Genomic DNA, 115,343 nt, shown 5'->3' with positions numbered 1-115,343 from the left:
CGGCTTCGGCTTCGGGCTCCGCTTCGGCGTCGGCTTCGACCACGGCTTCCGCTTCCGCGGCGGCCACGGCCTCGGCCGGCACCGTGGTGGCGCAGGGCGTACGCGAGCCGGTGGCGGCGGCCACGGACCGTACGGACGGGACCGCCGCGACCGCGGACGCCAAGGCGGGTGCGGTGTCCGGAAGCGGCGGCGCGGGTGGGGCCGACAACGCCCGGGCCGCGCAACTGCGCCGGCAGCAGGCCGCCCGTAGCGCGGCGCGAGCCAGGAAGGTCCTGGACGCCGACCCCTTCCGCGGCGCGCTGCGCCGCTCGGTACTGGCCGAGGCGGCGGTGGCCGTGGTGCTGCTGGGGGTGACCACGATCCTGTCCGGCTCCCAGCCGGGGCGGGCCGCGGAGGAGCAGAAGGCCCTGGCACCCGCACCGTCCGCGTCCTCGGGCACGGGCACCGCGCCCTCGGGGCAGGGCCGGATCGCGGTCACGGTGCCGTACGACACCGGCGGCCTGAAGGGGAAGGGCACCGCGGAGGTCACGGTGACCCCCGGGCGGGCCGCGACCCCCAACCAGGTGCAGTTGGTGATCAACGGCGCGGCCGGCACCCCGGTCGACGTGCCCGAGGTGCGGCTGGCGTTCACGCTGCCCGCACAGAACCTCGGCCCGATCCCGATCACGCTCACGCACGTGGGCACCGGCAAATGGACGGCGAGCGCGGCGCAGTTGCCGCTGCCCGGCACCTGGCAGATGTCGGTCACCGTCCGCACCTCGGACATCGACGAGGTGACGGAGACGAAGAATGTGAAGGTCACGTCGTGAGTGCCACGAACAAGTCGGCGGGGCGCACCGCCGGACAGGCCGTCCGCAGGCCGGCCGAGCAGAACCCCGGGCAGGGCTCCGAGCAGGACGCGGCCCGGCCCGGGGTCAGCCGTCGGCGGCTGCTGGGCACCGCGGGCGCGGCGGGGGCGGCCGGGCTCGTGGTCGGCGGCGGTGCGGGCGCCGCCGTGGCGGCCGGCACCCGGGACGAGCCGACCGCGCTGACGACGGTCGGCTCGGCGCACGTCCCGTTCGAGGGCACCCGGCAGGCCGGGATCGTGCAGCCCGCTCAGTCCCGCGGCCATCTGGCCGCCTTCGACCTGGTGACCGGCGCGGACCGCCGTGCGGCGGCCGCGCTGCTGCGGCGCTGGTCGGACGCGGTGCGGGAGATGACCGCGGCCGGTCGCCCCGCCACCCCCGCGGCGTACGACGACCAGGTCGCCGACGACGCGGGGCCGTCCTCGCTGACCGTCACCTTCGGGTTCGGGCGCAGCTTCTTCGGGCGGACCGGGCTGACGTCGAAGCTGCCGGCCGCGCTGGCGCCGCTGCCCGACTTCCCCTCGGACCACCTCGACCCCAAGCGCAGCAACGGCGACCTGTGGGTGCAGATCGGCGCCGACGACGCGCTGGTCGCCTTCCACGCGCTGCGGGTGCTGCAGAAGGCGGCGAGCGGCACCGCGACCGTGCGCTGGCAGATGAACGGGTTCAACCGCACCCCCGGTGCGACCGACCGGCCCCGCACCCCGCGCAACCTCATGGGGCAGATCGACGGCACCAACAACCCCAAGCCGTCCGACCCGGACTTCGACAAGCGGATCTTCGTGCCGGCGACCGGCTCTCCCGACTGGATGGCGGGCGGCTCGTACGCGGTCGTCCGGCGGATCAGGATGCTGCTGGACACCTGGGACCACCTGTCGGTGGCCGAGCAGGAGCGGGTGGTGGGGCGCCGCAAGTCCGACGGCGCGCCGCTGTCCGGCGGCGTCGAGACCACACCGGTGCAGCTCGACAAGATCAACCCGGACCGGTCGCTGGCGATCGCGGGCGACGCCCACATCCGGCTGGCCGCCCCCGCGTCGAACAGCGGCGCGGCCATGCTGCGCCGCGCCTTCTCCTACCACGACGGCATCGGCACCGACGGCACCCCGGACGCCGGGCTGCTCTTCGTCGCCTGGCAGGCCGACCCGCTGACGGGCTTCGTGCCGGTCCAGCGCAAGCTCGACGGCGCCGACGGGCTGTCCCGCTTCCTGCGCCACGAGACGAGCGGGCTCTTCGCGGTGCCGGGCGGGGCGGGGAAGGGGGAGTACGTCGGCCAGCGCCTGCTGGAGAGCTGACGCGCCGGCGGACCGGCCCCGCAAGGCGGGAGGGCTGACGCGCGAGGGCCCGGCGCTGGGCGGTCGCGCGTCTCGTACGTTCGTGCGGGGCCTTGCGAACAAGCTTACGAGACGGACGGGGCCGCCCGTGTGGGCCGTTAGGCTGAACTCATGTCGCCGGCGAGCCGTTACACGTATCTGGGACCTGAGGGCACCTTCACCGAGGCGGCGCTGCGCACGCTGCCCGAGTCCGCCACCCGCGAGCTGGTCCCGATGGTGTCGGTGGCCGCCGCGCTGGACGCGGTACGCACCGGTGAGGCGGGCGGCGCGCTGGTGCCGATCGAGAACTCGGTGGAGGGCGGCATCACCACCACCCTCGACGAGCTGGCGTTCGGCGCCCCGCTGATGATCTACCGCGAGGTGCTGCTGCCGATCGCGTTCGCCCTGCTGGTCCGGCCGGGCACGAAGCTGTCGGACGTGAAGACGGTGACCGGCCACCCGGCCGCCCAGGTGCAGGTCAGGCAGTGGCTGTCGAAGCACCTTCCGGACGCGGTGTGGGAGTCGGCGGCCTCGAACGCGGACGGCGCCCGGCTGGTCCAGGAGTCCCGCTACGACGGCGCCTTCGCCGGCGAGTTCGCCGCCCCGACGTACGGCCTCGAACCGCTGGCCACCGAGATCCACGACGCCTCGAACGCGACCACGCGCTTCGTGCTGGTCGGCAAGCCGGCCCGGCTGGCGGCGCCCACCGGCGCGGACAAGACGTCGGCGGTGTTCTGGCTGCGCGACGACCACCCCGGCGCGCTGCTCGACCTGCTCCAGGAGTTCGCGATCCGCGGGGTGAACCTGATGCGGATCGAGTCCCGGCCGACCGGTGAGGGCCTGGGGCAGTACTGCTTCTCGGTGGACGCCGAGGGCCACCTGACCGACCGGCGGGTGAGCGAGACGCTGCTCGGGCTGCACCGGCGCTGCCTGAAGGTGCGGCTGCTCGGGTCGTACCCGCGGGCCGACGAGATCGCGCCGGAGGTACGCCGCGGCGCGAGCGACGAGGAGTTCAGCAAGGCCGCGGACTGGCTGAACCGGGCGCTCGACGGGCGCGCCTGAGGCAGGCCCACCGCCAAAACCCAGGCCCTGACATGACGGAAGGTGACCGCCGACCCGGTCACCTGGCGTTCGCCTTGGCTTTGCCCACCAGCCATCTTGCGAGTTGTCCACCGAGTTATCCACAGGCTCGGCGCACGGCCTGTGGGTAACTGGGGACAAGTCGACAGAGGAAGCCGACCAAGTCGACAAATTGGTACACAGACACCAGGTCGCCCCGGAGTACGACACCTCACCCCGCGTCACCCCAAATCCCCCTCGCCATCCTCCCGGGGGAACGCATCTCACTCGAAAGGGAGTGTGGAACGGGTTTGCGCGGGGAATCCATAGCCGAACACAGAGCCCGGGAAATGATCTCGCCACTTCTCCACAGATCTTCCCCACACCCTGTGGACAACCGGCCGGGATTTCCCCACTCCCTGTGGATAACTCGGCCCGAGAGGGGCCGGGAAGGCCCCTGGCGCCACCCTTCGCTGTGGATCAACTCCGGTTCTCCACAGGCCGGCTGACCCCGGGGAGGGATGGTCGGAATTGCGTTGACGAACGACGTTATCGCCACCTTCTCTCCTTTCTTTCGCTTTTCCAGCGAACCGGACATTGCTCGCATTACGCCTTTAAGTTGTCGCCGCATCCGACCGCCGCCCGGTAGCCTGTGGACCGTGATTGACCTTCGTCTGCTTCGTGAGGACCCCGACCGAGTGCGCGCCTCGCAGCGCGCCCGTGGAGAGGACGTCGCGCTCGTCGACGCGCTGCTCTCCGCCGACGAGCGGCGCAGGTCCTCCAGTACCCGCTTCGACGAGCTGCGCGCCGAGCAGAGGCAACTCGGCCGGCTGGTCTCCAAGGCGCAGGGCGACGAGCGGGCCGAGCTGCTCAAGCGCACCAAGGAACTGGCCGACTCGGTCAAGTCCGCGGACGCCGAGCAGCAGGAGGCCGCCGAGCAGGCCCAGCAGCTTCTGCTGCGCCTGGGCAACGTGGTGCACCCGGATGTCCCGATCGGCGGCGAGGAGGACTTCGTCGTCATCGAGACCGTCGGCACCCCCCGGGACTTCTCCGCCGAGGGCTTCACCCCCAAGGACCACCTGGAGCTGGGCGAGCTGCTCGGCGCCATCGACACCGACCGCGGTGCCAAGGTGTCCGGCTCGCGCTTCTACTACCTCACCGGCATCGGCGCGCTGCTGGAGCTGGCCCTGGTCAACGCCGCCATCGCGCAGGCCACCGCCGCGGGCTTCACCCCGGTGCTCACCCCGAACCTGGTAAGGCCCGCCGCCATGGCGGGCACCGGTTACCTGGGCCAGGTCGAGGACGACGTGTACTACCTGGAGAAGGACGACCTCTACCTGGTCGGCACCTCCGAGGTCCCGCTCGCCGCCTACCACATGGACGAGATCATCGAGGCGTCCAGGCTGCCGCTGCGCTACGCGGGCTTCTCCGCCTGCTACCGGCGGGAGGCCGGCTCGTACGGCAAGGACACCCGCGGCATCTTCCGGGTGCACCAGTTCGACAAGGTCGAGATGTTCGTCTACACCACGCCGGAGGAGGCCGAGGCCGAGCACCAGCGGTTGCTGGCGTGGGAGAAGCAGTGGCTGACGTCGCTGGAGCTTCCGTTCCAGGTGATCGAGCTGGCCTCGGGCGACCTGGGCTCCTCGGCGTCGCGCAAGTTCGACTGCGAGGCGTGGATTCCGACCCAGGGCAAGTACCGCGAGCTGACCTCCACCTCCAACACCACGCAGTTCCAGGCCCGGCGGCTCGGCATCCGGATGCGCGACAGCGACGGCACCCGGCCGCTGGCCACCCTCAACGGCACCCTGTGCGCGGTGACCCGCACCATCGTCGCCCTGCTGGAGAACCACCAGCAGGCCGACGGCTCGGTCCGGGTGCCCGAGGTCCTGCGGCCGTACCTGGGCGGGCGCGACATCCTGGAACCCCCGGCCACCGGCGCGAACCCCGCCGCCAAGTGACCGCCTCCGAGCCGGGTACGGCCGGCGGCTCCGCCACGGGGCCGCTGCCGTACCAGCTGGTCGCCACCGACCTGGACGGCACCCTGCTGCGCGAGGACGGCACCGTCTCGCGGCGGTCCCGCGCCGCGCTCGCCGCGGTGACCGCCGCGGGCGCGGCACACATCATCGTCACCGGCCGCTCGGTGCCCTGGACGCGGCATGTCCTGGACGACCTCGGCTACCAGGGGCTCGCCGTCTGCGGCCAGGGCGCGCAGGTGTACGACGCGGGCACGGGCCGGCTGCTCACCTCCGTGACGCTGGACCGCAAGCTCGCCGCGGTGGCACTGGCCAAGATCGAGGCGGAGGTCGGCCCGGTCGCCCTGGCGGCCAGCCGGGACGGCCTCGACGGCGAGGTGCTGGTCGGCAACGGGTACATCTACAACCCCGAACTCCCGGTCATCCACATGACCGGCACCGACGTGCTGTGGGCCGAGCCCATCAACAAGCTCTACATCCAGCACCACGAACTCGACGACGACGCGCTCGCCGAGGCGGCCCGCGCGGTCGCCGGCGACATGGTGGGCGTCGTCATGGCCGGCCAGGGCATCGTGGAACTGCTGCCGCTCGGTCTCACCAAGGCGACCGGGCTGTCGCTGGCCGCCCGGCGGCTGGGCGTCACCGCGGCGCAGACCATCGCCTTCGGCGACATGCCCAACGACGTGCCGATGTTCCGCTGGGCCGGGCACAGCGTGGCGATGGCCAACGCCCACCCCGACCTCAAGGCCGTGGCCGACGAGATCACGCTCTCCAACGACGAGGACGGCATCGCGGTGGTTCTGGAGCGGCTCATGGGCGCCGCCGCCTCCTGAGGCACGCGGCTCGGGTCCGTACGCAGGGGGATTGCCGGGAGGGCCTACCGGCGGTCCCGGCGGCCGTCCTCCCACCCGGCCGCCCTTCCGTCGGCCGTACCGCCGTCGGTCGTACCGCCGTCGGCCGTACCGCCGTCGGATACCGGAGCGTGCGCGGCAGGGGTGGGCGGCAGCGGCGTCAGGGCGTAGCAGCACAGGCCGATCAGCACCGCCGTGAAGTGGCCGAGGTCGGTGAAGGTGTCACCGGCCACCAGGCGGTAGCCGAAGAAGCCGAGCAGCGCCACCGCGTAGAGCCGGCGGACGCGGCGCGGCAGCCGGTAGGTGAGGACCCCGGCGACCCCGGCGAGGCCGTAGCTGACCCCGATGTCCACGGTGTACGCCAGGGAGTGCGGCAGGCGGTTGTCCCGGATGTCGAGGAAGACCGCCTTCTGGCTGAGCAGGGTGGCGCCCACGTGCGCGAAGGCTGCGGTCGCCAGCCAGCGCGCGGTGCCGAGCCAGCGTTCCGCGGTGGCGTGCACCACCTCGAAGAGCACCACGTACACGGCGAGACCGGACGGGCTCTGTATCCACAGCGCGCTGGCGATCAGCACCCTGATCGGGTGCGCCCGCAGCTCCACCAGGTTGGTGCTGACCTGGTGGAGTACGTGCGAGCGCACGTCCGCCGGCAGCAGCGCGGCGATCCCGCTGGTGAGCAGGATGATCAGCAGCCAGATGTGCGTGCCCGGGGTGGAGCGGACCCAGGCGACAGCAGCGCGCCCCGCGTCGCCGGGTGTGACCCGGTGGCACGGGGCGACCGATCCGGCGGCGCGGCGCTGAGGCGGCGGGGTGCTGTGCGAGGAGTCCTGGGCCATCCCCTCCAGTCTCGGACGGTTCGCTGTGAGCCGCCGGATGGACGCACTGGCAGGGCGGGTGCGTTCGGCGCCTTACTCGTCGCCCACCGGCTTCAGGGTGCTCAGCCGGCGCGCCGCGTACCAGGTGGCGGCGACCGTGACCACGATCAGCAGGATGATCCCGGTCGGCAGCGACACCGCCGAGCTGACCAGGTCGCCGTGCGCGGCCTTCGCCCCGACAGCGAGCGCCCACTGCTGCACGCTGAGCGTCTGGGCGCCGGACACGAGGTTGCCGATCACCGTCTCCCACACCAGCGCGTAGACCAGGCCGACGACGACCGCGTGCCGGGTGAACACCCCGAGCAGCAGGAAGATCGCCGAGTAGGCGACGGACGCGACCGCGGTGGCGATGCCGTAGGCCACCGCGATGTTCTGGCCGTTGGCGTTGAGCAGGTAACCCGCGAGCAGGGTGGGGATCGCGGAGAAGACGAGGGTGACGCCGATGGCGACGAGCAGCTTGGTGCAGATGATCGTGGAGCGCCTGATCGGCTTGGCGAGCAGGTAGACGATGGCACCGTCGTCGATCTCGGGGCCGATCGCGCCGGTGCCGGCGATGACGCCGAGCAGCGGCAGCATGGAGCTGAGCGCGAAGCCCTGGAGTATGTCGTTGGCGGTGCCGTCGTCGGCGCCGGCCAGGGCGCGCACGGCGGCGCAGATGACCAGCAGCAGCGCGGGCAGCCCGAACAGCAGCAGGGCGCGGCGGCGGCCGAGCAGCGCGCGGTAGGTGAGCCTGGCCACGGTGGGGTGGTAGAACACCGGACCGCCGGTGCGGGGGGCCGCCGGCTTGGCGGCGGGCGCGTCGGGGAGCGCGGAGGTGGTGGACATGTCGGTCGCTCCTTACGCCGTGACCAGGTAGGAAAACACGCTTTCCAACGACTCGTCGGACGGCGAGACCGCGTACAGCCGGATGCCGTGGTCGCGGGCGATCCTCGGCAGGTACTCGGTGAAGCCGGCGAAGTCGATCGCCTGGATGCGCAGGGCCCGCTCGGTGCGGTCCAGTTCGATGCCCGCGGTGGAGCCGTGCGCGATGAGCGCGGAGGCGAGCGCGCGGTCGTCGCTGGAGCGTACGAGGTAGCGGTGCGGGCGGTCGGTCATCAGCCGGCGGATCTTGCGGAAGTCGCCGGAGGCGGCGTGCCGTCCGGCCACCACGACCTCGATGTGGTGGGCGAGTTGCTCGACCTCCTCCAGGATGTGCGAGGAGAACAGCACGGTCCTGCCGTCCGCGCCCATGGCGCGCAGCAGGTCCATCAGGTGCAGCCGCTGGCGCGGGTCCATGCCGTTGAACGGCTCGTCGAGCAGCAGCACCGACGGGTCGTGCACCAGCGCCGACGCCATCTTGGCGCGCTGCCTCATGCCCTTGCTGTAGGTCTCGATCCGCCGGTCCTGGGCGTACTCCATCTCCACCGTGGCCAGGGCGCGCTGGGCGGCGGCGCCGGGGTCGGCCAGGCCGTGCAGTTCGGCGTTGGCGACGACGAACTCGCGTGCGGTCAGGAAGTCGTACATCGACTCGCGTTCGGGCACGATGCCGATCTCGCGGTACGCCTGCTCGTTGCGCCAGATGACGGCGCCGTCGAGGGTGACGCTGCCGCCGGAGGGGGCGAGGAAGCCGGCCATCATGTTGATGAGCGTGGACTTGCCCGCGCCGTTGGGGCCCAGCAGTCCGGTGACGCCCGGGCCGATGGTCATGGTGATGTCGTTGACCGCCACCACGTTGCCGAACCAGCGGGAGACCGTGTTGATGCCGATGGTGGTCATGAAAGGCCCGCTTTCTGGTAGCGGCGCATCAGCAGCCCGAAGCTGCCCGCCAGGATCGCCATGATGACCAGCAGATACGCGATCCCGGCCACCGCGTCGGGCGGTCCCGCCGCATGCGGGAAGGCGGAGGTGGCGTCCAGGAACCAGGTCTGGAAGCCGTCGATCAGGGTGATCGGCGAGAACAGCCCGAGCCAGCCGATGACGTGCCACTTCTCCTGGTTGAACGCGACGCCCTGCACCGCGGAGACGGCGCCGTAGGTGATCACGAACAGGGTGATCACCGCGGCGACTCCGAAGCCCCGGCGCGGGGTGACGGCCGCGATCACCAGCCCGATGCCGGCGAACAGCAGGGACAGGACGGCTATGGACACCAGGCCCTTCGCAAACCCGGCGGTCTGGTGGCCGAAGCTGAGCTTCGCCAGCAGCGCGCCGATGTAGAGGATCAGCAGGGGGAGCGCGGTCAGCAGGAACAGCGCCGAGGCCAGCGCGGCGAACTTCGCGGCCACGTAGTCGACGGCCTCGATCGGCCGCGAGAAGTACAGCGGGGTGGTCTTGAAGCGCAGGTCGCGCGAGACGGCCTGGGGTGCCTGGGAGGCGACGAAGAGCGTGATGACCGCCTGGAGCACGATCGCGTAGCGGGTGTACTGGAGCGGCAGGTCGTTGCGGTTCGTGACGATCGTGACCGCGACGAGGATCAGTGCCGGCAGGCACATCACGCCGAGCAGCAGCATCGGCAGCACCTTGGACTTGGCGCTGCGGCCGAGGCCGTACGCGCCGCGCAGGCTCTGCACGTAGAGCGACTTGCGGGCGTAGGCGCGGCCGAGGCGGGGCCCGTCGTACGACCGGTAGCCGATGTCGTGGATGACGTCCGTGGGCGTCAGGTCGGGCTGGGTCACCGGGCGTTCCTTCCTGTGCCCGCGGGGACGGGTGCGTGCGCGTCGGTGTCGGTGGCGGCGTCCGTGTCCGCGAAGAGTTCGGCGATCCGGTGGCGGCGCTGTTCCATGCGGACCAGGCCGACGCCGAGGACTGCCACCGCGTCGCGGACGGTGTCGTACGTCTCGTCGCCCGCGATGTCGACCATCAGCAGGTGGCCGGCGCCCTGGGCGGTCAGCCCCGCGCCGGTCAGCGCGGCGAGCAGGTCGTCCTCGCGATCGGTGACCTCGACGGCGAGAGAGCCGGTGGTCTGGGTGAAGTCGCTGGTGGACGACGCCCGCAGCAGCTTGCCGCCGTCGATGACGACGATGTGGTCGCTGGTGCGCTCCAACTCCCCGAGCAGGTGCGAGGTGACGAGCACCGAGATGCCGAAATCGCTGTGCACGCGGCGGATCAGGCCGAGCATGTCGTCGCGGCCGACCGGGTCGAGGCCGTTGGTCGGCTCGTCGAGCAGCACCAGCTCGGGGTCGTGCACCAGCGCCTGGGCGAGTTTGACGCGCTGCTTCATGCCTGTGGAGTAGCCGCCCATCGGGCGGTAGCGCTCCTCGTACAGGCCGACGTGCCGCAGCGTGTCGGCGGTGCGTTCGCGGGCCGCGGTGGGCGGCAGGCCCGACATGCGGGCCATGTGCACCACGAACTCGGTCGCCGAGACGTCCGGCGGGAGGCAGTCGTGCTCGGGCATGTAGCCCACCAGGGCCCTGATCTCGGCACCGTCCGTGGCCACGTCGCGGCCGAGCACGGTGGCACGGCCCTCGGAGGCCGGGGCGAGTCCCAGCAGGATCTTGATCAGGGTCGACTTGCCGGCTCCGTTGGCGCCCACCAGCCCGGTCACACCGGGCGTGATGTCCACGGTCAGCCGGTCGAGCGCGGTCACCCTCGGGTACCGCTTGCTCAGGCTCTCGGTAGCGATCACAGTCACGGCTCGACCGTAGTGGTAAACGCAAGGCCCCCGCGTCGCCCGCGGGGCGGTGCTTCGTGTACGACTCACGGCTGACCACCCGTAGGGGTCGGCACCCGATCGGATGAAAGTGCCTACGGGTCGGGGTCCGAGGTCTTGACGCTGCCATCGGTCGATGTCACATTGATCACTGACAGTGTTGATCGGTGCTGGGGGCGGTGACGGCGTGGACGGCATGGGTGGGACGGACGGAACGGGCGGGACGGACGGCGGGAGCGGCGCGGAGGACGCGGGCCGGGCAGCGGGCGCTGACGCGGACGCGGGCCTTGACACGGAGTCGGACGGCGCCGAGCAGGCGGGCGGTCCGGTGCGGGAGCGGTTCGTGACCGGCGCCGGCGGCGTGCGGCTGTGCGTGACCGAGCGCGGTGTGGCCGCCGCGCCCGGCGCCCCGCCGACCGTGGTGCTGGTGCACGGCTATCCGGACAGCAAGGAGGTCTGGTCGCCGGTCGCCGAGCGGCTCTCCGACCGCTTCCACGTGGTGAGCTACGACGTGCGGGGGCATGGCCGCTCCTCCGCTCCGAGCCCGCTCAGGGGCGGCTTCACCCTGGAGAAGCTGACCGAGGACTTCCTCGCGGTCGTCCGTGCGGTCAGCCCGGACCGCCCGGTGCACCTGGTCGGCCACGACTGGGGCTCCGTGCAGGGCTGGGAGTTCGCCACCGTGCCCGCCGCCGAGGGCCGGATCGCCTCCTTCACCTCGATCTCCGGCCCGAGCCTCGACCACTTCGGCCACTGGATCAACCGCCGCCTGCACCGCCCCACCCCGCGCCGCGTCGCCCAACTCCTCGGCCAGGGAGCCAAGTCGTGGTACGTCGGCGCCCTGCACACCCCCGTGCTGCCCGAGCTGGCCTGGCGGGGACCGCTCGGCAAGCAATGGCCGAAGATGCTCGCCCGGGCCGAGAAGGTCCCCTCCGACGGCTATCCGACCGCCTCCCTCATGCAGGACGCCGCGCACGGCGCCTGGCTCTACCGCGACAACATCCGGCGCCGGCTCGGCCACCCGCGCCCCGACCCCGTCGCCCACATCCCGGTCCTGCTGATCACCCCCACCCGCGACGCCTTCCTGTCCGAGCGGCTCTACGACGACCTCGACCGCTGGGTGCCTCAGCTGACCCGCCGCACCCTGCCGGCCAAGCACTGGGTGCCGCGGTCCCGGCCGGACCAACTGGCCCGCTGGATCACGGATTTCGTGGCCGCCACCGAGGGTGAGGCCGCTCTCGACGACGCTGGACCGGGCCCCGCCGTGCGGACCGTGCTCGGCCGGGGCCTGCCGGCCGCACGCGAGCGGTTCGCCGGGCAACTGGTGGTGGTCACGGGCGCCGGCAGCGGCATCGGGAAGGCGACCGCGCTCGCCTTCGCCGAGGCCGGTGCACGGGTGGTCGCGGTGGACCGGGACGCGGAGGGCGCCGCCTCGACCGCGGCGGCCGCCCGCCGGGCCGGCGCGCCCGACGCCTGGCCCGAGGTGGTCGACGTCGCGGACGCCGACGCGATGGAGAAGTTCGCCGCCCGCACCGCCGACCTGCGCGGAGTGCCCGACGTGGTGGTCAACAACGCGGGAATCGGGCTGGCCGGCGCCTTCCTCGACACCACCCCGGAGGACTGGAAGCAGGTACTTGACGTCAACTTGTGGGGCGTCATCCACGGCTGCCGGCTCTTCGGCCGCCAGATGGCCGAGCGCGGCCAGGGGGGCCACATCGTCAACACCGCGTCGGCCGCCGCCTTCCAGCCCTCCCGCGCCCTGCCCGCGTACAGCACCTCGAAGGCCGCCGTGCTGATGCTCAGCGAGTGCCTGCGGGCCGAACTCGCCCCGCACGGCATCGGGGTGAGCGCGATCTGCCCCGGCCTGGTCAACACCGCGATCACCGGCAGCGCACGGCACGCGGGCGTCAGCGACGAGGAGCAGGAGCGGCGCCGCGCCAAGAGCGCCAAGCTGTACGCCTTGCGCAACTACCCGCCGGAGAAGGTCGCCCGAGCCGTGGTGCGCGCGGTGCGCCGGGACACCGCGGTCGTCCCGGTCACACCCGAGGCGCGCGGTGCGCGGCTGCTGTCGCGGATGTCCCCGGGCGCGCTGCGCGCGCTCGCCCGGGTCGATCCGCCGATGTAGCCGGCTGCCCGTCAGCCCGGCCGGGCCCCTGCCCACGTCGCCGTCCTCGTCCGTCCCGATCCCCACCCGCAGAACCCCGTAAGGAGGCCACACCCGTGAGCCACGCGATCAAGCCCCGTCGGGTCACGTTCGACTGGAAGCAGACCCCGCTGCACTGGATTCCGGGCGAGCCGACGGCGACCCACGTCATCAACGTGCTGCATCTGCTGCTGCCCGCGGGCGAGCGGTGGTTCGTGAAGGTGTTCAAGGAAGCGCTGCCCCTGGTCACGGACGAGCGGTTGCTCAAGGACGTGAAGGGCTTCATGGGCCAGGAGGCCACCCACAGCGTCCAGCACGCGTATGTGCTGGAGCACCTGGCCGAGCAGCGACTCGACACCGAGGCGTACACCCGCCATGTGGAGTGGATGTTCGACGTGATGCTGGGTGAGCGCCCGCCGTGGGGCCTGCCGGTGCCGCGCCGCGAGTGGCTGCGCTTCCGGCTGTCGCTGATAGCCGCGATCGAGCACTTCACCGCGGTGCTCGGCGACTGGATTCTGGACGCGGACGCGCTGGACGGCGCGGACAGCGACGAGGTGATGCTCGACCTGCTGCGCTGGCACGGCGCCGAGGAGGTCGAACACCGGTCGGTCGCCTTCGACATGTACCAGCACGCGGGCGGCAAGGGCGCGGTGCGCTACCTGCGCCGCGCCGAGGGCATGGCGCTGGCCTGGCCCACGCTGTTCTACCTGTGGGTGGCCGGTGCCCGCTATCTGCTGCGCCACGACCCGCAGCTGGACCGGGGCCGCTACCGCTTCAAGGACCACCGCGCCGCCGCCCGCCGCGGCCTGGTCCCCTCCTGGGCCTCGCTGCACGGGGCCATGCCCCGCTACCTGCGGCGGTCGTACCATCCGTCACAGGAGGGATCGTTGAGCAAAGCGGTGGAGTACCTGGCGGTGTCCCCCGCCGCGCAGGCCGTCCAGCCCAGGACGTCCGCCGGCGGCGGGGCGGCGGAAGGGCCGACCGTCGCCTCCTGACCCCCGTACAGCAGACCAGCGAGGAGCAAGTCCGTGACCACCGCGGAAGAGCAGCGCGCCTACCGGATCGAGGACCTGTCCCACCTCAGTGGCACCACGGTCCGCACGATCCGGGCGTACACCGACCGCGGCCTGCTGCCCAAACCGGAGCGGCAGGGCCGGGCCAATGTCTACGACGACACCCATCTGGCCCGGCTGCGGCAGATCGCCGACCTGCTGGAGCGCGGCTACACGCTGGCGAGCATCAAGGAGTTGCTCGCCGCCTGGGACGCGGGCACCGGGCTCGGCGGCGTACTCGGACTGGTCGGCGAGGTGGACCGGCCGTGGTCCGACGAGGCACCGGCCCGGATAGCGCTGGCCGAGCTGACCGAGGCGTTCGGCGGCGTGATGGACCTGACGGCGGTCGAGGAGGCGCTGCGGCTGGGTGTCCTGGAGGCAGTGCCCGGACATGACGACGAATTCCTGGCGCCGAGCCCCAGCGAGCTGGCCGTCGCTGCCGAACTGCACCGTGCAGGGGTGCCGCTGGCCGCGATCACCGGGCATCTGCGCGAGGTGCGCGGCCATGTCGAACACATCTCGGAGCGGTTCCTGGAGTTCACCACGGAGTACGTCTTCCAGCGCTTCCTCCAGCACCCGCCGACCGACGAGGAGGCCGCCGAGGCCACCGACCTCATCCGGCGGCTGCGCCCGCTCGCCCAGCAGACCGTCGACGCCGAGCTGGCCCGAGCGATGCGGTTGCGGGCCACCGAGCACATCCGGCGCCATCTGGGGGACGCGGCCGCGTTCACGCCGCCGGCCGAGCAGGAGTTGCCCGGGTCCGGGGCGGAAGCGGGGCGCGGGAGCAGCGCGGAAGGCGCGACGCGCGACGCCACCGCGCCCGAGGCCACTGCGCCCGAGGTCACCGCGCCCGAGGTCACCGCCGGCACCGTGCCTTCGGCGGCGCCCCCGTCCACGCCCCCGTCGCCCCTGTCCGTACTCGTGCCGCTGCCCGCGCCCACCGTCGCCGCCGTACAGGAGCTGGTGGGGGCCGACCGGGTGCAGGCGTTCGTCGCCGCCGCCGCCGACCGCGAGGTGGCCGCCCGCCGGATGGACGCGCTGGCCGACCGACCCGCCGCTCCATGACGCGAGCGGTGCGGCGCCGTCCCGGGCTCCAGGGCACGACGTCGGGCCGCCACGTGCCGCGGTGGTGGCGGTCCGGTCGGCACGCGCGGCGGGCGGCTCAGCCGAGCTGACCCGGTGCCTCGATCGCGATCTGCTCGAAGATCGCATGGTCGTAGCCGAAGTCGGAGTCCGGGATCGGCCAGTGCACGACGATCTCGTCGATCCCGGCCTCGGCGTGCCGCCCGGCGAAGTCCACGAAGGCGTCCAGCGAGCTGAACGGAGCGGCCCGGTCCGGAGTGAATCCGGTCAGCAGCACCTTGGGCACGCCGGCCGGCTCGCGGGCGGCGTCCCGCAGCGCCGAGCCGAGCCGCTCGATCTGGCCGCGGATCGCCGCCAGCGACTCCTCCGGCGTCCCCGTCTCGTAAAGCGCCGGGTCACCCGTGGTCACCCACGCCTGGCCGTACTTCGCAGCCAGCCGCATGCCCCGTGGTCCGGTGGCCGCCACCGCGAACGGCAGCCGCGGCGTCTGCACGCAGCCGGGGATGTTCCGCGCCTCGACGGCGGAGTAGTAGCTGCCCCCGAAGGTGATGTCGCCCTGGGTGAGCAGCCGGTCGAGCAGTTCCACGAACTCCGCGAACCGGTCCGCCCGTTCGCGCGGCGACCACTCCTCCTGCCCCAGCACCAGCGCGTCGAACCCGGTCCCGCCGGACCCGATCCCCAACGTCACCCGCCCGTCGCTGACGTCGTCGAGCGTCATCAGCTCCTTCGCGAGCGTCACCGGATGCCGGAAGTTCGGCGAGCCAAAGCCTTGTTCATACAATCGGTTCATGCGGCGACACGAGGCACAGGAAATGACAATAACCCCAGGTGAACCGGCGGCTCTGTACTGCCGGATATCCCAGGCGGACGACGATGACCAGACCGGCGTCGACCGCCAGGAGCGCATCTGCCGGGAGATCGCCGAGCGCCGCGGGCTAGTCATCGACCCGAGCCACGTCTTCGTGGACAACAGCCGCTCGGCATGGCGGCGAAACCGCAAGCGGCCAGGCTGGGACCAACTCCTCGAAAGTGCCCACCGCCGCGAGTTCCGGCACATCATCGCCTACCACCCCGACCGCCTGATGCGGCAGCCGCGAGACCTCGAAGAACTGCTTCAAGTCTCGGACGACCACCAGATCCTGCTCCACGGCGAAGCCAACCGGCGGAACCTCTCCGACCCCGACGACCGCTTCATCCTGCGCATCGAGGTCGCCCACGCCTGCCGCTCCTCGGACGACACCTCGCGCCGCCTGAAGTCGGCTCTGAAGGAGCGGGCCGAGACCGGCCTCCCGCACTCCGGCAAGCGCCGCCTCGGTTACGAGGTGGACGGCATGACCATCCGCGAGGACGAGGCCGAGATCGTCCGTGAGGTCTTCGACCGCTACCTGAAGGGCCAGAGCCCGAGCGCCATTGCGCTTCTCCTCCACAAGCGCGGCATCAAGACCGTCTACGGCAAAGAGTGGTCCCAGGGCACCGTCCGGGCCCTCCTCGACTCGCGGCACGTCGCCGGCATCCGCATGCACCAGGGCGAAGAGGTCGGGCCGGGCAAGTGGCCCGCGATCATCGAGCCCGGCATCTGGCAGGAGACGCGTGCCCGGCGCGAGTACCGGTCCGCCGTCCACCAGACCAACCTGGAGCTGCGCCGCTTCTACCTGCTCCGAGGGCTGGTGATGTGCGGGCGCTGCGGCACCCTCATGTCCGGCACGAAGGTGGGTGCTGTGCCGTCGTACTTGTGCACCCGCAAGAGCCGGAACGGCGACAAGAAGTGCGTACGACGCATCGCGGCAGTGAAGTTGGAGGGCTTCGTCACCGATGCGGCCATCGACCTCCTGCGCAGGCTAACAATCTCCGGCCAGCTCGCCTCGACCTCCTTGCCGGACGCGGCCTCCCGATCCGTGGAAGCCGATCAGCAGCAACTCGACGAGCTGAACCAGATGTGGACCACGAAGGAGATCACGACAGCGGAGTACCGCGGCATGCGCAAGGAGATCACCGACCGCATCGCCAAGGCACAGCGACGCCTGGTCGTCCGGCCGATGAAGCTGCTAGAAGGGCTCACCGGGCCAGAGGCGAGCAAGGCGTGGGAAGCCGAAGAGATGACGGACGAGCGGCGCAACGCCGTGATGCGCTTCCTCTTCGCCGGAGTCGTCATCGGCGCGTCGACCAAACCCAGCGGCGTCTTCGACTGGGACCGCATCAGCATCGAGCAGAACCCGCTGTAGCGCCTACGCGTCTCGTCTGGCGTCGAGCCCCCGAGGTAGCTGGAACATCATGGGGTTCCGATAGGTGGCGCATCGGCGAGCGTGCCCGTCGATGGCGGCGCGGCCGACTTCGTCGCACGCTGCTGGAGAACCGCCACAGCGTCCTTGACACGACCGAGGTCGAGGAGATGCCAGGCCAGAACGCTGCTGTCAGGGGCGTGTCGTTCGAGGACGGCGACGGCCTCCTCGGTGCGTCCGGCGTCGGCCAGCAACTCGGCGATGGACTCGGCGGCGTACCAGGTGCCTCCCTCGGGGTGCGCCCGTGCCCGCTCGATCGCGTTCTCGCGTAGGCCACAGGCGACCATGAGCGGGAGCCGCATTCTGAAGAAATCCCAGCTCTCCTCGCCTCGGCGCGCTGCGAGGGCGTCGAGGTAGGCGAGGCCCTCCTGGGCGCGGCCCTGGTCTGCGCACAGAGTGCACAGCATGTCGACGATCCAGTCCTCCTCGCCGCCGGGCGAGTCAGCGAGCGCGCGTATGCCCGCAAGGGCTTCGTCGCCTCGCCCGTGGCGCACGAGGAGTTGCGCGAGCTGTACGGACCCGTGGTAGCGGCGGGCCGGTGAGTCCCCCGGCTGCTGGTACACCGCGATCGCACCCTCTATGTCACCCCCCTCCTCCAGTACCTCGGCGAGGCGCTGCGCGGCATGCCCGTGGTACTCGGCCGCAGCATACGTCCGCAGTTCCTGGACCCGGTCGTGGCGGGCCAACAAGTCGGCCAGCTGGTCGCCACCGTTGACCGAGGTGGTGTCCCTGGTGCCCAGCAGGCCGATTGCTTCGTCGACCCGGCCCTGTCGTTCGCGGATCGTCGCGAGCAGGCCCACAGCATTGCCGGGTTCGACGCCGTGGCGGCGGCACGCCGGGGTTCCGCAGCCGGGCGCCGCCTCGATGCGATCCGTCAGCAGTACGGCGACGTCCTCGTCCCTACCCGTGCCCTCGGCGACATCGACCAGGGCGGCGGCCAGGAACCAGTCGGCAACGTGCGGGCTGAGCAGGGTAAACGCCTCATCACCCCGACTTCGACCTGCCCCCACTGCTCCAACAGCTCTGCTGCGGCCTCGACCGCAGTCCACCACCCGGTGGCGATGTACGGGGCGAGGACTTCCCGAGCCTCTGCTTGCCGAGCCCGCCCGCCGAGCAGCCGCGCCTGCTCTCGCGCGCAGAACCACTCCCCGCGGCCGGCTTGGAACTTGACCTCTTCGGCATGACCGAGTTCGAGAAGGCGGGAGACCAGGGGCGGGGGAATGCAGCCGGAAAGCGTCCGGGCCCGGTAGTCAAGATCAGCAGCGTCCACGAGACCGTACCCTAGGCTGCGCCTCGGACACCGACCTTCCGTCGGCAGCGCAACGGTCCTGCTGGCCCCTGATTCTGCCGTCCGCCTCCAATACGCGAGTAGGTGAGGGCGTTCGCGCGCTGGGATGCGCCAGCAGGTCATGGAACGCTGTACTGCATGAGCCAGTCGACCCCCTACGACGACGACCGTGCCAAGTACTCCCGCCAGGGACTCGCCCGGCTCGTGCTCTCCGATCAAGCCCAGGACGTAGCTACCAGTGCCGCCGGCCTCGTGGGTACCCGTCAAGATGCCGACACCGGCCTCGGAGGGCGAGTCAGCCAGGCCCAACAGCTCGTCGAACTGGCCGAGCGAGCCTTGGTCTCGGCGATCATCTACGAGGTGGAGCGTGGAAGTTCCTGGGAGCAGGTCGCCGCGTACCTCGGGATCAGAGCTGACATGGCCGAGGAACAATTTTCCCCTGCTCTCCTGCAGTGGAACACCGCTTTCCAGGCGCCGTACCGCTTGGACGAGTCCGGCCGCAAGCGCATCCCTCAACTGCCTTCTGCTGCATACGATCCCGTGTTCGCCTGTCGCCAACTCGACGCCTGGGCGTTCATCCACCACATCGGGATCGACGACCAGCAGGCCGTCAGCGCCGGCCTCAACATGAGCGGCACTGTGGAGCAGCCCGACCCAACAGCCGAGGAGACCTGACAGATGGCTCTCAAAGGACTCGCCCCTGAACGAGTTGCACGCCTTTCGGTACTCGTCGCCGAGCTTCGCTCCATGCTGGCGACGGGTATGGACATGCCCGTCATCCAGCAGATACTGAGCGCTCGGGGCGTCGGCGTGATGGACTCGATCATCGTTACCCGCGAACTGCTCGGAGCGGGCTCCGAGGCTCTCGAGCAGGCGAAGACATTGGTCTTGACGAGCCCGGCACGTCACGTCGAACGGGGTCAACACCAGTCGCTGGTCGAGGAACTAACGCTCGCCATCAAGCGGATAGACCATCAGACCTGATAGTCGTCCCGAGGACCGGAGGATGAGTCGGTCAACAACGCGGGGTCATGCCGGATGCAGCACCGCAGTGGCGATCTCGCGTACGCGGTCAGGCGTGATCCCGTTGCGCTGTTCGACAGCGAGGGGGTGGTCGGTGGGCTCCAACTCGATGAAGGGGCGGTTGCCAACCGGTCGGGTGTGAGCGTTCGTCTTCAGGTTGGTGGTGCTCTCCGGGTAGAGGGCCAGTTCGGTGCTGAGCCAGCCGAAGTACGGCTTCTCGGCTTCGCGCTCTGGGGTGTTCCACACTTCGAGGGCGCGGGTGAAGTTGTCCTTGCTCAGGGAGACCCAGACGCCCCACGAGAAGACGTCCTCGCTGCCGATCACGGGTATCTCGATCAGGCCCCTGATGAAGAAGTGCTGGCCCTTGATCACGCACTGGTCGGACGACAGCATGCTGTCCGGATCGGTCTCGAAGCCAGGGCCCCAGACATCGGGAGCCTTGGTCGAGTAGCTCATGGGGAGCTGAGCGTGGTGGTCGCCGCAGTGTGGGCACGTGAAGCCGAGATCGTCAGACATGGCGTGAGCGTAGCGACCACCCAGCACCTCGATGCCGCCGTGCGTTGACGTTGTCATCAGCCAGCTTCAGCTGTCGGTGGCCGGTGCGAAGATCCCCAGAACACCAAGCGAGGAGATCACATGGGCACCTGGGACATCGGCCCCTTCGACAACGACACCGCTGCCGACTTCGCCGGCGACCTGGACGAGGCAGCCGTGGAAGAACGCGAGCCCGTGATTCGCAGAGCCCTCAAAGGCGCCGCCGATGCCACGGACTTTCTGGAGACCCCTGACGCCGAGAGAGCCGTTGCCGCGGCAGCCCTGGTTGCCGCGCAACATCCTGACGGCGTACCCACGAGCTCGAACTACGGTCCGTCGGAGCCGCTGCCCGAGTTCCCTGCGGACCTCCGGACGCTCGCTGTCGAAGCCTTGGATCAGGTGGTCGCCGAGTTGTCCGAACTCGCCGAGCTATGGAACGACGTTGCGGAGGGACGGAGGTGGCGCCAGGACATCACCCGCCTCCGTGATGTCCTCGACCCTCCGACCCCGCCACAAGACGCACCCCTCTTCGGGATCTGACCGGCGGCGCGCGTGCACGGACCATGGAGCCCGAGCCGTGACCACCTCGCACTCTGTCTCGGATTCTGCGAAGGGCGCACACCGGGTGCTCCGTTGGGGTCGCCGATCCCCTCTGGATACGCTCCGAGCCATGAGCGGACCCGTGTTGGTGATCGAGCTGGCCGAAGCCCCTTCGCGATCGGCCATCCACCGAGTCCGCGAGTTCCTGGTTCGCTCCTCGGCGCGCCTGCAACGTCGTCCAGGAAGCCAACCTCACCGAACCCCGTATGACTCTCTTCCCCACCCCGGCCGAATGGACCCGCGCCCGCGAACACGCGGGCCTGGCCACCAACTCCCACGACGACATGCACGCCGGCGAGATAGAGACCTCGATCCTCCTGCACGCCGAACCCGACCACGCCGCCCCCGACCGCCCCTTCCTCCTCACCCACGGCATGCGCGCCTACACCGACACCGGCGTCATCGGCTACCCCTCCCACGCCACAGCAGCCAAGGGCAAAGCCGTCCTGACCAGCCTCACCCACGACTTCGAAACCCACCTCCACGCCCTCGACGAAACAGGGCCGACCACCAACGCGTAGGAGGTCTACCGGCATCAAGCCCGCCACGCAGCGCGAAGGACCGCTGGACGGGTGCTGGCGGCCATAAGCTCCCGGACATGAGTCTGCGCCTGAGCACCGTGATCCTGCCGATCTACCGTTGGGCCGAGGGTCGAAAGGTATGGCAGGGAGCCGAGGAACTCGGCTTCCACACCGCCTACACCTACGACCATCTCTCATGGCGGGTGCCGTTCCGGGACCGGACGTGGTTCGGTGCGATCCCGACGCTGACCGCAGCCGCCGGCGTGACCGACAGCATCCGGCTGGGCACCCTCGTTACGTCACCCAACTTCCGTCATCCCGTGCCGCTGGCGAAGGAGTTGATGACGCTCGACGACCTGAGCGGCGGCCGGGTGACGCTCGGGATCGGAGCCGGCGGGACCGGGTTCGACGCGACTGTCCTCGGGCAGCAGCCCTGGACGCCGAGGGAGCGAGCCGACCGCTTCGCCGAGTTCGTCGAACTCCTCGACCGCCTCCTGGTGCAGGGAGACATCACCTTCAACGGCCGCTACTACTCCGCCGTCGAGGCACGCAACGTCCCCGGCTGCGTGCAGACCCCCCGCCTGCCCTTCGCCGTCGCCGCCACCGGCCCGCGCGGCATGAGCCTGGCCGCGAAGTACGGGCAAGCGTGGGTGACCACCGGCGACCCCGCCCTGTACGAGACCGGCAGCCCCAAGGAGTCCCTGGACGCCATCCGCGGCCAGGTCGACCGCCTTTCGACCGCCCTGCGCGACGCCGCCCGCGACCCCGACAGCGTCCCCAAGATCCTCCTCACCGGCTTCACCCCCGACCGCGCCACCCCCTTCGAATCCCTGGACGCCTTCGTCGACTTCGCCGGCCGCCACGCGGAGGCCGGCATCACCGAGATCGTGATCCACTGGCCCATCCCCGACTCCGACTTCGCCTACGACCACGCCACCTTCGAACGCATCGCCATCGAGGCCCCAGGGCAAATCACCGCTTGAGTTCAGCCCTCCAGCAGCCCGCCCTACCGTCGGACACCGCGTGAGAACCACGGCCCTCGGTCTCTTGACCGCTTGCGGAAGGCTGGGCTGGCTGCCAAGACGTGCGGGCGGCCCAGCCCAGCCTCCCCACGGTCATCCCTTGAGCGCCACGCACCGGCGCAATAGCGGTTCCAGACGCAAGTGACCGTCTTCATGGTCGAACACTTGAAGGGCGTCGAGGCAATCGACAATCCAGCGCGCCTCGTCCTCATCCTCGATCTTGAGAGCCACAGCGGTCACCGCGCTCTCCAGATCGAACGAGCGATCCTCAAATTCCTCGTCGAGGGCCCGATACGCCGCGATGAGCAGCAGGTCCTCGTACACACCGGTCGACTCGGCAAAGGCACGGGTCTCAGCCGGACTCATGCGGAGCTCTGTCATGCGGCGCAAGGCCTGGTCTGCGTCCCGCAGTTCGCTGTGCAACCGGTGTGCTTGGCCGACCAAGCTGGGCCAACCGCCGGTCAGCTCGTGAAGTAGATCGAGACGGTCCTCGGTGTGGAACATGTCTACACGCTGAGCCCAACTGCGCAGGCTGCGGCGATCGTGGCGGCGCAACACCACTGGCGCGGCCGAGGTGGATTCGGTCCCCGTCAGCAGGCTGCGCCACAGGGGTAGCTGCACGGTATTGACGATGATGACGGCCGCGCGGGTGACCCCAGGAGTCGTCGGCAGCAGGGTCTCTGCGAGGTCAACCGCCTCTCGGCAGGTCTCCGGACGTACCGGGTCGCGGTAGTTGACGAAGTCACTGATGACGACACGCCGCTCCTGAGGGCGTCCCCCAGTGAGTTCCTGCCGGTAGACGCTGGGCCTGCCGACCGCTGGAAGGCTCCACCCGTCGACGGACCCGGCGATCGTACGCAGGGCTCCGGCGACGTCGGTGACTCCGGTGGCAGAGGTTCCGAGAACGATCCTGGTCCGGTTGGACCGCTCTCCCAGAAGGTCATCGAGCTGGGTGTTGGTCAGCGGGGCCGGTCGACCGTCCGGCAATTCCGGTCGGCCCTCCTGCACAATGCTTTCCTGCAGTTCGCAGTCTTGTTCGGCTCTCAGCAGGCGGGCCTCCACTTCGTGGGAGGTACCGATCATGCGCAGGGCATTCGGACCGCGAAGATGCCAGCCGAGACCATCGTGGTTGGGCGCCAGGACGCCGAGTCCCACCATCTCGGAGAGGTATGCGCGAAAGCCCTCGGTGTCGAGCTGCTCGAACCCCTCACGCCAGTACGTCTCACACTCGTCGCGCAGCTCGGTGTCGCTCAAACGCACTTCCAGGCCGTGATGGCGAGCGTGGTAGGCCAATACATTGGCGATCACGTCGTAGCGGTGGTCGAGACTCAGCGTGTCCTTGAAGGCTGCCGAGATGCCGTCCCTGAGCGCGGCGTCCGATTCCACCACCTCGATGTCGGCCACCTCCACCTCGTATGGCGGGCCCTCGATTCCTCGCCGTGCCCGCTTGCGCTGCATCAGCTCAACCAGCCGATGTCCAAACATCTGGAGCAGGAAGGGCTGATAGGAGCAGAAACCAAGAACACGGTTGACGAGATCCAGATCCTTGAATTCCAGCCCAAGTGCCCGCATTGGCTCGACCAGCAACTCAGCCGCGGACTGGGGAGCGAGCGGGCCGATCACCTTCGGAGTCTGTGCGAGGTGACCGAAGGGTCCGTTACTCGCGAGCTTGGAGAAGCGCTGCACGGAATGTAAGCCAGCGAAGACGACCTTGGCGCGGTCTTTGGTATCAGACCCCAGGCCCTTGAGTCTCTTGGTCTGATCGAAGCGAGGAGCGTCAGCCTCGAAGAACTGGTCGCATTCATCCAGCAGGATAAGCAGCTTGCGGCGCGAGTCGCCTTCCAGCCATGTCCTGATGCCGGCACGCACCCGTTCCGAGATCTCCTGTCGTTTTCTGCGCCCCTGCGTTCTGTCGTCGAGTACCTGCGCTGCGGTCAGTTCCCGTTCCAGAACGCTCCACAGCGTCTCTGGCCCGAACGAACTGCCCTTCCCGATGTTCTCCTGATCGAGGTTCACGTACACCGCCAAGTTATAGCCGGGGCGCTGCTCAGTGAACCGCTCGCCGGCATCGGCGAGCAAAGCAGATTTGCCGAGCCCTCGGCCTCCGTAAATCACCTGCGTGCCGCGCGGGTCAAGGATGCTCTTGCGCTCAGCCTCCCGGCCGTAGAACATCTCGCCACCGATACGACCGCGCTTCTCCCTGATATAAGGGTTAACGCCCGAGAAGGGGAGCAGTGTCTGCGTGGTGGTGCTGACCTGTCGGTTTCCACGGGCGGCGAGATACGCGAGAGCGGCGTCGTCCACGACCAACAACGACTGCAACCGGGCCGAACCAACCGCGAGTTCCCGGCGTGCCTCGCAACTCAACGTGCCGAAGTAGAGCACAAGGAGGCTCGCGTCGCTGGTGTCACGCTCCGCCCAGCTCATGACAACCTTGGTGTGCGGTCGACCCCAGACCATCATCACCCTGAGATTGCCGCCCTGTTCCGTGATCTCGGAGCCGAACGCGGGCGCTTTGGCTCTGCCATTGACCTCTACTCCGGTTGCTTCGAAGAGTCGGTACTCTCTGCGGTGCTGTGACCCGTCATCGAGCACTCTGGCGCTCTTCGCGTCGTAGCCGAGGAGTTTGAGAAGTGGCGGTACCTGTCTCGTCGGAGCCACGTGAAGCCGGTCGTTCCGTTCGGCGCCGGCCAGCACACGCCACTCCTCAAGCGCATCGGCGGCGAGTGCCGCCTCATCAGTGGAGAGGTCACCGTAGTCCAGGACAGGGAGCGAAGGGTGCTTCCCACCGGACCGCACCAGAGCCACCAGGCCGTCGTCGATACCTCCCGGCAGACCGTCGGGCACGGCCGGGAAGAAGTCGGGCAGGTGGGACTCTCCTCCCTCGATCTCCGGGACCGGTTCGCCGATCTCCAGGAAGTACACGAGGTCGGCAGCGGTGGCCAGGTCGTTTGTCTCCAGACGCCGCAGTACCTGGTCCCGTTCTTCGGTGGCGAGGTCCAAGGCGTCAAGTCGGGCACGGATTCGATCGGCCGCCTGCCGCCGAAAAGCTGGTAGGTCGCTCCGTACCGTGTCCAGCGCGCGACGCACTTCCCTCAGGTCGTGTGCGCCGGGCCCCTCAAGGCGATCGCGTGCGTCGGCCAGTAGCTCCTGGAGGCGTAGGTCCTGGTCCTCGGTCACGGCACCATCAGCCTGGGCACGGTGTAGTTCGGCGATGAGAGTGCGGTGGCTCTCGCGCAGCTCTACGCGCCGATCGGCTTCCCGGTCGTCGACCTGGGTGTCTGATAGCGGTGCGAACTCTACGGCCTGCGCTGCGGGAAGCAGTCCGCGCACGGACAGGTCGATGATGGCGCGTGCCGCGGTGAAGGCGTCATGTGAGAGTCGTTCGTCGAAGGCATCATGCCAGCTCCGGTCGACAGCGGCGAGGAGCCCGTCGAGCGAAGGCCGCTCATCGATGGAGTCACACACCTTCAGTAGTTCTGCGTTCAGCGCGAGTTCCAGGTCGACCGGACCGTCGGACCGTGAGGCCGCAGAGTCACCGGCCAGCAGGGCGAACAGCTCCTCCATCGAAGAGTGCGCCGCCCAAGCCGTCGCAGCTGATATGGCGTCCGAGCTCCGTGCGAGCCGCTTCAGGTCGGCGAGCACATCCTCCTTGCCGTCCAGCAGAGATTGGCGCAGAGCGGAGATCTCCTTGGCGGCTCGATCACTGTCGGAACGGCCGCTGCGGCGGCTGCCGTCTACCACCAGGCACCATTCTTTGACGAGGCCGACCGCGCGCTCCACGAGATGCACCAGATCCTGACGTCCCGAGCCCTGCAACGGCTTGCCGCTGGATGCGCGGTGCTTGCGGTCCATACGATCGATCTCGCTGTTGATCTCGGCCAGCTTCGATAGCCGTTCGGCCTGCTCCCGTGCATCCTGGAGAGAGTCGCGGTTGTCGTCGGCCACTGTCGCGAGCAGCCGCCCGAGCATCCCATCGACAGGGGCAAGCCAGCGCTTGGCGATCTCCGTGGCCCGTGCGAACCGCAGCCTCTGTGGTGTGAGCAGAAGGCGACTATGTTCGCGCAGCTCGCGCAGCCGGACCACGTTCTGAGATGTGTCGGCCGCAAGGGGGGACGCGATCATCAAGGCACCACTGAGGGCACGGTCGGCGACGGCGGTCGCCGCCTCCCCGAGCCGGTCTGGAAGCCGAGGCACAAGTGCCTTGAGTTGCGCGCCTGCCAAGTGGTCGCCAGTGATCAGTGCAGTACGCAGCAGTGCAGGCAGCAAGATGAGCTCAGCGCCGTCGGTGTCCTGGCCGGCGTAGCGTCCGTAGTCCTGGAGCAGGTCCGATGTCAGCCGAGCGCTCTGGCTGTCACCAGAGGTGAGCAACGCGGCGGCACCTGCGAGGCGGAGCGCCGCTACCTGGGGCTCTGGGCCGCCGGCGACGAACGTGAGATGGTGCGCGAGCCCGAAGCGTCGGTCAGCGACGAGCTTTGCCAGGGCCTGTTCCACCGCGGCCTCAAACGTATGGTCCACTCCGGGAGCGTCTATCTGCCGGACGGACTTCCCCATGGTGAGAAGGTCTGCCGGTTCGACAAGCGGTGGGACAGAACCTTCTGAGCCCGTATCGGACACCTTGCCGGTGTCGACGCTGGGTGTGATTTGCGTATCCCCAGTGGAGACCGGCTCGTGCACCGTCGCGTGGGCAGGCGGAGCTGCATTCCTGCGGGAAGCGGAAAGGGGCGGGGCCTTCTCGAGCGAGGCGTCGACAGTCTCCGCCGCTGATTCGACAAGCTGCTCGGCCGCGGGCTCTGCGGCCTTCTCGTCCGCGGGAGCGTCGATAGGACCACTCCCCTCAGGATCGGACGGCGCACGGTCGGCGTCCTCCTGAAACATAACCAGTTCATGAGCTAGGACCACCGCCGTGGCACACGCAGGTGGCAGCACCCGCAGCACCTTCTCTTGCAGGGCAAGGATCTCCGCCGCGGCGTCTGCCCGCCTGCCAAGTCGGACGAGACGGGCCAGGGCAGCGAGCGCGGCGCTTTCCTCCCGTTGCGGCTCGGCCCAGGGCTGTGTCTCCAGCAGGCGGCGGGTCGCATCGCGTACGGCGTCGGCGGCAACAGCGGCAGCAGCCGAGCCATCCGGGCGGGAGGCGATGGCCATCAGCTCGCGCAACCCTTCCTGCGTCTGGAGATCACGCTCGCGCGCCTCGCGATGGGCGCGTGCGGCTCGGGATAGATCGTCCAAGCGGCGTGGCACCCCTTCGATTCCTGCCGCGTGGAATGCCGCATCAACGCTGTCGAAGACGGCGCCGATCGCCGCGAGCGGAACCAGGTCCTCCTCCTGCGGCGGGCGACCGTCCACGACGGCGCGGGTTACCTTGTCTGCGGCCTGCCGGGCTTGCGCGAGGGCCGACTCCAATTGGCGGCACGCAGCCTCTGCATCTGTTTCTTCGTCGCTTCGGAGGCTGGGGGACGCCACAGAGGCCGCTTCGTCGAAGGTGGGGCTTCCGGGCGGCAAGGACGTGGCAGTGCCGGAGCCTGTGCCTTTCGGATCTATGGCGGCGGTGCTCGCGGGTGCGCCGCCACGTCCAAGGGAAAGTTCGTCGTCCTCCTGCGTTCCGGGGGCGAAGTCCGGGTAGGCATCAACGATCAAGCGGGCTTCGGTACCGACTGCAGCGAGTTGGCTTGCCTGTATCTCGTCGTTCGACAGCCCGAACCAGTCCTGCTCGGCCGTCCACGTAAGAATGTGCGCGTCGGCGACAGTAGCGTTGCACCACGCAAACACTGTTGCCCGAACGAGCGTCGGGCCCCAACGGGCCACCGGGTCGGGAACCACCTCTCCGGCCTGTGCGAAGACGGACTTGACCAGTTGATCTAACACGGTGGCTGTGAGGCTGCCGACCCCGCACGTGCAGGCGTGTTGCCGGGATTCGCGGCGCATTCTCGTTAGGACGTCTCGGCACAGGGCTTTGCTCACCCGTCGGGGAGCCGCCATGCGAATGCCCAGGTTGCGGAGGAGCTCCTGCCGGTCTCGCGGCCGCAACGAGTTGAAGGCCAGCTCCACCATATCGACCGTGAGGTCGTTCAGGGCCGCGATGGCCGGGGTGTCCAAGGCGTTGAGTGCCGCAGCCAAGCCTTCGAGGTCTTGGGCCGAGACGTTCGCCGGAGACAGCGGTGGCCCCGTGACGACTCGGTAGCGATCCTGCATGTACACGTACTCCGTTTCTTGTTGAACGCATCGGGGAGACCGGACTGGCCCGACGCTCGAATGTGTTGCGTCAGCGACAGCGGGTGTGATCAGTGACGAACGTGTAGCCGTAGGGCAGCTCCCAGCCATCCGCCTTGCCGAGCCTGCGGCAATGCTCTCGGAAGGCCGTACGCTGAGCCTCACTCGGTGAGTGGCCAGGTCTCAGTCGGCGCAGATGGCCGGGGACGAATTGGACGACACCGTATGGCTCCTCAACGGCCGGCTCTGTGTGTGCCCACGGGCGGATCACTCGTGGTTGGGAAGGGCGATAGCCGAGGAGCGGAACGGTCCGTTGACCGTCCCGCGGTGGGAAATGCGCCTGCCCCCAGCCGTCTCGACTGCCGAGGACTGATTCCAGCAGTCGCCCTGCGAGCAGCTCCGAGATGGCTGCACTGAGGGCAGCCGCCTGCGATTGGGCTGGCCGCCGTCCGTATATGGCGCTAGGCAATGCGGCCCGGTCCATCAACGCGTGGCCGTCCAAGGTGAGCAGACCGCAACGGCGCACCGTACGCATGACCAGCTGACGAGGGCCGAGCCCGATCGCGCTGTCACCGTAGCGGTCACTCCCCGGAGCGTCCTCTCTGGTGAGCACCTGCGGGTCATAACAGTGCCCTGTCTCGCGATCACCGATGAGCACCTTTTCGCCGAGCGGCATCGTCGTGATGCGGATCACCTGCTCGCCGCGGCGTAGACGCGACTCAAGCATCAGCCCGGGAAAGAATTCCTCAGGCCAGGCGATTCCCGTTATCCGGCCTGATCTGTCAACCAGTTCGGTGGTGACGTCCTGCACCGCGAACTTCTCGCCCAGTTTCTGGCCGGCGTGCTTGACTTCGAGGCGGACTGCGGAAGTCCTGTCCTGCGACCAGCGAAGCTCCTCCATGACAAGGGGAGGCAATGGGAACCAACCGTTGATGAGCTGGTCCAACCGAAGGGGGGCCCGCCAGACGACCTGCTCCATGTCGTTCCGCAAAAGAGCGACGGGACCGAGAGAGGCGCCGTCGGCCAGAGGGGCGTCGACCGGTGCCCACTCCCGCGCCTGCTCCAGCGGCGTGGGTAGCGTCGAATCCCAGCCACGTCCGCTGGGAGCCAGCGGATCTCCGGTGGCTTCAGCATCGCCGGGGTGGTGTGAGCGCCACACACCTCCACCTTCGAAGGCGTCGTCGAGTGTAATCCGCGAGCCATTCTCGAACAGGCCCTGGTCGCTGTCCCCTCGTACGGTGTCAGCGAGTGCGAGGTTCGCCCGACACACCGCTGTCGCGTACCCAGTACCTGTGAGTAGTCCCTCGGCGCCCGAGAACCCGCGAAGCCGTGGTCCGACCGCTGTGTACACGGTAATCGGCGACGTGAGGCCGTAGCGCCGTTTACCTGGCGTGGCTGCGTTCTCGATCGCCGCAGCAAGCGACCGCAAGTCACCACCGCCCAGCGGCCCAGTGTCCCGCCAACAGGCCGCGAGGGAGGTTCGGGTCATGGCGTAGCCCTGCCACGTGCGGAGGACGTCGCTGGACCTGAGCACCCCCCGCACTGTGTCGAGGAGCCCGAGCAGCCCCGCCCGCAAGTCACCGTCGTGCGTGCTATCTACCAATGCGGCAAGTGACACGGGGACGAACGGACTGAGCAACTGTTCCCGTGCCGTTGTCAGGAGATGGTCCGCATACGCCGCCAACTCATCGTGCCCAGCCACATCAGATGACACGTAGCCGACATTCACGACAACGTGTGCGTCCTCATTGATCCAGCGCTGGCGCGTGCGCAGACGATGGAGCTGAGCCTGCGACAAGCTCAGAGCTGGACCGAAGGCGTGGAAGTCCGGGACTAAGAGCTCCCGACGTTGTGCCGCCCCACCGTTTCCCGGCTTCCCGGGGCCGTCGGCTCCGACCGGTGCACCCGAGACCCAGGCGGGCACGTCTCCAAGGGCACGCGTCCCAGGGTGGGCCCCCTCTCTGTAGACGATCTCGGCATACAGCGGGTCCGAGCCGGTGTGCACCCGCACCATCGCTCCGACAGGAAGCGCAGGGGCAGACTCACCGAAGGTGATCACGGGGAAATCGTCGAGGCGAAGCGGACTGCCGCCATAGCCGTCGCCGCCGAGTTCGTAACCGAAATACAGTGCGTTGAAGGCGACGTTGGTGTGCACAGGCATTGAGCGGACTTCCACGACGGCGTCCAGATAACGCCGCAACCGATCCCGTTCCGCGACGGGTACGGCCTCGTAGCCTTTCGTCATGGCGGAGGTCAGCAGAGCCCGATCCCCGTATGGATCAGGTGGCTGAGCTGTGCCACGAGCCCTCGCTGCCGTCACGTGCCTCTTACGCTCGTCGACCGCTACAGGAACGTACGAGCCCGGGTCTCCGCCCATGTCACCTCCACCTCCGCTTCGGTCGGTTGCAGTCCGAAGCGCGGTAGTCCCGCAGCGTAGGCCGACTCGGACAGAAGTGGGGGCACTTTCATCACTTTGCGATGGTCCGCGGGGCTTCTCAGCGAGCGTGGCCGATCGTCAGGTGTCGGTGGACGGACTGCCTGGTGCCCAGGAGAGCAGTCCCACTCGGGGCGACGAGCCATTTGAGACGCAGCGCCAGCAGCCTTGTGGGCTTGGAGAGTGCGATTCCCCAGGTCAGCCCGTGATGCGTGGACGCGGCTTGACTGAGGTCACCATCGTGCCGAGCCGGATCGTCGACGTCGCCCCGGCGGCAGCGGTCAACGTCGGGATCGCCCCGTACCAGGGCCCGTCCCGGAACGTCCGCCACGACAGGTGGTCATAGGTGTAGGCCGCGTGGAACCCCAGCTCCTCCGCCCCCTCCCACACCTTCCGACCCTCGGTCCAGCGGTAGATCGGCAGAATCACAGTGCTCAGGCGCATGCTCATGCGGCAGAGCCTACGGGTGGGGATCGATCCGATCCGGTAAGTACGAGGCCCGCCCTGGATCTCCCTGGGAGCGGGCGGATACGGCGCCGCCGGTGGGCAACCGGCGAGGGTCCGGTCCCGGATCTTCGGTGCCGGTGTGCCGGGCGGGTGAACGTCGTGTCGGGCTCGCCGAAAAACCTGGTCGGAGCCGTCGTCGGCGGCCTGGGACAAGGGCTGTGCGGGCAGGGCGCCCGCCTCCCGGACCCTGGTCCGGAATGCCGTGGTTGCACCATCCGGGTGGCGTTGATGTGAATATCGCCGAACCCAAGGTGCGGCTCCACGCATTGTGTGCTCGTTTCCGCATCATCGGATTAGTCAGTTCACCGCATGACGAGAACAGGAAGCGAGAGGTCGATGGCTGCCGACATCAAGACGTTCTGGGGCGCGCTGCTCAGCGTGCTGCTCAAGTGCATCGCCGCGTTGGGATTCGCCACTCCGGACCGCACCGCGGCCCGTCGGCAGGCTGTCGCCGCCGACATCACCGCCGCCACCGTCGAGAACACCGCGCGGGCCGCGGTGGGGACACGAGCGGAGGTGGCGGCGGGTGCCCCGACAAGTACGGTGCCGGCCCCGGTCGGCCCGCCGGCGCCGCCGAAGCGCCGAGGAGCGGGCGCCCGCATCCCCGCACCGCGTGCGGCCGAGTCGCGCCTGGTGCGCAGGAGCCGGGGCCGGACGCTGCCGCCCACCATGAAGCAGCGCATCGGCGCCGAAGCACACGGCACCTCGCCCAGTGCCCGCAGCCTGCGCACCGCCGACGGGCTGGACGAGTTCGGTGACCTCGGCGCCCTCGCCGCCGCGGCCGGCGCACCCGCTGCCGCCGCGTCGACCGGTTCGACCGCCTCCAACGACCTCGGTGCCCAGCCGCACCGCGAGAACGCCCCGAGCCGGTCCGGCGCCGCGCAGGCCACCCGCGAGCTCTTCACCCGCGCCGCCTGATCCAGCGCCTTTTCACCCGATGAACGCGTTCGACCCGATTCACCCGCAAAACCCCTTCGTGGCAACGCGGTTGATCCCTCGACGGACACCGGCCACGGCTTGAACCAGCGGCTCCGCTGAGCGGATCTGCGCACCACCGAGCGGGACAAGGTTGCGGTGCGGAAGGATGGGGCAGTGACCCCAGCCACCGAGCCAGCCGAGTCTTCCGACGCCCGCCACCGGCCCGAGGCCCACACGGACCCCAGGACCGGGCCCGAGAACCACCAGCAGAACCAGCGCGACAAGCAGCAGAACCAGCAGGACACGCAGGACGACAGGCACGACGGACCCGGCCGACAGAGCCGGCACGACGAGCACGACAGGCACGAGCACCACCAGCAGCACCACCAACAGACTTACGAAAAGACCTTCACCGACCCCGGACCGCGGCTGATCGCCACCGATCTGGACGGCACGCTGCTGCGGGACGACAAGACGATCTCGCAGCGGACGACCGCCGCCCTGGCCGCCGCCGAGGACGCAGGCGTCGAGGTCTTCTTCGTCACCGGCCGCCCCCTGCGCTGGATGGGCGTGGTCGCCCAGCACCTCGCCGGGCACGGTATGGCCATCGTCGCGAACGGTGCCGCGGTCTACGACCTGCGGGCCGGCACGCTGATCGAGGCGTTCCCGCTGCCCGAGGACGACGCGCTGGCGATCGCGCACGCGCTGCGTGCGGCGGTCCCCGGTACGACCTTCGCGGTCGAGCGCACCTTCGGCTTCCGGCGTGAGCCCGACTATCCGGCGATCGAAGCCGACAGTTCCGTGCCCCGCGCGGGCATCGAGGAACTCCTGGCCGCCGACCGCGCCCAGCCGCTGCTGAAACTGCTGGCCAAGCACCCTTCCCTCGACCCGGACGAGTTCCTTGCCATCGCGCTCACGGTGGCAGGCGGGCATGGCGAGGTCACCCGCTCCAGCGAGTCCGCCCTGCTGGAGATCAGCGGCACGGGTGTCAGCAAGGCCACCACCTTGGCCAAGTGCTGCGCCGAACGCGGGGTGACCGCCGCCGAGGTGGTCGCCTTCGGTGACATGCCGAACGACCTGGCGATGCTGAGCTGGGCCGGCACATCCTACGCCGTCGCCAACGCCCATCCGCAGGTGCTGGCGACCACCACGTACCGCACCGAGTCCAACGACGACGACGGTGTGGCCCGCGTCATCGAACGCGTCCTCGCCGCCCGCGCCGAACGCGCCGAACGCGCTGCTCTCGAACGCGACCCCGTCGACCTCCCGCGCCGCGACCTGCGCTGACCGGACGGCCCGAATCGCCCGGACAGCCCGGACAGCCCGGCCCGCGCAGCCCCGGGGTCAGACCCCCACCGGCTCCCGGGCGGCACGGGCCGTCTCCGTGCTCCGCTCCCGTTCCAGGGTGCGGCGGAACGGCCCTTCGACGGCGGCCAGTTCGTCGTACCCGCCGCGCTGCACGACGCGCCCGCCGGACAGCACCACGACCTCGTCCACGGCGCCGTCCGCGAGCCCGGCCAGACGGTGGGTGATCAGCACGGTCGTACGGCCGCGGGTGGCCGCCAGCAGATCGGCGGTGAGGGCGTCCGCGGTGGGCAGGTCCAGGTGCTCCGCGGGTTCGTCGAGGACGAGGACGGGGAAGTCGGCCAGCAGCGCGCGGGCCAGCGCGAGCCGCTGCCGCATGCCCCCGGACAGCCGGGCGCCGTGCTCACCGACCTCCGCGTCCAGGTCGAGTGCGAGCCGTGCCGCGGCCAGCGCCTCCCGCAGCTCGCCGTCGGGTGCGCCGGGCCTGGCCAGCCGCAGGTTCTCCCGCACGGTGCTGGCGAACACATGCGCGTCCTGCGCGCACAGACCGACCAGCCGCCGCACCTCGTCGCCGTCGAGTGCCGCGGCGTCCTCGCCGGCCAGCGTGTACGAACCCCGCTCCGCGTCGAGGAACCGCAGCAGCACGTGCGCCAGGGTGGTCTTGCCCGCGCCCGACGGCCCGACGACCGCGATCCGGCGGCCTGGCGTCAGGGTCAGGTCGACGCCGTCCAGCGCGGGCCGCTCCTGGCCGGGGTGACGAGCGGTCAGCCCGCTCAACACCAGCGGATACGGCGCCTCGGGGACCTGCCGCGGCCGCACGGGCTCCTGTACGGGCACAGGCGCGTCCAGCACGTCCCGTACGCGCTGTGCCGCCCTGCGGCTGCGCTGCCGCTGCTGGGCGGCCGACGGCAGCCCTGCGACGGCCTCGAAGGCGGCCAGCGGGAGCAGCACGAGTACGGCGAGCACGACGCCGTGCAGTTGGTGCGCGGCGACCGCCCGCACACCCACCCAGGCGCATCCGGTGACCGTAAGGCCGGTGACCAGTGCGGTGAGTCCGGCGCCGAGCGCGGTGGCGGCGGCCGAGCGGGCCGTGATCCGGCGCAGCGTCAGGTCGGCGTCGGCGGCCCGTGCGCGCCGCCCGGGCAGAGCGCCCGCCACGGTCAGCTCGGCAGTGCCGGTGAACAGCCCGAGCACCCGGGCGGACAGCTCGCCCCTGGCGGGCGCGAGTCGGTCCTCGGTTCGGCGGGCCACCGCCACGGACAGCGCGGGCACGGCCACGCCCGCGAGGAGCAGTCCCGCACCGAGCACGGCACCGGCCGCGGGCAGCAGCCACCCGGTGAAGGCGGCCGCACCGATCCCGGTCGCCGCCGCGGTCACGGCGGGCAGCAGCCAACGCAGGTAGTGGTCCTGGACGCCGTCCACGTCGGCGACCAGCCGCGAGAGCAGGTCACCACGACCGGTGCGGCCGAGCCCGGCGGGCGCCAGCCGCTCCAGCCTGCGGAAGACGGCGACCCGTACGCCGCCGAGCGCGCGGAAGACCGCGTCGTGGCCGACCAGCCGCTCCCCGTACCGGAAGGCGGCGCGACCGATGCCGAAGGTACGGGTCGCGGTGACGGCGACCATCAGGTAGAGCACGGGCGGCTGCTGGGCGGCGCGGCTGATCAGCCAGCCCGAGGTACCCATCAGGCCGACCGCGCAGCCGAGGGCGAGGACCCCGAGCGCGCAGGCACCCGCGAACCGGACCCGGAATCCGCGGGTCTCGCGGGCCTCGACGAAAGCGCCGATGCCCCGAAGGCGCCTGCCGGGGGCCGGATCGTCGAAGGGTGCCGCGGCCGGCTCAGCCGCTGCCACAGCCTGCGACGGCTCGGACGAGGACGCCGCCTGGGGCGGCTCGGAGACCGTGCGAAGCGCGGACTGCGACGGTCCCGCCGCGGCGAGGGACTGGACCTGGTCGGCCAGCGGCAGCAGAGCGGGGCGGTGCGCGATGAGCAGGACCGTGCGGGTGGCGGACAGTTCGCGCAGGGCCGCGACGACCTCGGCCTCGGTGTCCCCGTCCAGGTTGGCGGTGGGCTCGTCGAGCAGCAGCAGGGGCCGGTCGGCGAGGAAGGCGCGGGCCAGGGCGAGCCGTTGCCGCTGACCGGCCGACAGTCCCGCGCCGTCCTCCCCGATGACGTCGTCGGGAGCGGCGAACCCGGCCACCCCGGCGGCGGCCAGTGCGGACCGTACCTCCGCCTCGCTCGCGTCGGGCCGGGCCAGCCGCACGTTCTCCGCGACGGTCCCGGCGAACAGGTGCGGCCGCTGCGGCACCCAGGCGATCTGCCGGTGCCAGGAGGCTCGGTCGATGTCGGCGAGGTCGATCCCGTCCACGAGGATGCGCCCGGTGGACGGCTGGACGAAGCCGAGCAGGGCCCGCAGCAGCGTGGACTTGCCCACGCCGCTCGGCCCGGTGACGGCGACCGTCCGGCCGGGCGCGAGTTCCAGCGTGGTCCGGGCCAACCGCCCGTCCCGCGCCACCTCGACGCCCTCGACGAGGACCGTGGCCTTTCGCAGGTCGGGCGCGGGCACCCGGCCGGCATCCGTGGCCGAGGCGCCCGGGAGCGCGGTCTCCAGCACCTCGAAGACCTCCTCCGCCGCCGCCAGACCCTCTGCCGCCGCGTGGTACTGAGCACCCACCTGCCGCAGCGGCAGATACGCCTCCGGAGCGAGCACCAGGACCAGCAGCCCGGTGCGCAGGTCGAGTTCGCCGTGCACCAGCCGCATGCCGATGCCGACGGCGACCAGCGCGACCGAGATGGTGGCGAGCAGTTCCAGCACGAAGGACGAGAGGAAGGCGATCCGCAGGGTGCGCAGGGTGGCCCGCCGGTAGTCGTCGGTGATCTTCCGGATGTTGTCGGCCTGTGCCTTGGCCCGGCCGAAGACCTTCAGCGTGGGCAGTCCGGCGACCACGTCGAGGAAGTGCCCGGACAGCCGCGCAAGCAGCCGCCATTGGCGGTCCATCCGGTCCCGGGTCGCCCACCCGACCAGCGCCATGAACAGCGGCACCAGCGGCAGCGTCACCACGATGGTGACCGCGGAGATCCAGTCCGCGGTGGCGATCCGGGCCAGCACCACCAGCGGCACGACCGCGGCGAGCCCGAGTTGCGGCAGGTAGCGGGAGAAGTAGTCGTCGAGTGCGTCCACCCCGCGGGTGGCGAGCGTGGTCAGCTCGCCGCCGCGCTGCCCGGTCAGCCAGTTCGGGCCGAGCGCGGTGGCATGAGCGAGCAGCCGCTGCCGTAGCTGCGACTTGACCGCCGCGCCGGCCCGGTGCGCGCACAGTTCGGTGAGCCAGGCCACCAGCGCCCGTCCCACCGCCACCGCGGCCAGCGCGATCAGGTCGCCGCGCAACGCACCCACCCCGCGGCCCTGCTGGAAGCCGCCGACCACCACGTCGGCGATCAGCACCGCTTGGGCGACCATCAGCCCGGCCCCCGCCAGGCCCAGCAACACCGAGCCGGCGAGAAAGATCCGAGTGGTCCGCGCGTACCGCAGCAGTCGGGGATCGATCGGTTTCACGTGGAACATCCCCTTTCGTGTTTCACGTGGAACATGAGCAGAGGGGGCTTGACCTGGCGGGACATGATCAGTGCGCCGCTTCCGCGATGTGCTGGGTGCCGATCCGCTTGCGGAAGACCCAGTACGTCCAGCCCTGGTAGAGCATCACCAGCGGAGTCGCGATGGCCGCGCACCAGGTCATGATCCGCAGCGTGTACGGGGTCGCGGAGGCGTTGCCGACGGTCAGGCTCCACGCGCCGTTCAGCGAGGACGGCATCACGTCCGGGAAAAGCGAGAGGAAGAACATCGCGATGGTGGCGGCGATCGTCACCCCGGAGAAGGCGAACGACCAGCCCTCCCGCCCGGCGCGGTTCGCGACGAGCGCGGCGAGCATCGCCACGAGGGCGACCACCAGGGCGGGCAGGCTGCGGGCGCCGCCGCTGTGCACCTGCGTCCAGACCAGGAAGACCGCCGCAAGCACCGCCGTGACCAGGCCGACCCTGGTGGCCATCGCCCGGGCCCGGTCCCGGATCGGCCCGACCGTCTTCAACGCGGTGAACACCGCGCCGTGGAAGGTGAACAGCGCCAGCGTGACCAGCCCGCCGAGCAGCGCATAGCCGCCGAGCAGGTCCCCCAGGTTGCCCACGTACTCCTTGTTCGCGTCGATCTTCACGCCCCGCACGATGTTGGCGAACGCCACCCCCCACAGCACGGCGGGCAGTAGCGAGGTCCAGAAGATCGCGTGCTCCCAGTTGCGCTGCCAGCGCTCCTCGGGTCGCTTGGCGCGGTACTCGAACGCGACCCCGCGGACGATCAGGCAGACCAGGATCAGCAGCAGCGGCAGGTAGAAGCCGGAGAAGAGCGTGGCGTACCAGTCCGGGAAGGCCGCGAAGGTGGCGCCGCCCGCGCTGAGCAGCCACACCTCGTTGCCGTCCCAGACCGGCCCGATCGTGTTGATCAGCACCCGCCGCTCGGTGCGGTCGCGGGCGAGCAGCTTGGTGAGGACGCCGACCCCGAAGTCGAAGCCCTCCAGGAAGAAGTAGCCCGTCCACAGGATGGCGATGATGACGAACCAGACATCGTGCAGATGCATGTCCCGTATCCCTTCCGTTCCGTCGTCAGTCCGTCAGTACGAGAAGGCCATCGGCCGGTCGGCGTCCGTGGACGCGCCGGCGCTGTCGCCTCCGGGACCGCCGCCGATCCTGGTCGGGGGGTTCAGGTCGGCCTCGGTGAGCTCGGGCGGCCCCTGCTTGGCGTACTTCACCAGCAGCCGGACCTCGACCACCGCGAGCAGCCCGTAGAGCAGCGTGAAGACGATCAGCGAGGTCAGGACATAGCCGACGGACACCCCGGGGGAGACCGCGTCCTTGGTGCGCAGCACGCCGTAGACCACCCAGGGCTGGCGGCCGGTCTCGGTGAAGATCCAGCCCCAGGAGTTGGCGATCAGCGGGAAGACCATGGTCAGCAGGGCGATCCGCCAGTACCAGCGGGACAGCCGCGAGCCGAGCCCGAGGGTGCGGGTGAGCATCAGGTGCGGCACCTCGTCCTCGCCGGTGCGCCGATCCGGCGCGAGCCAGAAACGACGGCGGGTCAGCCACAGCCCGGCCGCACCGACCCCGATGGAGACCACCCCGAAGCCGATCATCCAGCGGAAGCCCCAATACTCGACCGGGATGTTCGGCCGGTAGTCGCCGGGACCGTACTTCTGCTGCTCGGCCTTGTTCACGTCGTTGATGCCGCCGACGTAGCTGGTGAAGTCGTCGGTGGCGAGGAAGGAGAGCAGGTTGGGGATGTCGATGGCGACCTCGTTGTGCCCCTTGTTGACGTCGCCGACCGCGAAGACCGAGAAGGGCGCGCCTTTCTGGCCGTCCCACAGCGCCTCGGCCGCGGCCATCTTCATCGGCTGCTGCTTGAACATCACCTTGCCGAGGGTGTCGCCGCTGATCGCGGTGAGCGCCCCGGCGACCACCGCGACGACCAGCGCCATCCTCAGCGAGGAGCGCATCACCGCGATGTGCTGCTTGCGGGCCAGGTGGTAGGCGGCGATGCCGATCATGAACGCGGCACCGGTGAGGAAGGCCGCGGACATGATGTGGAAGAACTGCGCGAGCGCGGTGTTCTGGGTGAGCACCGCCCAGAAGTCGGTGAGTTCGGCCCGCTTGGTCTTCGGGTTGTAGTGGTAGCCGACCGGGTGCTGCATCCAGGAGTTGGCGGCCAGGATGAAGTACGCGGACAGGATGGTGCCGATCGACACCATCCAGATGCAGCCGAGGTGGATGCGTTTGGGCAGCTTGTCCCAGCCGAAGATCCACAGGCCGATGAAGGTCGACTCGAAGAAGAACGCGATCAGCGCCTCGAAGGCGAGCGGCGCGCCGAAGACATCGCCGACGAAGCGTGAGTAGTCAGACCAGTTCATACCGAACTGGAACTCCTGCACGATCCCGGTCACCACGCCCATGGCGATGTTGATCAGGAAGAGCTTGCCCCAGAACTTGGTGGCTCCGAGGTACTTCTCCTTGCCGGTGCGCACCCAGGCGGTCTGCAGTGCCGCGGTGAGCGCGGAGAGCGAGATCGTCAGGGGGACGAAGAGGAAGTGGTAGACGGTCGTCACGCCGAACTGCCACCGGGCGACGTTCAGTGGCTCCAAAGCGAGCTGCACGATACGTCTCCTTTACTGCCGATACGCGTTCTGCTTGTGAACGTGAACTCATTCACAAGGAGTATCGCGCACATGCGTTCGCCCCCTCCCACCGGGGGGTGAGAGGGGGCGAATTAGCAGGTCAAAGCACTTTTTGCCCGGTGGGGCTCCGGCTACAGCTCCTTGCGGAACGCCTCAGCGGTCCGCAGCATGATGTCGTTGGCCTCGGTCTCCCCGATCGTGATCCGCACCCCCTCGGCACCGAACGGCCGGACCGTCACACCCGCCCGCTCGCAGGCCGCCGCGAAGTCCGCGGTGCGCTCCCCCAGCCGCAACCACACGAAGTTCGCCTGCGTCTCGGGCACCGTCCAACCCTGATCGGCCAGCGCCGTGGCGACCCGGGCGCGCTCCACGACCAGACCCGCGACCCGCTCCAGCAGCGCCGGCTCGGCCCGCAGGCTGGCGATCGCCGCGTCCTGCGCCAGCTGGCTCACCCCGAACGGCACCGCGGTCTTCCGCAGCGCCTCGGCCACCGGCTCATGCGCGATCGCGAAACCGATCCGCAGCCCGGCCAGGCCGTACGCCTTGGAGAAGGTGCGCAGCACCGCGACGTTCGGGCGGTCACGGTACAGGTCGACGCCGTCGGGCACCTCGGGGTCGGTGTTGAACTCGCGGTACGCCTCGTCCAGGACGACCAGCACATCGGCCGGCACCCGGTCCAGGAAGCGCTCCAGTTCCGCCCGGCGCACCACGGTGCCGGTCGGGTTGTTCGGGTTGCAGACGAAGATCAGCCGGGTCCGGTCGGTGATCGCGGCCGCCATCGCGTCCAGGTCGTGCACCTCGGCCGCGTCCAGCGGCACTTGCACCGCCCGGGCACCACTGATCTGGGTGATGATCGGATACGCCTCGAACGACCGCCAGGCGTAGATCACCTCGTCGCCCGGCCCCGAGGTCACCTGGAGCAGTTGCTGGGCCACGCCGACCGAGCCGGTGCCGGTGGCGATGTGTCCGACCGGTACGTCGAACCGCGTCGCCAGTTCCGCGGTCAGCGCGGCACAGGACAGGTCGGGATAGCGGTTGAAGGAGGCCGCGGCGGTGGCCGCCGCCTCCAGCACGCCGGGCAGCGGGGGATACGGGTTCTCGTTCGAGGACAGCTTGAAGGCGGGCCCCGAGGCGCCGTCCTCCTCCGTAGCCGGGGGTCGCCCGGGCTTGTACGTCGGGATGCCGTCCAGTTCCGCGCGCAGCTTGGGGGTGGTCATGGCCACACCCTACGAGGGCCGCCGCGAACGGGGGAGGTGCGCTACGTCACCGTGTGCGCTGGTAGCGCGCGCCCTGGCGCGCGTCCCCCGTAGGAGTGAGTTGCCGACAGCGATCTCGGCGGACCAATGGCCGGGCGAAGACCGCAACCGGGCCGCTATCCGCCCGGCCTGCCGCCCTGCCGCCTGCATATTCCACCTTGCATACGGCTTTGGATCTTGCAGAAACCGTTCTTCCTGAGGCCCCCATGGCTGGCAGCCGTACGGACCAGTGCCGCCCTACTATCGGCTCGCCATGACAGCAGCAGGGAATCACCAGGCGAGCCGACCCATCGGACGCCGGCTGGAGCGCGCGGGGATCAGGGACGTCGCCGCCGCCGCCGGCGTCTCGATCACGACTGTCTCCGACGCGCTCAACGGCAAGGGCCGACTACCGGACACCACCAGGCGCCATGTCCGCGAGGTCGCCGACCGGCTGGGCTATCGCCCGTCGGCCGCCGCCCGCACTCTGCGCACCGGAAGATCGGGCCTGATCGGCCTGACAGTGACGACATACGGCGAAGAACCGTTCACCTTCACCGAGTTCGCGTACTTCGCGGAGATGGCCAGAGCCGCCACCTCCGCCGCGCTGGCCCGCGGGTACGCCCTGGTCATCCTGCCCGCCTCCTCCCGGCACGACGTGTGGGGCAACGTGGCGCTGGACGGCACCGTGGTGATCGACCCGTCCGACCAGGACCCGGTGGTCGGCGAACTCGTCCGGCAGGGCGTGCCGGTGGTCAGCGACGGCCGCCCGGCCGGCAGCCTGCCGGTGCACGCCTGGGTGGACAACGACCACGAAGAGGCCGTGCTCGGCATCCTCGACCACCTCGCCGCGGCCGGCGCCCGCAGGATCGGGCTGCTCACCGGCACCAGCACCGACACGTACACCCGGCTGTCCACCACGGCCTACCTGGAATGGTGCGAACGCGTCGGCCAGGAACCGGTGTACGAGGCGTACCCCGCCCACGATCCCTGCGCGGGAGCCGTCGCCGCGGACCGGTTACTCGCCCGTCCGGACCGCCCCGACGCCGTGCACGGACTCTTCGACCCCAACGGCACCGACCTGCTCGCCGCCGCCCGCCGCTACGGCCTGCGCGTCCCCGACGACCTGCTGCTGGTGTGCTGCAGCGAGAGCGGCGGCTACGCGGGCACCGACCCGCCGATCACCACGCTGTCACTGCAGCCGCGACGGATCGGTACCGCCGTCGTCCAGCTGCTGATCGACGCGATCGAGGGGATCGGGCCCAACCATCCCGTGCAGCAGGTCATGCCGACCGAGCTGATCGTGCGGGCGTCCTCGCAGCGGCGGGCGCACCGCACCACCGTCAGCCCACCGCGCGGTCCGGCCCGTGATGAGGCGTGAACCACGGGACGCCGCCGCGCACCGCCGCGGATCGCCCGCAGAATGCCACGTACCGCCGATCAGTGCCGAACGCCGCTCGCTTCGCGTCCATCGCCGCGCCTCGCCCGACACGGGAGGGTGCGGCGACACGGACGGCAGGCGCCGAAGTACCGGCCCGACCAGGTGACTACGTGGCGGTTTGTCCTGGGCCCATGAAAACGAGGTGCCTGGGTATGTCACAACGCGCCAGCCGCATTCCTATGATGGGCGGATGGCGGCGCGAGCGTGGAGGGGTCGATGACTCAGGGGGCAGGTCAGGGGTATGAGCCCGACACCGGGTACGAGCCCGCGCCCGGCTACGGGACGGCGCCCGACTTCCAGCCGGCCGACGGGTACGAACCGGGCTACCCGTCGGCGGCGCCCGCCTACGACGGCACCCCGCCGCCCGCGGCTCCTCCGGCCTCGGCACCGCCCGGCTATGAGCCGACCCGCCCCGACACGCCGCTGGTACCGCCGGGCTACACCCCCACCGCGCACGACCTGCCCGTGATCACCGACGCGGCGCTGCCGGGCGAGCGTCCCGGCCCGCTCTACGTGGTCGGCGACGTGCACGGCTACCTGGACGAACTCCTCGCCGCCCTGCGCGAGTCGGGGCTGGTCGACGAGGACGGCCACTGGTCCGCGGGCAGCGCCCGGCTGTGGTTCCTCGGCGACTTCACCGACCGCGGCCCGGACGGCATCGGCGTGATCGAGCTGGTGATGCAGCTCTCCGCGGAGGCCGCGGCGGCCGGCGGCTACTGCCGCGCCCTGATGGGCAATCACGAACTGCTGCTGCTGGGTGCCCACCGCTTCGGCGACACCCCGGTCAACTCCACCGGCGGCACCGCCTCGTTCCTCGCCGCCTGGCGGCTCAACGGCGGCCAGCCGTCGGATATGGAGCGCCTGGAGGACCGGCATCTGACCTGGATCTCCCGGTTGGACGCCGCCCATCTCACCGACGGCCACCTGCTGGTGCACTCCGACACCACGGCCTACCTCGACTACGGCAACAGCATCGAGGAGATGAACGACGCGGTCACCAGCGTGCTGCAGCGCTCCGACGCCGACGAATGCTGGGATCTGTTCCGCAAGTTCACCAAGCGGTTCGCCTTCCGCGGCGACGGCGGCGCCGAGGCGGCCCGCGAACTGCTGGGCACCTACGGGGGCAAGCGGGTCGTGCACGGCCACAGCCCGATCCCGTACCTGCTCGGCGAGGTCGGCGGGGAGAACCCGGCGGACGGCGAGGCGGCCGCGCACGCGGTGCAGGGTCCGATGGTCTACGCCGACAACCTGGCGGTGGCGATGGACGGTGGCGTCACGATGGACGGGCGGCTGCTCGTTGCCCAACTCCCGCTGGTGGGCTAGCTCCTACATTTCCTGGTTGCACCCTGTCAGGGCCCCCCGTACAGCCCTACCATCGGCAGTATCCGTAGTCCCACCGCTCTCTGGGCATCCGGCAGGCAGAGCTTGTTCCACGTGGAACACCTGCCGCGCACGGAGAGTCGGAGCATCGGGGGATGCACATGACCAGCGCTCCACATCTGCTCACCGAGGACCGCCAGGACTTCGAGCATGTCCTTGACGAGGCGCTGCGTATCGCCATGGACGGTATGGAGGGCGCGGCAGCCGGGGACGGCATGGCCGGTTCCCTGCTGAACGCCGAGCAGTTGCGCACCATGGCGCTCGCCGCCGCCGAGTCGATCGGGGCGCGGGCTGCCGAGGAGTACGAGGTGTACCGCCAGGTCCGCACTGACAGCCGGGCGGCGGCCCGCGAGTCCGCCCGGGCCCGCGACAGCCGGACGTTCAGCTACGCCGCGATGGGCGTCGCGGACCGTACCGGGTCAGGAGCAGGCATCCTCGCGATGATGGCCGTGCTCACCCCGCTGCTCGCCGGCGCCGCGGCACTGATCTTCCTGCTGATCGGCTACGCGCTCCAGGCGGTGTCCCCGGAGCCCGGGATCGCCTCACCGCTGCGCACCGCGGGCTGGTTCTTCGCCGCCGTGGCCGCCGCCGCGATCGTGCTCGGCGGTATCGGCCTGCTGCTGACCGCGCTGCGCGACGGCTCCACCGCGATTCACGACGCGCCCGAGTCGCTGCCGCCGGAAGTCGCGCAGGCGCGTGACACGTGGCGGCGGGCGCTGCTCGACCGGGGGCTGCTGCCCTTCCTCGACGACGCGCTGGCCGGTCGAGCGGCCATGCCGCCGCCCACCGCACCCGCCTCCGGTCCGCGGATGCCCCGCCTCGGCTACACCCGGCCCGACTTCTCCTCGCCACAGGACCCGCACCGCGCCACGCCCCGGTTCGCCTCGCCCGACTTCACCAGCCCGGACTTCGGCGGCCCGGACCACCGGCCGGACTAGGGCATGAGCGGCGGCTGGAGCGGTCCGGCCGCCGCCCTGTGTGAAAGGCCGAACTGCCCTGTCCGGACGACCTGCGCGGACGACCTGCACGAACGGCCTGTCCGAACACCCTGACCGCACGGATGGACGTCCCAGGTCGCGGCGGCCGCGCACCGTTGCTTGACTGCTCCCGTACCCGCCCAGAACGGGAGAGGCCCATGCGCGTCCGCCGCCGTACGCTCGCTGCTCTGTGCACGACCATCCCGCTCGCCCTCGCGGCGACCGGGTGCTCCGACTCCTCAGCGGGCCAGGTGACGGGCACCCGAGGTCTCACCTTCAGCCAGACCATCTCCAACCCCACCCAGGGCGAGGGCACCTGCCACCGGTTCGCCCCGCTGGGCGTCGACCACGTCACCAACAACACCGGTGTCGACATCTGGCTGCACAAGGGACTGAACTGCACGGACCCGGTGGGGCGCCCCAGCACCTACCTGTCCACCACGTTCAGCGCGGGAGTCGCCGAAACCCCGGGCCTGTGGCACAGCTTCTCCACGGTCGGCTGGCCGCCGCCGGTCCCGGCGAACATCGGACCGACCCTCAACTAGCGTCCCGCCGGGCTCCACCGGGCCCCCGAGCGGTGGGGCCCGGCGACATGCCGGACCCCGCCGCCTCGGTCAGCGGACGGGGCGGTCCCCCCAGGACGCTCAGTCCGCGATCGGCAGGTACACGCGGTTGCCGGACGCGGCGAACTCCGCGGACTTGGCCGCCATCCCGGCGCGGATCTCCGCCTCGCTCACCTCCGCGGGGCCGTCCGTGGGCGTCTGCGTGGGGTCCTGCTCGGCGCCCTGATCCCCGCCGCCGTGGGTACGGCGGATGTCGTGCGAGATCTTCATCGAGCAGAACTTCGGGCCGCACATGGAGCAGAAGTGCGCGGTCTTGGCCGGCTCGGCGGGGAGCGTCTCGTCGTGGAAGTCACGCGCGGTGTCGGGGTCGAGGGCCAGATTGAACTGGTCCTCCCAACGGAACTCGAAGCGGGCGTCGGACAACGCGTCGTCCCACTCCTGCGCGCCGGGGTGCCCCTTGGCGAGGTCGGCGGCGTGCGCGGCGATCTTGTAGGTGATCACCCCGGTCTTGACGTCGTCGCGGTCCGGCAGGCCGAGGTGCTCCTTCGGAGTGACGTAGCAGAGCATCGCGGTGCCCCACCAGGCGATCATCGCGGCGCCGATGCCCGAGGTGATGTGGTCGTAGGCGGGTGCGATGTCGGTGGTGAGCGGGCCGAGCGTGTAGAACGGGGCCTCCTCGCAGATCTCCTGCTGGAGGTCGATGTTCTCCTTGATCTTGTGCATGGGCACATGGCCCGGGCCCTCGATCATGGTCTGCACATCATGCCGCTTGGCGACGGTGTTGAGTTCGCCGAGGGTGCGCAGTTCGGCGAACTGCGCCTCGTCGTTGGCGTCGGCGATCGAGCCAGGTCGCAGTCCGTCGCCGAGCGAGAAGGTGATGTCGTAGGCGGCGAGGATGTCGCACAGTTCGTCGAAGTTCTCGTAGAGGAAGTTCTCGCGGTGGTGTGCCAGGCACCAGGCGGCCATGATCGAGCCGCCGCGCGAGACGATGCCGGTCTTGCGGCGGGCGGTCAGCGGCACATGGCGCAGCAGCACGCCGGCGTGCACCGTCATGTAGTCGACGCCCTGCTCGGCCTGCTCGATGACGGTGTCCCGGTAGACGTCCCAGGTCAGTTCCTCGGCGTGGCCGTCGACCTTCTCCAGGGCCTGGTAGAGCGGCACGGTGCCGATGGGGGCGGGGGAGTTGCGCAGTACCCACTCGCGGGTGGTGTGGATGTTGCGCCCGGTGGACAGGTCCATCACGGTGTCGGCGCCCCAGCGGGTCGCCCAGGTCATCTTCTCGACCTCCTCCTCGATCGAGGAAGTGACCGCGGAGTTGCCGATGTTCGCGTTGACCTTCACCAGGAACCGCTTGCCGATGATCATCGGCTCGATCTCGGGGTGGTTGACGCAGGCCGGCAGTACGGCCCGGCCCGCGGCGATCTCCTCGCGCACGGTCTCGACCGGGACGTTCTCGCGCAGCGCGACGAACTCCATCTCCGGGGTGGTCTCGCCGCGCCGGGCATAGGCGAGTTGGGTGACCGGCCGGCCCGGGCGGCCGCGGCGGGGGAGCCGGGGCCGGCCGGGGAAGACCGCGTCGAGGTTGCGCAGTCCGCCGCGGGGCGAGGTGTGCTTGAGCCCGTCGTCCTCCGGCCGGGCCGGCCGGCCGGGGTACTCCTCGGTGTCGCCGCGGGCGATGATCCAGTTCTCCCGGAGGGGCGCCAGGCCCCGCCGGACGTCGGTGTCGACCGACGGGTCGGTGTACGGGCCGGACGTGTCGTACAGCGTCACGTCGCGGCCGTTGGTGAGATGCACTTGGCGAACCGGCACCCGCAGGTCCGGCCGTGATCCGGTGGGACCGGTGACGTACGACTTGTGCCAGCCGATTTCACGCGTGCGCGCATCCTGCATGGTCATGTGAGACCCACTCCCTACGCCGGCATTACCCGGTAACAGGTTCAGCGGTCGGCGCAGCGCTCGCCTCAAGCGATGTCAGCGCCCTCTCAGCCCGGTGCTCCGAGCTCCCGCGTTTGCAAAGGTGCTGCCAACGGTAGCGGCTGCGTACGGACATTCACCAGGGCCCTTGCGATGATCGGGCCGTGGACTCCCCCCAGGCCGGCGAGCACGGCCCGCACTCCGCCGCGTCTCCCGACCACGGCCACGGCCAGGAACCCGGACAAGGACACGGCCAAGGACACGGACACAGCCATGGGCACGCGCACGGGCCCGTGCCACCGGTCTCCCGGCATCTGCGCAAGGTGATCGCGGCCGTCCTCGTGCCGTTCGCGGCCGCGGTGGTGGCCGGCATGGTGCTGCTGTGGCCGGGCGGTGCGCCGGCGCACGCGCGCAGCGGGGTCGGCTTCGACCAGCAGACCCGGCCGGGCAAGGTGGTGCAACTCGTGCACGTGTCCTGCAAGCAGGTCGGCGCGCTGCCCAACGCCGATGGGGCGGGCGACGGTTCGGGCGGCACCGGAAGCGGCGCGGGCGGGACGTCGGGCTCGGGCGGGGGTTCGACGGCGGGGTCGGCCGCCAGTGACGCCTGCCAGAAGGCGACGATCGAGGTGATGTCGGGCCCGGACAAGGGCACGAGGTTCACCGAGATCGTGCAGCCGGACCAGACCCGCCGCTACACCAAGGGCGAGGGGCTTGTACTCGCCTACGCCCCCGACGCACCCAAGAACCTGCGCTACTCGGTCACCGACGTGGACCGCGGCATGCCGGTCGCGCTGCTCGCACTGGGATTCGCGCTCGTCGTGGTCCTGATCGGGCGGCTGCGCGGGCTCATGGCGCTGGTCGCCCTGGCCATCTCGTTCGCCATCCTGACGTTCTTCATCCTCCCGGCGATCCTGCGCGGCGACAATCCGCTGCTGGTCGCGGTGGTGGGCGGCAGCGCGATCATGCTCATGGCGCTGTACCTGTGCCACGGCGTCAGCGCCCGCACGTCCGTGGCGGTACTCGGCACGCTGTGCTCGCTGTTCCTGATCGGCGCGCTCGGCTCGGTCTTCATCGCCTGGGCCCGGCTGACCGGCAACACCTCCGACGAGACCGGCCTGATCCACACCCTCTACCCGAACATCGAGATCAAGGGGGTGCTGCTGGCCGGGGTGATCATCGGCTCGCTGGGAGTGCTGGACGATGTGACGGTCACCCAGGTCGCGGCGGTGTGGGAGCTGAAGGACGCCGACCCGACAGCGAACTGGCGCAAGCTGTACGGCGCCGGCATGCGCATCGGCCGCGACCACATCGCCTCGGTCGTCAACACCCTGGTGATGGCGTACGCCGGCGCCGCCCTCCCGCTGCTGCTGCTCTTCTCGATCGCCCGCAGCGGGGTGTTCCAGGTGGCGAGCAGCGAGCTGGTGGCCGAGGAGATCGTACGGACCCTGGTCGGCAGCATCGGTCTGGTGGCGTCGGTGCCGCTGACGACGGCGCTGGCCGCGCTGGTGGTCAGCGCCGACCGCGGCAACCGGGGCGAGGCAAGCGGTCAGGGCGGTCAGAGCGGCCCAGGCGGTCGCGCCGGTCAGGGCGAGGCGGCGACGGTCCCGGGCCCGTCCCGCCCGGCCGGCGCGGGCCGCAGCCATCGCCGGGTGAAATGACGCGGACCGGCGAACGGTCTGAGCCGTTCGCCGGTCCGGTTGGTGCGCGCGCTGCGCGCGGTCCGGGGCCGATTCCGGGGTCCCGGCCTCGGCCGGGACGCCGACGTCACCAGTCGCGCTTCTTGCCGGAGCCCCCCGACGTGACGCGTTTCACGACGAAGACCAGCGCGCCGACCAGGATCACGAAGACGAGCACCTTGAACAGCAGGCCGATCACGATGCTGACCAGGCTCGCGATCAGCGTGCCGAACACGACCAGCGCGATGACCGGGATGCCGATCCACTTGACCCACCAGGGCAGGCTCTTCAGCAGATTCTCCATGACGCTCTTTCGCTCCTAGGTCGCTGCGCGGGGCGCGCACTCCGACTGTGCCGTACTTCGACTGTAGGTCCACCCGGCGCCGGGGCGAAGGCCGGGAAGACCCCATCCGACCCTGATCCGCCCCTTAGGGTTCCGGCGGCGAGAAGACCACCATGACCCTGAGATCCTCGGTGATGTGGTGGAAGCGGTGCGGGGTACCGGCCGGCACGTAGACCACGCTGCCGCGCGCGACAGTGGTGGTCTCGTCCCCCACGGTGATCGCGGCCCGACCGCTGACCACGAGGTAGACCTCGTCCTGCGCGTGCGGCTGCTGCGAGTCGCTCTCGCCGGCCTTGAGGGCGTACAGCCCCGCTGACATGTTGCGTTCCCGCAGAAAGCGGAGGTACGCACCCTGGTTCGCGGCACGCTCCGCGTCCAGATCGTCCAACCGGAACACCTTCATCGATCGCTCCTCCGCTGCGGTACGGCCACGGTTCTGTTCCGTCTCTTGTCCCGATGATCAGACCTGCGACGATCTCACCATGAAGAATTTCGTCGTCAAGACCCTGGCGAACGCCGGGGCCCTGGGCGTTGCCGTGTGGCTGCTCAAGGACATCACGCTCACCGGTCATTCGGCGTGGCGCGAAGCACTGACGCTCATACTCGTCGCCCTCGTCTTCGGCGTGGTGAACTGGCTGGTGAAGCCGGTCGTCAAGGTGCTGTCGTTTCCGCTGTTCATCCTCACCCTGGGCCTGATCACCATCGTGGTGAACGCGCTGATGCTGCTGTTGACCTCGTGGCTGGCCGGCCAGCTCAGTCTGAAGTTCCACGTGCACGGCTTCTGGACGGCCGTGCTCGGCGGCCTGATCGTCAGCGTCGTCGCGTGGGCGCTGCACCTGGTCCTCCCGGACGAGGACGACTGAGCACCGACCCGAGCGAGCACCGAGGAGACATGAAGGATGAGGACCGCATGACGCAGGATCGCATGGCAGAGGACCAGGTCGGCGACAGCACCCGCAGCGTGCACGCCGGCCGCCCCGAGGCCCGGCCGTACGAGCCGTCGCTGCCCGGTCCGGTCTTCGTCTCGCACTACCACCTGCCAGGTGAGCCCACCGGTCCGTATGTCTACGGCCGGGACGACAACCCCACCTGGGACCTGCTGGAGCAGGCGATCGCGGAGCTGGAGGCGCCCGGCGACCCGGACGCCAGCACGCTCTCCTTCGCCTCCGGCATGGGGGCGATCTCGGCGGTGCTGCTGTCGCAGGTGCGCTCCGGCGAGGTGGTCGTCCTGCCGTCGGACTGCTACCAGACGACACGCGCGCTGGTGGAGCGCCTGGAGTCGTACGGCGTGCAGGTGCGGATGGCGCCGACCGCCGGCGACGCGCAACTCCCGCTGCTGGAGGGCGCCCGCCTGGTGTGGCTGGAGAGCCCGTCCAACCCCGAACTGGACGTGTGCGACATCCGGCGGCTGGCCGACGCCGCCCACGCGGCGGGCGCGCTGGTCGCCGTGGACAACACGCTGGCCACGCCGCTGGGCCAGCGGCCGCTCGCCCTGGGCGCGGACTTCTCCGTGGCCAGCGGCACCAAGGCGCTCAACGGCCACGGCGACCTGCTGATGGGGTACGTCACGACGCGGAACGCCGAACTGGCCGACTCCGTACGCAAGTGGCGCAAGACGGTGGGCGCCATCCCGGGGCCGATGGAGACCTGGCTGGCGCATCGCTCGCTGGCCACGCTCGCGCTGCGGGTGGACCGCCAGGCGGACAACGCGCTGGCGCTCGCCCGCGCCCTGCTGGAGCGGCCCGAGGTGACGGGGGTACGGCACCCGGGACTGCCCACCGACCCCTCGCACGAGGTGGCGGTGACACAGATGCGCCGCTTCGGCAGCGTGGTCTCCTTCACGCTGCCCGACCGGGAGCACGCGGAGCGCTTTCTCGGCGCGCTGCGGATGACCTCGGAGGCGACGAGCTTCGGCAGCGTGCAGTGCACCGCCGAGCGCCGGGCCCGCTGGGGCGGCGACGCGGTGGCACCGGGCTTCATCCGCTTCTCGGTGGGCGTGGAGGACCCGGACGACATCGTGGCCGACGTGGTCCGTGCGCTCGACGAGGCCGCGCGGCAGCAGTAGCGCTGTCGCACCGCACGGCTAGCGTGAGGGCATGACCAAGTCAGCGAACGGGTCGGCCCCGGCGGGCCTCGGCGACGTCCTGCGACCGTATGTGGAAGACGGCACCCTGCCCGGCGCGGTCGGCCTGGTGGCGCGTGGCGACGACGTCGAGTTCGCGGCGGTCGGGTCTCTCGACGCCGGGGGCCGGTCGCCGATGGCCCGGGACTCGATCTTCCGGATCGCCTCGATCACCAAACCGATCACGGCCGCCGCGGTGATGGTGCTGGTCGACGACGGCCGGCTCGATCCGGCGGACCCGGTACGGCGGTGGCTGCCGGAGCTGGCCGCGCCGAGCGTGGTGCGCACCCCCGACAGCCCGCTCGACGACGTGGTGCCCGCCACCCGCCCGATCACGGTGGAGGACCTGCTCAGCTCGCGCACCGGGTACGGTTTCGCGCCGGACTTCGCACTGCCCGCCGTGCGGCCGCTCTTCGCCGAGGGCGTGCAGTCCGACGGCCGCGAACCGCAGCGCTTCCTGGCCACCGACGAGTGGCTGCAGACGCTGGCCGGCATTCCGATGCTGCACCAGCCGGGCGAGGCGTGGCTCTACAACACTTCCTCCGACCTGCAAGGCGTGCTGATCGAGCGGGTCAGCGGCGAGTCGCTGCCCGACTTCATGGCCGAGCGGATCTTCGAGCGGCTGGGCATGCGGGACACCGGCTTCGTCGTCCCGGCCGCGAAGCGGGACCGCTTCACCAGCTACTACCGGACCGACGCGTCCGGTGGCCTGGAAGTGGCCGACGGGCCGGACGGCCAGTGGAGCAGCATGCCGCCCTTCCCGTCCGGCGCCGGCGGGCTGGCCTCGACGGCCGACGACTGGCTGGCCTTCGGCCGGATGCTGCTCGCCGAGGGCGCCACCGCGGACGGCCGGCGGCTGCTGTCAGCGCAGTCGGTGCGGCTGATGACGGCCGACCATCTCACCGGGGCGCAGCGCGCGGCGAGCCGGCTCTTCCTGGAGGGGCAGGGCTGGGGCTTCGGCGCCTGCGTGGACGTCGAGCCCCTCGACCCGTGGAACGTCCCTGGTCGCTACGGCTGGGTCGGCGGCACGGGTACGTCGGCGCATGTCGTGCCCGCGACCGGCTCGGTCCACATCCTGCTGACCCAGCTCGCGGCGACGAGCCCGGTGCCCGCGCGGCAGCTACGGGACTTCTGGCGGTACGCGGCGGGTGCGTGAGCGGTGCACGGCACGCTCGTGACCGATACACGGCAGGCGCGTGAGGAGCACGGGATGACGCGACGGCGCTGATTTCGCCGCCGCGGACACGTTTGCTCGGCGCTTCGTCGCGGCAGATCTCAGGCATGCCTCCGGACTCGCACCTCAGCCCCTCCACCCGGCCGGTGATCAAACGTACGGCCCGCGCGATCATCCTCGACGGCGACCGGCTTGTGCTGATCAAGCGGACCAAACCCGGCATCGCTCCGTACTGGGTCACGCCCGGCGGCGGCGTCGAGGAGGAGGACGCCGGGGTGCTCGCCGCCCTGCACCGCGAGATCGACGAGGAGCTCGGCGGCAAGATCACCGACGCGGTGCCCGCCTTCGTCGACACCGTCGAGCACATCGCGGACGACGGGTCGCACGGCGTGAAGGTGCAGTACTTCTTCGCCTGCCGGCTGGAGTCGATGGACCTCGACCAGCGGCACGGCCCGGAGATCGACGCACCGTGCGGCAGCTACGAGGTGGTGCGAGTGCCCTTCACCCGGATGGGACTCGCCTCCGTGGAGATCGTGCCACTGACCCTTCGGCACTACCTGGACGCGAACATCGAAGGGGTGCTCGGGCTGCTCGGCCCCGATCTGGGCTGATCCGGCCGGTCGGCGCCGCGCCATGGGCTGCTCAGGCGTCGGCGACCAAGGCGTACGCCTCACGCAGGTCGTCCCCGGCATACGCATGGGTGGCCAGGCCGCTGACATGGTCGTCGCCATTGACCGCGACCGAGACCGGGACCACGCCGAACAGCGCGGTGTCCGACAGCGAGTCACCGTAGGCCACGCAGTCGGCGCGGCCGACCCCGTAGCGGGCGCACAGTTCGTCGGCGATGGTCACCTTGGACTCGGGCATCAGGATGCCGGACGGATCGAAGGCGGCTCCGGGCACGAAGGGGAGCGCGGGGAAGACCGAGGCACGGGCGTCGTGGACGCCCCACGTGCGCAGCCGGGTCACGAAGAAGTCGGGGGAGAGCGAGATCACCGCGCAGTGCTCGCCGCGGGCGGTGATGTCGGCCCACACCTCGCGTATCCCGCTCAGCCAGGGCGCACTCGTGAAAGCGCCGGCCACATGGCTCTCGGTGAGCGCTGACCACATCCGGTAGGCGCGCCGCGCGTATACGTACGAGTCGATCTCACCGACGGACAGTGCTCTGTCCAGCTCCCGGAACTCGGCGACCATACCGATCTGCCGAGAGATCTCGATCGCGGCGGACGTACCGGGCATCAGCGTGCCGTCCATGTCGAAGATGTGCAGTCGCGCCATCCTGTCCCCCTCCTTCATGCGCGGCCGACCGGGCCCGGCCTTCATGCCGACGCACCCCCGCGTCGACAGGCTCCGCCCGTTCGTCCGTTCGCTCACTCGTCTACCCCGCCAGTGTTCCACGTGGAACACTCCGCGTGACCAACTCCGACCCCGACATAGGTCCGCCAGCAAACAATCCCGTAGCGGAACTATTTTGCTACCCTCGACCCATGACCGTCGAGACCACGCCCGCACCCGCGACGACCACCGACGTCTCCTTCCTGCTCCACCACACCGCCCACGTACTGGCCACACAGATGGCGGCAGCCCTGGGGGAGATCGGCATGTCACCGCGCGCACACTGCGTACTCGCACATGCCGCCCAGGCCGAGCGGACCCAGGCCCAGATCGCCGAACTCTCCGACCTAGACAAGACCACGATGGTGGTCACCGTCGACCAGTTGGAACGGGACGGCCTGGCCGAGCGGGTGCCCTCGGCGTATGACCGCCGGGCCCGGATCATCAAGGTCACACCGAAGGGCGAGCAGGTCGTGACGACCGGCCAGGACATCGTCGACCGGGTGCACGGCGACGTGCTCGGCGCACTGCCCGAGGAGGAGCGGGCAGCGTTCGTCTCCGCGCTGAACCGGCTCGCCGGTGGCCACCTGGCCACCCCCGCCGACTCCCCGGAAGGCGGCCAGGGGGTGCGCAGGCCGCGCCAGTCGCGCAAGTGAGGCGCCGCGCAACAGGCGCCACCAAGCCTCGGCGATAGACCCGTAAAAGATAGTCTCCAACAAAACCATCTGCTACGGTCACTCTTGGCATACCGATCCGCCAGGAGGCGACCCCATGTCTGTCCCCGATTCACCGGACTCCCAGGCCGTCAGGTCGCGCGCGGCCGCGCTCGCGGTCCTCAGCGCCGGCACCTTGATGATCATCCTCGACGGCACCATCGTGAACGTGGCCCTTCCGTCCATCCAGCACGACCTCGGCTTCTCCCAGGCCAATCTGGCGTGGGTGGTGAACGCGTATCTGATCGCCTTCGCCGGTCTGCTGCTGCTCTCCGGCCGGCTCGGCGACCTGCTCGGCCGGCGTCGGGTCCTGGTGACGGGGCTTGCCGCCTTCACCGCCGCGTCGTTCCTGTGCGGCATCGCGGACTCCGCGGGCCTGCTGATCGCCGCCCGCTTCGTGCAGGGCGCGGCCGGTGCGATGGTCTCGGCCGTCGCGCTCGGCATGGTGCTCGCCCTCTACCCCGACCCGCACGGCCGGGCCCGGGCGATGGGCATCTACAGCTTCACCCAGTCCGCGGGCGGTGTCCTCGGTCTCCTTGCCGGCGGCATCCTCACCCAGGCGATCAACTGGCACTGGATCTTCTTCGTCAACCTGCCGATCGGCCTCGCCGCGGCCCTGCTGAGCCTGCGCCTGCTGCCTGACGACCGCCCCTCCCGCACCGGCCACGACCAGGCCGACCGGACCGCCGGGACCGGCACCGGCACCGCCCGCGGCGGATTGCGCGGTACCGACGCACCGGGCGCGGTACTGGTCACCGCCGCCCTGATGCTCGGCGTCTACACCATCGTCAAGACCACCGACCGCGGCTGGACTTCGGCACCCACCGCCGGGTTCGGCGCGGCCTCCCTCGCCCTGCTCGCCGCCTTCCTGGTCCGCCAGGCCCGTGCCGCGCAGCCGCTGATGCCACTGCGGATCTTCCGGTCCCGGATCGTCGCCGGTGCCAACGCGGTCCAGGTACTGGTGGTCGCGGGCGGGTTCGGCTTCCAGTTCATGACCTCGCTCTACCTCCAGCACGTCTTGGGCTACGACCCGCTGGAAATCGGGCTGTCACTGGCGCCCACCGGCGTGGCGATCGGCGTGATGTCGCTGGTCCTGTCCGCCCGGCTGGGAGCCCGCTTCGGGCAGCGGGCAGTGCTCCTGCCGAGCCTGGTGCTCTTCGCGGGCGCTTTCCTGCTGCTGGCCCGCACACCGTCGGGCGGCCCCGGCAGCCACGCCTCGTACGTGGCCGACATCCTGCCGCCGATCCTGCTGATGGGGGTCGCGTTCGGGCTGGTCATGCCCTCGCTGCTGACGCTCGGCATGGCCGAGGCGGGACCGGCCGACTCCGGCCTGGTGTCAGGGGTGTTCAACACCGCGCAGCAGATCGGCGGCGCGCTGGGACTGGCGACGCTGGCGTCGATCGCCGGCACCCGCACCGAACACCGGCTGGCCGCCGGCCGGACCGCGACCACGGCACTCGCCGACGGCTACCACCTGGCCTTCGTCGTGGCGGCGGGACTGCTCACCGCCGCGGCCGTCCTCGCCGGGGTGCTGCTGCGCACCCCGGCGGGACAGGCGCCGGCCGGACAGAGCCCGACCGGCACGGCGGGCCCGGATGAGCTGGGCGTCAGCTCCAGCCGGGGAAGCCGCCCGGCACCGGGGCCTGCTGGTCGTAAGGCTCGCGTGTGAACACGAAGGAGCCCAGGTCGAGATGGCTGAGCGTGCCGTCGTCCCGGCGCACCGCCCGCAGCGTCTCGCCTGCGTAGTAGCCCGTGCGTCCGGTCCAGGTGCCGTCATGTTCCACGTGGAACCGTGTGCCACGGCCCTGGCCGGTCAACGGCTTCAGCTCCACCTCACCCGACGCCAGCACCAGCAGCCCGTACCCCTGAGTGCCCCAGTACCAGGCCCCCGCCAGGTCGAGCAGAGCCGGGTCAAGAGCATCGGCGGGCCGCCAGGGCGCGGGGAAAGCGGGTTCGGCGTCGGCGGTGATCGCCAGCAGGTCGGCCGCGAGGCCGCCCACCCTGGGTCCCGAGGTGGAGTTGGCCAGGGCGACCGCTCCGAGCCGGTCCTCGACGCTCACCCACACCGTCGCCAGGAAGCCCGGCATCGAACCGGTGTGGCCGATCAGGGTACGGCCGTGGTGCCGCATGATCTGGATGCCGAGGCCGTAACCCGTGCCCGGCTCGTCCGCCTCGGCGGGCGCGGCCGGCTCGCGCATGTGCGCCACGGTCTCCTCGGCCAACACCTCTGGGTGACCGCCGGCCAGGAAGGCCGCCCACCGCGCGAGGTCGTCGACCGTCGACCACAGCTCACCGGCCGGCGCCATCACACCCGTCTCCTGCACCGCATCGGGCACCATCACATCGGCCCACGGGTGGACAGCGAAACCGCCGGCGGCGGGCTGCCTCGGCGGCAGGCTGGTCCTGGCCATCCCGAGCGGGTCCAGCACCTCCTCCTGGAGCGCGTCACCCCATGGCTTGCCGCGCAGCCTGGCCACCACTGCACCCAGCAGGGCGAAGCCGGGGTTGGAGTAGTGGTGCCTGCGCCCCGCCGGGTGCTTGACCGGTGCGGTACCGAGCACATCCGCCAGTTCGGGCCGCAGGTCGCCCGGAGTGCGCTCCCACCACGGCCCCGGTGTCTCGGAGGCGATACCCGAGGTGTGCGCCAGCAGTTGACCGATCGTCACCCCGCCCACCGACGTGCCGGGCAGGTGCTCCTCCAGCGGATCGGTGAGCGCCAGCCGGCCCTCGTCGCGCAACCGCATCACCAGCACCGCGACAAAGGTCTTGGTCAACGACCCGATCCGGTACTGCGTGTCGCTGTCGGGGGCATGCCCCTCGATCATGCTGCGCGACCCGCTCCACACCAGCGTTCCGTCCCGCACCACCCCGCCGACCAGCGACGGTGTGCGGCCCCTGGCCTGCTCCACCGCCACCCGGTGCATCAGCGCCCGGGTCGTGGCGGGCAGCAGTCCCCCGTCGTACGCCTGAGGAGAGTCGTTCGTCGTCACACGTCCCCTGCCCTTCTGCCGGGTCCCTGCCCGGCGCCGTCACGGACGGGGAGCGGCGCCCGCCGCCGGTCGTACCGCCACCGCGCATGACCGCGACCAGCGACACCACCGCCGGCGGGCGCCGCTACTCGCCCGCGTCCTGCTTGCGTATCCCGGCCGCGCCGAAGCGCACCGAGATGATCGACATCCGCATCGACCGTACCCCCGGGATGCGGTGCGAGAACGGGGCGATCGCATACAGGCCCCGGCCGCGTCCCAGCCGCAGGCTGCGCACCTGCGTGATCAGCGGAGACGCCGCCGCGACCTTGGGGTACTCCCGGTAGTCCATCCCCCACTCCCAGCGCGGCGCCCGGTAGCTGCCGTCCCGCGCATCCAGCCTGCCCGCCTGGTTCTGTGCGACCTGGGCCCGCGGCAGCGCGTCGAAGAGGAACCACCCGCCGGGGAACCGCTCCGCGCACGCGGCGATCAGCCCCTTCGCATCGCGTTCCGGTAGATACATCAGCAGCCCCTGCGCGGTGACGAGAACGCCCTTCGCCACATCGGCCGCGGTGATCTCGTCCATCCACTCCAGGTCGAGCGCGGACCGGGCCACCGTGCGGCGGCGTGGCGGAGCGTCTGGGAGCAGAGCGGTGCGTACCGCGACGGTCTCCGGAAGATCGACGGTCAGCCAGCGCACCCGGCCGTCGTCCACCCGCCAGAACTGCGTCTCCAGGCCCTCGCCGAGCGCGACGACGGTACCGCCGGGGTGCTCGGCGACGAACCGGCGCACCTCGTCGTCGAAGGCGCGCACCCGCAGCGCGTGCCACTGCGCCATCACCGTGCTGCCGAAGCGGTCGAAGGGGTAGTCGATCCGGTCCACCAGGTCCACCGCGTAAGGGTCGTCCAGCAGCCGGTTCCCCGGTGGTCGACGGGCCTCGGCGGCGCGATGGGCCAGGTTCCACAGCAGCGTCGCCGGCACACCGTCCAACTCGACCTTGATCCGGCCGGCGCCCTGCCCGGCGAAAGCGCCGCGCACCTCGCCCGCCGGCTCGCCCGTCACCTCGCCCACCGGCTCGTCGCCGCCCGTCCCGCCACCGTCCGCGGCACCACCGCTCGCTTCATCCCCGTCGCCCATGGCGCCAGCCTCTCATCCCCCCGCGTCGCCACCACGTCAACTACCGGGCAAATCAAGCAGTTTCCCCCGGTCGGACTTGTCAGAAAGGTTGACACCCCCCATGGGCGAGCGTGACCATCACGTCGGTCAGAGAGCGCTCTCACACCACTGCTCTCTCCCTCCGCACCATCTGTCGGTCCCCCCAACACGCAAGCCCCCACCCGACATACAGGAGTACACATGAGGGTCACCCCACAAGGGCTCTCCAACCCAGGCCGTAAACGTTTCCGACGATCTCCGCAGGGAATCGTCCTCCTCGCCTTGGTGCTCATCGCCTCGGCGTACCTCTCGCTGAACCCGACCACGTCCCACGCCGCCGCACAGCAACTGCTCTCCCAGGGCAAGGCGGCCACCGCCTCCTCGGTCCAGGACGCCTTCACCGCAGGCGCGGCGGTGGACGGGGACACCGGGACCCGCTGGTCCAGTGCCGCGTCCGATCCGCAGTGGCTCCAGGTCGACCTCGGCTCCAGCCAGCCGATCACCCAGGTGGTGCTCAACTGGGAGACCGCCTACGGGAAGTCGTTCAAGATCCAGACCTCGGAGAACGGCACGAGCTGGACCGACATCTACTCCACCACCACCGGCACCGGCGGCGTCCAGACCCTCAACGTGACGGGCACCGGCCGCTACGTACGGATGTACGGCACCCAGCGGGCCACCCAATGGGGCTACTCACTCTGGGAATTCCAGGTCTACGGAGGCTCGGGCGGTGGAAGCACCCCACCGGCGACCTGCGGTGACACCAACGCGGCGCTCGGCAAGCCGTCCAGCGCCTCGTCGACCGAGAACGACGGCACCCCCGCGGCCGCGGCCTTCGACGGGAACGCGGGCACCCGCTGGTCGAGCGCGGCCTCCGATCCGCAGTGGATACAGGTCGACCTCGGCTCCTCGCAGAGCATCTGCGGCGCCCAGCTGACCTGGGAGACGGCGTACGCCACGGCGTACCAGATCCAGCTCTCCGACGATGGTTCCACGTGGAACACGGTGTACTCCACGACGACCGGGGCCGGCGGGACGGAGAACCTCTCCTTCACCGGCACCGGACGCTATGTGCGGATGTACGGCACCCAGCGAGCCACCCAGTACGGCTACTCGCTCTGGGAGTTCACCGTCCTCACCCCGGGCGGCACCGGCACCCCGCCGACCGGCGGCGACGGTGACTGCCCCTGGGTCGGTTCAACGGCGCCGGTCGCGGACCGCGTGTCGCAGGTGATGGCGCAGATGACGAACGCCGAGAAGGTGTCGATCCTGCACGGCAACAACAACGCCTCGCCGTACATCGGCAACATCAACGGCATCCCGTCGCTGTGCATCCCCGCTCTCGGGCTCCAGGACGGCCCGCACGGGGTGGGCGACGGGCTCGGCGGGGTCACCCAGATGCCCTCGGCGAACGCCTCGGCGGCCACCTGGGACACCGCGCTCGAGCAGCAGTACGGTGCCGCGATCGGCGCCGAGTTCGCCGGCAAGGGCGCGCAGGTGGCGCTCGGCCCGACGCTGAACATCGTCCGCGACCCGCGCTGGGGCCGTGCCTTCGAGACGTTCGGCGAGGACCCGTACCTCAACGGGCAGATGGCCGCCGCCGATATCAAGGGCATCCAGAGCCAGGGCGTGATGGCCGAGATGAAGCATGTCGCCGTCTACAACATCGAGAACCCGGCAGGCACGGTCATCGTCGACAACCGCACCCTTCAGGAGCTCTACCTGCCCGCCTTCCAGGCGGCGGTCGAGCAGGGTTCGCCGGCGGCGGCCATGTGCGCGTACAGCGTGGTCAACAACGTGCCCGCCTGCCAGAACCCCGCACTGATGAACGTCGGCCTCTACCAGCAGGCGAACTTCGGCGGCTTCATCACGAGCGACTGGGGTGGCACGCACTCGACGCAGGACTCCGCCAACGCGGGGCTGACGGTGGAGATGCCCAACGGGTACTTCTACGCCGACTTCCTCGCCCAGGCGGTGGCCAATGGCACCGTCAGCCAGGCCACGCTGGACACCATGGCCAGCCGGCTGCTCACCCAGTACTTCGCATTCGGCCTCTTCGACAAGGCGCCCAGCGGCTCGACCGGCGCCACCGTCACCACCCCCGCCCACCAGCAGGTCGCCCTCCAGGGCGCTGAGGAGGGCGCGGTGCTGCTGAAGAACAACGGCATCCTGCCGCTGTCCACGTCCACCACCAAGTCGATCGCGGTGATCGGCTGGGACGGCGGCGCCGGTGTGCAGACCATCGGCGGCGGCAGCGGCACCACGACCAGTTCCGGCACCGTCTGGCCGATCACCGGCATGCAGAACCGGGTCTCGGGCACCGGCACCACTGTCCAGTACAACGACGCGACCGACCTCAACTCGGCGGTCACGCTGGCCCGCAGCTCGGATGTGGCGATCGTCTACGCGTCCGACAACTACGGAAACGAGGAACACGACACCACCACGCTCGACCTGCCGGCCAACGGCGGCAGCTCGGTCAGCGACAACGACATGATCGCCCAGGTGGCCGCGGCCAACCCGAACACGATCGTGGTGCTCAACAACAACTCGGCGATCAACATGCCGTGGCTCAACCAGGTGGCGGGCGTCTTCGAGGGCTTCTACCCGGGCCAGGAGATCGGCACGGCGATGGCGGCGCTGATCTTCGGCGACGTCAACCCGTCCGGCAAGCTGCCGGTGACCTTCCCGAAGTCGCTCGCCGACGTGCCCGCGAACACGGCCGCGCAGTGGCCCGGCACCAACGGGCAGGTGCAGTACAGCGAGGGTCTGGACGTCGGGTACCGGTGGTACGACGCGAAGAACATCACCCCGCTCTTCCCGTTCGGCTTCGGCCTGTCGTACACCACCTTCGGTTTCAGCAATCTCCAGGTAGGAGCGCTGAGCGGGGGGACGGCGACCGTGCACGCCACGGTCACCAACACCGGGTCGCGGGCCGGCAGCGAGGTCGCGCAGCTCTACGTCGGGGACCCGGCGTCCACCGGTGAGCCCGTGCACCAGTTGCGCGGCTATCAGCGCGTCACGCTCGCCCCGGGCCAGTCGCAGACGGTGACCTTCACCGTCAGCACCCACGACCTGGCCTACTGGAACACCTCGAACAGCAACTGGACGACCGCGGCCGGCGACTACCAGATCCTGGTGGGCGACTCCTCGCGGAACCTGCCGCTGACCGGCACGCTCAACGTGCCGACCACTGTCAACGGCAACCTGGCCGCGACCGTCACCCCGAAGGCAGCCGCCTCCGGCCCGGCCGCGACCGCCGCGCCGCTCTCCGTGCCCAACCCGTACGGCATGAGCAGCCCGGTGCACAAGCAGGTCGACTGGACGTACGACAAGAACGCCAAGGGCGTCAGCTACACCGCGACCGGGCTGCCGCCGGGCATCTCGCTCTCGGCCGGAGGCACCTTCACCGGCGCGGCCGACAAGGCCGGCACCTGGACGGTGACGGTCACCGGCCGGAACGCGGCGGGCTCCCAGGGCTCCGCGACGTTCGTCTGGACGGCCACCTGACGGCAGCCTGAACCTGCCGGAACGGCACCCCCGCGACCCGCTCGGGCCGCGGGGGTGCCCTCGCTTCAGCTCATCCGCGCCCGTACGTCAGTGGATAGCTTGTCCAGCAGTCCGACCAGCAGTGCGCGTTCCTGCGGGGACAGGCCCGCCACGAGCGCGGCCTCGCGCCCGAGCACCGCGTCGACGGAGCGCTCGATCAGGGCGTGCCCCTCGGCCGTCAGCGCGACCAGGACCGTACGACCGCCGGTCGGCGCGGGGCCGCGGCTGACCAGGCCGCCGTCCTCCGCGCGGGCGACCCGCTGCGAGACGGCGCCGGCCGTGACCAGGGTGCGGCGGGCGATCTCGCGGGTGGACAGGGTGTAGGGCGGTCCCGCGCGGCGGAGTACGGAGAGCAGGTCGAGGGTGGCCGCGTCGATCCCGGCGGCGCGCAGCACCCGGGCGCGATCGTCGGCGAAGAGCTTCGCCAGCCGCCAGATGGGGGTGACGACCTCGATCGACGTGGTCGGGGTGCCCGGGCGCTCACGCTGCCAGGCGGCGGCGATGTCGGCGGCGGGGTAGGGCGGTGGGGCGCCGGGTGGAGCGCCCGGCGGGGTGTCGGCCGATACGTAGGCGCTTCCACTGCTGCGGCCGCTGCCGGCATCGGCATCGGCATCGGCCGACGCGTCGGCTTCGTCGTCGGCCATGGCGGATTCCCCTCTTGCCGGTGCGCCTCGCGCTATGTTTAGCTCTAAACGTAGCAGCTCGGCACCGCATCCCGACACCTCGACCAGGAGCGATCCCTTGACCCGTACCGTGCTCGTCACCGGAGGAAGCGGCGGCATCGGCCGCGCCATCGCCGCGCGCTTCGCCGCCGACCGCGCCCAGGTCGTGGTGACCGGGCGGCACGCCGACACGGTGGAGCGAACCGCCAAGGACCTGGGCGTGCGCGGAGTGGTCTGCGACGCGACCGACCCGACCCAGACCGCGGCGCTCGCCGAGCAACTGACCACGGTGGACGTGCTGGTCAACGCGGCCGGCGGCCTGCCCGCACCGGCCCCCGACGGCGTGCCGCCACTGGAGGCCCTGCTCGCCGAGTGGAGCTCCAGCCTCAGCCGCAACCTGCTCAGCGCCGTACTGACCACGGCCTCCGTGCGGGACAGGCTCACGGACGGCGGCGCGGTGATCAGCATCGGTTCGATCGGCGCCGAGCGGCGCGGCGGATCGTACGGCGCGGCCAAGGCGGCCCTCGGCGCCTGGAACACCTCCCTGTCCGCGCAGCTCGCCCCGCATGGCGTCACCAGCAACGTGATCTCCCCCGGCTACGTCACCGGCACGGACTTCTTCCGCGGCGGCATGACCGACGCCCGCCACACCGCCTTGGTCCAGGAGACCCACAACCAGCGCCCCGGCACCCCCGACGACATCGCCGAGACCGCCTTCTTCCTCGCCTCCCCCGGCGCGCGCCACATCACCGCCCAGACCCTCCACGTCAACGGCGGTGCCTTCACCACCCGTTGACCGGGCCCGATCCCATGACGACGGTCACCACCCGCCCGGTCACATACCCGGCTGACGGCCTGACGATGGTCGCGAGTGCCTGCCCGTCACGGAGTGACCCGCGCCGGCCGGACCGCCGTCTCCAGGACCGCCGTTGCCAGGACCGCCGGCGTGTAGGTCCGCGTTCTGCTGACCTTTGCCGGCGCTGCGACCTGGAGCGTTCGGCGTTCCGCACTGCGTGGCACCTTGATTATTCCGCGCTCTGGTAACACTTTGTCAGGTCATCGTTCGGCTTCGGATGTCCAGACAGGAATGAGACCCGCATGTTATGCCCCTGGGCTCCGGGCTCATCGCGCAATGCGCGTGACCCGTAGGCTCCGGCCATGTCGACTGAGCAGACCCCGCAGAAGGCAGTCAAGCACTGGCAGGACTGCGCGGACGTGTACGACTTCTTGGAGCAGGTTCGGCTCAGGCCCGAGATGTGGCTGCCAGACGGGTCGCTCCTCCACCTGCAGTCGATCCTCACCGGCTACCGGGTCGCGCTCGGCGTGCACGGCATCGACGAACCCTTTGACTTTTGGCCCGGAGAGCGCTTCACCCAATGGCTCCACGAGCGACGTGGGACATCGAGTTCCCTGACCTGGGCAGCCGAGATCGAACGCATCACACCTCCACACAGCACCCCGGTCGCCGAGTTCTTCGTCCTCCTCGATGCCTTCCGGCATGACATCGCGCCCGCACCCGCCGAGACAGTCCGCACGACGGGGCTGCCCGGCATCGACTTCATGCTGAACACCTTCGTCACCCTCTTCTGGCGCAGGCGCCTCCTCACCGAGGCAGCTCTGCGGCTGGAGGAACGAGGCTTTCGCGTAGTGCACCTCGCAGCCGGAACCTGGGCAACCGACAAGGACATGCACCAGGACTTCGCCGCAGCCCTCCAGTTCCCGGACTACTACGGCCGCAACCTCGACGCCCTCAACGACTGCCTCGGCGATATCGCCTGCTACGGCCCGTACGACGACTCACCGGAGGGCTCCGGCCTCGTCCTCGTCATGACGGACTACGACCGCTTTGCCACCGCCTCCCCGCGGACAGCGCAGATCGTCCTGGACGTCATCGCCGACCGGGCCCGACAGGCCGCCGTGCTCCAGCGCCGCTTCTTCGCCCTGATCCACAGCAACGACCCCGACATCCGCTTCGAACCCGTCGGCGCCGCCGCCGTCATGTGGAACGGCGAAGAATGGCTGGACTCCAGTCGCCGTTGAGAACGGTGTCGCTCGGCGGTGCAGGCAGTCCTCATCGCGCCCTCATCCTGCGGCGGTGGCCCTCCAGGCTGCGTGACGCAACCTTCCTCCCAGTGCCACCACTCCTCGATTCCTGACCAATAGACCAAGCAGAGGTCACGGAATCGTGGAAAAGGTCAGCGAAACGCGGAACCTACAGCGCCGGACCTCAGGTCTGGGCCATGTCCACGAAGCGCGAGTAGTGGCCCTGGAAGGCGACCGTGATGGTGGCGGTGGGGCCGTTACGGTGCTTGGCGACGATGAGGTCGGCCTCGCCCGCGCGAGGGGACTCCTTCTCGTAGGCGTCCTCGCGGTGCAGCAGGATCACCATGTCGGCGTCCTGCTCGATGGAGCCGGACTCGCGCAGGTCGGAGACCATCGGCTTCTTGTCGGTGCGCTGTTCGGGTCCGCGGTTGAGCTGGGAGAGGGCGATCACGGGGACCTCCAGCTCCTTGGCGAGGAGCTTGAGGTTACGGGACATGTCCGAGACCTCCTGCTGGCGGCTCTCGGGGCGCCGGGAGCCGCCGGACTGCATGAGCTGGAGGTAGTCGATGACGACCAGCCGCAGGTCGTTGCGCTGCTTGAGCCGGCGGCACTTGGCGCGGATCTCCATCATCGACAGGTTCGGCGAGTCGTCGATGTAGAGGGGCGCCTCGGTGACGTCGGACATCCGGCGGGCGACCTTGGTCCAGTCGTCGTCGGTCATGGTGCCGGAGCGCATGTGGTGCAGGGCGACCCGAGCCTCGGCGGACAGCAGCCGCATCGCGATCTCGTTGCGCCCCATCTCCAGGGAGAAGATCACGCTGGGCATCTTGTGCGCGATGGAGCAGGTGCGGGCGAAGTCCAGCGCGAGCGTCGACTTGCCCATCGCCGGCCGGGCCGCGATGACGATCATCTGACCGGGGTGCAGGCCGTTGGTGAGGGAGTCGAGGTCGGTGAAGCCGGTGGGGACACCGGACATCTGACCGCTGCGGGAGCCGATCGCCTCGATCTCGTCGAGCGCACCCTCCATGATGTCGCCGAGCGGCAGGTAGTCCTCGGAGGTGCGCTGCTCGGTGACGGCGTAGATCTCGGCCTGGGCGCTGTTGACGATCTCGTCGACGTCGCCGTCGGCGGCGTATCCCATCTGCGTGATGCGGGTGCCGGCCTCCACCAGGCGGCGCAGCACGGCACGTTCGTGCACGATCTCGGCGTAGAACTCGGCGTTCGCCGCCGTGGGCACCGCGTTGACGAGGGTGTGCAGGTAGGGGGAGCCGCCGATGCGGGCGATCTCCCCGCGCTTGGTGAGCTCGGCGGAGGTGGTGATGGGGTCGGCGGGCTCGCCACGTGCGTAGAGGTCAAGGATCGCGCTGTAGATCGTCTCGTGAGCGGGCCGGTAGAAGTCGGCGCCCTTGAGCACCTCGACGACGTCGGCGATCGCGTCCTTCGACAGCAGCATGCCGCCGAGCACGGACTGCTCGGCGTCCAGGTCCTGCGGGGGTACGCGCTCGAAGCCGCCACCGCCCTCGGAGAACCGGCCCTCGTCCTGGCCACCGGCGCCGCGCTTGCGGAAGGGGGCGACCGCGGGGCGCTCGTCGGGAGGGTGGTCCGCCCAATGGTCGTCCGCGGGTTCGGGTTGGCTCATTCCCGCCACCTCCTCCCATCCGGCCGGGCCGGCCGGACCCCGCGTGCGTGCCACTCTTTCACGGCGGCGCCCCGGTTTTCACGGCGGCGCAGCCGTCCAACGAGCCTCCCGGCGCACGCTCTTCGCGGAGTCGGGGACGGTCCACGCTAGGCCCACCGGCGGCCCACACCAAGCCGGTTATCCACAGGGGGTGTGGATGACGGCGGCATACCTGTGGAGAACTGCCCCGAACCTGTGTACAGCCCTTGGGACAGTGCTGTGGACAAGCCGGTCGACGCGCAGCAGAACCCATCCTGACCTGCCAATTCTTCGTCCATAGCCTGTGCAGGAGAAAAACTTCTGCACCCGGACCAAGATCATGACAAACAACGCGGAGGAGATCACTCTGCGCAGTCACCCGTAATGATCAGACTTGGCCTTCACCTCTTACTTGTGGACGGTTAGGATATGCCGCTGTGAGTCCTGTACCCCCGGCCGTCGACACATCGGCGCCGCGCGAACCCGCCCGGCCGCCCGCTTCGGTGCGCCGCCGCCACGACCGGGAGATCGTGGCCCTCGCGCTGCCGGCCTTCGGCGCCCTGGTGGCCGAACCGCTCTTCGTCATGGTGGACAGCGCGGTTGTCGGCCATCTGGGCACCGCCCAACTCGCCGGGCTCGGCGTGGCCGCCGCTCTGCTCACCACCGCGGTCAACATCTTCGTCTTCCTCGCCTACGCCACCACCGCCGCGGTCGCCCGCCGGGTCGGCGCCGGCGACCTGCCCGCGGCCCTGCGGCAGGGCATGGACGGCATCTGGCTGGCCCTCCTGATCGGCGTCCTGGTCATCGCCGCCGTGCTCCCGACCGCCCCGGGCCTGGTCGGCTTCTTCGGCGCCTCGCACACCGCCGCCCCCTACGCGAGCACCTACCTGCGGATCAGCTCGCTCGGCATCCCCGCGATGCTCATGGTGCTCGCCGCCACCGGAGTGCTGCGCGGCCTCCAGGACACCCGTACCCCGCTCTACGTCGCGGTGGGCGGCTTCACCGTCAACGCCGGCCTCAACGCGGCACTCGTCTACGGCGCGGGGCTGGGCATCGCGGGTTCCGCCTGGGGCACCGTCATCGCCCAGAACGGCATGGCGGCGGTCTACCTCGCCATGGTGGTCCGCGGCGCCCGCGCCCAGGCCCCGGGCACGTGGCGGTCGATGTTGCGCCCGGACGCCGCCGGGATACGCGCCTGCGCCCGCGCCGGGGTTCCGCTGCTGGTCCGGACGATCAGCCTGCGGGCCGTCCTGATGATCGCCACCGCCGTCGCCGCCCGGCTCGGCGACACCGAGATCGCCGCCCACCAGATCACCCTCACGGTCTGGTCGCTGCTGGCCTTCGCGCTGGACGCCATCGCGATCGCCGGGCAGGCCATCATCGGGCGCTATCTGGGCGCCGGCGACGCCGCGGGCGCGCGGGCGGCCTGCAACCGGATGATCCAGTGGGGCCTGGTCTGCGGCGCCGCGCTGGGACTGCTGGTGGTGCTGGCCCGGCCGCTGGTCGGACCGCTGTTCAGCTCCGACCCGGCGGTACGGCACGCGCTCGCCTCGGCACTGCTGGTGGTGGCCGTGGCGCAGCCGGTGTGCGGGGTGGTCTTCGTCCTCGACGGCGTGCTGATGGGCGCGGGCGACGGGCCCTATCTGGCCGGGTCGATGCTGGCCACGCTGGCGGTCTTCGCGCCGGTCGCGTTCGCCGTACCGGCGGTGGGCGGAGGTCTGACCGCGCTGTGGTGGGCGATGGGGCTGATGATGCTCACCCGGTTCGCGGCCCTGTGGCTACGCTCCCGGTCCGGCCGCTGGGTGGTGACGGGGGCGAGCCGCTGAGCGTGCGCCGCCGAGGCACGCGAAAGGGCCGGCCCCCGTCCGGGAGCCGGCCCTTCGCTCGTTCCGCTCGATCGCCATGGTCCCCATGTTTCACGTGGAACATGGCGACCATGCCGACCAAATGCCGCGTTACGCGGCCACGACCTCCAGGTCGAGAACGGCCTCGACCTCGGGGTGCAGTCGCACCGAGATCTTGTGCGCGCCCAGCGTCTTGATGGGCGCACCCACCTCGACCCGGCGCTTGTCGACCTGCGGGCCGCCCGCGGCCTTGATCGCCGAGGCGATGTCAGCCGGGGTGATGGACCCGAAGAGGCGACCGGTGTCACCGGCACGCGTGCTCAGCTTGACCTTGACGGCCTGCAGCTGAGCCTTGACGACGTTCGCGTCTTCGAGCGAGTGGATCTCGCGGATGCGCCGGGCCCGGCGGATCTGCTCGACGTCCTTCTCGCCACCCTTGGTCCACGCGATGGCGAAGCCCCGCGGGATCAGGTAGTTGCGGGCGTAACCCGGCTTGACGTCCACGATGTCGCCTGCGGCACCGAGGCCGCTGACCTCGTTGGTGAGGATGATCTTCGACATGCTGGTCACCCTCTCCTTATCGAGCCGTCGAGGTGTACGGCAGCAGCGCCATCTCGCGGCTGTTCTTCACCGCGGTGGCGACGTCACGCTGGTGCTGCGTGCAGTTGCCGGTGACGCGACGGGCACGGATCTTGCCGCGGTCGGAAATGAACTTCCGCAGCATGTTCGTGTCCTTGTAGTCCACGTACACGGTCTTGTCCTTGCAGAACGCGCAAACCTTCTTCTTCGGCTTGCGCGGGGGCGGCTTCGCCATGGTCTCTCTCCTGTGAGCTCAAGAAGTGTGTGAGGGTCGCCCTCTAGAAGGGCGGCTCGTCCGAGTAGCCGCCGCCGGCACCGCCGGAGGAACCGGAGCCGCCGCCCCAGCCACCTCCGCCGCCGCCCTGCTGGCCGCCGGCCGGTGCGCTGGTGGCCCAGGGGTCGTCGGCGGGAGCCCCGCCGCCGCCCTGCTGGCCGCCCCAGCTGCCTCCGCCGCCGGCCTGGCCACCGCCACCACCGCCGCCGTAGCCGCCCTGCTGGCCGCCGCGACCGCCGCCGCCACTGGTCTTGGTGACCTTGGCGGTGGCGCTGCGCAGGCTGGCGCCGACTTCGTCGACGTCCAGCTCGTAGACCGTCCGCTTGACGCCTTCACGGTCCTCGTACGACCGCTGCTTCAGTCGGCCCTGCACGATGACGCGCATACCGCGCTGAAGCGACTCGGCGACGTTCTCCGCCGCCTGCCGCCAGACCGAGCAGGTGAGGAAGAGGCTCTCGCCGTCCTTCCACTCGTTGGTCTGCCGGTCGAAGGTGCGGGGGGTGGACGCGACGCGGAACTTCGCGACCGCCGCACCGGAGGGGGTGAAGCGCAGCTCGGGGTCGTCGACGAGATTGCCGACGACCGTGATGACGGTCTCGCCTGCCATTGGGATGACCTCTCGACTGGCTTGGTGGGCGGTGCAGTGGTGGTGGCTGCTACTCGGTGGTTCGGTACTCGGTGGTCCGGGAGACCCGGATCAGTGGAGTTCCGGACGCAGGACCTTGGTCCGCAGCACCGACTCGTTCAGGTTGAGCTGGCGGTCCAGCTCCTTGACGACCTCGGGCGTGGCCTTGAGGTCGACGACCGAGTAGATGCCCTCGGGCTTCTTGTTGATCTCGTAGGCGAGACGACGACGGCCCCAGGTGTCGACCTTCTCCACACTGCCGCCGCCACCGCGGACGACGGACAGGAAGGACTCGATCAGCGGGGAGACAGCGCGCTCCTCCAGATCGGGGTCGAGAATGAGCATGAGCTCGTAGTGACGCATAGGGGAACCCACCTCCTTTGGACTCAGCGGCCACGGCGTTTCCGTGGCAGGAGGGTTTGGCTTGCGTCGCAACGGTAACGCGGGGCACCGACAGTGCTTCCCGCGCCGCCGTTGCCCGGCGAAAGGCCGGTGCAGACCGCCCAGCGTACCCGGGTCGGTCCTCCGGGTTGAAATCCGCCCGGTTATGCCCCCAATCTGTATACATCGGGTGTGGCCGGCGCTACCTTGCGCCACCTCTCCATCACGGAGGTGCCTCATGGCACAGCAGCACACAGCCCAGACGTCCTCGGCCCGGACCCATCACCTCACCTTCAACACCGACGGCAAGCGCCATCCGCTGGAGAACTCGCTCCTCGCGATCACGCTCGTCCTCGGCATCGTCGCGGTCACCACGGCCGGATTCCACAGCCTGCACGTGGTCAGCTCCGCGACCGGCCTGGCCGGCATCCTCACCGGTGCGTGGGGCCAGTACATCTCGGTCACCACCGCCGAGCGGTTCGCACTCATCATCGGCCTGGGGATGGCCGCGCTCGGCTTCTACCTGGGCGTGGCACACGGCGGCTTCTCGTAGGCCGTTCCTCCTCCCGTCCTCCGTTCGTGCCCCTTCCGTCGCCTGCCCACCCGCCGTCCGTCGTCCTTCGGCGAAACGGCGGTCGGTCGTCGAGGGAACGGCTGACGGGCAGTAGCGGCGGCGCTCCCCTCCCGCAGTAGGCTTCGGGCCAGCAAAAGCCCGCAGTCGGAGCATGGGGAGCGCCCCGTATGAGCCTGTCCCTGAGGACCATCAGCCGAAAGCAGCACCTGGACTACATCCAGGGCCTGTCTTCGGCGAGCCACTGCCAGGTCCCGGCATGGGCCGATGTGAAGAACGAATGGCGCTCGGAGAACCTCGGCTGGTTCGACGACGGCACGGGGGAGTTGGTCGGTGTCGGCCTGGTGCTCTACCGCCAACTCCCCAAGGTCAAGCGGTACCTCGCGTACCTGCCCGAGGGCCCGGTGATCAACTGGTACGCGCCGAACCTCGACGAGTGGCTGCAGCCGATGCTCAAGCACCTCAAGCAGCAGGGTGCGTTCACCGTGAAGATGGGTCCCCCGGTGATCATCCGCCGCTGGGACGCCGGGGCGGTCAAGGCGGGCATCGCCGACCCCGACGTCAAGCGGCTGCGCGATGTCGAGGCCACCTACGTCGAGCCGCGCGCCTTCGAGGTCGCCGACCGGCTACGCCGGATGGGCTGGCAGCAGGGCGAGGACGGCGGCGCGGGCTTCGGCGACGTGCAGCCGCGGTACGTCTACCAGGTGCCGCTGGAGAACCGCTCGCTGGACGACATCCTCAAGGGTTTCAACCAGCTCTGGCGCCGCAACATCAAGAAGGCCGACAAGGCCGGCGTGCAGGTGATCCAGGGCGGCTACGACGACCTGCCGGTGTGGCAGAACCTCTACGAGATCACCGCCACCCGCGACCACTTCCGGCCGCGCCCCCTGAGCTACTTCCAGCGGATGTGGACCACGCTCAACGGCGAGGAGCCCAACCGGATGCGGCTGTACCTCGCCATGCACGAGGGCGAGGCGGTCGCGGCGGCGACCATGCTGACCGTCGGCCGGCATGTGTGGTACTCCTACGGAGCCTCCGCGAACCACAAGCGTGAGGTGCGCCCGTCCAACGCGATGCAGTGGCGAATGCTGCGTGACGCGTACGCGATGGGCGCCAGCGTGTACGACCTGCGCGGTATCAGCGACTCCCTGGACGACAAGGACCATCTGTTCGGCCTGATCCAGTTCAAGGTGGGCACCGGCGGCCAGGCTGCCGAATACTTGGGCGAGTGGGACTTCCCGCTCAACAAGCTGCTCCACAAGGCACTCGACATCTACATGTCGCGCCGCTGACCGGCCGACTCTCCGCTCGGACCAGCTCCGGGCGGAGCACCGAAGAAAGGTCCTGACCACGCGATGGCGCTCACCCTCTACGTCGACACCGCGCGCTGGCGTGCGCACCAGCAGTCCGTGGTCGACCAGTTCCCCGGCATCGTGCCCGTCTGCAAGGGGAACGGCTACGGCTTCGGCCACGAACGACTCGCCGACGAGGCGACCCGGCTGCGCGCGGACATGCTCGCGGTCGGCACCACTTACGAGGCCGCCCGGATCAAGGACTACTTCGGCGGCGATCTCCTGGTGCTCACCCCGTACCGGCTCGGCGAGGAACCGGTGCCGCTGCCGGACCGGGCGATCCGCTCGGTCTCGTCGGTGGAGGGGGTGCGCGGGCTCGTCGGCGCCCGGGTGGTGATCGAGGTGATGAGCTCGATGCGGCGGCACGGCGTCTCCGAGGACGACCTGGTCAAGCTGCACACCGCGATCGACGACGTGCGCCTCGAGGGCTTCGCCATCCACCTGCCGCTGGACCGCGCCGACGGCAGCGACGCGGTGGAGGAGGTCTTCGCCTGGATGGAGCGGCTGCGGGCGGCCCGGCTGCCGCTGCACACGATGTTCGTCAGCCACCTCAGCGCGACCGAAATGGCCACCCTCCAGCAGCAGTTCCCGCAGACCCGGTTCCGGGCCCGGATCGGCACGCTGATGTGGCTCGGCGACCACGACGCCACCGAGTACCGCGGCGCGGTCCTCGACGTGACCCGGATCGCCAAGGGCGAGCGGTACGGCTACCGGCAGGAGAAGGCCGCGGCCGACGGGCACCTGGTGGTGGTGGCCGGCGGCACCTCGCACGGCGTGGGCCTGGAGGCGCCGAAGGCGGTGCACGGCCTGATGCCGCGGGCCAAGGGCGTGGCCCGGGCCGGCCTGGCCACGGTCAACCGCAACCTGTCGCCGTTCGTGTGGGCGGGCAAGCAGCGCTGGTTCGCCGAGCCGCCGCACATGCAGGTGTCGATCCTGTACCTGCCCAGCGACGTGGCGCCGCCCGCGGTCGGCGACGAGCTGGTGGCGCACCTGCGGCACACCACCACCCAGTTCGACCGCGTCGTGGACCGCCAGTCGGCGTAGGGCCTCGGCCGGCGTCGGTCGGCCGAAGCCAGCTCAGCCTGTGTAGGACCCGCCCTCGGGGTGGGGCCCGCCGTCGGCGTACGGCACCGGCGGCGCCGACGCGTGCTTGGGCTCATGCACGGGTGTGCCGAGGACGAACGCGTCCTCGGCACCGTCCAGGACACCGCCGGCCGGGTCGTCCGACCCATCCTGCCGCAGCACGTCGTGCTCGGGCAGCAGGATGTCGCGCACCACCAGGGCGCACAGGTACAGCACGCCGAGCAGGTGCACACCGATCGCCAGGTGATACGCGTCGGCGGTCAGGCCGTGGTGCTTGGCGCTGTTGAGGTAGGCCAGCCGGTACCAGATGCCGAGGAAGTACAGCACCTCCGCGCCCTGCCAGATCGCCAGATCACGCCAGCGCGGCCGGGCGAGCACCGCCAGCGGCAACAGCCACAGCACGTACTGCGGCGAGTAGACCTTGTTGCTGATCAGCAGCGCGGCCACCATCAGGAAGGCCATCTGCCCCAGCCGCGGCCGGCGCGGCGCGTACAGGGCGAGCGCGGCGATGCCCACGCACAGCAGCAGCATCAGGGCGATGCCGTACTCGTTGACGCCGTCGAGCGCGTTGCCGGAGCGGTCCCTGACGATCATCCACAGGGAGCCGTAGTCCGTGCCGCGGTCCTTGCTGAAGGTGTAGAACTGCGCCCAGCCGTGCGGCGCGAAGGCCATCACCGGCAGGTTCACCACCAGCCAGGCAGCGACCGCGGCGCCCAGGGTCCGGCCGAACTGCCTTAGCCGGCCCGCCCGCAGGCAGAGCAGGAACAGCGCGCCGAGCAGCAGTACCGGGTAGAGCTTGGCGGCGGCGGCCAGCCCGATCAGTACGCCGGCCCGGCCCGGGCGGCCGCGCGACCACAGCAGCAGCCCGCCCGCCGCCAGCGCGACCGCGAACAGGTCCCAGTTGATGGTGGCGGTCAGCGCGAGCGCGGGGGACAGGGCGACGAACAGGCCGTCCCAGGGTCGCCGCCGGTTGGTGCGCGCCACGCACACCACCAGCGCGACCGCGCAGATCATCAGCATCCCGGAGTTGGCGATCCAGAAGATCTGCGCGCTGTGCTGCCCCGAGCCGGGCGGGGTCAGCCAGGACGCCACCTCCATGAACAGCCCGGTCAGCACCGGGTACTCGAGGTAGTGGAGGTCGGCCGAGCCGCTGAGGGAGTCGGGGATGCGGTCGAAGTACGGCACCAGGTCGGCGCCGAAGCCGCGCTGGGTGTACATGTGCGGGATGTCGGAGTAGCAGGCGTGGGCGTACTGCTGGTCGCTGGGCGGCGGCTGGAACCAGCCGCCCGAGTAGCAGGACGTCTTCTGCACCATGCCGAGCGCGAACATGCCGATCACGACGAGCACCATCACCCGCAGCGGGTTCCACCAGCGGTGCCCGGACAGCGCCCAGCGGCCGGCCGGGCCGCCGATGAACTCGCTGCCCGCCGCGGCCACCGGGTCCTCGTCCGTGGGGCGCACGGGGGACTCTCGCCGGTCGTCGTCTGCTCGGTAGCGCACGCTCGTCATGGCGCCATCCTGCCGTACCGGACTGTGTGCGCGAGAGCCCCCGGGACCGTCACGGTTCCGGGGGCTCTCACAGGCTGTCTCACAGGTCGTGCCACCGGCGGCTCGGCGCCGGGGTCACGGCCGGGTCATTGCTTTCGTGTGCTGTTCGTCGTCCCCTGCCACCCGTTGCCGCCGTTGCTGCCGCCGTTGCCCGTCCCACCGTTGGTGTTGCCCCCGTTGGTGTTGCCGCTGTCCGTACCGGTGGGCGGCGTGGTGGGCGACGTGGGGCAGCCGAAGATGGAGCACGGCGGGGTGGTGGGCGTGGTGGGCGTCGTCGGCGGGGTCGTCGGCGGCGTCGTCGGCGGGGTCGTCGGCGGGGTCGTCGGCGGCGTGGTCGGCGGCGTGGTGGGAGGCGGCGGGGGCGTCGGGCTCGTCACGTTGCCGTAGATGACCTTGCCGATCTCCTCCGCCGGCTGCTCGAAGTCCTTGTTCGGCTGGCCCTTCATCGCCGCGCTCATGTAGTCCTTCCAGATCTGCGCGGGGAAGGAGTCACCGTGCACCTTCATGGCGCCACCGGTGCCGTACATCGGCAGGAAGGCGTTCTGCTTGCCGTCGTGGGACTGGTCGTCGCGGCGGAACATCACGATCGAGGTGGCCAGCTGCGGGGTGTACCCGTCGAACCAGGCCGACTTGTTGTCGTCGGTGGTACCGGTCTTGCCGGCCGCCGGACGGCCGCCGGGCAGCTGGGCCGGGGTACCGGTGCCCTTCTTCACCACGTCGGTGAGCATGTCGGTGATGGTGTCCGCGACCGTCGGGGAGAAGGCGACCTTGGTCTTGAGCTGGTGCTTGTAGATCTGCTTGCCGTTGTGGACGACGGTGCTGACCGAGTACGGGTCGTTCTGCCGGCCGTGGTTGTCGAAGGTGGCATAGCCGTCGGCCATCCGGATCGCGCTCGGCGAGGAGGTGCCGATCGAGTACGTGACGCTGTTCTTGTAGTCGTCGAGGCCGTTGGAGGCGTCGGCGACCAGCCCGGCCGCGACCGCGGCGTCGTGCACCTTGTCGGTGCCGACGTCCTGGCCGAGCTGGACGTAGGGCGAGTTCAGCGACTTGTCCAGCGCCACCCGCAGGGTGACCCTGCCGAAGTTGTCGCCGTCGTCGTTCGGCTGGCGCCACTGGAACGGCTTGTTGTTCTTGTCGTAGCCGATCCACGGTTTGCCGGTGTAGTCGTTGATCAGCTGGTTGTCCTTACCGCTGAACTCGCTGTCCGGCGACACCAGGGTCCGTTCGCTCAGGCTCTGGGTGGCGCCCCCGTTCGGGTTCCGGACGCCGTAGGTCATCGCGGCGGCCAGGACGTACGGCTTGAACGTCGACCCGACCTGGGCGCCGGTCTCGTCGGCGTTGTTGGTGAAGTGCTTGGTCGCGTCGGTGCCGCCGTAGATGGCCACGATCGCGCCGTCCGACGGGTTCACCGAGGCGCCGCCGAACTGGACGAACTTGTCCATGTCCTCGCCGTTCACCACATGGGTGCCGCCGGGTTTGATGGACTTCTTCTGGACCTTCTTGACCGCGGCCTCCAGCGCCTGCACCTTCGGCTTTTGGAAGGTGGTGTGGATCTGGTAGCCGCCCTGGTTGAGCTGGTCGTCGGTGAGGATCTTGTTGTTGATCACGTAGCTCTTGGCGAGGTTGACCATGTAGCCGATCTGCCCGGCCATCTGCGCGTTCTGCTTCGGCGGGTCGGGCATCGGGTAGGTGGTGTACTTCGCTCGCTGGCCGGCGGACAGCAGCTTGTCCTTGACCTCGAGGTCGAGGATGTCCTTCCAGCGGATCATCGAGTTCTTCTTGTTGCTCGCCGCCGTCGCGATCGGGTCGATCGTGGGGTTGCCCGCCGGGTCGTAGTACGTCGGGCCCTTGAGCAGCGCCGCGAGGAAGGCGCACTGGCTCGGGTCCAGCTTGATGGCGTCGACGCCGTAGTACGTACGGGCCGCCGCCTGGATGCCGTAGGCGCCGCGGCCGAAGTAGGAGGTGTTGAGGTACCCCTCCATGATCTTGTCCTTCTTCATCGTCGCGCCGACCTTGATCGAGATGAAGAGTTCCTTGAACTTGCGGCTGAACGTCTGCTGCTGGTCGAGCCGGGTGTTCTTCACGTACTGCTGGGTGATGGTCGAGCCGCCCTGGGTCTCGCCGCCCTTGGCCATGTTGAACAGCGCGCGGGCGATGCCCTTGGGGTCGACGCCGCGGTCGGTCTCGAAGGTCTTGTTCTCGCCGGCGATCACCGCGTTCTGCATCGCCTGGGGAATCTCGTCGATCGTGACGTTCTGGCGGTTGACCTCGCCGCCGGTCGCGATCATCTGGCTGCCGTCGGCCCAGTAGTAGACGTTGTTCTGCGCCTGGGCCGCGAGGTTCTCGTTGGGGACGCTCACCATCGCGTACGCGATCCCGATCACGCCGACCAGGGTGCCGAGGAAGCCGACGCACAGGGCCGCGATCTGGCGCCAGGACGGCATCCAGTGGCGCCAGCCCACCTTGCCGAAGCGGGGGTAGTCGATGAACCGTTTCTTGCCGGGGCGGCGGCCTGCCCGCCCGGCCGGACCGCCGCCCGCCGCGGTGCCGGTAGCGGCCGCACGGCGCCTGCTGCGCCCCTGAGCGGCCCTGCGGGCGGCCGCGCGGCCCTCGTACGGCTGCTGCCGCTCGTCGCCGGCGCCGCGGCCGCCTGAAGGCGAGCCCGCGGAGTGCGTACCGCCGGCCGGGGTGCCGCCCGGCGGCGTGTCCGCGGGCGGGGTGCCTCCGGCGGCTCGCCTGCCACCGGAGGAGGGGGGCGTCGGCTGCTGTCCCCCGCGCCGGGCGGCAGCGCGGCCGCCGGAAGGCGACTGCGGCGGCTTGCGACGGTGCTCGCTCATTGAACAGCTACTCCTCGACAGGCGGGATCGCCTGAAGGCATCGGTGACATTCCGGTCGGGTCCCCCTGCGCGCGGCTGGATCGGGCCGCACCGCACCAAGGATCATGACGCACCTTGACGCCACAGGGTTCCCAGTGCTCCGCATGGCGAACAGAGTACGCACGGTCAAATGCCGCTCGGCACGAACGTTCGTCACATATCGGGCAGTTGGCTGCTCACAGGTTTGCCGATGTGACGCCGGTCACCGCGCCTCGCCTTGCATGATGTCTCGGCCCGTTCTATCGTCACGATGTATCGAGTCGATACATCGAGCCGACACACAGGCGGCACATCCGATCGGGAGACGAGGGGACGAGGGATTGAGCAAGCGCTCCGGAATCCTCGAGTTCGCGGTTCTCGGTCTGCTGCGTGAGTCCCCGATGCACGGCTACGAGCTGCGCAAGCGGCTCAACACCTCGCTCGGGGTGTTCCGCGCCTTCAGTTACGGGACGTTGTATCCGTGCCTGAAGACGCTGGTCACCCAGGGGTGGCTGATCGAGGAATCGGCGCTGGACAGCGAGCCGCTGACCGCGCCCCTCGCCGGCCGCAGGGCGAAGATCGTCTACCGGTTGACGGCCGCGGGCAAGGAGCACTTCGAGGAGCTGCTCGCCAACTCCGGCCCCGACGCCTGGGAGGACGAGCACTTCGCCGCCCGGTTCGCCTTCTTCGGCCAGACGTCGAAGGACGTCCGGATGCGCGTTCTCGAAGGGCGGCGCAGCCGCCTGGAGGAACGGCTGGAGAGGATGCGCGGGTCACTGGCCCGCACCCGCGAGCGGCTCGACGACTACACGCTCGAGTTGCAGCGACACGGCATGGAGTCGGTGGAGCGCGAGGTCCGATGGCTCAACGAGCTGATCGAGACCGAGCGGGCCGGACGCGTCGAGCGTCCGACCCCCGAGCGGGACGACTAGACAACAACCAAGAGAACGGCGGCCGACCCGGGATCGGGGAACCGCGTGACTATTTCACAAGGAGCAACCGGTATGGGTTCGGTCCGCGTAGCCATCGTTGGCGTGGGAAACTGCGCCACCTCGCTGGTGCAGGGTGTCGAGTACTACAAGGACGCAGACCCGGACAGCAGGGTGCCTGGTCTCATGCACGTGCAGTTCGGTGAGTACCACGTGCGTGACGTCGAGTTCGTGGCCGCCTTCGATGTGGACGCGAAGAAGGTCGGCCTCGACCTCGCGGACGCCATCGGGGCCAGCGAGAACAACACCATCAAGATCGCCGACGTCCCGCAGACCGGCGTGACGGTCCAGCGCGGCCACACCCTCGACGGCCTCGGCAAGTACTACCGCGAGACCATCGAGGAGTCCGACGAGACCCCGGTCGACGTCGTCGAGATCCTCAAGGACCGCAAGGTCGACGTCCTGGTCTGCTACCTGCCGGTCGGCTCCGAGGCCGCGGCGAAGTTCTACGCCCAGTGCGCCATCGACGCCAAGGTCGCCTTCGTCAACGCGCTTCCGGTCTTCATCGCCGGCACCAAGGAGTGGGCGGACAAGTTCACCGAGGCCGGTGTGCCGATCGTCGGTGACGACATCAAGTCCCAGGTGGGCGCCACCATCACGCACCGCGTGCTGGCGAAGCTCTTCGAGGACCGCGGTGTGGTGCTGGAGCGCACCATGCAGCTCAACGTCGGCGGCAACATGGACTTCAAGAACATGTTGGAGCGCGAGCGCCTCGAGTCCAAGAAGATCTCCAAGACGCAGGCCGTCACCTCGCAGATCCCGGACCGCGACCTCGGCGCGAAGAACGTGCACATCGGCCCGTCCGACTACGTCCAGTGGCTCGACGACCGCAAGTGGGCGTACGTCCGCCTCGAGGGCCGCGCGTTCGGCGACGTCCCGCTGAACCTGGAGTACAAGCTCGAGGTCTGGGACTCCCCGAACTCCGCCGGTGTCATCATCGACGCGCTGCGCGCCGCGAAGATCGCCAAGGACCGCGGCATCGGCGGCCCGATCCTGTCGGCGTCCTCGTACTTCATGAAGTCCCCGCCGGTGCAGTACTTCGACGACCAGGCCCGCGAGAACGTCGAGAAGTTCATCCGCGGCGACGTCGAGCGCTGAACCTCCCGTCCGGACCGCCGCCCACCGCACGACAGCTTCACCGCTGAAATGGTGGCCGACAGAACGACGATGTGACGGTCGGTCGACCGACCCGAACGACTGAGCAGGGCCCCGGGGCGCGTACCCGGGGCCCTGTCCGTCGTGTGAAGGTGTGCACATGGGTGTTCTGCGTGACCTTCGGGTACTGCTGCGACTGCCGGATTTCCGGCGGCTGCTGACGGTACGGCTGCTGTCGCAACTCTCCGACGGCGTCTTCCAGGTCGCGCTCGCCGCCTACGTGGTGTTCTCGCCGGAGAAGCAGGCGTCGCCCGGGGCGGTGGCCTCCGCGATGGCGGTGCTGCTGCTGCCGTACTCCCTGCTCGGCCCGTTCACCGGGGTCCTGCTCGACCGCTGGCGGCGCCGCCAGGTGCTGCTGTACTGCAACGCCCTGCGGGCCGTGCTCTCGTGCGGAACCGCCGGGCTGATCCTGCTCCATGTGCCCGACTGGCTCTTCTACCTCTCCGCCCTGTCGGTGACCGGCGTCAACCGGTTCGTGCTCGCCGGGCTGTCGGCCGCACTGCCGCGGGTGGTGGACGGCGAGCGCCTGGTGACGGCGAACTCCCTTTCGCCCACCGCGGGCACCCTCGCCGCCGCGGTGGGCGGCGGCGCCGCGTTCGTCGTGCACCTCTTCCACGCGGCGGGAGCCGGCGCCGACGCGGCCACCGTGCTGCTGGCAGCCGTGCTCTACCTGTGCGCGGGCCTGTCGGCGCTCACCCTCGGCCGCGACCTGCTCGGGCCGGACATCCGGGGCGGCCGCACCCGGGTACGCGCCGAACTCGCCGGCACCGCGCGCGGCCTCGCCGAGGGATTGGGGCATCTGAGGCAGCGGCCGGCCGCCCGCCAGGCGCTCTCGGCGATGACGGCGATGCGCTTCTGCTACGGCGCCCTGACCGTCACCCTGCTGATGCTGTGCCGCTATGCCTGGTCGGACCCGTCCGACAGCAACGCCGGACTCGCCCTGCTCGGCCTTGCCCTCGGTCTGTCCGCTGCCGGCTTCCTCGTCGCCGCGGTCATCACTCCCTGGGCCACCACCCGGTTCGGCACCGCGGGGTGGATCACCGGCTGCTCGGCCGGGTCCGCACTCCTGCTGCCGCCGTTGGCACTGCCGTTCGCGAAGACTCCGATGATGGTGGCCGCCTTCGCGCTCGGCGTCACCACCCAGGGCGCCAAGATCGCCACGGACACCGTCGTGCAGACCCATGTCGACGACACTTACCGCGGCCGGGTGTTCTCGCTCTATGACGTGGCATTCAACGTGGCCTTCGTCGGAGCCGCGGCGATCGCCGCCCTGATCCTGCCGTCGGACGGCCGCTCCTCGATGCTGGTGATCGTCCTGGCGCTGATCTACGCGGGGGTCGGCTACGCGATGTTCCACGTGGAACATCGGCCGGCGATGTTCCACGTGGAACAGGAAGCGGAGGAGAACGGCTGAAGGCAGAACGGCTGAGGGCACCGGACCGGAGACGATCGATGTTCCACGTGAAACATCGACCCGTCCGGCATCAATCCGTGGCGGCAGCCTCTCGACGTCAGGCCCTCGGCAGGGGACGCGCTCGACCTCAGCCAGCTCCCCGCCGGCATCAGCTCTGCGCCGCCCACCATTCCTTCAGCGCGGCCACGGCCGCGTCCTCGCCGAGCGGGCCGTTCTCCAGCCGCAGCTCCAGCAGGTGCTGGTACGCCTTGCCGACCACCGGGCCCGGTGGGACCCCGAGAATCCCCATGATCTGGTTGCCGTCCAGATCCGGACGGATCGCGTCCAGCTCCTCGCGCTCCTGAAGTTCGGCGATCCGCGCCTCCAACCCGTCATAGGTACGGGACAGCGCCGCGGCCTTGCGCTTGTTGCGGGTCGTGCAGTCGGAGCGGGTCAGCCGGTGCAGCCGCTCCAGCAGCGGGCCGGCGTCCCGCACATAGCGGCGTACGGCCGAGTCGGTCCACTCGCCGCTGCCGTAGCCGTGGAAGCGCAGGTGCAGCTCGACCAGCCGGGAGACGTCCTTCACCAGCTCGTTGGGGTACTTCAGCTTCGTCATCCGGGACTTGGTCATCTTGGCGCCCACCACTTCGTGGTGGTGGAAGGAGACTCGGCCGTCCGGCTCGAAGCGACGGGTCCGCGGCTTGCCGATGTCGTGCAGCAGTGCGGCCAGCCGCAGCACCAGATCGGGTCCGTCGGTCTCCAGGTCGATCGCCTGCTCCAGCACGGTCAGGGTGTGCTCGTACACGTCCTTGTGCCGGAAGTGCTCGTCCCGCTCCAGCCGCAGCGCCGACAGTTCGGGGAGCACCTGATCGGCGAGCCCGGTGTCCACCAGCAGCCGCAGGCCCTTGCGGGGGTGGTCGGAGAGCAGCAGCTTGTTCAGCTCGTCCCTGACCCGCTCCGCGGACACGATCGTGATCCGGTCGGCCATCGCCGTCATCGCGGCGACCACCTCGGGCGCCACCTCGAAGTCGAGCTGGGCGGCGAACCGGGCCGCTCGCATCATCCGCAGCGGGTCGTCGGAGAACGACGACTCCGGGGTACCCGGCGTACGCAGCAGCCGGGCCGCCAGGTCGTCCAGGCCGCCGTAGGGGTCCACGAACTGCGTCTCGGGCAGCGCCACGGCCATCGCGTTCACCGTGAAGTCCCGGCGCACCAGGTCCTCCTCGATGGTGTCGCCGTAGGAGACCTCCGGCTTGCGCGAGGTCCGGTCATACACCTCGGACCGGTAAGTGGTCACCTCGACCTGGAAGCTCCTGGCCTCCTCGCCCTCGCCGGCGGGCACGTCCTTGCGGGCACCGACCGTGCCGAAGGCGATGCCGACCTCCCACAGCGCGTCCGCCCACGGCCGCAGGATCTTCAGTACCTGCTCGGGACGGGCATCGGTGGTGAAGTCCAGGTCGTTGCCGAGCCTGCCGAGCAGGGTGTCCCTGACCGAGCCGCCGACCAAGGCGAGCTTGAAACCGGCGGCGCTGAACAACCGGCCGAGGTCTTCGGCCACCGGCTCGATCCGGTGGTGGGCCTGCGGGGTCTGGGCGGCATTGCTGACGTTCGGCACAACGTCAAAGGGTACGGGGCGCGGGCGGGCCCTGGCGCGCCGGTTTCCCACGAGCTGTGGCGTACCTGTGGCGGACGCACAGCACTTGGACACCTCGACGATCGTTAACATGCCACCACGCACTTCCGCAGGACGCACAAGGCAGACGGACGACCGACCGGTGGCACCCACCGGCAGACGACGAACGAGGGACGGGCGAGCGCGTGGGCGAGGCGGCACAGGCAGCCGGTAGGGCTCCGACGGCACCGCGCCGACGGCTGCTGCGGGGCACAGCACTCCTTGCCGGAGCCGCGCTCCTCACCGGCCTGCTGCAGGCCGTGGGAGCCACCACCTCGCACGCCGCCCCGGAACTGGCGGCAACGGCCGCCACCGGCTCGCGTGCGGCCGCGGTGACCGTCACCGACCTGAGCCCCCGCATCCCGTCCTCGGGCGACTCGATCACGGTGACCGGCACCGTGGTGAACAACGGCAAGTCGAAGATCACCGATGCGCGGATGGCCGCCCACGTGCCGCCCGGCGGAGCGGTGCACACGCGCAGCGCGCTGCTGAGCGAGGAGTCCAGGACCGGATTCGACGTCACCCTGGACGGCAAGGACATCAACGGCCACCAGGTCACCATGCCGGACCTCGCGCCCGGTCAGAGCGCGAAATTCACCATGAAGATCCCGGTGAGCGCCCTCTACCTCGGTCCTTCCGGCGGCGTGTACGTGGTCGGTATCGCGCTGGACGGACAGAACGCCGAGGTGCCGGCCGACCACGTCCTCGGCATCAAGCGGGTCTTCCTGCCCTGGTACGGCAACAGCAGCGGCGCGAAGTCGACCCGGCTCACCAATCTGTGGCCGCTCACGGACCGGCCGCACGTCGACCCGCGCGGGGACAGCGACTCCCAGCAGAGCCCGATCTTCACCGACGACGACCTGGTCAAGGAGCTCAAGCCCGGCGGCCGGCTCGACGAGATGATCAGGCTCGGCAGCACCCTGCCGGTCACGTGGGTCATCGACCCCGATCTGCTGGCCACCGTCGAGGCGATGACGAAGCCCTACCGGGTGGCCGGACCAGGTGGTGATGTCACTCACCCCACCGACGGCACCGGCTCGACGGTGGCCAAGCAGTGGCTGAACTCACTCAAGACGGCCGTCGCCGGTCACCAGGTGGTGGCGCTGCCGTTCGGCGATCCGGACATCGCCTCGCTCGCCCACCACGCCAAGGGACAGACCAGCGACCTCAACCTGGTGAAGACCGGCACCGCCCTGGGCAAGACCACGGTCGACCTCATCCTCGGCGTCCAGTCCCTCACCAACGTGGCCTGGCCGGTGGACGGCGCGATCGACCCGTCCGTGGTGTCCGTGGCGCGGGCCTCCGGCGCCGACCAGATCATCACCCGCAACGACTCCCTCCGGGAGCACGCGACACTCGACCACACCCCGACCTCGGCCCGCTCCATCGGCGGGGGCACCACCGCGGTGAACACCGACGCGGTGCTGTCCACCGACTTCGACGGCGACATGAGCAAGCCGCAGAACGCCGGCCTCGCGATCCAGGACTACCTCGCGCAGACCCTGCTGATCACTCTCGAGGCGCCGGACACGCAGCGCAGCATCGTGGTGGCACCGCAGCGCATGCCGAGCATCGCGCAGGCGAAGGCGATGGCGGTCGCGATCGCCGCGGCGGACAGCAGCCAGTGGGCGGAGTCGGCCGACTACGGCACCGCCGCCAAGGCGAAGGCCGACCCGAAGGCCAACCACAAGGTTCCCTCGTCCAGCGCCTACCCGAAGTCGCTGCGCAAGCAGGAACTGCCCGTCGACGCCTTCCGGCAACTCCACGAGGTGCAGCTCAACCTCAACGACTTCGTGGTGATCCTCACCATCAAGGACCGCGTGACCGTGCCGTTCCGCAACGCGATGCTGCGGGCGACCTCCACCGGGTGGCGCGGCGACGACAGCGGCGAGAAGGCGTACCGCGACTCGATCGGCACCTACCTCACCGACCTGATCGACTCGGTCCACATCCTGCAGAAGTCCAATCTCACACTCTCCGGCCGCAGCGGCACCATTCCGGTCACCGTGAAGAACGAGCTGGGCCAGCAGATCAACGGCCTGGTGCTGCGGCTCAGCTCCAACTCCAACATCCGGCTCAAGATCAAGGACCCGCAGCAGCCGATCACCATCGACGGCGGCCATACCCGTACCCTGAAATTCCAGACCACGGCGAGCGCCAACGGTCCGGCACAGATCACCGCACACCTCTACACCCAGAACGGCGCGCTGTACGGCGGCACCGTGGACTTCAAGGTCCAGCTCACCAACGTCACCGACCTGGTGATGCTGATCATCGCGGCCGGTCTGCTGCTTCTGGTGCTCGCCGGGGTACGGATCTATCGTCAGCGCAAACGCCACGCAGCCGCGGAAGGCGGCACGAACGGTGGCACGAACGGTGGCACGAACGGCGGAGCGAACGGCGACGGCGGCGGCGACACCGACGGCACCGGGCCCGAGCAGCCGGGTGACCCTGCAGCTGACACCGGCCAGGACAGCACCGAGCCGTCCCCGGCAGGTGAGAAAGTGGACGGATAGCCAGCGGACAATAAGGTGGGGCACTGATGAACGCGCCGTACGACGGTGATCGCGACGCTGCGGGCCAGATGCCTCACACGCCCGAGCAGCACGCCGCGCCACCCGACCCCTATGCGCAGGACGGTTACGCCTACCAGCAGCCGTACCCGCAGCAGTACCCCCAGCCGGGCCCCGCGGGGCCCGGCCCGTCCGGCGACCAGTTCTACGACCAGTCGGCGCACCCCCCGCAGCAGCCGCACCCCCCGCAGGCTCAGCAAGCTCAGCAGCAGGCCGGCTACTACTGGCAGCAGCCGTCTCCCGCGACCTACCAGCAGATGACGTACGGCGACAACCCGGCCTCGCTCTATGTCGACGACCTCGGCCAGACCGGCGCGATTCCGGTCTTCGACTCCTACGAGCACCTCTTCCGCGACCAGCAGCAGGGCGGGTACGCCCCACCGCAGCAGGACCCGCAGCAGCAGGGACAGGGCTACCAGCAGGCGTACCAGCAGCCGCAGGACCCGCGCCAGGGCTACTACCAGCAGCCCCAGCCCGGCTACGCCCAGCCGTACGGCTACCCGCAGGTCCCCGACAACGAAGGCACCGGTTACTCCGAGCCCGCGTACGAGGAACAGCCGTACGGGCAGCCGACCACCTACCAGGGCGACCACCAGTACGTCGAGCAGGGCTACGTCGACCCGCAGCAGGTCGATCCCCGGCAGTACGGCCAGGGCGCCGGCGCCGGCTATGCGGACCCGCGCTACGCCGACCCCCGATACGCCCCGGCGTACCAGCCGCAGCCCGGTCAGCCGGCCCCGGCCGGGGTGCCGGCCGGCGCCCCGGTGGAGGGCACCGGACTGCCGCCGCGGGACGCCACCGGTCAGATCCCGGTCGTCGCGCCCACCAGCGGCGGCAAGGCCGGCAACATCCTCAAGTCCAGCGCGCTCATGGCCGCCGGCACCCTGGTCTCCCGGGTGACCGGCTTCGTGCGCACCCTGGTCATCGCCGCCGCGATCGGTGTGGCCACCCTCGGCGACTCCTACGCGGTCGCCAACGTGCTGCCGACGATGATCTACATCCTCACCATCGGCGGCGGCCTGAACTCCGTCTTCGTGCCGCAGCTCGCCCGCGCGATGAAGAACGACGAGGACGGCGGCGCGGCCTACGCCAACCGGCTGCTGACCGTGGTCATGGTGGTGCTGGGCGGCATCGTGGCGATCACCGTGGCCGGAGCGCCGCTGCTGGTCAAGATGATGTCCCCGAAGATCGCGCAGAACCCCGACTCGTACGACGTGGCGATCTCCTTCGCCCGTTACTGCCTGCCGACGATCTTCTTCATGGGCGTGCACGTCGTGATGGGGCAGGTGCTCAACGCCCGCGGCCGGTTCGGCGCCATGATGTGGACGCCGGTGCTCAACAACATCGTGGTGATCTTCACCTTCCTGATGTTCATCTGGGTCTACGGCCCCTTCAGCAGCACCCGGATGGACTCCAGCACGATCACCCCGCAAGGCGCTCGGCTGCTGGGCATGGGCACCTTGCTGGGCCTGGTGGTCCAGTCGCTGTCGATGCTGCCGTACCTACGGGACGCGGGCTTCAAGTTCCGGCCGCGCTTCGACTGGCGCGGCCACGGCCTGGGCCACACCGCCAAGCTGGCGAAGTGGACGTTCTTCTTCGTGCTGGCCAACCAGGCCGGGCTGATCGTCGTCACCCAGCTCGCCACCTGGGCGGGCGCCGACGCGGACAAGAGCGGCTACCAGGGCACAGGCATCACCGCCTACAACAACGCGCTGCTGATCTGGCAGATGCCACAGGCCATCATCACCGTCTCGGTGATGGCGGCGGTACTGCCGCGGATCTCCCGGGCGGCCGCCGACGGCGACATCGCCTCGGTCCGCGACGACATCTCCTACGGCCTGCGGACATCGGCGGTGGCGATCGTGCCCGCCGGGTTCGCCTTCCTGGCGCTGGGCGTGCCGATGTGCGGCCTGCTGTACGCCAGCACCGGCGCGGAGTCCGCCCGGAACATCGGCTTCATCGTGATGGCCTTCGGAGTCGGGCTGATCCCGTTCTCCGCCCAGTACGTGATCCTGCGCGGCTTCTACGCCTTCGAGGACACCCGCACCCCCTTCTACAACACGGTGGTGGTGGCCGCGGTCAACGCGATCGCCTCCGTCATCTCCTTCCTCATCCTGCCCACCCGGTGGGCCGTCGTCGGCATGGCCTTCTCCTACGGCCTCGCGTACGCGGTCGGTGTCGGGGTGGCCGCCAAGCGGCTGCGCGGACGGTTGCAGGGCGACCTGGACGGCAAGCGGGTCATGCGCACCTACGCCCGGCTCACCGGCGCCTGCGTGCCCGCGGCGGCCGTGGCCGGGATCGCCGTGGTCGTCATCCTCAAGGCCCTGGGCAGCGGCGCGGCCGGCTCGATGGCCGCTCTGGTGGTCGGCGGCGGGCTGCTGCTGGGCGTGTTCGTGATCGCGGCCAAGCGGATGAGAATCGAGGAGATGACCGCGATGATCGGGATGGTGCGGGGTCGTCTCGGCCGCTGAACACGTGCCCAGGCTTTCCCGCTCCGTACCGCACAACCATCATGGTGGGCTGTGTGTCGTGCATAGAGCCGGAGTGCGGGCACAATTGTCATCGGCGTGACGTGAGAACGTGCAATGGATGGGGAGGCAGGAACGACGGTGGCGGATCGGAGCACGGCCGCCGTCGGAGTGGCCAACGAGGGCGGCGAGGGTTCGTCCTCCGCCCGGCAGGGCAGCGCCACTCCCGACGGCACCACGACGGACGAGCAGACCAGCGGCACCGCCGAGGACACCACAGCCCAGGAGCAGCCCGACACCGAACCGGCCGCCGAACCGATCGCGGGGCCGCCGAGCGAGAGCACGGCCCAGGACACCGTACGGATCGAGGCCGCTGACGAGGACACCGGCCCCGCCGAGCCGACCGAACCCCTCGAAGCCGTCCCGCCGGCCGAGCCCGTAGCGCCCGTCGGCAAGCCCGCCAAGGCCGCCGGCGCCGATCGACCCGGCGAACCCGCGCAGCCGAGCCCCGAGTCCGCCAAGACCGCCACCAAGACGGCCACGGCGCCGCCCGCGCCCGCCCCTGCTCCGGCCAAGCCCCGGATCACCGCTCCCGATCTGCACAGCGGCCACAAGCTGGCCCGCCGCTACCAGCTCGCCGAATGCGTGACCCGGGTCGACGGCTTCAGCAGCTGGCGCGCGGTCGACGAGAAGCTGCGCCGGGCGGTCGGCGTCCACGTACTGCCCGCCGACCACCCGCAGGCCCGTCCGGTGATGGCCGCGGCCCGCTCCGCCGCCCTGCTCGGCGACCCCCGCTTCGTCCAGGTCCTCGACGCCGTCGAGGACAACGACCTCGTCTACGTGATCCACGAATGGCTGCCCGACGCCGTCTCGCTCGGGGATCTGCTCAGGACCGGCCCGCTGGAGCCGCACGAGGCGTACCAGATGGTCAGCCAGGTCTCCCAGGGCATGGCGGCCGCCCATCGCGAGGGCCTGTCCCATCTGCGGCTCGACCCGGGCGCGGTACTGCGCACGGTCTCCGGCCAGTACCGCATCCGCGGGCTCGCCGTCGCCGCGGCGCTGCGCGGCCTGAAGTCGGACCAGCAGCGGCGGCAGGACACCGAGGCGATCGGCGCGCTACTGTACGCCGCGTTGACCCAGCGCTGGCCGTACGAGGAGGACGCCCACGGTCTGACCGGCCTGCCCAAGGGCGTCGGCCTGATCGCCCCCGACCAGGTCCGGGCCGGCGTCCACCGCGGCCTGTCGGAGATCGCGATGCGCGCCCTCGCCAACGACGGCGCCACCGCTTCTCGCGAGGAGCCGCCCTGCACCACCCCGGAGGAGCTGGCCAAGGTCGTCGCGGGCATCCCGCGCATCCGGCCCCCGGAGCAGCCCTCACCGGCCTACGGAGTGGCATCCTTCCAGCAGCCCCCGGCCCCGCCGAGGGCCGGTGCTCCCCGCCAGGCGCCCGTGATCGCCGGACCGCCGCCCGCACTGCCGGGCCGCACCGGCCAGGTGCTCAAGTGGGCTGTGGCCGCGCTGCTGATCGTCGCGATCGGCCTCGGCAGCTGGCAGCTCGCGGACACCCTGCAATCCCGGGAAGGGCACTCGGCCACCCCGACGCCCACCGGTCAGAAGGGCGGCCAGGCATCGGCGCGACCGTCAGCCGGGCCGATCCCCATCGTCACGGCCAAGGACTACGACCCGTTCGGTTCGGACGGCGGCGAGAACCCGACGCAGGTGAAGTTCGCCTACGACAACCGTCCGAGCACCTCCTGGGAGACCAGCTGGTACACGGACGCCCACTTCGGCAACCTCAAGTCGGGAGTCGGACTGATCCTGGACCTGGGCAGCGCCAAGAACGTCGGCAGCGTGAAGGTGGACTTCGTCGGGCAGACCTCGGTGGACCTGATGGCGGCACCCGCGGTCACGTCCACGATGCCGACCGACTTCAACACCTTCACCAAGGTCGCCAGCGGTTCGGGCACGGAGGCGAAGCTCACCCCGAAGAGCAAGGTGACCACGCGCTTCCTGCTGGTCTGGCTGACCACACTGCCGCCCACCTCGGACGGCCACTTCCGTGGCCAGGTGTCCGAGATCCACGTCACGGGCTGAGCGCCCGGCGGTCAGCGGACGAGGGGGGCTGCAGTGGAGGGAAGCGCACTCGGGGACGCCGAGCTTCTCGCCCGCCATGTCGCGGGCGATCCTGACGCCTTCGGCGAGCTGGTACGGCGTCACCGGGATCGGCTCTGGGCAGTTGCCCTGCGCACCCTGGGGGACCGCGAGGAAGCCGCTGACGCCGTCCAGGACGCGCTGGTGTCCGCCTTCCGCTCCGCCCATACCTTCCGCGGCCAGTCGGCCGTCACCACCTGGCTGCACCGCATCACCGTGAACGCCTGCCTGGACCGGGTCCGCAGGGCCTCCTCCCGGCGCACCTCGCCGGTCACGGACGAGAAGAGCCTCGACGCGCTCATGGAGCCGCACGAGTCCGCGGAGGCGCCAGCGGAGCGCGGCGAACTGCACCGGGAACTGCTCGCGGCGCTCGCCACCCTCCCCGTCGAACAGCGTGCCGCGCTGGTGCTGGTCGACATGCAGGGCTATCCGGTCGCCGAGGCCGCCGCGGTTCTCGATGTGCCGACCGGCACGGTGAAGAGCCGCTGTGCCCGCGGCCGGGCCCGTCTGCTGCCGCTCCTGCGCCATCTGCAGGCCGGCACGGAAGAGACACCGGTCGCTCCATCCGCACCGACGGCCGGCCGGCCATCCGCTGATCGGCCACCCGGGCAGCGGCCTGCCCCGGAGAACGGACGGAACCGGGCGGAGGGGACATCCGTCCCACCAACAGGATCGACGCAGGACGGAGGTGGACACCGATGACATCGGCACCGGACAGCAGGCCGCATCCCGAGGTCACGGAGATCTCCGACCTGACCGAGGACCTGCTCGCACCGGAGCGGGCGGTCGAGGTCCGCCTGCACCTGGCGGAGTGCCCGCTCTGCGCCGACGTCCTGGTCTCCCTCACGGAGATCAGCAGCCTGCTCGGCGAACTGACGGCGGACGAGCAGATGCCCGCCGACGTGGCCGACCGGATCGACGCGGCGCTCGCGGCCGAGGCGGCAACCGACGACAACGGTCGGCCCGATGTTCCACAGCGCGATGTTCCACGTGGAACATCGCCGAGCGGCGCGAGCCGTGTTCCACGTGGAACATCCGCCGCTCCCGCCGGTCGTCCCACCACCGATACCGGGCCGGGGCGTTCCGACCGATCCGACCGACGCCGTCGGCGGCGGGCTTTCACGCTCGCGGCCGGCTGGGCGGTCGGAGTCCTCGCGCTCGGCGGCATCGTCTACGGCGTGGTGTCGGCCGGGCAGAACTCGTCGAGTAGCGACGCCAGTGCCTCGAGTGCCGCCGGCGCCAAGCGATCGGACTCCACTCGGGCGACAGGTTCGATCGCCGACCAGGTACGGCAGCTGCTCGCCGATCCCTACTCCCCGAACCGGGCCGGCGGCGGTTCCACCACAGCCCCCAACGATGGCGTGTCCCCGATGTTCAACGGGACCGGCCAGGGCACCGGCTCGACGCCGAGCAACGGTGAAGACCAAGGCCAGGGTCACGTGGTGGCCGACGCGCCTTCATGTGTGTTCAAGGCCACGCATCGGACCCAGGCGCCCTTGGCCGTCGGCAAGGACCGCTACCAGGGCACCGACTCGTATCTTGTGGTGCTCCCGCACCCGGCCGACAGCGGGCTGGTGGACGCGTTCGTCGTCGATGCCTCCTGCTCGGCCGATACTCCGGGCACCGTGCTCTTCCAGGGCACCTATCCGCGTCGGTAGCCGGTCCCGGACGAGCACACGAGCGGCGTACCGACAGGGGAATGCCGGGCCCGTAGTATCCGTTAGGCAGGACGAGAGTCCAGCCAGGGCCCCGCAGTAGTTCGCAGAGACGAGGAAAACATCCGTGACCGACGTCCGTAACGTGATCATCATCGGCTCAGGGCCTGCGGGGTACACCGCGGCGCTCTACACGGCGCGTGCCTCTCTCAACCCGCTGGTCTTCGAAGGCTCCGTGACCGCGGGCGGTGCGCTGATGAACACCACCGAGGTGGAGAACTTCCCCGGCTTCCGGGACGGCATCCTGGGCCCGGATCTGATGGACAACATGCGGGCCCAGGCCGAGCGCTTCGGTGCCGAGCTGATTCCGGACGATGTCGTCGCGGTCGATTTCAGCGGTGACATCAAGTCGGTCACCGACTCGGCGGGCACGGTCCACCAGGCGCGGGCCATCATCGTCACGACCGGCTCGCAGCACCGCAAGCTCAACCTCCCCAACGAGGACCAGCTCTCCGGTCGCGGCGTCTCGTGGTGTGCCACCTGTGACGGCTTCTTCTTCCGCGACCAGGACATCGCCGTGATCGGTGGTGGCGACACCGCGATGGAAGAGGCGACTTTCCTCTCCCGGTTCGCCAAGTCGGTGAAGATCGTGCACCGCCGGGACAGCCTGCGGGCGTCCAAGGCGATGCAGGAGCGGGCGTTCGCCGACCCGAAGATCTCCTTCGTCTGGGACAGCGAGGTGGCGGAGATCAAGGGTGACGGCAAGCTCGCCGGCCTGACGCTGCGGAACACGACGAACGGCGACACTTCCGAGCTGCCGGTCACCGGCCTGTTCATCGCGATCGGCCACGACCCGCGGACCGAGCTCTTCAAGGGCGTGCTCGACCTGGATGCCGAGGGGTACCTCACCGTGCAGGCGCCGAGCACCCGCACCAACGTCCCCGGGGTGTTCGCGGCCGGAGACGTGGTGGACCACACCTACCGCCAGGCGATCACCGCTGCCGGCACCGGCTGCTCGGCCGCGCTCGACGCCGAGCGCTACCTCGCGGCGCTCACCGACGCCGAGAAGACCGCCTGACCTCGCGTCAGCACTCCCTCTCATACGCACCGAAACCTGAGGAGGCCCGCCGTGGCCGAGAACACCACGGGCGACACCAAGCCCAAGCACGTGACGGACGCAACCTTCGCGGAGGAGGTCCTCGCCAGCGACAAGCCCGTGCTGGTCGACTTCTGGGCGGAGTGGTGCGGCCCGTGCCGCCAGATCGCCCCGTCGCTTGAGGCGATCGCGGCCGAGCACGCGGACGAGATCACCATCGTCAAGCTCAACATCGACGAGAACCCGGTGACCGCCGCCAAGTACGGTGTCATGTCGATCCCGACACTCAACGTCTACAAGGGCGGCGAGGTCGTGAAGACCATCGTCGGCGCGAAGCCGAAGGGTGCCCTCGTCAGGGACCTCGCCGACTTCATCGGCTGACACAGCTCCAGGCCCGCTGGGCCGAAGCAAACGGCGGTGGTCGTGTTCCACGTGGAACACGACCACCGCCGTTTCTGCGTCTCCATCGTCGGAGCGGTCACAGCGGTCACAGCGGCCGCAGGGCCGGCTCTTTCTGTACCGCTCCCAGCAGGCGGTCGATCGCCATCTCGACGTCTTCCCGCCAGGAGAGCGCGGTGCGCAACTCCAGCCGCAGCCGGGGGAAGCGCGGATGCGGCCGTACCGTCTTGAAGCCCACGGCGGTCAGATGGTCGGCGGGGAGCACGCAGTCGGGGGATTCCCACGTGGCGTCGCCGAACGCCTCGATGGCCCGGAAGCCACGGCGGACCAGATCCTTCGCGACGGTCTGCACGAGTACCCGGCCGAGCCCCTGCCCCTGGAAGCCCGGCAGCACCCGGGACGTCATCAGTTGGACGGCGTCTCCCGACACCGGGCTGGTGGGGAAGGCGGTGGAGCGGGGCACATAGGCGGCCGGGGCATAGAGCACGAAGCCGGCTGGCATCTCGTCGACGTAGACCAGTCGGCCGCATGAGCCCCACTCCAGCAGCACCGCGGAGATCCAGGACTCCTTCTCCAGTTCGGGTCGGCCTGCCTTGACGGCCGCTTCACCGCTGACCGGATCGAGCTCCCAGAAGACACAGCGTCGACACGGTTTGGGAAGGTCGGTGAGATTGTCGAGAGTGAGCGGTGCGAGCCGACGTCCCATCTGGCGAAGACCCCGTTTCTGTCAGCCAACCAGCCTGTCGGCACCCCGGCGCAGCCTGCCGGGGTGCCGACAGGTCACTCGGCGCTGTCCTCGGCGTCGTCACCGTCCTCGGATTCGGCCTCCAGCCGGTTCTCCAGGACCTTGCCCTCACCGGGGGCCATTGATCCCAGGATGCGCTCCAGATCCTCTATCGAGGCGAACTCCACAACGATCTTTCCGCGCTTTTGACCCAGGTCGACCTTCACCCTGGTGTCGAAGCGATCTGAGAGCCTGGTGGCAAGGTGCGTCAGCGCCGGCGAGACCCGACGGCCGGCCCGCGGCGCGGCGACCTTACGGGCGGTCGCGGGCTCGCTGTTCATCAGCGTCACGATCTCCTCGACCGCGCGCACCGACAGCCCCTCGGCAACGATCCGATGGGCCAGCCGGTCCTGCTCGTCGGCATCGTCCAGGGAGAGCAGCGCCCGGGCGTGCCCGAACGAGATCACCCCGGCGGCGACCCGGCGCTGTACCGGTGCCGAGAGCTTCAACAGGCGCAGCGTGTTGGACACCTGCGAGCGGGAGCGGCCGATCCGGTCGGCCAACTGCTCATGGGTGCAGGCGAAGTCACGCAGCAGTTGGTCGTAAGCCGCGGCCTCCTCCAGCGGGTTGAGCTGAGCCCGGTGCAGGTTCTCCAGGAGGGCGTCCAGCAGCAGCTTCTCGTCGTCGGTGGCGCGAACGATCGCCGGGATGCGCTCGAGCCCCGCCTCCCGGCAGGCGCGCCACCGGCGCTCACCCATGATCAGCTCATAGCGAGCGGTGTCGATCTGCCGCACCACCACCGGCTGGAGCAGGCCCACCTCCTTGATGGAGGTGATGAGTTCGTTGAGGGCGTCCTCGTCGAAGACCTCTCGCGGCTGCCGAGGATTCGGGGTGATGGCATCCAACGCGAGTTCCGCGAAGTAGGCACCGGTGACCGGCGCCTCCGCCCCGGACAGGTCCGGTTCGGTTCCACGTGAAACAGGGATGTCCACCACCGCGGGTACGGCCTCGGCCGCGCGGCGGTCCGTCAGTCCGGCCACCTTGGCCGCGGCGACACCGCGGTCCAACGTCGCCTGGTTCGCGGACGTGCCACCGGCCGACTGCGGCGCGGCCGGGATCAGCGCGCCAAGACCACGGCCGAGCCCTCTGCGTCGATCACTCACTGAATCCCCTCCGACATACTGTGCGGGTTGTGCTCTTGGTGCTGTTCGGCGTGCTCCGGGTCGTACTCGACCGCGATGTTGGCAGGAAGGCCCCGTAGGGCCATCTCCCGGGCCGCCTCCAGGTAGGAGAGGGCGCCACTGGAACCCGGGTCGTAGGTGAGCACGGTCTGGCCGTAGCTGGGCGCCTCCGAGATACGCACCGACCGGGGGATGCTGGTGCGCAGCACCTCCTTGCCGAAGTGGGTGCGCACCTCCTCCGCGACCTGGGCCGCCAGCCGGGTCCGGCCGTCGTACATCGTCAGCAGGATCGTGGAGACGTGCAGCCGCGGGTTGAGGTGGGCACGGACCAGGTCGACGTTCTTGAGGAGCTGACCCAGACCCTCCAGCGCGTAGTACTCGCACTGGATCGGGATGACAACCTCGGCGCCGGCCACGAGGGCGTTCACCGTCAGCAGGCCGAGCGAGGGCGGGCAGTCGATCAGCACGTAGTCCAGCGGCTGTTCATAGCCCTCGATCGCCTTCTGTAGCCGGCTCTCACGAGCGACCAGGGAGACGAGTTCGATTTCCGCACCCGCCAGGTCGATGGTGGCGGGTGCGCAGAAGAGCCCTTCGACATCGGCGACCGGGAGCACGACGTCGGAGAGCGGCTTGCTCTCCACCAGGACGTCGTAGATCGACGGGACTTCGGCGTGGTGGTCGATGCCCAGCGCGGTGGAGGCGTTGCCCTGGGGATCGAGGTCGATCACCAGAACGCGGTTGCCGTGCAGTGCCAGGGAGGCCGCCAGGTTGACGGTGGTGGTGGTCTTCCCCACCCCGCCCTTCTGGTTGGCGACCACCATCACCCGGGTCTGGGCAGGTCTGGGCAGCCCCTCGCCGGCGCGGCCGAGTGCTTCGACGGCCAACTGGGCCGCGCGGCCAATAGGGGTGTCATCCATGGGAGGCAATGTTTCACGTGAAACATCGCTCCCGTACCCCGGGGGCCCGGACAGGGGTCCTCCGGCGGTTTCGGCTGAGCGGGGACCGGGGACCGGATCGGCCATCGGTCCCGCAATGTTGGCGTCGGACCGCAAGGACTCACTCTCCTCGACTTCAGGCTCGCTATGAGGAGAGCCTGCCATGCCTGAGGGGTGCTGAACCAGCGAGCCCCGGCCGCCTGTGGATAAATCCCGAGAACTATCCACAGGAGGGGTCTTCTTGACGGGTTTACTGGCATGCGCTTCGGCCGCGGCGCGGCCACGGGTGAGAACTCCGGGGAGCAGTGAGCGACGTTTCACGTGGAACACGATGCACAGCGGCGCGACACTAACTCCGTAGACACTCCGGATTGTTCCGTTTTGGCCGGTTGGATGGCGTAGAAAGCCGACCTGGGAGACGGCCCGGGGGCTTCACGAACGTCGCCGCCGCCAGATGACGCGGGCGGCGGCGACAGACTGAGGATGGACCGCTGCCCTCAGCGCCGGCGCCGGCCGCCCGCACCGTTGCGCGAGGCACGGTGTGCGCGCGCCGCCTTGGCCCGCCTGCTGGCCGCCCGTACCCCTCCGGGGCTCTCGCCGACCTGGACCCGGACCACTGTGGAGAGCGGTTCGACGACGCCCTCGCCGACGTGCACCACCGTCGCGCCCACCGCACCGAGCCGGCCGAGGGCAGCTCGGGCCGCCTTCAGCTCCTCCTCCGCGGTGTCGCCCTTGAGGACGGCCATCTCACCGTGCGGCCGCAGCAGCGGCAGACCCCAGCCGGCCAGCCGTTCCAGCGGGGCCACCGCGCGGGCGGTCACCACGTCCACCGGTGCCAGCAGGCCGACCATCTCCTCGGCCCGGCCGCGTACCACCGTGACGTTCGCCAGATCGAGCAGCCTGACCACTTCTTCGAGGAAGGTGGTCCGCCGCAGCAGCGGCTCCAGCAGGGTGATCTCCAGATCCGGCCGGACTAGTGCCAGCGGGATACCGGGCAGCCCGGCACCGGAGCCGACATCGCAGACCGACACGTCCGCCTCGACCACCTCGGAGAGCACCGCGCAGTTCAGCAGGTGCCGTTCCCACAGGCGGGGCACCTCGCGCGGGCCGATCAGCCCACGCTGGACCCCCACGTCGGCGAGCAGCCCGGCGTAGCGCACCGCATCGCCGAACCGGTCGCCGAAGACCTCTTTGGCCTGCTCGGGCGGCGCGGGAAGCTCCGCTGCTGCCTCGGTCACGGGGGCGGTCCTTTCCTCGGATGTCCGCGCCTCGGTTCTCCAGGCGCTGGGAAGGCAGACGTACACCATCAGGGTTACAAGGTTCGGCCCCGTCTGCGAACAGACGGGGCCGACGGATCGGTCACGCGCAGGTGCGCGGGCGGGCCGGTCGCGGTGCTACGCGGGCAGAACGACCACGCGGCGCTGCGGCTCCTCGCCCTCGGACTCGCTGCGCAGACCGGCCGCGGCGACCGCGTCATGCACGACCTTGCGCTCGAACGGCGTCATCGGGTCCAGCTTCACCGGCTCACCGGTCTGCTTGACCTCCGCCGCCGCGCTCGCGCCGAGCTTCGCCAGCTCGGCCCGCTTGTGGGCGCGGAACCCGGCGATGTCCAGCATCAGCCGGCTGCGCTCGCCGGTCTCCCGGTGCACCGCGAGCCGGGTCAGCTCCTGCAGCGCCTCCAGGACCTCACCCTCCCGCCCGACCAGCTTGTTCAGATCACGGCTGCCACCGTCGCCGATGATCGACACCGACGCGCGCTCGCCCTCGACATCCATGTCGATGTCGCCGTCGAGGTCGGCGATATCGAGCAGACCCTCGAGGTAGTCCGCAGCGATCTCGCCTTCCTGCTCCAGCCGGGTCAGGCCGGCGGACGAGCCGCTTTCGGGTGCCGTGGTCGTGTTGACGTCGCTCACGCCTGGACTCTCCTCTTACTTCTTCTTCGACAGGTTGCCGGGCTTGGGCTTCGCGCCGCCGGACTGCTTGCCCGAGGCACCGCCGCCCTGCTTGGAACCGCCCGCCCGCGGCGCACCGGCCCTGGGCGCGCCCGCGCGGGGCGCGCCGCCCTTCCCGCCGCCGGACTGCTTCCCGCCGGAAGACTTCGACGCACCGGACGACTTCGAGGCACCCGAGGACTTGGAGGCACCGGAACCGCCGGACGACTTCGAGGCGCCGGACCCACCGGAAGCGTCGGACTCGTCGGACGCCTTCCCGGACGTCGCGGTCCCGGAACCGGAGCCACCAGCCGTACGCGTGCTGGTCGCGGTCCCGCCGGAGGTCCGCTGGGACTTGCTCTGCCGCTTCGGCTGGGTGCGGTTGGCGCGCGCCTGCTCGACCGCTTCCTTCGCCTTGACCTCCTCGGGCGGCTCCACCAGCTTGCCCTTGGCCCGCAGCCGCTCCTGCCGCTGCTTGAACGCGAGACTGCCCGGGGTGGGGTTGCGCCGGATGACGATCAGCTGCTGGCACATCGTCCAGACGTTGGTGGTCAGCCAGTACAGCAGCACACCGACCGGGGCGATGATGCCGAAGCCCGCGAAGATCAGCGGGAACACGTACATCAGCATCTTCTGCTGCTGCATGAACGGCGTGTTCACCGACATGTCCACGTTCTTCGTCATCAGCTGGCGCTGCGTGTAGAACTGCGAGAACGACATCAGCACGATCATGATGATCGTGACGGTGCGTACCTCGGCGTGGCTGGTGTTCAGGTGCGCCAGGGTGGCGGTGGAGTCCAGGAACTTCGCCGGCAGCGGGGCGCCGAAGATGTGCGCCTTGCTCGCGCTCTCCACGAGGTTCATGTGGATCACGCCGACCTCGTGGCCCTTCGCCACATTGCTCAGCACGTGGTACAGGGCGAAGAAGAACGGCGACTGGACCAGAATCGGCAGGCACGAGGAGAGCGGGTTGGTACCCGTCTCCTTGTACAGCTTCATCATCTCCTCGGACTGCTTCTGCCGGTCGTTCTTGTAGCGCTCCTGGATCGCCTTCATCTTCGGCTGGAGCACCTGCATGTTCCGGGTGGACTTGATCTGCTTCACGAAGAGCGGGATCAGCGCCGTCCGGATCAGGACCACCAGGGAGACGATGGACAGACCCCACGCCCAACCGCTGTCCTTGTCGAAAACCAGGCTGTACAGCGAGTGGAACTGGACGATGATCCACGAAACGGCGTCATAGAGGGGGTTCAAGATCCCCACGGTCAGGCTCCTTGGGCGTGAGAGGGTCCGGTGGGCTCGGGCGTGACGGGCCCGTCGGAGCCGCCCCGCAGGTAGCGGCGCAGCAGTTCGTGCCATCGCGGCCGCTTACGCGGCGGGACGTGATCCACGCCACCTGGCGACCAGGGGTTGCACCGCAGGATGCGCCACGCGGTCAGCGCGGTTCCCTTGATGGCGCCGTGCCGGTCGATGGCCGTGTATCCGTAGTGCGAGCAGGAGGGGTAGTACCGGCACACCGGGCCGAGCAGGGGACTGATCGTCCACTGGTAGAGCTTGATCAGTGCCAGTAGTGGGTATTTCATCGAGCCACCCTCCCCTCGGCGTCGCCACGGGTGTCACGGCCCAGCAACCGCTGGAGCGCGGCGTCCAGGTCGAGGGCTAGCTGTGCATGGTCCGCGCTTCCCGCCTCGGGGAGCGCGCGTACTACCACAAGGCTACCGGGGGGCAGCAGCGGCAGACGTTCCCGGACCAGATGACGCAGTCGACGCCGGACCAGGTTGCGTTGCACGGCGTTGCCGACCGCTTTGCTTACGACGAAACCCGCACGCGCCGGGGGACTGCCTCCCCCTGGCGCATGCGGGTCCGTGGCGTCGCGGCGCAGATGGACGACCAGCAGCGGGCGACCCGCCCGGCGTCCACGGCGAACCGCTTCGCCGAAGTCCTGGCGCCGCCTCAGCCGATTCTCGGTGGGCAGCACGGCATGAGACCTGTGGCAATCAGGCGGACAGGCGGGCGCGGCCCTTGCCACGGCGGGTCGAGAGGATGGCACGGCCGGCGCGGGTCCGCATGCGCAGACGGAAGCCGTGGGTCTTCGCGCGGCGACGGTTGTTCGGCTGGAAGGTGCGCTTGCTCACTCTGGGGCTCCAGGGGGATCGGGATGGCAGCGGTGCGTCGCCTGGCTGTCACCGTGCGCCCACGAGGAAGCTCGCGGACTGATCGGGTGTACCGCTTTGACAACCACCCGGAGGCCGGAGGCACCCGGAAGATCTTCGCCCATCGGTAGGCAGGCGGCAGCAGCCATCGACAACTCGACCTCGATACGGTACGTGCGGCTAGGCCATCCGGTCAAACCCGGCCGCGACACCCCGAGGTTTGTACACACCCTGTGGACAACGACTTGAACCGCGCACACTGGCCTGACTACCGTGACTGGACTCCGGGCTCATCCAGGTACCGAACTTCGTACACTCCCCGCCCCTCCGGAGGTTCACACTTTCGCGGGAGTTTTCCGCACCACCAAGCGACCCGAGAGAGCGTGCACTGTGGCCGACGTGACTGCCGATCTTGCCGCAGTGTGGCCACGGGTCCTGCAGAAGCTCCTGGTGGACAGCGAGCTGAAACCGAAGGACACGGAGTGGCTGCAGCGCACCCAGCCGCTGGCCCTGGTGGCCGGCACCGCGGTGCTCTCCGCTCCCAACGAGTTCGCCAAGAACGTGTTGGAGGGCCGGCTGCTGCCGCTGATCACCAAGGTGCTCAGCAGTGAGTTCGGTCACTCGGTCGGGATCGCGATCGCGGTCGCCTCGGGCGGCGAGCAGGATCACCCGCCCCGGCCTCCCGTGGAAACGGCCGACGACCACGACCAGCGCGACATGCACGACTCCCGCGACCAGCACGACAGCCGGGACCCCCGGGACGCGCGCGACGGCCGGGACCCCCGCGACCAGCACGACGCCCGTGACCCTCTCGGCGCCCGCGACAACCGTGACAACCGCGATCCGCGCGACGCCCACGAGATGCGGATGCGCCCCGCCTACCCTGACGACCGCCAGGACTGGCAGCAGCCCAAGCTCGGCAGCTGGGGCGTGCCCGCACCGGTCGAGTTCCAGGAACGCGAGCCGTACGAGGTGCGCCGCGACTCCTATGACGAGCGGCGCTCCCCCCGGGACTCCTACGACGGCGGCAGGTCCGAGTCGTACGACAGCCGCCCGGAGCCGTACGACGAGCGGCGCTACCGGCCCGAGCCGCGCGACAGCTACCCGAGCGTGCCGCACCAGGGGCACCAGCAGCAGGGCCGCTCCGGCCCGCACCAGGGCGGTCCGCAGTCGTACGTGCCGCCGGCCGGGTACCAGCAGCCGGGCGGGGTGCCGGCCGCGCGCAGCGAGCAGCCCGGCAGCGGGAACGGTGGCGGCGCGGTCGAGCCGACCGCGCGGCTGAACCCCAAGTACCTCTTCGACACCTTCGTGATCGGCGCGTCCAACCGCTTCGCGCACGCGGCCGCGGTCGCCGTCGCCGAGGCGCCCGCCAAGGCGTACAACCCGCTCTTCATCTACGGGGAGTCCGGCCTCGGCAAGACACACCTGCTGCACGCCATCGGGCACTACGCGCGCAGCCTCTACCCGGGCACCCGGGTGCGGTACGTGAGCTCGGAGGAGTTCACCAACGAGTTCATCAACTCCATCCGGGACGGCAAGGCGGACGCCTTCCGCAAGCGGTACCGGGACATGGACATCCTGCTCGTCGACGACATCCAGTTCCTGGCCCAGAAGGAGTCGACGCAGGAGGAGTTCTTCCACACCTTCAACACCCTGCACAACGCGAACAAGCAGATCGTGCTCTCCTCCGACCGGCCGCCGAAGCAGCTGGTCACCCTGGAGGACCGGCTGCGCAACCGGTTCGAGTGGGGCCTGATCACCGACGTCCAGCCGCCCGAGTTGGAGACGCGGATCGCGATCCTGCGGAAGAAGGCGGTGCAGGAGCAGCTCAACGCGCCGCCGGAGGTACTGGAGTTCATCGCCTCGCGGATCTCGCGCAACATCCGCGAGTTGGAGGGCGCGCTGATCCGGGTCACCGCCTTCGCCAGCCTCAACCGGCAGCCAGTCGACCTCCAGCTCACCGAGATCGTGCTGAAGGACCTGATCCCGGGCGGCGACGACTCGGTACCGGAGATCAGCGGCACCGCCATCATGGCGGAGACGGCCGCGTACTTCGGGCTCGCGGTGGACGACCTGTCCGGGTCCTCCCGCAGCCGGGTGCTGGTCACCGCCCGGCAGATCGCGATGTACCTGTGCCGTGAGCTGACCGACCTGTCCCTGCCGAAGATCGGTGCGCTCTTCGGCGGCCGCGACCACACGACGGTCATGCACGCCGACCGGAAGATCCGCTCGCTGATGGCCGAGCGCCGCTCCATCTACAACCAGGTGACGGAGCTGACGAACCGCATCAAGAGCTGACGGCGGGGGCGTCCTCGACCGTCCTCGACCGCGCCCACGAGCGTCCTCGACCGCCCACAACCGCGCCCACGACCGCCCACGAGTGCCCCGGGAGCCCCGCTCCCGGGGCACTCGCCGTTTCCGGCTGTTCGATTACCCCCACCGGAGATCCGTTTCTCCACAGAAACGTCGCCGGACCGCCGTCCACACCCTGGGGACACCGGAGTTGTCCAGATTCGTCTCCACAGGCCAGTCGGCTCAAGGGCCGTCTGCCCAGCTCAGCGGGGTGTGGAAATGTGGGTAACCCATATCCACAGACTGTGGATGAATCGGGCAACCCTGCACCGGGGATGAGAAGTTGTCCACCGCTCGCCCACAGGATGCCCTGGGTTGTGCACAGCTTCGGGCCGCTTCTCCACATGCTCGTCCACTGTTCGGCAACGAAACACGATCGATCCCACGAACGAGTGAAAGCCGTCACACCAAGGAGGTGGGTTGGGCTGGGGAGAACCCGGGTATTTCTGGGGACGGAGCTGGGGACAAGTCGGGTCGCCCTGTGTATCGGGTGTGCACAACTTTCCGCCGTCCACAGCAGCCCCTGGTTATCCACCGCCGTCACCCACAGGCTCGGTGGATAAAAAACCGGGCCTGACCTGCGAAGGAACCGGTTATCCACGGTATCCACAACCCCTACTACTACGACTACACATAGAGAGCTGCGAAGTCGTTTCGAAGCGGGGGGTGTGCACAACTCGGCCCGGCACCGCCCCGCGGCTCGGGTCACGGCTTGACGCCAACCCGCACCTACTGTCAGTCCTGTGCGTCAGACTGGTCCCCGACAGCCAGCAACAAGCAGGAGGCGGTTCCGGTGAAGATCCGGGTGGAGCGCGACGTACTCGCCGAGGCAGTGGCTTGGGCAGCCCGCAGCCTCCCGGCCCGTCCCCCGGTGCCCGTACTCGCCGGACTGCTGCTCAAGGCCGAGGAGGGCAAGCTCAGCCTCTCCGGCTTCGACTACGAGGTCTCGGCGCGGGTTTCGGTCGAGGCCGAGGTCGACGAAGAGGGCACCGTGCTGGTCTCCGGCCGGCTGCTCGCCGACATCTCCAGGGCGCTGCCCAACCGCCCGGTGGAGATCTCCACCGACGGCGTGCGGGTCACCGTGGTCTGCGGCAGTTCCCGCTTCACGCTGCACACCCTCCCCGTCGAGGAGTACCCGGCGCTGCCCGCGATGCCCACCGCCTCGGGCACCGTCCCCGGTGAGGTCTTCGCCGCCGCCGCGGCCCAGGTGGCCATCGCCGCCGGGCGCGACGACACCCTGCCGGTGCTCACCGGTGTGCGGATCGAGATCGAGGGCGACACCGTCACGCTGGCCGCGACCGACCGGTACCGCTTCGCGGTCCGCGAGTTCCTGTGGAAGCCCGAGCAGGCGGACATCTCCGCGGTCGCGCTGGTGCCCGCCAAGACCCTTCAGGACACCGCCAAGTCGCTCACCAGCGGTGACACCGTCTCCATCGCCCTGGCCGGCGCGGGCGACGGTGAGGGGCTGATCGGCTTCGAGGGCGCCGGCCGCCGCACCACCACCCGGCTGCTCGAAGGCGACCTGCCGAAGTACCGCACGCTCTTCCCCACCGAGTTCGCCTCGGTCGCGGTGATCGAGACCGCGCCCCTGGTCGAGGCGGTGAAGCGCGTCGCGCTGGTCGCCGAGCGCAACACCCCGGTGCGGCTGAGCTTCGAGCAGGGCGTGCTCACCCTCGAGGCCGGCTCCAGCGACGACGCACAGGCTGTGGAAAGGGTCGACGCCAAGCTCGACGGCGACGACATCTCGATCGCCTTCAACCCGACGTTCCTGCTCGACGGCCTGAGCGCGATCGACTCCCCGGCCGCCCAGCTGTCCTTCACGACCTCCACCAAGCCCGCTCTGCTCAGCGGGCGGCCGGCGGTCGACGCCGAAGCCGACGACGCGTACAAGTACCTGATCATGCCGGTGCGCCTGTCCGGCTGAGGCCGGGAACGCGGGCCGACGTAGGCTCGTGGTCGGATCAGGTCAGGCAAGGCGGTCCAGCCAGGTGCCGCGGTCACGCGTCAGGCGTGACGCGTCGAATGCTTCGAACGAAGGGTCAGTGATGGAGCTCGGTCTCATCGGTCTCGGCAAGATGGGCGGCAACATGCGCGAGCGCATCCGCCGCGCCGGCCACACTGTCATCGGGTACGACCGGAACCCGGACCTCGCCGATGTCCACAGCCTCAAGGAACTTGTGGACGCGCTCCACGGGCCGCGCGTGGTGTGGGTCATGGTCCCGGCCGGCCCGGCCACCCAGGCCACCATCGACGAACTCGGCGAGCTGCTCTCCCCCGGCGACCTCGTGGTCGACGGCGGCAACTCCCGCTGGACCGACGACGAGAAGCACGCCGACGAGCTGGCCGCCAAGGGCATCGGCTTCGTCGACTGCGGCGTCTCCGGCGGCGTGTGGGGCCTCGCCAACGGCTACGCGCTGATGTACGGCGGCAAGGACGAGGACGTCGCCAAGGCCCAGCCGATCTTCGACGCCCTCAAGCCCGAGGGCGACTCGGGCGCGGTGCACGCCGGCAAGGTCGGCGCCGGCCACTTCGCCAAGATGGTCCACAACGGCATCGAGTACGCCATGATGCAGGCGTACGCCGAGGGCTGGGAGCTGCTGGAGGCGGTCGACTCGGTCACCGACGTCCGCGAGGTCTTCCGCTCCTGGAAGTCGGGTACGGTGATCCGCTCCTGGCTGCTCGACCTGGCCGTGGACGCGCTCGACAAGAGCGAGCACCTGGAGAAGCTGCGCGGTTACGCGGACGACTCCGGTGAGGGCCGCTGGACCGTGGAGGCCGCGATCGACAACGCGGTGCCGATGCCCGCGATCACCGCGTCCCTCTTCGCCCGCTTCTCGTCCCGCCAGGAGGACTCGCCGCAGATGAAGATGATCGCCGCGCTGCGCAACGAGTTCGGCGGTCACGCGGTCACCGCGGCCGAATAGGCCGAGCGGTACCGCACCGCACGTCACAGCAGGGAGGTCGGCGCGCCCAGCGCCACAGCACGCGATGCACGTAGCGCACCTTTCGCTCGCCGACTTCCGCTCCTACGCCCGGGCCGAGGTCCCCCTCGACCCGGGCGTCACGGTTTTCGTCGGGCCCAACGGGCACGGCAAGACCAACCTGGTCGAGGCGGTCGGCTACCTGGCCACCCTCGGCAGCCACCGGGTCGCCTCGGACGCCCCGCTGGTGCGGCTCGGCGCGGAGCGGTCGGTGGTACGCGCCCAGGTGGTGCAGGGCGACCGGCAGCAGCTGGTCGAGCTGGAGATCAACCCGGGCAAGGCCAACCGGGCCCGGATCAACCGCTCTTCGCAGGTCCGGCCGCGGGACGTGCTCGGCATCCTGCGCAGCGTGCTGTTCGCGCCGGAGGACCTGGCGCTGGTCAAGGGCGACCCCGGCGAGCGCCGCCGCTTCCTCGACGAGCTGGTCACCGCCCGCGCCCCCCGCCTCGCCGGCGTGCGCGCCGACTACGAACGGGTACTCAAGCAGCGCAACACCCTGCTGAAGTCCGCCGCGTTGGCCCGCCGGCACGGCAGCCGGGCGGCCGCGGGCCCCGGTGGCAGGACGGGCGGCGCCGACCTGTCCACGCTCGACGTGTGGGACCAGCACCTGGCCCGCGTCGGCGCCGAAGTGCTCGCCCAGCGGCTCGACCTGGTCGCCGCGCTCCAGCCGCTGGCCGACAAGGCGTACGAGCAACTCGCGCCCGGCGGCGGCCCGGTCGGCCTGGAGTACCGCGGCTCGATCGGCGACGAGCGGATGGCGGGCGCGACCGGCCGCGAGGACCTGTACGGGCGGCTGCTGGAGGCGCTGGGCGAGGCCCGCAAGCAGGAGATCGAGCGCGGTGTCACGCTCGTCGGCCCGCACCGCGACGACCTGGTGCTGAAGCTCGGCCCGCTGCCGGCGAAGGGCTATGCCAGCCACGGCGAGTCGTGGTCGTACGCCCTCGCGTTGCGGCTGGCGTCGTACGAACTGCTCTGCTCCGACGGCCGGGAGCCGGTGCTGGTGCTGGACGACGTGTTCGCCGAGCTGGACACCCGGCGCCGGGAGCGGCTGGCCGAACTCGTCGCGCCCGGCGAGCAGGTGCTGGTCACGGCCGCGGTCGACGACGACGTGCCGGGAGTGCTGGTGGGCTCGCGGTTCGCGGTGCAGAACGGGACGGTGCAGCGGGCATGAGCGAAGGCGAGCGGGCGAAGGCGTGGCGCGAGGACGGCGCCGGCAGGGCCGTACCGCGGCAGGACGGCGCGGCGGCGGGCACCGCGTCCACCGCCGGGTCGGGCGCGGCGTCGAGCGCGGCATCCGGCGGGCCGGACCCGTCGGCCGCAGCCGGCACGTCGGGCGGCACATCGGGCGTGGATCTCGCCCGCGTGGCGCTGCGGGCGGCGAAGGAGCAGGCGCGCGCCCGGGGCGCGGCCGCGGTGCAGAAGAAGCAGGCCCGCCGGGGCGGCCTGCGCAGCGGCGCCCGGGCGGACGGCCGCGACCCGCTGCCGCTGGGCGCGGCGATCAACCGGCTGATCACCGAGCGCGGCTGGGAGGCGCCGGCCGCCGTCGGCGGGGTGATGGGCCGCTGGCCCCAGCTCGTCGGACCCGAGGTGGCGCTGCACTGCGCGCCGGACCGGTACGACGAGGACGAGCGGGTGCTGACCGTCCAGTGCGACTCCACCGCGTGGGCCACGCAGTTGAGGCTGCTCGCGCCCACCCTGGTGGCCCGGCTCAACGCCGATCTCGGGCACGGCACGGTGCGGGTGATCAAGGTGCTGGCGCCGGCCGGACCGAGCCGGTCGTACGGCCGGTTGCGGGCGCCCGGCAGCCGCGGTCCCGGTGACACATACGGGTGAGCGAGTGGCGCACGGATGCCCCTGCTGAGCGTAGCGAAGGGTTGACAGCCGGAAGCCCTGGACGCCCGCGTGAGCGGTTTCGGCACCGGGTCCGCGTGTAGGGAGTCGGGCGCGGCAGGGTTTGGGCGGCACATGGGAACTCAGGTACCGGCAAAGCCCCACTCATGTCGGCGCTACCGGTAGACTGATACGAGACCGCCCTCCCCTGGCAGTCCGGCGAGTCCGGCAGGGGTACCCCAGCGGAACCGTCGAACCACAGTCAGAACATCGCAGCCGGTCCCACCTCGGTGGGACCAGGCTCGTGCTGTGCCAGAAAGGGCGCTTCGTGGCCGATTCCGGCAACCCCAACGAGAACTCCAACAAGTCCTACGACGCCAGTGCGATCACCGTGCTGGAAGGGCTTGAGGCGGTGCGCAAGCGCCCCGGTATGTACATCGGCTCGACCGGTGAGCGGGGCCTGCACCACCTCGTGCAAGAGGTCGTCGACAACTCGGTCGACGAGGCGATGGCCGGCTACGCCGACACCATCGATGTCACGATCCTCGCCGACGGTGGCGTGCGTGTGGTGGACAACGGGCGCGGCATCCCGGTCGGCATCATCCCCTCGGAGGGCAAGCCGGCCGTCGAGGTCGTGCTGACCGTGCTGCACGCGGGCGGCAAGTTCGGCGGCGGCGGCTACGCGGTCTCCGGCGGTCTGCACGGCGTCGGCGTCTCCGTGGTCAACGCGCTGTCGACGCGCGTCGCTGTCGAGATCCGCACCGAGGGCCGCCGCTGGACGCAGGAGTACAAGCTGGGCGTGCCCACCGCGCCGCTGGCCGAGCACGAAGCCACCGAGGAGACCGGCACCTCGGTCACCTTCTGGGCCGACCCCGACATCTTCGAGACCACCGACTACTCCTTCGAGACGCTCTCCCGGCGCCTCCAGGAGATGGCGTTCCTCAACAAGGGCCTGCGGATCGCGCTGACCGACGAGCGCCCCGACCACGTCGACGAGGAGGGCAAGCCGCTCTCCGCCTCGTACTACTACGAGGGCGGCATCGTCGACTACGTGCGGTACCTCAACTCGCGCAAGGGCGAGATGGTCCACCCCACGGTGATCGACATCGAGGCGGAGGACAAGGAGCGGCTGCTGTCGGTCGAGGTCGCGATGCAGTGGAACACCCAGTACAGCGAGGGTGTCTACAGCTTCGCGAACACGATCCACACCCACGAGGGCGGCACCCACGAGGAGGGCTTCCGCGCGGCGCTGACCGGCCTGGTCAACCGCTACGCGCGGGAGAAGAAGCTGCTGCGGGAGAAGGACGACAACCTCACCGGCGAGGACATCCGCGAGGGCCTGACCGCGATCATCTCGGTGAAGCTCGGCGAGCCGCAGTTCGAGGGCCAGACGAAGACGAAGCTCGGCAACACCGAGGCGAAGACGTACGTCCAGAAGGTCGTGCACGAGCACCTCACCGACTGGCTGGACCGCAATCCCAACGAGGCCACGGACATCATCCGCAAGTCGATCCAGGCGGCCACCGCCCGGGTCGCGGCCCGGAAGGCGCGGGACCTCACCCGCCGCAAGGGGCTGCTGGAGTCCGCGTCGCTGCCCGGCAAGCTGAGCGACTGCCAGTCGAACGACCCGACGAAGTGCGAGATCTTCATCGTCGAGGGTGACTCCGCCGGCGGCTCGGCGAAGTCCGGCCGCAACCCGCAGTACCAGGCGATCCTCCCGATCCGCGGCAAGATCCTCAACGTGGAGAAGGCCAGGATCGACAAGATCCTGCAGAACCAGGAGATCCAGGCGCTGATCTCGGCCTTCGGCACGGGTGTGCACGAGGACTTCGACATCGACAAGCTCCGCTATCACAAGATCATCCTGATGGCGGACGCCGACGTCGACGGCCAGCACATCAACACGCTGCTGCTGACCTTCCTCTTCCGCTTCATGCGCCCGCTGGTGGAGGCCGGGCACGTGTACCTCTCCCGCCCGCCGCTGTTCAAGGTGAAGTGGGGCCGCGACGACTGGGAGTACGCCTACTCCGACCGCGAGCGCGACGCGCTGGTCGCGCTGGGCAAGCAGAGCGGCAAGCGCATCCGCGAGGACTCGATCCAGCGCTTCAAGGGCCTCGGCGAGATGAACGCGGAAGAGCTGCGGGTCACCACCATGGACATCGACCACCGCGTGCTCGGCAAGGTCACCCTGGACGACGCGGCGCAGGCCGACGACCTGTTCTCGGTCCTGATGGGCGAGGACGTGGAGGCGCGCCGCACCTTCATCCAGCGCAACGCCAAGGACGTCCGGTTCCTGGACATCTGAGTCGGCCCCGACTTCCGGCCGTGTGAAAGGACTATCAGACAGCGATGGCCGACGAGACCCCCAACACCCCTCCCGTGCCCGATCTCCCCGCGTCCGAGATGGACGAGCGCAACGAGTCCGGCGGACTGCGCATCGAGCCCGTCGGGCTCGAGACGGAGATGCAGCGCAGCTACCTCGACTACGCGATGTCCGTCATCGTCTCGCGCGCCCTGCCGGACGTGCGCGACGGCCTCAAGCCGGTGCACCGCCGGGTGCTGTACGCGATGTACGACGGCGGCTACCGGCCGGAGAAGGGCTTCTACAAGTGCGCCCGCGTCGTCGGTGACGTGATGGGTACGTACCACCCGCACGGCGACTCCTCGATCTACGACGCGCTGGTCCGCCTCGCGCAGCCGTGGTCGATGCGGATGCCGCTGGTGGACTCCAACGGCAACTTCGGCTCGCCGGGCAACGACCCGGCCGCCGCCATGCGGTACACCGAGTGCAAGATGGCGCCGCTGGCCATGGAGATGGTCCGGGACATCGACGAGGAGACCGTCGACTTCACGGACAACTACGACGGCCGCAACCAGGAGCCGACGGTCCTGCCGTCCCGCTTCCCGAACCTGCTGATCAACGGTTCGGCCGGGATCGCGGTCGGTATGGCCACCAACATCCCGCCGCACAACCTGCGGGAGGTCGCCGACGGCGCCCAGTGGTTCCTGGCCAACCCGGAGGCCGGCTCCGAGGAACTCCTCGAGGCCCTGATCGAGCGGATCAAGGGCCCGGACTTCCCGACCGGCGCCCTGGTGGTCGGCCGCCGTGGCATCGAGGACGCGTACCGCACCGGCCGCGGCTCGATCACCATGCGCGCGGTCGTCGAGGTCGAGGAGATCCAGAACCGGCAGTGCCTGGTCGTCACCGAGCTGCCGTACCAGACCAACCCGGACAACCTCGCGCAGAAGATCGCCGACCTGGTGAAGGACGGCCGGATCGGCGGCATCGCGGACGTCCGCGACGAGACCTCCTCGCGCACCGGCCAGCGGCTGGTGATCGTGCTCAAGCGCGACGCCGTCGCCAAGGTCGTGCTGAACAACCTCTACAAGCACACCGACCTCCAGTCGAACTTCGGCGCCAACATGCTGGCGCTGGTCGACGGGGTGCCGCGCACGCTGTCGCTGGACGCGTTCATCCGGAACTGGGTGAACCACCAGGTCGAGGTCATCGTCCGGCGCACCCGCTTCCGGCTGCGCAAGGCCGAGGAGCGCGCCCACATCCTGCGCGGCCTGCTCAAGGCGCTCGACGCGATCGACGAGGTCATCGCGCTGATCCGGCGCAGCGACACCGTCGAGACCGCGCGCGAGGGCCTGATGGGCCTGCTGACGATCGACGAGATCCAGGCGAACGCGATCCTGGAGATGCAGCTGCGCCGGCTGGCCGCCCTGGAGCGGCAGAAGATCATCGCCGAGCACGACGAGCTCCAGGCGAAGATCAACGAGTACAACGCGATCCTGGCCTCCCCCGAGCGCCAGCGGCAGATCATCAGTGAGGAGCTGCAGGCCATCGTCGACAAGTTCGGCGACGACCGGCGCAGCAAGCTGGTGCCCTTCGACGGTGACATGTCCATCGAGGACCTGATCGCCGAAGAGGACATCGTCGTCACGATCACCCGTGGCGGCTACGTCAAGCGCACCAAGACCGAGGACTACCGCTCGCAGAAGCGCGGCGGCAAGGGCGTGCGCGGCACCAAGCTGAAGCAGGACGACATCGTCGACCACTTCTTTGTCACAACCACGCACCAATGGTTGCTGTTCTTCACGAACAAGGGACGCGTCTACCGCGCCAAGGCGTACGAGCTCCCGGACGCCGGACGCGACGCCCGCGGCCAGCATGTCGCCAACCTGCTGGCCTTCCAGCCGGACGAGCGGATCGCCCAGATCCTGGCCATCAAGGACTACGAAGCGGCGCCGTATCTGGTGCTCGCCACGAAGTCCGGCTTGGTGAAGAAGAGCGCGCTGAAGGACTACGACTCCCCGCGTTCCGGCGGCGTCATCGCGATCAATCTGCGCGACGCGGGAGCGGCCGAGGAGGGCGGCGCGGCCGAGTCCGACGAGCTGATCGGCGCCGAGCTGGTCTCCGCCGAGGACGACTTGTTGCTGGTCAGCCGCAAGGCGCAGTGCATTCGCTTCACCGCGACGGACGACGCGCTGCGGCCGATGGGGCGGGCCACCTCCGGGGTCAAGGGCATGAGTTTCCGCGAGGGTGACGAACTTCTCTCCATGAACGTCGTCCGGCCCGGTACGTTCGTCTTCACCGCCACCGACGGCGGATACGCCAAGCGGACGCGGGTCGACGAGTACCGCGTGCAGGGGCGCGGCGGGCTCGGTATCAAGGCAGCGAAGATCGTGGAGGACCGGGGCTCTCTGGTCGGGGCGCTGGTGGTCGAGGAGACCGATGAGATCCTCGCCATCACGCTCAGCGGCGGTGTGATCCGCACGCGGGTCAACGAGGTCAGGGAGACCGGTCGTGACACCATGGGCGTTCAGCTCATCAATCTCGGCAAGCGGGACGCGGTGGTAGGTATCGCGCGGAACGCCGAAGCGGAGGATGATCCGGACGGCGTGGAGCTGGACGGCGCGGAGCCGGATGAGCAGGACGGCGCGGCGGCGCAGGCAGCGGCGCAGGACGACACGAGCACGACAGGGCATGACGCTGCGGTCCCGGGCACCGAGCCCGCGGCCGGTGAACCAGAGGAGTAAGCCGTGAGTGGAGCCATGGGCGCCGCGGGCGGGTCCGGCAGGACGGGCGGTGCGCACGGTGCCGGCCGGACAGGCGGTGCCCATGGCTCGGCCGGGGGAGCCGGGCCTAGCGGCTCCGCGGACCGCAAGGGTCCGCAGGAGGGGGGACACACCGTGACGGACACCCGTCAGTCGCCGCATCAGCCGCCGGCCGCCTATGCGCCGCCTCGCCCGCCGGGCGCTCCTGCCGGAGCCCCGGCCGGGGCTCCCGGCGGGACCTCGGGCTCGCCGGCGGCGGCCGGGGTGCGCAGACCGCGGCCCGCGGCCCGGACGGCGCCGCGCACCCGCAAGGCGCGACTGCGGGTGGCCAAGGCCGACCCGTGGTCGGTGATGAAGGTCAGCTTCCTGCTCTCCATCGCGCTGGGCATCTGCACGATCATCGCGGTCGCCGTGCTGTGGATGGTGCTCGACACCATCGGCGTGTTCAGCGCCGTGGGCTCCACGATCAGCGACGCGACCTCCACCGAGGGCGGCAAGGGCGGCTTCGACCTCGTCGGCTTCCTGTCGCTGTCCCGGGTGATGCTCTTCACCACGGTGATCGCGGTCATCGACGTGGTGCTCGCCACCGCGCTGGCGACGCTCGGTGCCTTCATCTACAACCTCTCCTCGGGTTTCGTGGGCGGCATCGAGCTGACTCTCGCCGAGGACGAGTAACCGATTTTGGGCCACGGCCCCTGGTGCGCTAATCTTTCGGTGCAGCGCGGGGCTATAGCTCAGACGGTTAGAGCGCTTCCCTGATAAGGAAGAGGCCCCAGGTTCAAGTCCTGGTAGCCCCACTCGCAGACAGGCGGCTCGGTCCCTGAGGGACCGGGCCGCCTTCGTCGTTCTCCGGCTGAGGCCGCTGCGTCGGGGCTCCGCGGCGGGTGAGGTTCGGCACGGGGTGAGATTCGGCTGGGTGAGGTTCGGCGCCTGTGGGGTTCGGCGCCTGTGGGGTTCGGCCGGTCGCGGGAGCGCTACTTCCACCGGGCGTGATGCCCTACCCGTTTTCGGTGCCAGGTAACCGTTCGGTATCGGCTGCTGTGTATAGTCGGGCGGGTCAGAAGCTCGTCTCACGCTAGAAGGAGGAGGGTCAGGCGATGAAGAAGATTCTCCTGATCGCCCTGGCCGCCGTTGCCGGGCTGTTCGTGTACCGGCAGATCCAGGCGGACCGCGCCGAGCAGGACCTGTGGACGGAAGCCACTGACACGGTCCCGGGTGGCTCCGGCACAGACGTGTGAGACGCCGTTAGCAGGACGCCGCAAGGCGTGGGGGCGATCTCCGGGCCCCGGTCGCACAGCGCGACCGGGGCCTTCGCCGTTCCCGCGGGCTTCGATACGGTGCCGGTGCATCGCGCTCTGATCGGTGGGGACAGGAGCAGGGGATGAAGCGCACGACGTTCGGTGTGGCCGCCGCGTTACTGCTGCTGGCCGCGGCCACGGGCCCTGCGGCGGCGGACGGCGGGAGCCCGGCCCCGGCACCCACCGCGCCGGCCACCTGGCAGCCGCGGGGCAGCGTGCTCGACGGCGCGGCGACCACGGCCGACGCGCCCGCGATGAAGGCCGGCGTCACGTACCGGGACAGCATCAAGCCCGGCGAGACCCGGATGTACGGCATCGCGCTGGACGCGAAGTCCTCCGCCTACGCCTCGGCGTTCGCGGTGCCGCGGTCCGGCTCGAAGGTGACCTACGACGACGGCCTCGAGCTGAAGCTGGTCAGCGCCGACGGTTCGGAGTGCGACAGCCGCGAAGGCCATTTCGACGACGACGGCGACGCCCGCCCGGTCGGCACCGCGGTGGAGCGCGCCACCGGCGACGAGGACGACGACTGCCGGCGCGCCGACCAGTACACCCTCCAGGTGCACCGGACCTCCGACCCCGGCTCGGATCAGGCGGCCTGGCCGCTGGAACTGCGCTACGTGCTCGAACCGCCGTTGAAGCCCGGCTCCGTGCCGCCGCCCGCCCCCGCCACGACCGGCGCCACCGCCTCCCCGACCCCGCTCACCACCGGCACCGTGCGGCAGGCGTCCGGCGGCCCTTCCTTCGAGACCGCGGCCGCGATCAGGACCGGCGTCTGGAAGGACCGGGTGCCGCCCGGCGAGACCCGCTTCTACAAGGTCCCGGTGGACTGGGGCCAGCAGCCCACCGTCTTCGCGGACTTCTCCAGCGCGCCGCTGATCGGCAGCTCGCTCGACTTCGTCAACACCGGTGTGCGGCTGACGGCTTTCAGCCCGGTCCGGCAGTACGTCGACGGTGCCGACGGCTCGTACTCCGGCGCGCCCACCTCGCTGGTCGAGCAGTTGCCGACCGTGGCCTACGCGAACCGCTCGTCGGACGACGACATGGTGCAGCGGGTGGCGGTCGCGGGCTGGTACTACTTCGCGGTCACCGTGCATCCGGACGTCGCCAAGCAGGTCAGCGGGCCGGTGCCGGTCACGCTGCGGGTCCAGGTGCACGGCGCGGCGCAGGCCGCCCCGGCGTACTCGGGGAACCCGGGCGCGGCCGGGATCGGCGTCGACGCGCACGACGTGGCGGCGGCCGACGGCACCGCGACCGGCGGCTCGTCCTCCTCGGCGCTGCGCCTGGTCGCGTACGGGGCGTTCGCGGTGGGAACGCTGCTGCTGCTCGTGCTCGCGGTGTGGTTCGGCGCGGCCCGGTGGCGGCCGGCACGGGGCTGACCCGGCGCGGACTCCCGCAGCCCGCGCGGTCCCGGGACGTCGGGATCTTGGGACATCGGGACCTCGGGACGTCGGGTTCGCTCAGGACGCCATCAGGGCCGCGATGCCGACCGCGAAGCAGAGCAGGGCGAGGACCAGGACGGGGACCGCGACTCTGGCCGGCGGGCCGGGCTTGGCGCGGCGGGCCGGGACTTCGGTGGAGGCGGTGTCGGCGGAGGAGTGGGCGGCGGCATGGCTGGGCCCGGCCGAGGGGACCGGCTCGGGCAGCGGCAGCGCCACGTGGTCGGGGC

Annotated in this window: 91 protein-coding genes, 1 tRNA gene, 3 pseudogenes and 1 riboswitch (1 of these 96 running past the window's edge); of the genes and pseudogenes, 55 read left to right on the top strand and 40 right to left on the bottom strand. The window is 70.1% G+C overall.

Annotated features, from left to right (window positions below; genetic code table 11):
• From AB0399_RS12835 to AB0399_RS12815, 5 genes are all read left to right on the top strand, one after another.
• A protein-coding gene (locus tag AB0399_RS12835; RefSeq protein WP_366411271.1) for a copper resistance protein CopC crosses the window boundary here: on the top strand, positions 1–809 show its 3' end. 1,348 nt of this gene lie to the left of the window's left edge; the window shows 809 of its 2,157 coding nt (coding positions 1,349–2,157); the start codon falls outside the window, past its left edge; its stop codon occupies positions 807–809.
• A gap of 119 nt (positions 810–928) precedes the next feature.
• Positions 929–2,137 (top strand): iron uptake transporter deferrochelatase/peroxidase subunit, encoded by a 1,209-nt coding sequence (efeB, locus tag AB0399_RS12830; protein WP_366411280.1) that lies wholly within the window; start codon positions 929–931, stop codon positions 2,135–2,137.
• Between the two features lie 150 nt (positions 2,138–2,287).
• Entirely contained in the window at positions 2,288–3,217 is a 930-nt protein-coding gene (gene pheA / locus AB0399_RS12825; protein WP_329367089.1) for a prephenate dehydratase, read from the top strand.
• A gap of 656 nt (positions 3,218–3,873) precedes the next feature.
• Positions 3,874–5,172, top strand: a complete 1,299-nt coding sequence (serS, locus tag AB0399_RS12820) for a serine--tRNA ligase (RefSeq protein WP_366411270.1) — start codon at positions 3,874–3,876, stop codon at positions 5,170–5,172.
• Positions 5,169–6,020, top strand: coding sequence for an HAD family hydrolase (locus tag AB0399_RS12815; protein ID WP_329367085.1), 852 nt, complete (start codon positions 5,169–5,171; stop codon positions 6,018–6,020). The genes serS and AB0399_RS12815 overlap by 4 nt, the downstream gene beginning before the upstream one ends.
• A gap of 44 nt (positions 6,021–6,064) precedes the next feature.
• Here AB0399_RS12815 and AB0399_RS12810 read toward each other — a convergent pair whose 3' ends face one another.
• The 5 genes from AB0399_RS12810 to AB0399_RS12790 all read right to left on the bottom strand — a co-directional run bounded on the left by AB0399_RS12810 (position 6,065) and on the right by AB0399_RS12790 (position 10,517).
• Positions 6,065–6,871 (bottom strand): rhomboid-like protein, encoded by an 807-nt coding sequence (locus AB0399_RS12810; protein WP_366411269.1) that lies wholly within the window; start codon positions 6,869–6,871, stop codon positions 6,065–6,067.
• A gap of 72 nt (positions 6,872–6,943) precedes the next feature.
• On the bottom strand, positions 6,944–7,735 hold the full coding sequence (locus AB0399_RS12805; protein WP_329367081.1) for an ABC transporter permease: 792 nt from the start codon (positions 7,733–7,735) through the stop codon (positions 6,944–6,946).
• A gap of 12 nt (positions 7,736–7,747) precedes the next feature.
• Positions 7,748–8,665: an ABC transporter ATP-binding protein gene (locus AB0399_RS12800; protein WP_329367079.1), complete on the bottom strand. Its 918-nt coding sequence runs from the start codon at positions 8,663–8,665 to the stop codon at positions 7,748–7,750.
• Positions 8,662–9,561: an ABC transporter permease gene (locus tag AB0399_RS12795; protein ID WP_329367076.1), complete on the bottom strand. Its 900-nt coding sequence runs from the start codon at positions 9,559–9,561 to the stop codon at positions 8,662–8,664. The genes AB0399_RS12800 and AB0399_RS12795 overlap by 4 nt, the downstream gene beginning before the upstream one ends.
• Positions 9,558–10,517, bottom strand: coding sequence for an ABC transporter ATP-binding protein (locus AB0399_RS12790; RefSeq protein WP_329367074.1), 960 nt, complete (start codon positions 10,515–10,517; stop codon positions 9,558–9,560). The genes AB0399_RS12795 and AB0399_RS12790 overlap by 4 nt, the downstream gene beginning before the upstream one ends.
• A gap of 214 nt (positions 10,518–10,731) precedes the next feature.
• Between AB0399_RS12790 and AB0399_RS12785 the strand changes: the two genes are divergently transcribed.
• From AB0399_RS12785 to AB0399_RS12775, 3 genes are all read left to right on the top strand, one after another.
• Positions 10,732–12,657, top strand: a complete 1,926-nt coding sequence (locus AB0399_RS12785) for an SDR family oxidoreductase (protein WP_366411279.1) — start codon at positions 10,732–10,734, stop codon at positions 12,655–12,657.
• A 95-nt stretch (positions 12,658–12,752) separates the two neighbouring features.
• Positions 12,753–13,670 carry a metal-dependent hydrolase gene (locus AB0399_RS12780; RefSeq protein ID WP_366411268.1) on the top strand — a complete coding sequence of 306 codons (918 nt, stop codon included), beginning with the start codon at positions 12,753–12,755 and terminating at the stop codon, positions 13,668–13,670.
• 33 nt (positions 13,671–13,703) lie between these two features.
• On the top strand, positions 13,704–14,792 hold the full coding sequence (locus AB0399_RS12775) for a MerR family transcriptional regulator (protein ID WP_366411267.1): 1,089 nt from the start codon (positions 13,704–13,706) through the stop codon (positions 14,790–14,792).
• A gap of 97 nt (positions 14,793–14,889) precedes the next feature.
• Here AB0399_RS12775 and AB0399_RS12770 read toward each other — a convergent pair.
• Positions 14,890–15,570, bottom strand: a pseudogene (locus AB0399_RS12770) (LLM class flavin-dependent oxidoreductase); the annotation flags it as partial.
• A gap of 52 nt (positions 15,571–15,622) precedes the next feature.
• Between AB0399_RS12770 and AB0399_RS12765 the strand changes: the two are divergent.
• A complete protein-coding gene (locus AB0399_RS12765; RefSeq protein ID WP_366411266.1) occupies positions 15,623–17,032 on the top strand; it encodes a recombinase family protein in 1,410 nt (469 codons plus the stop codon).
• A gap of 47 nt (positions 17,033–17,079) precedes the next feature.
• On the opposite strand, the gene AB0399_RS12760 is transcribed toward AB0399_RS12765, so the two are convergent.
• Positions 17,080–18,099 carry a hypothetical protein gene (locus tag AB0399_RS12760; protein WP_366411265.1) on the bottom strand — a complete coding sequence of 340 codons (1,020 nt, stop codon included), beginning with the start codon at positions 18,097–18,099 and terminating at the stop codon, positions 17,080–17,082.
• Between the two features lie 416 nt (positions 18,100–18,515).
• On the opposite strand from AB0399_RS12760, the gene AB0399_RS12755 reads away from it, so the two are divergent.
• Both AB0399_RS12755 and AB0399_RS12750 read left to right on the top strand, forming a co-directional pair.
• On the top strand, positions 18,516–19,052 hold the full coding sequence (locus AB0399_RS12755; RefSeq protein ID WP_366411264.1) for a hypothetical protein: 537 nt from the start codon (positions 18,516–18,518) through the stop codon (positions 19,050–19,052).
• Positions 19,053–19,055: 3 nt separating this feature from the next.
• Complete coding sequence (locus tag AB0399_RS12750) at positions 19,056–19,361, top strand: hypothetical protein (protein ID WP_366411263.1); 306 nt, start codon at positions 19,056–19,058, stop codon at positions 19,359–19,361.
• 45 nt (positions 19,362–19,406) lie between these two features.
• Here AB0399_RS12750 and AB0399_RS12745 read toward each other — a convergent pair whose 3' ends face one another.
• On the bottom strand, positions 19,407–19,856 hold the full coding sequence (locus AB0399_RS12745) for a DUF2199 domain-containing protein (protein ID WP_366411262.1): 450 nt from the start codon (positions 19,854–19,856) through the stop codon (positions 19,407–19,409).
• A gap of 180 nt (positions 19,857–20,036) precedes the next feature.
• Between AB0399_RS12745 and AB0399_RS12740 the strand changes: the two genes are divergently transcribed.
• The 3 genes from AB0399_RS12740 (at position 20,037) to AB0399_RS12730 (ending at position 22,038) form a co-directional block, all read left to right on the top strand.
• Entirely contained in the window at positions 20,037–20,474 is a 438-nt protein-coding gene (locus AB0399_RS12740) for a DUF4259 domain-containing protein (RefSeq protein WP_366411261.1), read from the top strand.
• 266 nt (positions 20,475–20,740) lie between these two features.
• Positions 20,741–21,055 (top strand): creatininase family protein, encoded by a 315-nt coding sequence (locus AB0399_RS12735; protein ID WP_366411260.1) that lies wholly within the window; start codon positions 20,741–20,743, stop codon positions 21,053–21,055.
• 77 nt (positions 21,056–21,132) lie between these two features.
• Positions 21,133–22,038 carry an LLM class flavin-dependent oxidoreductase gene (locus AB0399_RS12730; RefSeq protein ID WP_366411259.1) on the top strand — a complete coding sequence of 302 codons (906 nt, stop codon included), beginning with the start codon at positions 21,133–21,135 and terminating at the stop codon, positions 22,036–22,038.
• A 132-nt stretch (positions 22,039–22,170) separates the two neighbouring features.
• On the opposite strand, the gene AB0399_RS12725 is transcribed toward AB0399_RS12730, so the two are convergent.
• The 3 genes and pseudogenes from AB0399_RS12725 to AB0399_RS12715 form a co-directional block, all read right to left on the bottom strand.
• Positions 22,171–28,269, bottom strand: coding sequence for a hypothetical protein (locus AB0399_RS12725; RefSeq protein ID WP_366411258.1), 6,099 nt, complete (start codon positions 28,267–28,269; stop codon positions 22,171–22,173).
• Positions 28,270–28,339: 70 nt separating this feature from the next.
• A complete protein-coding gene (locus tag AB0399_RS12720) occupies positions 28,340–30,532 on the bottom strand; it encodes a hypothetical protein (RefSeq protein WP_366411257.1) in 2,193 nt (730 codons plus the stop codon).
• A gap of 417 nt (positions 30,533–30,949) precedes the next feature.
• Positions 30,950–31,165, bottom strand: a pseudogene (locus AB0399_RS12715) (LLM class flavin-dependent oxidoreductase); the annotation flags it as partial.
• Between the two features lie 399 nt (positions 31,166–31,564).
• Between AB0399_RS12715 and AB0399_RS12710 the strand changes: the two are divergent.
• Positions 31,565–32,146: a DUF6344 domain-containing protein gene (locus tag AB0399_RS12710; protein WP_366411256.1), complete on the top strand. Its 582-nt coding sequence runs from the start codon at positions 31,565–31,567 to the stop codon at positions 32,144–32,146.
• 429 nt (positions 32,147–32,575) lie between these two features.
• On the top strand, positions 32,576–33,433 hold the full coding sequence (locus AB0399_RS12705; protein ID WP_329374136.1) for a Cof-type HAD-IIB family hydrolase: 858 nt from the start codon (positions 32,576–32,578) through the stop codon (positions 33,431–33,433).
• A gap of 57 nt (positions 33,434–33,490) precedes the next feature.
• Here AB0399_RS12705 and cydD read toward each other — a convergent pair whose 3' ends face one another.
• The 4 genes from cydD to hisC all read right to left on the bottom strand — a co-directional run bounded on the left by cydD (position 33,491) and on the right by hisC (position 40,885).
• Positions 33,491–37,012: a thiol reductant ABC exporter subunit CydD gene (gene cydD, locus AB0399_RS12700; protein WP_366411255.1), complete on the bottom strand. Its 3,522-nt coding sequence runs from the start codon at positions 37,010–37,012 to the stop codon at positions 33,491–33,493.
• A 58-nt stretch (positions 37,013–37,070) separates the two neighbouring features.
• The gene (gene cydB, locus AB0399_RS12695; RefSeq protein WP_329367063.1) at positions 37,071–38,075 is read right to left on the bottom strand and encodes a cytochrome d ubiquinol oxidase subunit II; all 1,005 of its coding nucleotides are present in this window, start codon (positions 38,073–38,075) and stop codon (positions 37,071–37,073) included.
• Positions 38,076–38,108: 33 nt separating this feature from the next.
• Positions 38,109–39,641 carry a cytochrome ubiquinol oxidase subunit I gene (locus AB0399_RS12690; protein WP_366411254.1) on the bottom strand — a complete coding sequence of 511 codons (1,533 nt, stop codon included), beginning with the start codon at positions 39,639–39,641 and terminating at the stop codon, positions 38,109–38,111.
• A gap of 152 nt (positions 39,642–39,793) precedes the next feature.
• Complete coding sequence (gene hisC / locus AB0399_RS12685) at positions 39,794–40,885, bottom strand: histidinol-phosphate transaminase (RefSeq protein WP_366411253.1); 1,092 nt, start codon at positions 40,883–40,885, stop codon at positions 39,794–39,796.
• A gap of 286 nt (positions 40,886–41,171) precedes the next feature.
• On the opposite strand from hisC, the gene AB0399_RS12680 reads away from it, so the two are divergent.
• The 4 genes from AB0399_RS12680 (at position 41,172) to AB0399_RS12665 (ending at position 45,240) form a co-directional block, all read left to right on the top strand.
• A complete protein-coding gene (locus AB0399_RS12680) occupies positions 41,172–42,278 on the top strand; it encodes a LacI family DNA-binding transcriptional regulator (RefSeq protein WP_328466513.1) in 1,107 nt (368 codons plus the stop codon).
• A 276-nt stretch (positions 42,279–42,554) separates the two neighbouring features.
• On the top strand, positions 42,555–43,661 hold the full coding sequence (locus AB0399_RS12675) for a metallophosphoesterase (protein ID WP_366411252.1): 1,107 nt from the start codon (positions 42,555–42,557) through the stop codon (positions 43,659–43,661).
• Positions 43,662–43,813: 152 nt separating this feature from the next.
• On the top strand, positions 43,814–44,656 hold the full coding sequence (locus AB0399_RS12670) for a hypothetical protein (RefSeq protein WP_366411251.1): 843 nt from the start codon (positions 43,814–43,816) through the stop codon (positions 44,654–44,656).
• A 197-nt stretch (positions 44,657–44,853) separates the two neighbouring features.
• Positions 44,854–45,240, top strand: coding sequence for a hypothetical protein (locus AB0399_RS12665; RefSeq protein WP_366411250.1), 387 nt, complete (start codon positions 44,854–44,856; stop codon positions 45,238–45,240).
• Between the two features lie 99 nt (positions 45,241–45,339).
• Here the strand turns inward: AB0399_RS12665 and thiC are convergent, their stop codons facing one another.
• Complete coding sequence (gene thiC, locus AB0399_RS12660) at positions 45,340–47,154, bottom strand: phosphomethylpyrimidine synthase ThiC (RefSeq protein WP_366411249.1); 1,815 nt, start codon at positions 47,152–47,154, stop codon at positions 45,340–45,342.
• A riboswitch (TPP riboswitch) is annotated at positions 47,149–47,275 on the bottom strand. (Overlaps the previous gene by 6 nt.)
• A gap of 61 nt (positions 47,276–47,336) precedes the next feature.
• Between thiC and AB0399_RS12655 the strand changes: the two genes are divergently transcribed.
• Positions 47,337–48,830, top strand: a complete 1,494-nt coding sequence (locus tag AB0399_RS12655) for a YibE/F family protein (RefSeq protein ID WP_366411248.1) — start codon at positions 47,337–47,339, stop codon at positions 48,828–48,830.
• Between the two features lie 106 nt (positions 48,831–48,936).
• On the opposite strand, the gene AB0399_RS12650 is transcribed toward AB0399_RS12655, so the two are convergent.
• Positions 48,937–49,152, bottom strand: coding sequence for a DUF5326 family protein (locus tag AB0399_RS12650; RefSeq protein WP_328466525.1), 216 nt, complete (start codon positions 49,150–49,152; stop codon positions 48,937–48,939).
• Positions 49,153–49,276: 124 nt separating this feature from the next.
• Positions 49,277–49,594, bottom strand: coding sequence for a cupin domain-containing protein (locus AB0399_RS12645; RefSeq protein ID WP_328466527.1), 318 nt, complete (start codon positions 49,592–49,594; stop codon positions 49,277–49,279).
• Positions 49,595–49,673: 79 nt separating this feature from the next.
• Between AB0399_RS12645 and AB0399_RS12640 the strand changes: the two genes are divergently transcribed.
• From AB0399_RS12640 to AB0399_RS12625, 4 genes are all read left to right on the top strand, one after another.
• Positions 49,674–50,054 carry a phage holin family protein gene (locus AB0399_RS12640; RefSeq protein WP_329367048.1) on the top strand — a complete coding sequence of 127 codons (381 nt, stop codon included), beginning with the start codon at positions 49,674–49,676 and terminating at the stop codon, positions 50,052–50,054.
• Between the two features lie 47 nt (positions 50,055–50,101).
• Positions 50,102–51,256, top strand: coding sequence for a cystathionine gamma-lyase (locus tag AB0399_RS12635; RefSeq protein ID WP_366411247.1), 1,155 nt, complete (start codon positions 50,102–50,104; stop codon positions 51,254–51,256).
• Positions 51,257–51,287: 31 nt separating this feature from the next.
• Positions 51,288–52,469 carry a serine hydrolase domain-containing protein gene (locus AB0399_RS12630; protein ID WP_366411246.1) on the top strand — a complete coding sequence of 394 codons (1,182 nt, stop codon included), beginning with the start codon at positions 51,288–51,290 and terminating at the stop codon, positions 52,467–52,469.
• 125 nt (positions 52,470–52,594) lie between these two features.
• Positions 52,595–53,098 carry an NUDIX hydrolase gene (locus AB0399_RS12625; RefSeq protein WP_329367042.1) on the top strand — a complete coding sequence of 168 codons (504 nt, stop codon included), beginning with the start codon at positions 52,595–52,597 and terminating at the stop codon, positions 53,096–53,098.
• Positions 53,099–53,129: 31 nt separating this feature from the next.
• Here AB0399_RS12625 and AB0399_RS12620 read toward each other — a convergent pair whose 3' ends face one another.
• The gene (locus AB0399_RS12620; protein ID WP_366411245.1) at positions 53,130–53,765 is read right to left on the bottom strand and encodes an HAD-IB family phosphatase; all 636 of its coding nucleotides are present in this window, start codon (positions 53,763–53,765) and stop codon (positions 53,130–53,132) included.
• A gap of 209 nt (positions 53,766–53,974) precedes the next feature.
• Here AB0399_RS12620 and AB0399_RS12615 point away from each other — a divergent pair, with 209 nt between their 5' ends.
• Together AB0399_RS12615 and AB0399_RS12610 are read left to right on the top strand one after the other, a co-directional pair.
• Positions 53,975–54,478, top strand: a complete 504-nt coding sequence (locus tag AB0399_RS12615; protein ID WP_328466539.1) for a MarR family winged helix-turn-helix transcriptional regulator — start codon at positions 53,975–53,977, stop codon at positions 54,476–54,478.
• A 115-nt stretch (positions 54,479–54,593) separates the two neighbouring features.
• The gene (locus tag AB0399_RS12610; RefSeq protein ID WP_329367037.1) at positions 54,594–56,204 is read left to right on the top strand and encodes an MFS transporter; all 1,611 of its coding nucleotides are present in this window, start codon (positions 54,594–54,596) and stop codon (positions 56,202–56,204) included.
• Here AB0399_RS12610 and AB0399_RS12605 read toward each other — a convergent pair.
• Positions 56,143–57,459 carry a serine hydrolase domain-containing protein gene (locus AB0399_RS12605; protein WP_366411278.1) on the bottom strand — a complete coding sequence of 439 codons (1,317 nt, stop codon included), beginning with the start codon at positions 57,457–57,459 and terminating at the stop codon, positions 56,143–56,145. The two genes, AB0399_RS12610 and AB0399_RS12605, sit on opposite strands and share 62 nt — an antisense overlap.
• A gap of 190 nt (positions 57,460–57,649) precedes the next feature.
• Positions 57,650–58,639 carry a class I SAM-dependent methyltransferase gene (locus AB0399_RS12600; RefSeq protein WP_366411244.1) on the bottom strand — a complete coding sequence of 330 codons (990 nt, stop codon included), beginning with the start codon at positions 58,637–58,639 and terminating at the stop codon, positions 57,650–57,652.
• A 219-nt stretch (positions 58,640–58,858) separates the two neighbouring features.
• Here AB0399_RS12600 and AB0399_RS12595 point away from each other — a divergent pair, with 219 nt between their 5' ends.
• Positions 58,859–62,167, top strand: a complete 3,309-nt coding sequence (locus AB0399_RS12595) for a discoidin domain-containing protein (RefSeq protein ID WP_366411243.1) — start codon at positions 58,859–58,861, stop codon at positions 62,165–62,167.
• A gap of 65 nt (positions 62,168–62,232) precedes the next feature.
• Here the strand turns inward: AB0399_RS12595 and AB0399_RS12590 are convergent, their stop codons facing one another.
• The gene (locus AB0399_RS12590; protein WP_366411242.1) at positions 62,233–62,850 is read right to left on the bottom strand and encodes a MarR family transcriptional regulator; all 618 of its coding nucleotides are present in this window, start codon (positions 62,848–62,850) and stop codon (positions 62,233–62,235) included.
• A 97-nt stretch (positions 62,851–62,947) separates the two neighbouring features.
• Between AB0399_RS12590 and AB0399_RS12585 the strand changes: the two genes are divergently transcribed.
• On the top strand, positions 62,948–63,664 hold the full coding sequence (locus AB0399_RS12585; protein ID WP_366411241.1) for an SDR family oxidoreductase: 717 nt from the start codon (positions 62,948–62,950) through the stop codon (positions 63,662–63,664).
• A 362-nt stretch (positions 63,665–64,026) separates the two neighbouring features.
• Positions 64,027–64,908, top strand: a complete 882-nt coding sequence (locus tag AB0399_RS12580; RefSeq protein WP_366411240.1) for a barstar family protein — start codon at positions 64,027–64,029, stop codon at positions 64,906–64,908.
• Positions 64,909–65,095: 187 nt separating this feature from the next.
• On the opposite strand, the gene dnaB is transcribed toward AB0399_RS12580, so the two are convergent.
• Positions 65,096–66,550, bottom strand: a complete 1,455-nt coding sequence (gene dnaB, locus AB0399_RS12575) for a replicative DNA helicase (protein ID WP_328466561.1) — start codon at positions 66,548–66,550, stop codon at positions 65,096–65,098.
• Positions 66,551–67,071: 521 nt separating this feature from the next.
• Between dnaB and AB0399_RS12570 the strand changes: the two genes are divergently transcribed.
• Positions 67,072–68,394 (top strand): MATE family efflux transporter, encoded by a 1,323-nt coding sequence (locus tag AB0399_RS12570; RefSeq protein ID WP_366411277.1) that lies wholly within the window; start codon positions 67,072–67,074, stop codon positions 68,392–68,394.
• 129 nt (positions 68,395–68,523) lie between these two features.
• On the opposite strand, the gene rplI is transcribed toward AB0399_RS12570, so the two are convergent.
• The 4 genes from rplI to rpsF form a co-directional block, all read right to left on the bottom strand.
• Positions 68,524–68,973: a 50S ribosomal protein L9 gene (gene rplI, locus AB0399_RS12565; RefSeq protein ID WP_328466563.1), complete on the bottom strand. Its 450-nt coding sequence runs from the start codon at positions 68,971–68,973 to the stop codon at positions 68,524–68,526.
• Positions 68,974–68,989: 16 nt separating this feature from the next.
• Positions 68,990–69,226 (bottom strand): 30S ribosomal protein S18, encoded by a 237-nt coding sequence (rpsR, locus tag AB0399_RS12560; RefSeq protein ID WP_031512678.1) that lies wholly within the window; start codon positions 69,224–69,226, stop codon positions 68,990–68,992.
• Between the two features lie 43 nt (positions 69,227–69,269).
• Positions 69,270–69,872, bottom strand: a complete 603-nt coding sequence (locus AB0399_RS12555; RefSeq protein WP_328466566.1) for a single-stranded DNA-binding protein — start codon at positions 69,870–69,872, stop codon at positions 69,270–69,272.
• Positions 69,873–69,962: 90 nt separating this feature from the next.
• Positions 69,963–70,253 (bottom strand): 30S ribosomal protein S6, encoded by a 291-nt coding sequence (rpsF, locus tag AB0399_RS12550; protein WP_328466567.1) that lies wholly within the window; start codon positions 70,251–70,253, stop codon positions 69,963–69,965.
• A gap of 256 nt (positions 70,254–70,509) precedes the next feature.
• Here rpsF and AB0399_RS12545 point away from each other — a divergent pair, with 256 nt between their 5' ends.
• The 3 genes from AB0399_RS12545 to AB0399_RS12535 all read left to right on the top strand — a co-directional run bounded on the left by AB0399_RS12545 (position 70,510) and on the right by AB0399_RS12535 (position 73,238).
• On the top strand, positions 70,510–70,824 hold the full coding sequence (locus tag AB0399_RS12545) for a hypothetical protein (RefSeq protein WP_328466569.1): 315 nt from the start codon (positions 70,510–70,512) through the stop codon (positions 70,822–70,824).
• A 188-nt stretch (positions 70,825–71,012) separates the two neighbouring features.
• Complete coding sequence (locus AB0399_RS12540) at positions 71,013–72,134, top strand: peptidoglycan bridge formation glycyltransferase FemA/FemB family protein (protein WP_328466571.1); 1,122 nt, start codon at positions 71,013–71,015, stop codon at positions 72,132–72,134.
• Positions 72,135–72,197: 63 nt separating this feature from the next.
• Positions 72,198–73,238 (top strand): alanine racemase, encoded by a 1,041-nt coding sequence (locus AB0399_RS12535; protein WP_328466573.1) that lies wholly within the window; start codon positions 72,198–72,200, stop codon positions 73,236–73,238.
• A gap of 33 nt (positions 73,239–73,271) precedes the next feature.
• Here the strand turns inward: AB0399_RS12535 and AB0399_RS12530 are convergent, their stop codons facing one another.
• Entirely contained in the window at positions 73,272–74,786 is a 1,515-nt protein-coding gene (locus AB0399_RS12530) for a glycosyltransferase 87 family protein (protein WP_329367026.1), read from the bottom strand.
• Positions 74,787–74,911: 125 nt separating this feature from the next.
• Positions 74,912–77,662 (bottom strand): transglycosylase domain-containing protein, encoded by a 2,751-nt coding sequence (locus AB0399_RS12525; RefSeq protein ID WP_366411239.1) that lies wholly within the window; start codon positions 77,660–77,662, stop codon positions 74,912–74,914.
• 359 nt (positions 77,663–78,021) lie between these two features.
• On the opposite strand from AB0399_RS12525, the gene AB0399_RS12520 reads away from it, so the two are divergent.
• The 3 genes from AB0399_RS12520 (at position 78,022) to AB0399_RS12510 (ending at position 81,238) form a co-directional block, all read left to right on the top strand.
• On the top strand, positions 78,022–78,612 hold the full coding sequence (locus AB0399_RS12520) for a helix-turn-helix transcriptional regulator (protein WP_366411238.1): 591 nt from the start codon (positions 78,022–78,024) through the stop codon (positions 78,610–78,612).
• A 72-nt stretch (positions 78,613–78,684) separates the two neighbouring features.
• Positions 78,685–79,767, top strand: a complete 1,083-nt coding sequence (locus tag AB0399_RS12515) for an inositol-3-phosphate synthase (RefSeq protein WP_329367020.1) — start codon at positions 78,685–78,687, stop codon at positions 79,765–79,767.
• 157 nt (positions 79,768–79,924) lie between these two features.
• Positions 79,925–81,238, top strand: a complete 1,314-nt coding sequence (locus AB0399_RS12510; RefSeq protein ID WP_366411237.1) for an MFS transporter — start codon at positions 79,925–79,927, stop codon at positions 81,236–81,238.
• A gap of 148 nt (positions 81,239–81,386) precedes the next feature.
• Here the strand turns inward: AB0399_RS12510 and AB0399_RS12505 are convergent, their stop codons facing one another.
• Positions 81,387–82,832 carry a CCA tRNA nucleotidyltransferase gene (locus tag AB0399_RS12505; RefSeq protein ID WP_366411236.1) on the bottom strand — a complete coding sequence of 482 codons (1,446 nt, stop codon included), beginning with the start codon at positions 82,830–82,832 and terminating at the stop codon, positions 81,387–81,389.
• Between the two features lie 203 nt (positions 82,833–83,035).
• Here AB0399_RS12505 and AB0399_RS12500 point away from each other — a divergent pair, with 203 nt between their 5' ends.
• The 7 genes from AB0399_RS12500 to trxA all read left to right on the top strand — a co-directional run bounded on the left by AB0399_RS12500 (position 83,036) and on the right by trxA (position 93,213).
• A complete protein-coding gene (locus tag AB0399_RS12500; RefSeq protein ID WP_366411235.1) occupies positions 83,036–85,405 on the top strand; it encodes a DUF6049 family protein in 2,370 nt (789 codons plus the stop codon).
• A 26-nt stretch (positions 85,406–85,431) separates the two neighbouring features.
• Entirely contained in the window at positions 85,432–87,933 is a 2,502-nt protein-coding gene (gene murJ / locus AB0399_RS12495) for a murein biosynthesis integral membrane protein MurJ (RefSeq protein WP_366411234.1), read from the top strand.
• 138 nt (positions 87,934–88,071) lie between these two features.
• Positions 88,072–90,024: a serine/threonine protein kinase gene (locus AB0399_RS12490; RefSeq protein ID WP_366411233.1), complete on the top strand. Its 1,953-nt coding sequence runs from the start codon at positions 88,072–88,074 to the stop codon at positions 90,022–90,024.
• 33 nt (positions 90,025–90,057) lie between these two features.
• Complete coding sequence (gene sigM / locus AB0399_RS12485) at positions 90,058–90,783, top strand: RNA polymerase sigma factor SigM (protein ID WP_366411232.1); 726 nt, start codon at positions 90,058–90,060, stop codon at positions 90,781–90,783.
• The gene (locus tag AB0399_RS12480) at positions 90,780–91,739 is read left to right on the top strand and encodes a hypothetical protein (protein WP_366411231.1); all 960 of its coding nucleotides are present in this window, start codon (positions 90,780–90,782) and stop codon (positions 91,737–91,739) included. Before sigM ends, AB0399_RS12480 begins: the two co-directional genes overlap by 4 nt.
• Before the next feature lie 124 nt (positions 91,740–91,863).
• Entirely contained in the window at positions 91,864–92,814 is a 951-nt protein-coding gene (gene trxB / locus AB0399_RS12475; RefSeq protein WP_329367003.1) for a thioredoxin-disulfide reductase, read from the top strand.
• 51 nt (positions 92,815–92,865) lie between these two features.
• The gene (trxA, locus tag AB0399_RS12470) at positions 92,866–93,213 is read left to right on the top strand and encodes a thioredoxin (protein ID WP_329367001.1); all 348 of its coding nucleotides are present in this window, start codon (positions 92,866–92,868) and stop codon (positions 93,211–93,213) included.
• 106 nt (positions 93,214–93,319) lie between these two features.
• Here the strand turns inward: trxA and AB0399_RS12465 are convergent, their stop codons facing one another.
• The 9 genes from AB0399_RS12465 to rpmH all read right to left on the bottom strand — a co-directional run bounded on the left by AB0399_RS12465 (position 93,320) and on the right by rpmH (position 100,137).
• Positions 93,320–93,937: a GNAT family N-acetyltransferase gene (locus tag AB0399_RS12465; protein WP_329366999.1), complete on the bottom strand. Its 618-nt coding sequence runs from the start codon at positions 93,935–93,937 to the stop codon at positions 93,320–93,322.
• A gap of 74 nt (positions 93,938–94,011) precedes the next feature.
• Positions 94,012–95,118, bottom strand: coding sequence for a ParB/RepB/Spo0J family partition protein (locus AB0399_RS12460; RefSeq protein WP_366411230.1), 1,107 nt, complete (start codon positions 95,116–95,118; stop codon positions 94,012–94,014).
• Positions 95,115–96,236, bottom strand: coding sequence for an AAA family ATPase (locus AB0399_RS12455; RefSeq protein ID WP_328466606.1), 1,122 nt, complete (start codon positions 96,234–96,236; stop codon positions 95,115–95,117). Before AB0399_RS12455 ends, AB0399_RS12460 begins: the two co-directional genes overlap by 4 nt.
• 332 nt (positions 96,237–96,568) lie before the next feature.
• Positions 96,569–97,309 carry a 16S rRNA (guanine(527)-N(7))-methyltransferase RsmG gene (rsmG, locus tag AB0399_RS12450; protein ID WP_329366995.1) on the bottom strand — a complete coding sequence of 247 codons (741 nt, stop codon included), beginning with the start codon at positions 97,307–97,309 and terminating at the stop codon, positions 96,569–96,571.
• A gap of 156 nt (positions 97,310–97,465) precedes the next feature.
• Entirely contained in the window at positions 97,466–97,984 is a 519-nt protein-coding gene (locus AB0399_RS12445) for a R3H domain-containing nucleic acid-binding protein (protein WP_329366993.1), read from the bottom strand.
• Positions 97,985–97,999: 15 nt separating this feature from the next.
• A complete protein-coding gene (yidC, locus tag AB0399_RS12440; protein WP_366411229.1) occupies positions 98,000–99,265 on the bottom strand; it encodes a membrane protein insertase YidC in 1,266 nt (421 codons plus the stop codon).
• A 2-nt stretch (positions 99,266–99,267) separates the two neighbouring features.
• The gene (gene yidD, locus AB0399_RS12435; protein ID WP_202234819.1) at positions 99,268–99,585 is read right to left on the bottom strand and encodes a membrane protein insertion efficiency factor YidD; all 318 of its coding nucleotides are present in this window, start codon (positions 99,583–99,585) and stop codon (positions 99,268–99,270) included.
• On the bottom strand, positions 99,582–99,980 hold the full coding sequence (gene rnpA / locus AB0399_RS12430) for a ribonuclease P protein component (RefSeq protein ID WP_328466619.1): 399 nt from the start codon (positions 99,978–99,980) through the stop codon (positions 99,582–99,584). Before rnpA ends, yidD begins: the two co-directional genes overlap by 4 nt.
• A gap of 19 nt (positions 99,981–99,999) precedes the next feature.
• The gene (gene rpmH, locus AB0399_RS12425) at positions 100,000–100,137 is read right to left on the bottom strand and encodes a 50S ribosomal protein L34 (RefSeq protein WP_103886005.1); all 138 of its coding nucleotides are present in this window, start codon (positions 100,135–100,137) and stop codon (positions 100,000–100,002) included.
• Between the two features lie 408 nt (positions 100,138–100,545).
• Between rpmH and dnaA the strand changes: the two genes are divergently transcribed.
• From dnaA to AB0399_RS12370, 11 genes are all read left to right on the top strand, one after another.
• Complete coding sequence (gene dnaA / locus AB0399_RS12420; RefSeq protein WP_366411228.1) at positions 100,546–102,453, top strand: chromosomal replication initiator protein DnaA; 1,908 nt, start codon at positions 100,546–100,548, stop codon at positions 102,451–102,453.
• Between the two features lie 847 nt (positions 102,454–103,300).
• Positions 103,301–104,431: a DNA polymerase III subunit beta gene (dnaN, locus tag AB0399_RS12415; protein WP_328466625.1), complete on the top strand. Its 1,131-nt coding sequence runs from the start codon at positions 103,301–103,303 to the stop codon at positions 104,429–104,431.
• Positions 104,432–104,495: 64 nt separating this feature from the next.
• Positions 104,496–105,431, top strand: coding sequence for a phosphogluconate dehydrogenase (NAD(+)-dependent, decarboxylating) (gene gnd, locus AB0399_RS12410; protein WP_366411227.1), 936 nt, complete (start codon positions 104,496–104,498; stop codon positions 105,429–105,431).
• Positions 105,432–105,495: 64 nt separating this feature from the next.
• Complete coding sequence (gene recF / locus AB0399_RS12405) at positions 105,496–106,659, top strand: DNA replication/repair protein RecF (protein ID WP_329366981.1); 1,164 nt, start codon at positions 105,496–105,498, stop codon at positions 106,657–106,659.
• Positions 106,656–107,321 (top strand): DciA family protein, encoded by a 666-nt coding sequence (locus AB0399_RS12400; RefSeq protein ID WP_366411226.1) that lies wholly within the window; start codon positions 106,656–106,658, stop codon positions 107,319–107,321. The genes recF and AB0399_RS12400 overlap by 4 nt, the downstream gene beginning before the upstream one ends.
• Before the next feature lie 301 nt (positions 107,322–107,622).
• On the top strand, positions 107,623–109,623 hold the full coding sequence (gene gyrB / locus AB0399_RS12395) for a DNA topoisomerase (ATP-hydrolyzing) subunit B (protein ID WP_328466633.1): 2,001 nt from the start codon (positions 107,623–107,625) through the stop codon (positions 109,621–109,623).
• A gap of 44 nt (positions 109,624–109,667) precedes the next feature.
• Positions 109,668–112,361: a DNA gyrase subunit A gene (gene gyrA / locus AB0399_RS12390; RefSeq protein WP_366411225.1), complete on the top strand. Its 2,694-nt coding sequence runs from the start codon at positions 109,668–109,670 to the stop codon at positions 112,359–112,361.
• A 3-nt stretch (positions 112,362–112,364) separates the two neighbouring features.
• Positions 112,365–113,054, top strand: coding sequence for a DUF3566 domain-containing protein (locus AB0399_RS12385; protein ID WP_329366976.1), 690 nt, complete (start codon positions 112,365–112,367; stop codon positions 113,052–113,054).
• 48 nt (positions 113,055–113,102) lie between these two features.
• Positions 113,103–113,176, top strand: a tRNA-Ile gene (locus tag AB0399_RS12380).
• A 300-nt stretch (positions 113,177–113,476) separates the two neighbouring features.
• On the top strand, positions 113,477–113,617 hold the full coding sequence (locus AB0399_RS12375; protein ID WP_328466668.1) for a DLW-39 family protein: 141 nt from the start codon (positions 113,477–113,479) through the stop codon (positions 113,615–113,617).
• A 143-nt stretch (positions 113,618–113,760) separates the two neighbouring features.
• Positions 113,761–115,053 carry a hypothetical protein gene (locus tag AB0399_RS12370; protein ID WP_366411224.1) on the top strand — a complete coding sequence of 431 codons (1,293 nt, stop codon included), beginning with the start codon at positions 113,761–113,763 and terminating at the stop codon, positions 115,051–115,053.
• An 81-nt stretch (positions 115,054–115,134) separates the two neighbouring features.
• Here AB0399_RS12370 and AB0399_RS12365 read toward each other — a convergent pair.
• A pseudogene (locus AB0399_RS12365) lies at positions 115,135–115,343 on the bottom strand (serine/threonine protein kinase); the annotation flags it as partial.

The sequence above is a fragment of the Streptomyces sp. NPDC088194 genome (assembly GCF_040702025.1).
Classification (GTDB): Bacteria; Actinomycetota; Actinomycetes; order Streptomycetales; family Streptomycetaceae; genus Actinacidiphila.
This window is presented reverse-complemented; position numbering and strand designations above follow the sequence as displayed.

Excerpts from the sequence above, each read along its gene's own strand:
- AB0399_RS12455 (WP_328466606.1), bottom strand. The coding sequence starts at position 96,236 with ATGGCAGGCTCTCCTCATAGCGAGCCTGAAGTCGAGGAGAGTGAGTCC.
- AB0399_RS12675 (WP_366411252.1), top strand. The coding sequence starts at position 42,555 with ATGACTCAGGGGGCAGGTCAGGGGTATGAGCCCGACACCGGGTACGAG.
- AB0399_RS12635 (WP_366411247.1), top strand. The coding sequence starts at position 50,102 with ATGACGCAGGATCGCATGGCAGAGGACCAGGTCGGCGACAGCACCCGC.
- AB0399_RS12465 (WP_329366999.1), bottom strand. The coding sequence starts at position 93,937 with ATGGGACGTCGGCTCGCACCGCTCACTCTCGACAATCTCACCGACCTT.
- AB0399_RS12625 (WP_329367042.1), top strand. The coding sequence starts at position 52,595 with ATGCCTCCGGACTCGCACCTCAGCCCCTCCACCCGGCCGGTGATCAAA.
- AB0399_RS12540 (WP_328466571.1), top strand. The coding sequence starts at position 71,013 with ATGAGCCTGTCCCTGAGGACCATCAGCCGAAAGCAGCACCTGGACTAC.
- AB0399_RS12800 (WP_329367079.1), bottom strand. The coding sequence starts at position 8,665 with ATGACCACCATCGGCATCAACACGGTCTCCCGCTGGTTCGGCAACGTG.
- AB0399_RS12680 (WP_328466513.1), top strand. The coding sequence starts at position 41,172 with ATGACAGCAGCAGGGAATCACCAGGCGAGCCGACCCATCGGACGCCGG.
- AB0399_RS12725 (WP_366411258.1), bottom strand. The coding sequence starts at position 28,269 with ATGCAGGATCGCTACCGAGTCGTCACGGGGCCACCGCTGTCTCCGGCG.
- AB0399_RS12805 (WP_329367081.1), bottom strand. The coding sequence starts at position 7,735 with ATGTCCACCACCTCCGCGCTCCCCGACGCGCCCGCCGCCAAGCCGGCG.
- AB0399_RS12590 (WP_366411242.1), bottom strand. The coding sequence starts at position 62,850 with ATGGCCGACGACGAAGCCGACGCGTCGGCCGATGCCGATGCCGATGCC.
- cydD (WP_366411255.1), bottom strand. The coding sequence starts at position 37,012 with ATGTTCCACGTGAAACCGATCGATCCCCGACTGCTGCGGTACGCGCGG.
- AB0399_RS12610 (WP_329367037.1), top strand. The coding sequence starts at position 54,594 with ATGTCTGTCCCCGATTCACCGGACTCCCAGGCCGTCAGGTCGCGCGCG.
- AB0399_RS12745 (WP_366411262.1), bottom strand. The coding sequence starts at position 19,856 with ATGAGCTACTCGACCAAGGCTCCCGATGTCTGGGGCCCTGGCTTCGAG.
- rpsR (WP_031512678.1), bottom strand. The coding sequence starts at position 69,226 with ATGGCGAAGCCGCCCCCGCGCAAGCCGAAGAAGAAGGTTTGCGCGTTC.
- AB0399_RS12620 (WP_366411245.1), bottom strand. The coding sequence starts at position 53,765 with ATGGCGCGACTGCACATCTTCGACATGGACGGCACGCTGATGCCCGGT.
- cydB (WP_329367063.1), bottom strand. The coding sequence starts at position 38,075 with ATGCATCTGCACGATGTCTGGTTCGTCATCATCGCCATCCTGTGGACG.
- AB0399_RS12515 (WP_329367020.1), top strand. The coding sequence starts at position 78,685 with ATGGGTTCGGTCCGCGTAGCCATCGTTGGCGTGGGAAACTGCGCCACC.
- AB0399_RS12640 (WP_329367048.1), top strand. The coding sequence starts at position 49,674 with ATGAAGAATTTCGTCGTCAAGACCCTGGCGAACGCCGGGGCCCTGGGC.
- AB0399_RS12615 (WP_328466539.1), top strand. The coding sequence starts at position 53,975 with ATGACCGTCGAGACCACGCCCGCACCCGCGACGACCACCGACGTCTCC.
- AB0399_RS12600 (WP_366411244.1), bottom strand. The coding sequence starts at position 58,639 with ATGGGCGACGGGGATGAAGCGAGCGGTGGTGCCGCGGACGGTGGCGGG.
- rplI (WP_328466563.1), bottom strand. The coding sequence starts at position 68,973 with ATGTCGAAGATCATCCTCACCAACGAGGTCAGCGGCCTCGGTGCCGCA.
- AB0399_RS12740 (WP_366411261.1), top strand. The coding sequence starts at position 20,037 with ATGGGCACCTGGGACATCGGCCCCTTCGACAACGACACCGCTGCCGAC.
- AB0399_RS12535 (WP_328466573.1), top strand. The coding sequence starts at position 72,198 with ATGGCGCTCACCCTCTACGTCGACACCGCGCGCTGGCGTGCGCACCAG.
- AB0399_RS12650 (WP_328466525.1), bottom strand. The coding sequence starts at position 49,152 with ATGGAGAATCTGCTGAAGAGCCTGCCCTGGTGGGTCAAGTGGATCGGC.
- AB0399_RS12525 (WP_366411239.1), bottom strand. The coding sequence starts at position 77,662 with ATGAGCGAGCACCGTCGCAAGCCGCCGCAGTCGCCTTCCGGCGGCCGC.
- AB0399_RS12665 (WP_366411250.1), top strand. The coding sequence starts at position 44,854 with ATGCGCGTCCGCCGCCGTACGCTCGCTGCTCTGTGCACGACCATCCCG.
- yidD (WP_202234819.1), bottom strand. The coding sequence starts at position 99,585 with ATGAAATACCCACTACTGGCACTGATCAAGCTCTACCAGTGGACGATC.
- AB0399_RS12545 (WP_328466569.1), top strand. The coding sequence starts at position 70,510 with ATGGCACAGCAGCACACAGCCCAGACGTCCTCGGCCCGGACCCATCAC.
- AB0399_RS12555 (WP_328466566.1), bottom strand. The coding sequence starts at position 69,872 with ATGGCAGGCGAGACCGTCATCACGGTCGTCGGCAATCTCGTCGACGAC.
- AB0399_RS12720 (WP_366411257.1), bottom strand. The coding sequence starts at position 30,532 with ATGACGAAAGGCTACGAGGCCGTACCCGTCGCGGAACGGGATCGGTTG.
- AB0399_RS12370 (WP_366411224.1), top strand. The coding sequence starts at position 113,761 with ATGAAGCGCACGACGTTCGGTGTGGCCGCCGCGTTACTGCTGCTGGCC.
- AB0399_RS12645 (WP_328466527.1), bottom strand. The coding sequence starts at position 49,594 with ATGAAGGTGTTCCGGTTGGACGATCTGGACGCGGAGCGTGCCGCGAAC.
- recF (WP_329366981.1), top strand. The coding sequence starts at position 105,496 with ATGCACGTAGCGCACCTTTCGCTCGCCGACTTCCGCTCCTACGCCCGG.
- AB0399_RS12375 (WP_328466668.1), top strand. The coding sequence starts at position 113,477 with ATGAAGAAGATTCTCCTGATCGCCCTGGCCGCCGTTGCCGGGCTGTTC.
- AB0399_RS12400 (WP_366411226.1), top strand. The coding sequence starts at position 106,656 with ATGAGCGAAGGCGAGCGGGCGAAGGCGTGGCGCGAGGACGGCGCCGGC.
- murJ (WP_366411234.1), top strand. The coding sequence starts at position 85,432 with ATGAACGCGCCGTACGACGGTGATCGCGACGCTGCGGGCCAGATGCCT.
- dnaB (WP_328466561.1), bottom strand. The coding sequence starts at position 66,550 with ATGAGCCAACCCGAACCCGCGGACGACCATTGGGCGGACCACCCTCCC.
- thiC (WP_366411249.1), bottom strand. The coding sequence starts at position 47,154 with ATGACCATGCAGGATGCGCGCACGCGTGAAATCGGCTGGCACAAGTCG.
- AB0399_RS12605 (WP_366411278.1), bottom strand. The coding sequence starts at position 57,459 with ATGCACCGGGTGGCGGTGGAGCAGGCCAGGGGCCGCACACCGTCGCTG.
- rpsF (WP_328466567.1), bottom strand. The coding sequence starts at position 70,253 with ATGCGTCACTACGAGCTCATGCTCATTCTCGACCCCGATCTGGAGGAG.
- AB0399_RS12765 (WP_366411266.1), top strand. The coding sequence starts at position 15,623 with ATGACAATAACCCCAGGTGAACCGGCGGCTCTGTACTGCCGGATATCC.
- AB0399_RS12670 (WP_366411251.1), top strand. The coding sequence starts at position 43,814 with ATGCACATGACCAGCGCTCCACATCTGCTCACCGAGGACCGCCAGGAC.
- AB0399_RS12785 (WP_366411279.1), top strand. The coding sequence starts at position 10,732 with ATGGGTGGGACGGACGGAACGGGCGGGACGGACGGCGGGAGCGGCGCG.
- AB0399_RS12530 (WP_329367026.1), bottom strand. The coding sequence starts at position 74,786 with ATGACGAGCGTGCGCTACCGAGCAGACGACGACCGGCGAGAGTCCCCC.
- AB0399_RS12810 (WP_366411269.1), bottom strand. The coding sequence starts at position 6,871 with ATGGCCCAGGACTCCTCGCACAGCACCCCGCCGCCTCAGCGCCGCGCC.
- pheA (WP_329367089.1), top strand. The coding sequence starts at position 2,288 with ATGTCGCCGGCGAGCCGTTACACGTATCTGGGACCTGAGGGCACCTTC.
- AB0399_RS12630 (WP_366411246.1), top strand. The coding sequence starts at position 51,288 with ATGACCAAGTCAGCGAACGGGTCGGCCCCGGCGGGCCTCGGCGACGTC.
- AB0399_RS12510 (WP_366411237.1), top strand. The coding sequence starts at position 79,925 with ATGGGTGTTCTGCGTGACCTTCGGGTACTGCTGCGACTGCCGGATTTC.
- AB0399_RS12755 (WP_366411264.1), top strand. The coding sequence starts at position 18,516 with ATGAGCCAGTCGACCCCCTACGACGACGACCGTGCCAAGTACTCCCGC.
- AB0399_RS12480 (WP_366411231.1), top strand. The coding sequence starts at position 90,780 with ATGACATCGGCACCGGACAGCAGGCCGCATCCCGAGGTCACGGAGATC.
- AB0399_RS12735 (WP_366411260.1), top strand. The coding sequence starts at position 20,741 with ATGACTCTCTTCCCCACCCCGGCCGAATGGACCCGCGCCCGCGAACAC.
- gyrA (WP_366411225.1), top strand. The coding sequence starts at position 109,668 with ATGGCCGACGAGACCCCCAACACCCCTCCCGTGCCCGATCTCCCCGCG.
- AB0399_RS12580 (WP_366411240.1), top strand. The coding sequence starts at position 64,027 with ATGTCGACTGAGCAGACCCCGCAGAAGGCAGTCAAGCACTGGCAGGAC.
- AB0399_RS12730 (WP_366411259.1), top strand. The coding sequence starts at position 21,133 with ATGAGTCTGCGCCTGAGCACCGTGATCCTGCCGATCTACCGTTGGGCC.
- AB0399_RS12750 (WP_366411263.1), top strand. The coding sequence starts at position 19,056 with ATGGCTCTCAAAGGACTCGCCCCTGAACGAGTTGCACGCCTTTCGGTA.
- AB0399_RS12595 (WP_366411243.1), top strand. The coding sequence starts at position 58,859 with ATGAGGGTCACCCCACAAGGGCTCTCCAACCCAGGCCGTAAACGTTTC.
- AB0399_RS12710 (WP_366411256.1), top strand. The coding sequence starts at position 31,565 with ATGGCTGCCGACATCAAGACGTTCTGGGGCGCGCTGCTCAGCGTGCTG.